Annotated in this window: 105 protein-coding genes and 1 tRNA gene (1 of these 106 running past the window's edge); 39 read left to right on the forward strand and 67 right to left on the reverse strand. The window is 60.9% G+C overall.

The window, feature by feature from the left end:
* Positions 1 to 161 precede the first annotated feature (161 nt).
* The 22 genes from nuoN to DYL61_RS05135 form a co-directional block, all read right to left on the reverse strand.
* Positions 162 to 1,625, reverse strand: coding sequence for an NADH-quinone oxidoreductase subunit NuoN (gene nuoN / locus DYL61_RS05030; RefSeq protein ID WP_135307450.1), 1,464 nt, complete (start codon positions 1,623 to 1,625; stop codon positions 162 to 164).
* Between the two features lie 7 nt (positions 1,626 to 1,632).
* Positions 1,633 to 3,165 (reverse strand): NADH-quinone oxidoreductase subunit M, encoded by a 1,533-nt coding sequence (nuoM, locus tag DYL61_RS05035; RefSeq protein ID WP_135307451.1) that lies wholly within the window; start codon positions 3,163 to 3,165, stop codon positions 1,633 to 1,635.
* A 40-nt stretch (positions 3,166 to 3,205) separates the two neighbouring features.
* The gene (gene nuoL, locus DYL61_RS05040) at positions 3,206 to 5,059 is read right to left on the reverse strand and encodes an NADH-quinone oxidoreductase subunit L (RefSeq protein ID WP_135307452.1); all 1,854 of its coding nucleotides are present in this window, start codon (positions 5,057 to 5,059) and stop codon (positions 3,206 to 3,208) included.
* Entirely contained in the window at positions 5,056 to 5,364 is a 309-nt protein-coding gene (nuoK, locus tag DYL61_RS05045) for an NADH-quinone oxidoreductase subunit NuoK (RefSeq protein WP_003174727.1), read from the reverse strand. The genes nuoL and nuoK overlap by 4 nt, the downstream gene beginning before the upstream one ends.
* A gap of 2 nt (positions 5,365 to 5,366) precedes the next feature.
* Positions 5,367 to 5,870: an NADH-quinone oxidoreductase subunit J gene (nuoJ, locus tag DYL61_RS05050; RefSeq protein WP_016974048.1), complete on the reverse strand. Its 504-nt coding sequence runs from the start codon at positions 5,868 to 5,870 to the stop codon at positions 5,367 to 5,369.
* Between the two features lie 9 nt (positions 5,871 to 5,879).
* Positions 5,880 to 6,428, reverse strand: coding sequence for an NADH-quinone oxidoreductase subunit NuoI (gene nuoI, locus DYL61_RS05055; RefSeq protein ID WP_003174725.1), 549 nt, complete (start codon positions 6,426 to 6,428; stop codon positions 5,880 to 5,882).
* Between the two features lie 11 nt (positions 6,429 to 6,439).
* On the reverse strand, positions 6,440 to 7,447 hold the full coding sequence (gene nuoH / locus DYL61_RS05060) for an NADH-quinone oxidoreductase subunit NuoH (protein ID WP_017137518.1): 1,008 nt from the start codon (positions 7,445 to 7,447) through the stop codon (positions 6,440 to 6,442).
* Positions 7,444 to 10,158: an NADH-quinone oxidoreductase subunit NuoG gene (gene nuoG / locus DYL61_RS05065; RefSeq protein WP_135307453.1), complete on the reverse strand. Its 2,715-nt coding sequence runs from the start codon at positions 10,156 to 10,158 to the stop codon at positions 7,444 to 7,446. Before nuoG ends, nuoH begins: the two co-directional genes overlap by 4 nt.
* A gap of 135 nt (positions 10,159 to 10,293) precedes the next feature.
* Positions 10,294 to 11,649, reverse strand: a complete 1,356-nt coding sequence (gene nuoF, locus DYL61_RS05070; RefSeq protein ID WP_135307454.1) for an NADH-quinone oxidoreductase subunit NuoF — start codon at positions 11,647 to 11,649, stop codon at positions 10,294 to 10,296.
* A complete protein-coding gene (nuoE, locus tag DYL61_RS05075; protein WP_033896837.1) occupies positions 11,646 to 12,143 on the reverse strand; it encodes an NADH-quinone oxidoreductase subunit NuoE in 498 nt (165 codons plus the stop codon). Before nuoE ends, nuoF begins: the two co-directional genes overlap by 4 nt.
* A 2-nt stretch (positions 12,144 to 12,145) precedes the next feature.
* Positions 12,146 to 13,930, reverse strand: coding sequence for an NADH-quinone oxidoreductase subunit C/D (nuoC, locus tag DYL61_RS05080; protein WP_135307455.1), 1,785 nt, complete (start codon positions 13,928 to 13,930; stop codon positions 12,146 to 12,148).
* A 73-nt stretch (positions 13,931 to 14,003) separates the two neighbouring features.
* The gene (locus DYL61_RS05085; protein WP_016969249.1) at positions 14,004 to 14,678 is read right to left on the reverse strand and encodes a NuoB/complex I 20 kDa subunit family protein; all 675 of its coding nucleotides are present in this window, start codon (positions 14,676 to 14,678) and stop codon (positions 14,004 to 14,006) included.
* A gap of 10 nt (positions 14,679 to 14,688) precedes the next feature.
* On the reverse strand, positions 14,689 to 15,102 hold the full coding sequence (locus tag DYL61_RS05090) for an NADH-quinone oxidoreductase subunit A (protein WP_003219575.1): 414 nt from the start codon (positions 15,100 to 15,102) through the stop codon (positions 14,689 to 14,691).
* Between the two features lie 656 nt (positions 15,103 to 15,758).
* A complete protein-coding gene (gene aceA / locus DYL61_RS05095; protein WP_105698602.1) occupies positions 15,759 to 17,084 on the reverse strand; it encodes an isocitrate lyase in 1,326 nt (441 codons plus the stop codon).
* A 493-nt stretch (positions 17,085 to 17,577) separates the two neighbouring features.
* Entirely contained in the window at positions 17,578 to 18,315 is a 738-nt protein-coding gene (locus tag DYL61_RS05100; RefSeq protein ID WP_135307456.1) for a secretin N-terminal domain-containing protein, read from the reverse strand.
* Between the two features lie 219 nt (positions 18,316 to 18,534).
* Positions 18,535 to 18,957 carry a GNAT family N-acetyltransferase gene (locus DYL61_RS05105; RefSeq protein WP_135307457.1) on the reverse strand — a complete coding sequence of 141 codons (423 nt, stop codon included), beginning with the start codon at positions 18,955 to 18,957 and terminating at the stop codon, positions 18,535 to 18,537.
* Positions 18,950 to 20,116, reverse strand: coding sequence for a ribosomal protein uL16 3-hydroxylase (locus DYL61_RS05110; RefSeq protein WP_135307458.1), 1,167 nt, complete (start codon positions 20,114 to 20,116; stop codon positions 18,950 to 18,952). The genes DYL61_RS05105 and DYL61_RS05110 overlap by 8 nt, the downstream gene beginning before the upstream one ends.
* Before the next feature lie 83 nt (positions 20,117 to 20,199).
* Entirely contained in the window at positions 20,200 to 21,570 is a 1,371-nt protein-coding gene (purB, locus tag DYL61_RS05115; protein ID WP_105698598.1) for an adenylosuccinate lyase, read from the reverse strand.
* 123 nt (positions 21,571 to 21,693) lie between these two features.
* On the reverse strand, positions 21,694 to 22,317 hold the full coding sequence (hflD, locus tag DYL61_RS05120) for a high frequency lysogenization protein HflD (RefSeq protein WP_135307459.1): 624 nt from the start codon (positions 22,315 to 22,317) through the stop codon (positions 21,694 to 21,696).
* On the reverse strand, positions 22,314 to 23,438 hold the full coding sequence (mnmA, locus tag DYL61_RS05125) for a tRNA 2-thiouridine(34) synthase MnmA (protein ID WP_135307460.1): 1,125 nt from the start codon (positions 23,436 to 23,438) through the stop codon (positions 22,314 to 22,316). Before mnmA ends, hflD begins: the two co-directional genes overlap by 4 nt.
* Before the next feature lie 59 nt (positions 23,439 to 23,497).
* On the reverse strand, positions 23,498 to 23,944 hold the full coding sequence (locus tag DYL61_RS05130; protein ID WP_135307461.1) for an NUDIX hydrolase: 447 nt from the start codon (positions 23,942 to 23,944) through the stop codon (positions 23,498 to 23,500).
* Between the two features lie 208 nt (positions 23,945 to 24,152).
* A complete protein-coding gene (locus tag DYL61_RS05135; protein WP_135307462.1) occupies positions 24,153 to 26,378 on the reverse strand; it encodes an NADP-dependent isocitrate dehydrogenase in 2,226 nt (741 codons plus the stop codon).
* A 494-nt stretch (positions 26,379 to 26,872) separates the two neighbouring features.
* Between DYL61_RS05135 and icd the strand changes: the two genes are divergently transcribed.
* Entirely contained in the window at positions 26,873 to 28,129 is a 1,257-nt protein-coding gene (gene icd, locus DYL61_RS05140) for an NADP-dependent isocitrate dehydrogenase (RefSeq protein ID WP_135307463.1), read from the forward strand.
* A 77-nt stretch (positions 28,130 to 28,206) separates the two neighbouring features.
* On the opposite strand, the gene cspD is transcribed toward icd, so the two are convergent.
* A complete protein-coding gene (cspD, locus tag DYL61_RS05145; protein WP_135307464.1) occupies positions 28,207 to 28,485 on the reverse strand; it encodes a cold shock domain-containing protein CspD in 279 nt (92 codons plus the stop codon).
* Positions 28,486 to 28,709: 224 nt separating this feature from the next.
* Here cspD and clpS point away from each other — a divergent pair, with 224 nt between their 5' ends.
* Positions 28,710 to 29,078, forward strand: a complete 369-nt coding sequence (gene clpS, locus DYL61_RS05150; protein ID WP_005789091.1) for an ATP-dependent Clp protease adapter ClpS — start codon at positions 28,710 to 28,712, stop codon at positions 29,076 to 29,078.
* Between the two features lie 29 nt (positions 29,079 to 29,107).
* Positions 29,108 to 31,378: an ATP-dependent Clp protease ATP-binding subunit ClpA gene (gene clpA / locus DYL61_RS05155; protein ID WP_105698593.1), complete on the forward strand. Its 2,271-nt coding sequence runs from the start codon at positions 29,108 to 29,110 to the stop codon at positions 31,376 to 31,378.
* A gap of 181 nt (positions 31,379 to 31,559) precedes the next feature.
* Here the strand turns inward: clpA and infA are convergent, their stop codons facing one another.
* The 3 genes from infA to aat form a co-directional block, all read right to left on the reverse strand.
* Entirely contained in the window at positions 31,560 to 31,778 is a 219-nt protein-coding gene (gene infA / locus DYL61_RS05160; RefSeq protein WP_002553999.1) for a translation initiation factor IF-1, read from the reverse strand.
* Between the two features lie 100 nt (positions 31,779 to 31,878).
* Positions 31,879 to 32,586 carry an arginyltransferase gene (locus DYL61_RS05165; RefSeq protein ID WP_135307465.1) on the reverse strand — a complete coding sequence of 236 codons (708 nt, stop codon included), beginning with the start codon at positions 32,584 to 32,586 and terminating at the stop codon, positions 31,879 to 31,881.
* A gap of 55 nt (positions 32,587 to 32,641) precedes the next feature.
* Positions 32,642 to 33,322 carry a leucyl/phenylalanyl-tRNA--protein transferase gene (gene aat / locus DYL61_RS05170; protein ID WP_135307466.1) on the reverse strand — a complete coding sequence of 227 codons (681 nt, stop codon included), beginning with the start codon at positions 33,320 to 33,322 and terminating at the stop codon, positions 32,642 to 32,644.
* 497 nt (positions 33,323 to 33,819) lie between these two features.
* Here aat and DYL61_RS05175 point away from each other — a divergent pair, with 497 nt between their 5' ends.
* From DYL61_RS05175 to cysG, 6 genes are read left to right on the forward strand one after another with little or no spacing between them, the layout of a single operon-like run.
* Positions 33,820 to 36,228 (forward strand): DNA translocase FtsK, encoded by a 2,409-nt coding sequence (locus DYL61_RS05175; RefSeq protein ID WP_105698590.1) that lies wholly within the window; start codon positions 33,820 to 33,822, stop codon positions 36,226 to 36,228.
* 54 nt (positions 36,229 to 36,282) lie between these two features.
* Entirely contained in the window at positions 36,283 to 36,906 is a 624-nt protein-coding gene (gene lolA, locus DYL61_RS05180) for an outer membrane lipoprotein periplasmic chaperone LolA (RefSeq protein WP_105698589.1), read from the forward strand.
* Positions 36,907 to 36,933: 27 nt separating this feature from the next.
* Positions 36,934 to 38,256 (forward strand): replication-associated recombination protein A, encoded by a 1,323-nt coding sequence (locus tag DYL61_RS05185; RefSeq protein ID WP_135307467.1) that lies wholly within the window; start codon positions 36,934 to 36,936, stop codon positions 38,254 to 38,256.
* A complete protein-coding gene (gene crcB, locus DYL61_RS05190) occupies positions 38,256 to 38,630 on the forward strand; it encodes a fluoride efflux transporter CrcB (protein ID WP_135307468.1) in 375 nt (124 codons plus the stop codon). Before DYL61_RS05185 ends, crcB begins: the two co-directional genes overlap by 1 nt.
* A gap of 16 nt (positions 38,631 to 38,646) precedes the next feature.
* Entirely contained in the window at positions 38,647 to 39,927 is a 1,281-nt protein-coding gene (gene serS, locus DYL61_RS05195) for a serine--tRNA ligase (protein ID WP_135307469.1), read from the forward strand.
* Positions 39,928 to 41,322 carry a siroheme synthase CysG gene (gene cysG, locus DYL61_RS05200; RefSeq protein ID WP_135307470.1) on the forward strand — a complete coding sequence of 465 codons (1,395 nt, stop codon included), beginning with the start codon at positions 39,928 to 39,930 and terminating at the stop codon, positions 41,320 to 41,322. It abuts the gene before it with no gap.
* A gap of 121 nt (positions 41,323 to 41,443) precedes the next feature.
* Here cysG and DYL61_RS05205 read toward each other — a convergent pair whose 3' ends face one another.
* The 6 genes from DYL61_RS05205 to tusD form a co-directional block, all read right to left on the reverse strand.
* Positions 41,444 to 42,439, reverse strand: a complete 996-nt coding sequence (locus tag DYL61_RS05205) for a glutathione S-transferase family protein (protein ID WP_135307471.1) — start codon at positions 42,437 to 42,439, stop codon at positions 41,444 to 41,446.
* An 88-nt stretch (positions 42,440 to 42,527) separates the two neighbouring features.
* Positions 42,528 to 43,529 (reverse strand): glycosyl transferase family protein, encoded by a 1,002-nt coding sequence (locus tag DYL61_RS05210; RefSeq protein WP_135307472.1) that lies wholly within the window; start codon positions 43,527 to 43,529, stop codon positions 42,528 to 42,530.
* Positions 43,526 to 43,861: a TusE/DsrC/DsvC family sulfur relay protein gene (locus tag DYL61_RS05215; protein ID WP_135307473.1), complete on the reverse strand. Its 336-nt coding sequence runs from the start codon at positions 43,859 to 43,861 to the stop codon at positions 43,526 to 43,528. The genes DYL61_RS05210 and DYL61_RS05215 overlap by 4 nt, the downstream gene beginning before the upstream one ends.
* Positions 43,858 to 44,136: a sulfurtransferase complex subunit TusB gene (tusB, locus tag DYL61_RS05220; protein ID WP_135307474.1), complete on the reverse strand. Its 279-nt coding sequence runs from the start codon at positions 44,134 to 44,136 to the stop codon at positions 43,858 to 43,860. Before tusB ends, DYL61_RS05215 begins: the two co-directional genes overlap by 4 nt.
* The gene (gene tusC / locus DYL61_RS05225; protein WP_135307475.1) at positions 44,136 to 44,486 is read right to left on the reverse strand and encodes a sulfurtransferase complex subunit TusC; all 351 of its coding nucleotides are present in this window, start codon (positions 44,484 to 44,486) and stop codon (positions 44,136 to 44,138) included. Before tusC ends, tusB begins: the two co-directional genes overlap by 1 nt.
* A 1-nt stretch (position 44,487) precedes the next feature.
* On the reverse strand, positions 44,488 to 44,880 hold the full coding sequence (tusD, locus tag DYL61_RS05230; RefSeq protein WP_135307476.1) for a sulfurtransferase complex subunit TusD: 393 nt from the start codon (positions 44,878 to 44,880) through the stop codon (positions 44,488 to 44,490).
* A 157-nt stretch (positions 44,881 to 45,037) separates the two neighbouring features.
* Here tusD and DYL61_RS05235 point away from each other — a divergent pair, with 157 nt between their 5' ends.
* Positions 45,038 to 46,201, forward strand: coding sequence for a CaiB/BaiF CoA transferase family protein (locus DYL61_RS05235; protein ID WP_135307477.1), 1,164 nt, complete (start codon positions 45,038 to 45,040; stop codon positions 46,199 to 46,201).
* A gap of 92 nt (positions 46,202 to 46,293) precedes the next feature.
* On the opposite strand, the gene DYL61_RS05240 is transcribed toward DYL61_RS05235, so the two are convergent.
* Positions 46,294 to 46,788, reverse strand: coding sequence for a SprT family zinc-dependent metalloprotease (locus DYL61_RS05240; RefSeq protein ID WP_105522930.1), 495 nt, complete (start codon positions 46,786 to 46,788; stop codon positions 46,294 to 46,296).
* Positions 46,789 to 46,917: 129 nt separating this feature from the next.
* Complete coding sequence (locus DYL61_RS05245; protein ID WP_135307478.1) at positions 46,918 to 47,520, reverse strand: Yip1 family protein; 603 nt, start codon at positions 47,518 to 47,520, stop codon at positions 46,918 to 46,920.
* A 364-nt stretch (positions 47,521 to 47,884) separates the two neighbouring features.
* Here DYL61_RS05245 and ttcA point away from each other — a divergent pair, with 364 nt between their 5' ends.
* Together ttcA and DYL61_RS05255 are read left to right on the forward strand one after the other, a co-directional pair.
* Positions 47,885 to 48,709, forward strand: coding sequence for a tRNA 2-thiocytidine(32) synthetase TtcA (gene ttcA / locus DYL61_RS05250; RefSeq protein ID WP_085647384.1), 825 nt, complete (start codon positions 47,885 to 47,887; stop codon positions 48,707 to 48,709).
* Entirely contained in the window at positions 48,709 to 49,380 is a 672-nt protein-coding gene (locus DYL61_RS05255) for a DNA-3-methyladenine glycosylase I (protein ID WP_135307479.1), read from the forward strand. Before ttcA ends, DYL61_RS05255 begins: the two co-directional genes overlap by 1 nt.
* 109 nt (positions 49,381 to 49,489) lie before the next feature.
* On the opposite strand, the gene DYL61_RS05260 is transcribed toward DYL61_RS05255, so the two are convergent.
* The 3 genes from DYL61_RS05260 to arsC are packed head-to-tail and all read right to left on the reverse strand — an operon-like array spanning position 49,490 to position 50,848.
* Positions 49,490 to 49,900 (reverse strand): DUF2069 domain-containing protein, encoded by a 411-nt coding sequence (locus DYL61_RS05260; protein WP_135307480.1) that lies wholly within the window; start codon positions 49,898 to 49,900, stop codon positions 49,490 to 49,492.
* Positions 49,884 to 50,498 (reverse strand): NAD(P)H:quinone oxidoreductase, encoded by a 615-nt coding sequence (gene wrbA, locus DYL61_RS05265; protein WP_135307481.1) that lies wholly within the window; start codon positions 50,496 to 50,498, stop codon positions 49,884 to 49,886. Before wrbA ends, DYL61_RS05260 begins: the two co-directional genes overlap by 17 nt.
* Complete coding sequence (arsC, locus tag DYL61_RS05270) at positions 50,495 to 50,848, reverse strand: arsenate reductase (glutaredoxin) (RefSeq protein WP_135307482.1); 354 nt, start codon at positions 50,846 to 50,848, stop codon at positions 50,495 to 50,497. Before arsC ends, wrbA begins: the two co-directional genes overlap by 4 nt.
* 115 nt (positions 50,849 to 50,963) lie before the next feature.
* On the opposite strand from arsC, the gene DYL61_RS05275 reads away from it, so the two are divergent.
* Positions 50,964 to 51,425 carry a TlpA family protein disulfide reductase gene (locus DYL61_RS05275; RefSeq protein ID WP_105698572.1) on the forward strand — a complete coding sequence of 154 codons (462 nt, stop codon included), beginning with the start codon at positions 50,964 to 50,966 and terminating at the stop codon, positions 51,423 to 51,425.
* Positions 51,426 to 51,567: 142 nt separating this feature from the next.
* Here DYL61_RS05275 and DYL61_RS05280 read toward each other — a convergent pair whose 3' ends face one another.
* From DYL61_RS05280 to DYL61_RS05295, 4 genes are all read right to left on the reverse strand, one after another.
* Positions 51,568 to 51,972 (reverse strand): META domain-containing protein, encoded by a 405-nt coding sequence (locus DYL61_RS05280; RefSeq protein ID WP_135307483.1) that lies wholly within the window; start codon positions 51,970 to 51,972, stop codon positions 51,568 to 51,570.
* The gene (locus DYL61_RS05285) at positions 51,969 to 52,409 is read right to left on the reverse strand and encodes a hypothetical protein (RefSeq protein ID WP_135307484.1); all 441 of its coding nucleotides are present in this window, start codon (positions 52,407 to 52,409) and stop codon (positions 51,969 to 51,971) included. The genes DYL61_RS05280 and DYL61_RS05285 overlap by 4 nt, the downstream gene beginning before the upstream one ends.
* A 71-nt stretch (positions 52,410 to 52,480) precedes the next feature.
* Complete coding sequence (locus tag DYL61_RS05290; protein WP_135307485.1) at positions 52,481 to 53,470, reverse strand: 2-hydroxyacid dehydrogenase; 990 nt, start codon at positions 53,468 to 53,470, stop codon at positions 52,481 to 52,483.
* A 176-nt stretch (positions 53,471 to 53,646) separates the two neighbouring features.
* A complete protein-coding gene (locus DYL61_RS05295) occupies positions 53,647 to 56,400 on the reverse strand; it encodes a response regulator (protein ID WP_135307486.1) in 2,754 nt (917 codons plus the stop codon).
* Between the two features lie 206 nt (positions 56,401 to 56,606).
* Between DYL61_RS05295 and DYL61_RS05300 the strand changes: the two genes are divergently transcribed.
* Positions 56,607 to 57,335, forward strand: coding sequence for a response regulator transcription factor (locus tag DYL61_RS05300; protein WP_135307487.1), 729 nt, complete (start codon positions 56,607 to 56,609; stop codon positions 57,333 to 57,335).
* Entirely contained in the window at positions 57,322 to 58,692 is a 1,371-nt protein-coding gene (locus DYL61_RS05305) for a sensor histidine kinase (protein WP_135307488.1), read from the forward strand. Before DYL61_RS05300 ends, DYL61_RS05305 begins: the two co-directional genes overlap by 14 nt.
* A gap of 3 nt (positions 58,693 to 58,695) precedes the next feature.
* On the opposite strand, the gene DYL61_RS05310 is transcribed toward DYL61_RS05305, so the two are convergent.
* Positions 58,696 to 59,211: a DUF2062 domain-containing protein gene (locus tag DYL61_RS05310; RefSeq protein WP_135307489.1), complete on the reverse strand. Its 516-nt coding sequence runs from the start codon at positions 59,209 to 59,211 to the stop codon at positions 58,696 to 58,698.
* A 135-nt stretch (positions 59,212 to 59,346) separates the two neighbouring features.
* Here DYL61_RS05310 and DYL61_RS05315 point away from each other — a divergent pair, with 135 nt between their 5' ends.
* The 8 genes from DYL61_RS05315 to murB all read left to right on the forward strand — a co-directional run bounded on the left by DYL61_RS05315 (position 59,347) and on the right by murB (position 66,192).
* A complete protein-coding gene (locus tag DYL61_RS05315) occupies positions 59,347 to 61,572 on the forward strand; it encodes a DNA internalization-related competence protein ComEC/Rec2 (protein ID WP_238704529.1) in 2,226 nt (741 codons plus the stop codon).
* A 98-nt stretch (positions 61,573 to 61,670) separates the two neighbouring features.
* On the forward strand, positions 61,671 to 62,306 hold the full coding sequence (locus DYL61_RS05320; RefSeq protein ID WP_058425437.1) for a MotA/TolQ/ExbB proton channel family protein: 636 nt from the start codon (positions 61,671 to 61,673) through the stop codon (positions 62,304 to 62,306).
* Entirely contained in the window at positions 62,303 to 62,731 is a 429-nt protein-coding gene (locus tag DYL61_RS05325; protein ID WP_105698563.1) for an ExbD/TolR family protein, read from the forward strand. Before DYL61_RS05320 ends, DYL61_RS05325 begins: the two co-directional genes overlap by 4 nt.
* Entirely contained in the window at positions 62,731 to 63,741 is a 1,011-nt protein-coding gene (lpxK, locus tag DYL61_RS05330; protein WP_135307490.1) for a tetraacyldisaccharide 4'-kinase, read from the forward strand. Before DYL61_RS05325 ends, lpxK begins: the two co-directional genes overlap by 1 nt.
* Positions 63,742 to 63,765: 24 nt before the next feature.
* Entirely contained in the window at positions 63,766 to 63,951 is a 186-nt protein-coding gene (locus DYL61_RS05335) for a Trm112 family protein (protein WP_038994143.1), read from the forward strand.
* Positions 63,948 to 64,712 carry a 3-deoxy-manno-octulosonate cytidylyltransferase gene (gene kdsB / locus DYL61_RS05340; protein WP_135307491.1) on the forward strand — a complete coding sequence of 255 codons (765 nt, stop codon included), beginning with the start codon at positions 63,948 to 63,950 and terminating at the stop codon, positions 64,710 to 64,712. The genes DYL61_RS05335 and kdsB overlap by 4 nt, the downstream gene beginning before the upstream one ends.
* Positions 64,712 to 65,176, forward strand: coding sequence for a low molecular weight protein-tyrosine-phosphatase (locus DYL61_RS05345; protein WP_135307492.1), 465 nt, complete (start codon positions 64,712 to 64,714; stop codon positions 65,174 to 65,176). Before kdsB ends, DYL61_RS05345 begins: the two co-directional genes overlap by 1 nt.
* A complete protein-coding gene (murB, locus tag DYL61_RS05350) occupies positions 65,173 to 66,192 on the forward strand; it encodes a UDP-N-acetylmuramate dehydrogenase (protein ID WP_135307493.1) in 1,020 nt (339 codons plus the stop codon). The genes DYL61_RS05345 and murB overlap by 4 nt, the downstream gene beginning before the upstream one ends.
* Before the next feature lie 68 nt (positions 66,193 to 66,260).
* Here murB and DYL61_RS05355 read toward each other — a convergent pair whose 3' ends face one another.
* A complete protein-coding gene (locus DYL61_RS05355; RefSeq protein WP_135307494.1) occupies positions 66,261 to 66,932 on the reverse strand; it encodes a Bax inhibitor-1/YccA family protein in 672 nt (223 codons plus the stop codon).
* 152 nt (positions 66,933 to 67,084) lie between these two features.
* Between DYL61_RS05355 and DYL61_RS05360 the strand changes: the two genes are divergently transcribed.
* Positions 67,085 to 67,175: transfer RNA gene (locus DYL61_RS05360), tRNA-Ser, on the forward strand.
* Positions 67,176 to 67,398: 223 nt separating this feature from the next.
* Here the strand turns inward: DYL61_RS05360 and DYL61_RS05365 are convergent.
* Positions 67,399 to 68,160, reverse strand: coding sequence for a carbon-nitrogen hydrolase family protein (locus DYL61_RS05365; RefSeq protein WP_135307495.1), 762 nt, complete (start codon positions 68,158 to 68,160; stop codon positions 67,399 to 67,401).
* A gap of 813 nt (positions 68,161 to 68,973) precedes the next feature.
* Here DYL61_RS05365 and DYL61_RS05370 point away from each other — a divergent pair.
* From DYL61_RS05370 to DYL61_RS31520, 3 genes are all read left to right on the forward strand, one after another.
* Positions 68,974 to 70,194, forward strand: coding sequence for a multidrug effflux MFS transporter (locus DYL61_RS05370; protein ID WP_135307496.1), 1,221 nt, complete (start codon positions 68,974 to 68,976; stop codon positions 70,192 to 70,194).
* A gap of 27 nt (positions 70,195 to 70,221) precedes the next feature.
* On the forward strand, positions 70,222 to 70,833 hold the full coding sequence (locus DYL61_RS05375) for a TetR/AcrR family transcriptional regulator (protein ID WP_135307497.1): 612 nt from the start codon (positions 70,222 to 70,224) through the stop codon (positions 70,831 to 70,833).
* Positions 70,834 to 71,081: 248 nt separating this feature from the next.
* Positions 71,082 to 71,579: a hypothetical protein gene (locus DYL61_RS31520; protein WP_238704530.1), complete on the forward strand. Its 498-nt coding sequence runs from the start codon at positions 71,082 to 71,084 to the stop codon at positions 71,577 to 71,579.
* Between the two features lie 147 nt (positions 71,580 to 71,726).
* Here DYL61_RS31520 and DYL61_RS05385 read toward each other — a convergent pair whose 3' ends face one another.
* Entirely contained in the window at positions 71,727 to 72,455 is a 729-nt protein-coding gene (locus DYL61_RS05385; protein WP_135307498.1) for a glutamine amidotransferase, read from the reverse strand.
* A 303-nt stretch (positions 72,456 to 72,758) separates the two neighbouring features.
* Here DYL61_RS05385 and DYL61_RS31705 point away from each other — a divergent pair, with 303 nt between their 5' ends.
* Complete coding sequence (locus tag DYL61_RS31705; protein ID WP_135307499.1) at positions 72,759 to 73,022, forward strand: LysR substrate-binding domain-containing protein; 264 nt, start codon at positions 72,759 to 72,761, stop codon at positions 73,020 to 73,022.
* A gap of 126 nt (positions 73,023 to 73,148) precedes the next feature.
* Here the strand turns inward: DYL61_RS31705 and DYL61_RS05395 are convergent, their stop codons facing one another.
* Positions 73,149 to 73,580, reverse strand: a complete 432-nt coding sequence (locus DYL61_RS05395; protein ID WP_135307500.1) for a GFA family protein — start codon at positions 73,578 to 73,580, stop codon at positions 73,149 to 73,151.
* A 41-nt stretch (positions 73,581 to 73,621) separates the two neighbouring features.
* Here DYL61_RS05395 and DYL61_RS05400 point away from each other — a divergent pair, with 41 nt between their 5' ends.
* Both DYL61_RS05400 and DYL61_RS05405 read left to right on the forward strand, forming a co-directional pair.
* The gene (locus DYL61_RS05400; RefSeq protein ID WP_135307501.1) at positions 73,622 to 74,587 is read left to right on the forward strand and encodes a LysR family transcriptional regulator; all 966 of its coding nucleotides are present in this window, start codon (positions 73,622 to 73,624) and stop codon (positions 74,585 to 74,587) included.
* A gap of 162 nt (positions 74,588 to 74,749) precedes the next feature.
* On the forward strand, positions 74,750 to 76,351 hold the full coding sequence (locus DYL61_RS05405; RefSeq protein WP_238704531.1) for a GGDEF domain-containing protein: 1,602 nt from the start codon (positions 74,750 to 74,752) through the stop codon (positions 76,349 to 76,351).
* A 260-nt stretch (positions 76,352 to 76,611) separates the two neighbouring features.
* Here the strand turns inward: DYL61_RS05405 and DYL61_RS05410 are convergent, their stop codons facing one another.
* From DYL61_RS05410 to DYL61_RS05455, 10 genes are all read right to left on the reverse strand, one after another.
* Positions 76,612 to 77,118 (reverse strand): GNAT family N-acetyltransferase, encoded by a 507-nt coding sequence (locus tag DYL61_RS05410; RefSeq protein WP_135307503.1) that lies wholly within the window; start codon positions 77,116 to 77,118, stop codon positions 76,612 to 76,614.
* 47 nt (positions 77,119 to 77,165) lie between these two features.
* Positions 77,166 to 78,362: a threonine/serine exporter family protein gene (locus DYL61_RS05415; RefSeq protein WP_135307504.1), complete on the reverse strand. Its 1,197-nt coding sequence runs from the start codon at positions 78,360 to 78,362 to the stop codon at positions 77,166 to 77,168.
* Positions 78,363 to 78,375: 13 nt separating this feature from the next.
* On the reverse strand, positions 78,376 to 79,263 hold the full coding sequence (locus DYL61_RS05420; RefSeq protein WP_135307505.1) for a nitrilase family protein: 888 nt from the start codon (positions 79,261 to 79,263) through the stop codon (positions 78,376 to 78,378).
* A 121-nt stretch (positions 79,264 to 79,384) separates the two neighbouring features.
* A complete protein-coding gene (locus tag DYL61_RS05425) occupies positions 79,385 to 81,373 on the reverse strand; it encodes an avidin/streptavidin family protein (RefSeq protein WP_135307506.1) in 1,989 nt (662 codons plus the stop codon).
* 143 nt (positions 81,374 to 81,516) lie between these two features.
* Positions 81,517 to 82,860, reverse strand: a complete 1,344-nt coding sequence (locus DYL61_RS05430; RefSeq protein WP_135307507.1) for an MFS transporter — start codon at positions 82,858 to 82,860, stop codon at positions 81,517 to 81,519.
* Positions 82,861 to 82,883: 23 nt separating this feature from the next.
* Positions 82,884 to 83,705: an aspartate/glutamate racemase family protein gene (locus DYL61_RS05435; RefSeq protein ID WP_135307508.1), complete on the reverse strand. Its 822-nt coding sequence runs from the start codon at positions 83,703 to 83,705 to the stop codon at positions 82,884 to 82,886.
* Positions 83,706 to 83,729: 24 nt separating this feature from the next.
* On the reverse strand, positions 83,730 to 84,620 hold the full coding sequence (locus tag DYL61_RS05440; RefSeq protein ID WP_135307509.1) for a hypothetical protein: 891 nt from the start codon (positions 84,618 to 84,620) through the stop codon (positions 83,730 to 83,732).
* Positions 84,621 to 84,684: 64 nt separating this feature from the next.
* Positions 84,685 to 86,343 carry a hydantoinase B/oxoprolinase family protein gene (locus tag DYL61_RS05445; RefSeq protein ID WP_135307510.1) on the reverse strand — a complete coding sequence of 553 codons (1,659 nt, stop codon included), beginning with the start codon at positions 86,341 to 86,343 and terminating at the stop codon, positions 84,685 to 84,687.
* 13 nt (positions 86,344 to 86,356) lie between these two features.
* Positions 86,357 to 88,441 (reverse strand): hydantoinase/oxoprolinase family protein, encoded by a 2,085-nt coding sequence (locus DYL61_RS05450; RefSeq protein WP_135307511.1) that lies wholly within the window; start codon positions 88,439 to 88,441, stop codon positions 86,357 to 86,359.
* A gap of 172 nt (positions 88,442 to 88,613) precedes the next feature.
* Positions 88,614 to 91,130, reverse strand: a complete 2,517-nt coding sequence (locus DYL61_RS05455; protein WP_238704532.1) for a winged helix-turn-helix domain-containing protein — start codon at positions 91,128 to 91,130, stop codon at positions 88,614 to 88,616.
* 25 nt (positions 91,131 to 91,155) lie between these two features.
* On the opposite strand from DYL61_RS05455, the gene DYL61_RS31250 reads away from it, so the two are divergent.
* The 4 genes from DYL61_RS31250 (at position 91,156) to DYL61_RS05470 (ending at position 95,851) form a co-directional block, all read left to right on the forward strand.
* The gene (locus DYL61_RS31250; RefSeq protein ID WP_167497939.1) at positions 91,156 to 91,308 is read left to right on the forward strand and encodes a hypothetical protein; all 153 of its coding nucleotides are present in this window, start codon (positions 91,156 to 91,158) and stop codon (positions 91,306 to 91,308) included.
* Between the two features lie 466 nt (positions 91,309 to 91,774).
* Positions 91,775 to 93,184, forward strand: coding sequence for an NAD(P)/FAD-dependent oxidoreductase (locus DYL61_RS05460; RefSeq protein WP_135307512.1), 1,410 nt, complete (start codon positions 91,775 to 91,777; stop codon positions 93,182 to 93,184).
* Positions 93,171 to 94,409, forward strand: coding sequence for an NAD(P)/FAD-dependent oxidoreductase (locus tag DYL61_RS05465; protein ID WP_135307513.1), 1,239 nt, complete (start codon positions 93,171 to 93,173; stop codon positions 94,407 to 94,409). The genes DYL61_RS05460 and DYL61_RS05465 overlap by 14 nt, the downstream gene beginning before the upstream one ends.
* Positions 94,410 to 94,435: 26 nt before the next feature.
* Positions 94,436 to 95,851, forward strand: coding sequence for an FGGY family carbohydrate kinase (locus tag DYL61_RS05470; RefSeq protein WP_135307514.1), 1,416 nt, complete (start codon positions 94,436 to 94,438; stop codon positions 95,849 to 95,851).
* A 3-nt stretch (positions 95,852 to 95,854) separates the two neighbouring features.
* On the opposite strand, the gene DYL61_RS05475 is transcribed toward DYL61_RS05470, so the two are convergent.
* A complete protein-coding gene (locus DYL61_RS05475) occupies positions 95,855 to 96,637 on the reverse strand; it encodes a DeoR/GlpR family DNA-binding transcription regulator (RefSeq protein WP_135307515.1) in 783 nt (260 codons plus the stop codon).
* 313 nt (positions 96,638 to 96,950) lie between these two features.
* Between DYL61_RS05475 and eutH the strand changes: the two genes are divergently transcribed.
* A complete protein-coding gene (eutH, locus tag DYL61_RS05480; protein ID WP_135307516.1) occupies positions 96,951 to 98,198 on the forward strand; it encodes an ethanolamine utilization protein EutH in 1,248 nt (415 codons plus the stop codon).
* A gap of 57 nt (positions 98,199 to 98,255) precedes the next feature.
* Entirely contained in the window at positions 98,256 to 98,612 is a 357-nt protein-coding gene (locus DYL61_RS05485) for a DUF1937 family protein (protein ID WP_135307517.1), read from the forward strand.
* Here DYL61_RS05485 and DYL61_RS05490 read toward each other — a convergent pair.
* The 7 genes from DYL61_RS05490 to tauA all read right to left on the reverse strand — a co-directional run bounded on the left by DYL61_RS05490 (position 98,609) and on the right by tauA (position 107,375).
* On the reverse strand, positions 98,609 to 99,925 hold the full coding sequence (locus DYL61_RS05490) for a spinster family MFS transporter (protein WP_135307518.1): 1,317 nt from the start codon (positions 99,923 to 99,925) through the stop codon (positions 98,609 to 98,611). The genes DYL61_RS05485 and DYL61_RS05490 overlap by 4 nt on opposite strands.
* A 61-nt stretch (positions 99,926 to 99,986) precedes the next feature.
* Positions 99,987 to 101,444, reverse strand: coding sequence for an amidase (locus tag DYL61_RS05495; protein WP_135307519.1), 1,458 nt, complete (start codon positions 101,442 to 101,444; stop codon positions 99,987 to 99,989).
* A gap of 25 nt (positions 101,445 to 101,469) precedes the next feature.
* Positions 101,470 to 102,774, reverse strand: coding sequence for a carbohydrate porin (locus tag DYL61_RS05500; RefSeq protein WP_193559426.1), 1,305 nt, complete (start codon positions 102,772 to 102,774; stop codon positions 101,470 to 101,472).
* 234 nt (positions 102,775 to 103,008) lie between these two features.
* Entirely contained in the window at positions 103,009 to 104,529 is a 1,521-nt protein-coding gene (pdxR, locus tag DYL61_RS05505) for a MocR-like pyridoxine biosynthesis transcription factor PdxR (protein ID WP_202978026.1), read from the reverse strand.
* 74 nt (positions 104,530 to 104,603) lie between these two features.
* Entirely contained in the window at positions 104,604 to 105,473 is an 870-nt protein-coding gene (locus DYL61_RS05510; RefSeq protein WP_135307520.1) for an ABC transporter permease subunit, read from the reverse strand.
* The gene (locus tag DYL61_RS05515; protein WP_135307521.1) at positions 105,470 to 106,312 is read right to left on the reverse strand and encodes a taurine ABC transporter ATP-binding protein; all 843 of its coding nucleotides are present in this window, start codon (positions 106,310 to 106,312) and stop codon (positions 105,470 to 105,472) included. Before DYL61_RS05515 ends, DYL61_RS05510 begins: the two co-directional genes overlap by 4 nt.
* A gap of 46 nt (positions 106,313 to 106,358) precedes the next feature.
* Complete coding sequence (tauA, locus tag DYL61_RS05520; RefSeq protein WP_135307522.1) at positions 106,359 to 107,375, reverse strand: taurine ABC transporter substrate-binding protein; 1,017 nt, start codon at positions 107,373 to 107,375, stop codon at positions 106,359 to 106,361.
* Positions 107,376 to 107,556: 181 nt separating this feature from the next.
* On the opposite strand from tauA, the gene pdxR (DYL61_RS05525) reads away from it, so the two are divergent.
* Entirely contained in the window at positions 107,557 to 109,050 is a 1,494-nt protein-coding gene (gene pdxR, locus DYL61_RS05525) for a MocR-like pyridoxine biosynthesis transcription factor PdxR (protein ID WP_135307523.1), read from the forward strand.
* On the opposite strand, the gene aptA is transcribed toward pdxR (DYL61_RS05525), so the two are convergent.
* Positions 109,047 to 110,357, reverse strand: a complete 1,311-nt coding sequence (gene aptA, locus DYL61_RS05530) for an omega-aminotransferase AptA (RefSeq protein WP_135307524.1) — start codon at positions 110,355 to 110,357, stop codon at positions 109,047 to 109,049. The two genes, pdxR (DYL61_RS05525) and aptA, sit on opposite strands and share 4 nt — an antisense overlap.
* Before the next feature lie 196 nt (positions 110,358 to 110,553).
* Between aptA and DYL61_RS05535 the strand changes: the two genes are divergently transcribed.
* Together DYL61_RS05535 and DYL61_RS05540 are read left to right on the forward strand one after the other, a co-directional pair.
* Positions 110,554 to 111,291 (forward strand): sulfite exporter TauE/SafE family protein, encoded by a 738-nt coding sequence (locus DYL61_RS05535; protein ID WP_135307525.1) that lies wholly within the window; start codon positions 110,554 to 110,556, stop codon positions 111,289 to 111,291.
* Positions 111,292 to 111,307: 16 nt separating this feature from the next.
* Positions 111,308 to 112,069 carry an SDR family oxidoreductase gene (locus DYL61_RS05540; protein WP_135307526.1) on the forward strand — a complete coding sequence of 254 codons (762 nt, stop codon included), beginning with the start codon at positions 111,308 to 111,310 and terminating at the stop codon, positions 112,067 to 112,069.
* Between the two features lie 254 nt (positions 112,070 to 112,323).
* On the opposite strand, the gene DYL61_RS05545 is transcribed toward DYL61_RS05540, so the two are convergent.
* Positions 112,324 to 112,860: a TetR/AcrR family transcriptional regulator gene (locus DYL61_RS05545; RefSeq protein WP_135307527.1), complete on the reverse strand. Its 537-nt coding sequence runs from the start codon at positions 112,858 to 112,860 to the stop codon at positions 112,324 to 112,326.
* Between the two features lie 7 nt (positions 112,861 to 112,867).
* Positions 112,868 to 114,038 carry the 3' portion of a spinster family MFS transporter gene (locus DYL61_RS05550; protein ID WP_135307528.1) on the reverse strand. It continues 155 nt past the right edge of the window, so 1,171 of the gene's 1,326 nt are visible here — the last part of the coding sequence; the start codon falls outside the window, past its right edge — the gene reads right to left on this strand; it ends in the stop codon at positions 112,868 to 112,870.

The following is a 114,038-nucleotide window of genomic DNA, read 5'->3' on the forward strand; positions in this document are numbered from 1 at the left end:
CTGGGATTAGGGCTTGCTCCCGATGACGGCATATCAGCCACCGAAAATGCTAGTTGATCAACCACTGTCGGGAATCAGTTGAATCGCTCCTCCCACACTTTTTTACCCATAAAAAACGGCGCCCGAAGGCGCCGTTTTGTTTACTGCATCCAACTAAGCGATCAAACCCCCAGCACCGCATGCTGCACCAGCGTGAGCAACGGCTGTGGGTACACACCCAGGAAGAACGCGAGCAGGGCGATGGCCAGCAGCATGACGCCGCCTGCCTTCTGTTCCCAATGCAGCTCGGCATCCACACGGCGCAGGTTTGGCTCGATCAGGTACAGGGTGACCATCACGCGCAGGTAGTAGAACACGCCGATGGCGCTGCCCAGTACCAGGGACGCGACCAACCACCACTGGTGGGCTTCAACGCCGGTGGCGACGATGTAGAACTTGCCGATAAAGCCAGCGGTCAGCGGGATACCGGCCAGGGACAGCATCATCACGGTCAGCACGGCGGTCAGGTACGGACGGCGCCAGAACAGGCCGCGGTATTCGTACAGGGCGTCGGCGTCACGGCCTTTGAACGGCGAGGACATCAGCGTGATCACGCCGAACGCGCCGAGGCTGGTGATGACGTAGGTGACCAGGTACACGCCCATGGCTTCCACGGCCAGGCCTTTGCTCGCCACCAGGGCGATCAGCAGGTAGCCGAAGTGGGCGATGGAGGAGTAACCCAGCAGACGCTTGAGGTTGTTCTGGGTCAGGGCCAGCAGGTTACCGAACAGGATCGACGCAATGGCGATCACGGTCAGCACGGTGCTCAGCACGCCGGTGTTGGCAGCAGGCGAGATCTGGAACAGACGCACCATCACCGCAAACACGGCAACCTTCGACGCGGTGGCCAGGAACGCGGCCACCGGCGCCGGGGCGCCTTCGTACACGTCCGGAGTCCACAGGTGGAACGGCACCAGCGACAGCTTGAACGCCAGGCCGATCAGCATCATCGCCAGGCCCAGTTGGGCGATTGGCGCAGGCATGTTGGTGGTCGCCAGGGCGTGGCCGATACCGGTGAAGCTCAGGCTGCCGGCTTCGGCGTAGAGCAGGGCCATACCGAACAACAGGAACGCGGAACCGGCCGCCGACAACACCATGTATTTGATGCCGGCTTCCAGGGAGCGCTTGTTGAAGAAGGCGTAGGCGACCAGGCCGTAGGTCGGGATCGACAGCAGTTCCAGGCCGATGAACAGGCCCGCCAGGTGCTGTGCGCTGACCAGTACGATACCGCCGGCCGCAGCCAGCAGGATCAGCAGGTACAGCTCTTCCTTGTTGCCGGGGTAGCCGGTGCCGCCTTCGCCCATGTAGGCGTGGGCGAGGGTGACGCAGGCCAGGGTCGCGACCAGGATCAGCGCGATGTACAGCAGGGCGAAGTCATCGACCATCATCAGAGGCGTGACCGCCAATGGCGCGACCTTGAGGGCCGGGATGATCGACAGCAGCGCCAGGTTCAGACCGGCACAGGACAGCAGGAACGTTTGCGAGTGATTGCGGCGCCAGGCGATGGCCAGCATCACCACAACAATGGTGAGGCTGGTAATCAGCAGCGGCGCAAGCGCGATAAAGTGTTGGATCGTGAATTCCATAGCGCTCTTACCGGGCCGAAGCGAGTTGAGAGAAGGCGGTGCCGAACCACTGCTGCACGCCATGCATCGTCGCGGCAGAAGTGTCCAGGAACGGTTGCGGGTACACGCCGATGTAGATCAGCAGTACCGCAAGGCCGAGCACCATGATCAGTTCGCGAGCATCCATCCCTTGCAGGACGGTGTCGGACTTGGCCGGGCCGAAGTAGGCGCGGTGGATCATGATCAACGAGTAGACCGAACCGAAGACCAGGCCGGACGTCGCAATGGCGCTGATCCATGGGGTTTGCACAAAGGCACCCATGAGGATCAGGAACTCGCCGATGAAGTTACCGGTGCCCGGCAAGCCCAGGGACGCGGCGGCGAAGAACAGGCTGATCGCCGGCAGGTAGGCAATGCGCGACCACACGCCACCCATTTCACGCATGTCACGGGTGTGCAGGCGCTCGTACAGCTGGCCACTCAGGATAAACAGGGCAGCGGCCGAAACACCGTGGGCCAACATCTGGATCACCGCGCCTTGCAGCGCCAGCTGGCTGCCGGAGTAGATGCCGATCAGTACGAAGCCCATGTGGGAAACGGACGAGAAGGCAATCAGACGCTTGATGTCGGTTTGGGCAAAAGCCAGGAATGCACCGTAGAAAATCCCGATCAGACCCAGGGTCATGGCGATCGGCGCGAACTCGGCCGAGGCATTCGGGAACAGCGGCAGGGCAAAGCGCAGCAGGCCGTAGGCCGCGGTCTTCAACAGGATACCGGCCAGGTCCACGGAGCCGGCAGTCGGCGCCTGGGCGTGGGCGTCCGGCAGCCAGGAGTGGAACGGCACCACCGGCAGCTTCACCGCGAACGCGATGAAGAAGCCCAGCATCAGGATGTACTCGGTGGTCATCGACATCTTGGTTTTCAACAGGTCGGCGTAGTTGAAGGTAATCACGCCCGTGTTGTTGAAGTTGACCAGTACCAGGCCCAGGATCGCCACCAACATGATCAGGCCGGAAGCCTGGGTGAAGATGAAGAACTTGGTCGCCGCGTAGATCCGGGTTTTCTTGCCGTCCGAAGAACTGTGACCCCAGAGCGCGATGAGGAAGTACATCGGCACCAGCATCATTTCCCAGAAGAAGAAGAACATGAACAGGTCGAGGGCGAGGAACACGCCAACCACACCGCCCAGGATCCACATCAGGTTCAGGTGGAAGAAGCCCACGTGACGCTGGATCTCTTTCCACGAGCAGAGTACCGAGAGGATACCCAGCAGGCCGGTCAGCAGGATCATCAACAGCGACAGGCCGTCGAGGGCCAGGTGCACATTGATGCCGAAGCGCTGGATCCAGACGTGCTTGAACTCGATGGCCCAGACCGGATCGACGCCAGGCGCCGGAGCAAATGAATAGTCACCATGGGCCCACAGCCAGAGGCCGAGTGCGAGTTCCAGGGACATGGTCAGCAACGCAATCCAGCGGGGGAGGGTGGCGCCGAAGCGTTCACCCATCCAGCAGAGCAGGCCGCCGATAAAGGGGATCAGGATTAGCCAGGGCAGAATCATGACAGGCTCGTTTCCTTTCGCAGGTTCGCAATATTCATAGTCAGACCGCTACCACAACGATGGCGCCGATCACCAGCACCGCACCGGCAGCCATGGACGCGGCGTACCAACGCAGTTGGCCAGTTTCGCTGCGGCTCAGGGCGGTGTGACCGGCCTTGGCGGCACGCGGGATCAAACCGATGGTCTGGTCGAGCGGGTCTTTGCGCAGAATGTGGCTGATAGCAAGGTACGGCTTGACGAACAGTTTGTCGTAGATCCAGTCGAAGCCCCACGCAGCGAACCACCAGGCCGACAGGAAGCGGCCAATGCCACTGTTGGCCACCGCCGTCACGAAGCGACGCTTGCCAAGGAACAGCAGGGCCGCCAGCAGGATACCGGCGATGGCGATGGCGCCCGAGGCGATTTCCAGGCTGTGCTGGGCTTCGCCGCCGGCATGGCCGACGCTTTGTGGCAACACGCCGTGCAGCGGCGGGGTGATCATGGCGCCGACAAAGGTCGACAGCACGATCAGCACCGACAATGGCAACCAATGCGAGATGCCATGGCCTGCGTGCGCTTCGGTCTTGGCTTCACCGTGGAAGGTGATGAAGATCAGGCGGAAGGTGTACAACGAGGTCATGAACGCACCCACCAGGCCTGCGTACAGCAGGTTCTGGTTACCGCTGGCGAAGGCTTCCCAGAGGATTTCGTCCTTGGAGTAGAAACCGGCGGTCACCAGCGGCAGGGCGGCCAGGGCGGCACCACCGACGATGAAGCTGGCGTAGGCCAGTGGCAGTTTCTTCCACAGGCCGCCCATCTTGAAGATGTTCTGCTCGTGGTGGCAGGCAACGATCACCGCACCGGAGGCGAGGAACAGCAGGGCCTTGAAGAAGGCGTGGGTCATCAGGTGGAAGATCGCCGCGTCCCAGGCGCCAACGCCCAGGGCCAGGAACATGTAGCCGATCTGGCTCATGGTCGAGTAGGCGAGGATGCGCTTGATGTCGGTCTGTACCAGGGCAGCGAAGCCGGCCAGTACCAGGGTCACGCCACCGACAATACCGACAAGATGCAGGATGTCCGGCGCCAGGGTGAACAGGCCGTGGGTACGGGCGATCAGGTAGACACCAGCGGTCACCATCGTCGCCGCGTGAATCAGTGCGGAAACCGGGGTAGGACCGGCCATCGCGTCCGCCAGCCAGGTTTGCAGCGGCAGTTGCGCGGATTTACCAACAGCGCCGCCCAACAGCATCAGGGTCGCCAGGGTGATCCAGAAGTCGCCAACCTGGAATTTCTGCGGTGCCAGCACCAGCAGTTCCTGGATGTTCAGCGTGCCCACCTGTTGGAACAGGATGAACAGGCCGATGGCCATGAACACGTCGCCGATACGGGTCACGATGAAGGCTTTGAGCGCTGCGTTACCGTTGTTGCGGTTGCTGTAGTAGAAACCGATCAACAGGTACGAGCACAGGCCCACGCCTTCCCAACCGAAGTACAGGAACAACAGGTTATCGCCCAGTACCAGGAACAGCATGCTGGCGATAAACAGGTTGGTGTACGAGAAGAAGCGCGAGTAACCGGCTTCACCGCGCATGTACCAGGACGCGAACAGGTGGATCAGGAAGCCCACACCCACCACCACGCCGAGCATGGTGATCGACAGGCCGTCGATGTAGAGGGCGAAGTTGGGCTTGAAGCCCTCCACCGCCATCCACTGCCACAGCACCAGGGTGTAGTGGCCGCCTTCCGGCGGCGCCACGTTGAATTGCCAGATGACGTAGGCGGCCACGATGGCCGACAGGCCAATGGAACCCACGCCGATCAGGGCAGAGAGGTTTTCCGACCAGCGCCCGCGAGAGAACGACAGCAGCAGGAAACCGATCAGGGGAAATACGAAAGTCAGAAAGATCATGTTCATCCGCGCATCTCACTGGCAGCGTCGATATCAAGCGTGTGGAAGCGACGATACAGTTGCAGCAGGATCGCCAGGCCAATACTGGCCTCGGCGGCTGCCAGGCTGATCACCAGGATGAACATGACTTGTCCATCCGGCTGGCCCCAACGTGCACCGGCAACGATGAAGGCCAATGCCGCAGCGTTCATCATGATTTCCAGGCTCATCAACACGAACAGAATGTTACGGCGAACCATCAGGCCGACCAGGCCAAGGCAGAACAGGATGCCGGCGACCGCCAGACCATGCTCCAAAGGGATAGCAGGCATCGTCATTGCTCCTTGGCTTCGTTGCGGCCCAAGTGGAAGGCGGTGACGGCTGCAGCGAGCAGCAACATCGACGCCAGTTCGACCACCAGCAGGTACGGGCCGAACAGGCTGATGCCCACGGCCTTCGCGTCTACGGTGGTGTGGCCGATGGCCTGGCCGCTCTGGTGAGCGAACAGCACATACAGCAGTTCACCCAGCAGCAGGGCTGCCAGCACAACCGGGCCGAGCCAGATGCCGGGCTTGAGCCAGACGCGCTCCTGGGCGACCGAAGCCGGCCCCAGGTTGAGCATCATCACCACAAACACGAACAGCACCATGATGGCGCCGGCGTAGGCGATCACTTCCAGCACACCGGCGAACGGTGCGCCGAGGCTGAAGAAGGTCATGGCCACGGCGATCAACGAAATGATCAGGTAGAGCAGGGCGTGCACAGGATTGGTGTTGGTGATCACGCGAAGCGTGGACACCACTGCAATACCGGACGCGAAATAGAAAGCGAATTCCATCTTTCTTCCTTAAGGCAGCAAGCTCTTCACGTTGATCGGCTCGGCTTCGTTTTGTGCGGCGCCTTTCGGCTTACCGGCAACGGCCATACCTGCAACACGATAGAAGTTGTAATCAGGGTTTTTACCGGGACCAGAGATCAGCAGATCTTCTTTCTCGTACACCAGGTCCTGACGTTTGAACTCGGCCATCTCGAAATCCGGCGTGAGCTGGATTGCGGTGGTCGGGCAAGCTTCCTCGCAGAGGCCGCAGAAAATGCAGCGCGAGAAGTTGATGCGGAAGAAGTCCGGGTACCAGCGACCGTCTTCGGTTTCAGCTTTCTGCAGGGAGATGCAACCCACCGGGCACGCCACGGCGCACAGGTTGCAGGCTACGCAACGCTCTTCGCCATCGGGGTCGCGGGTCAGCACGATACGGCCGCGATAACGCGGCGGCAGGTACACCGCTTCTTCCGGGTATTGCAGGGTGTCGCGCTTGCGGAAGCCATGGCCGAAGACCATCACCAGGCTTCGCAACTGGGTACCGGTACCCTTAACGATGTCGCCAATATATTTGAACATGGGTCAAATCCTCACTGAACCGCGCCGGCTGGCGTGTTCAACAACACAACGGCAGCCGTCACCAGCAAATTGATCAGGGTCAGCGGCAGGCAGAAGCGCCAGCTGAAATCCATCACCTGGTCGTATCGTGGACGCGGAATGGAAGCGCGCAGCAGGATAAACAACATGATGAAGAACGCGGTCTTGAGGAAGAACCAGAAGAACGCCAACTGCGGCAGGATGCCGAACGGACCGTGCCAGCCGCCGAAGAACAGCGTGACCAGCAGGGCCGAGATCAAGATGATGCCGATGTACTCACCAACGAAGAACATGCCCCATTTCATGCCGGCGTATTCAATGTGGTAACCGTCGGCCAGTTCCTGTTCCGCTTCCGGCTGGTCGAACGGGTGACGGTGAGTCACGGCGACGCCAGCGATGAAGAAGGTACAGAAGCCGAAGAACTGCGGAATGATGAACCACAGGTTCTGTGCCTGGTACTCGACGATGTCGCGCATGTTGAACGAGCCGACCTGCACCACGATGCCCATCAGCGCCAGGCCCATGAACACTTCGTAGGACACGGTCTGGGCCGAAGCCCGCAAACTGCCCAAGAGGGCGAACTTGTTGTTGCTCGACCAACCGGCGAACAGCACCGCGTAGACCGACAGACCGGCCATGGCGAAGAAGAACAGCAAGCCGATGTTCAGGTCCGCCACGCCCCAGGTCGGGGTGATCGGGATGATCGCGAAGGCGATCAGCAAGGCGCTCATGGCCACGACCGGTGCCAGGGTGAAGATCACCTTGTCGGCAAACGGCGGGGTCCAGTCTTCCTTGAAGAACATTTTCAGCATGTCGGCGGCGATCTGGAACATGCCGAACGGGCCAACGCGGTTCGGACCGTAACGGTCCTGCCACCAGCCCAGCAGGCGACGTTCGACGAAGCTGAGCAGGGCGCCCGCAACGACCACGGCCAACAGGATCACGATGGCCTTGACGACCGAGATGATCACGTCGATCACTTCAGGGGTGAACCAGGTCATTGCGCTGCCTCCTGCAGACCGTCAACGGTTTTGCCGAAGATCGCCGCTGGAATACCGGCGATGCCTTTTGGCAGGGCAACCAGGCCGGCGCCCAACTCTTCGTTGATACGCAGCGGCAGGCGCAGGGTCTGGCCAGCCACGTTCAGGCTGAGCAGGGCACCGTCGTTGACGCCGAGGCGGTCGGCTTCGGATTTGGCGATAGACACGTAGGCTTGCGGCAGACGCTCTTGAACCGGTGCGGCTTTCGAAGAGTTCTCTTCGCTGCCGAACAAGTGGAAGAACGGCACAACCTGCCAGGTGCCCTGGGCCGGGTTGAACGGACGCGGTACGGCGGCGAACCAGTTCAGCGAATCACCGGTGCTTTCGATCAGGCGGGTGCCCGGGTCGCCAGCGCGGATATGACCACCGACTTCGTCCTGGAACTTGTTCCAGGCTTGCGGCGAGTTCCAACCCGGCGACCAGGCGAACGGCACCTGCTGACGTGGTTCGGCCGAACCCGAGTAGCCTTCCATGGAGAACGCGAACGCGGTGTCCGGGTCTTGTGGGGTACGCGGTTCGTGCACGCTGATATTGGCGCGCATGGCGGTACGACCGGAGTAACGCAGCGGTTCGCGGGCCAGTTTCATGCCCTTGATGCGGAACGCGGCGGACGGTGCGGCGTCGACGATACGTGCCAGTTGCGGCGCGCTGGCGGCGGTAGCAGCGGTCACGTGGTCGAGCTGGGTCCAGTCGATTGGCTGGTTCAGTAGGGTGGCGCGCAGGGCATGCAGCCAGCGCCAGCCTTCGTGCACCAGGATGCTGGCGTCCATGTACTTCGGATCGAACACCTGGAAGAAGCGCTGGGCACGGCCTTCCTGGCTGACCAGAGTACCGTCGCCTTCGGCGAAGGTGGCGGCTGGCAGCACCAGGTCGGCACGCTCGCTGGTGGCGGTGGTCTGGTGGTCTGCAACGATCAGCACTTTGGCGGCGTTGAGCGCGGCGTCAACCTTGGCCGAATCGGTGCGGGTGTACAGGTCGTTTTCCAGCACTACGATGGCGTCGGCGTTGCCGTCGATCACTGCTTGCAGGCCAGCGTCCAGGGACTCGCCACCGAGCATGGCCAGGCCAAGGCTGTTGGCTTCCGGCACGACCAGGCTGATGGAACCGTTCTTATCGCGCAGCTTCAAGGCTTTGGCGATGTTGGCAGCAGCTTCGATCAGCGCCTTGGAACCCAACGAGGTGCCGGCAATGATCAATGGGCGCTTGGCCGCCAGCAGGGCGTCGGCGATACGCTGGGCCAGTTCGGCGGCTTCAGTGTCCAGGCCTTCGACGGCAGGCGCGCTGGCGTCGAGGGCGTGGGCCACGGCGAAACCGATGCGGGCCAGGTCGTCCGGTGCGGCGTGCACGCACTCTTCGGCGATGTCGTCGAGCTTGGTCTCAGCCAGGCTCGCAATAAACAGCGGGTTCAGCGCGTGCTGGCCGATGTTTTTCACCGCGGCGTCGAGCCACGGCTGGACGCGCATCGCGTCGGCCATGTCTTCGGCCTTGCCTTTGACCGACTGGCGCAGGGACAGGGCTACACGGGCAGCGGTCTGGGTCAGGTCTTCACCGAGGACGAAGATGGCGTCGTGGTCTTCGATGTCGCGCATGTTCGGCACGGGCAGCGGGCTGTCGTTCAGCACTTGCAGGACCAGGCGGATGCGCTCCAGTTCACCGGCTTCGATACCGGAGTAGAAGTGCTCGGCGCCCACCAGTTCGCGCAACGCGTAGTTGCTTTCGAGGCTGGCGCGGGGCGAACCGATACCGACGATGTTACGACCGCGCAGCAGGTCGGCGGCTTTATCCAGCGCGTCGTCCAGGCTCAGCTTGCCGCCGTTGGCCAGCAGCGGTTGGCGTGGACGGTCCTTGCGGTTGACGTAGCCATAGCCGAAACGGCCACGGTCGCACAGGAAGTACTGGTTGACCGAACCGTTGAAGCGGTTTTCGATGCGGCGCAGTTCGCCGTAACGTTCGCCCGGGGAGATGTTGCAACCGCTGGAGCAGCCATGGCAGATGCTCGGGGCGAACTGCATGTCCCACTTACGGTTGTAGCGCTCGGAGTGAGTCTTGTCGGTGAACACGCCGGTCGGGCAGACCTCGGTGAGGTTGCCGGAGAACTCGCTTTCCAGCACGCCGTCTTCAACGCGACCGAAGTACACGTTGTCGTGGGCGCCGTACACACCCAGGTCGGTGCCGCCGGCGTAGTCTTTATAGAAGCGCACGCAGCGGTAGCAGGCGATGCAGCGGTTCATTTCGTGGGAAATGAACGGGCCGAGGTCCTGGTTCTGGTGGGTACGCTTGGTGAAGCGATAACGGCGCTCGTTGTGGCCGGTCATCACGGTCATGTCTTGCAGGTGGCAGTGACCGCCTTCCTCACAGACCGGGCAGTCGTGGGGGTGGTTGGTCATCAGCCATTCGACGACACTGGCGCGGAACGCCTTGGATTCTTCATCGTCGATGGAGATCCAGGTGTTGTCGGTGGCTGGGGTCATGCACGACATGACGATGCGACCACGGGTGTCGTTCTCGTCGGTGTATTGCTTGACCGCACACTGGCGACAGGCACCGACGCTACCAAGCGCGGGGTGCCAGCAGAAATACGGGATGTCGAGGCCGAGTGACAGACATGCCTGTAACAGGTTGTCCGCCCCATCGACTTCGAGCGCTTTGCCGTCTACGTGGATAGTGGCCATGGTTCAAAGTTCTTCGTTGGCCCGTTGTCAGCGGGCGTGGCTAATGGAATCTTGTTATTCATGTGCATCTACACAGCCCTTGAGGCGTCAGCACATGAGAAAGCGAAGGGCACGGACCCTTCGCTTCTTTAAGCGTTACGCGCCGACTACGATCGGCTTTGCCAGAGGCGGGACGGCGGCGCTGGTGGGCGCGATACCGGCTTCGAACTCCGAGCGGAAGTATTTGATGGCGCTGCCCAATGGCTCCACGGCGCCCGGTGCGTGAGCACAGAACGTCTTGCCTGGGCCGAGGAAACCGACCAGACCCAGCAGGGTCTCGATGTCACCCTCGCGGCCTTCGCCTTTTTCCAGGGCCATCAGCAGTTTCACGCTCCACGGCAGGCCGTCGCGGCATGGGGTGCAGAAGCCGCAGGACTCACGGGCAAAGAACTGCTCCATGTTGCGCAGCAGCGAGACCATGTTCACCGTGTTGTCCACCGCCATCGCCAGGCCAGTACCCATCCGGGTGCCCACCTTGCCGATGCCGCCGGCATACATCTGTGCGTCGAGGTGCTCGGGCAGCAGGAAACCAGTACCGGCGCCGCCTGGCTGCCAGGCCTTCAAGGTGTAGCCGTCGCGCATGCCACCGGCGTAGTCCTCGAACAGCTCGCGTGCGGTCACGCCAAATGGCAGCTCCCACAGGCCAGGGTTCTTGACCTTGCCGGAGAAGCCCATGAGCTTGGTGCCCATGTCTTCGCTGCCTTCGCGGGCCAACGATTTGTACCAGTCCACGCCGTCGGCGATGATCGCCGGCACGTTGCACAGGGTCTCGACGTTGTTCACGCAGGTCGGCTTGCCCCACACGCCCACGGCGGCAGGGAAGGGCGGCTTGGAACGCGGGTTGGCGCGGCGGCCCTCGAGGGAGTTGATCAGTGCGGTTTCTTCACCGCAGATGTAACGCCCGGCGCCGGTGTGCACGAACAGTTCGAAGTCAAAACCCGAACCGAGGATGTTCTTGCCCAGCAGGCCGGCCGCCTTGGCTTCTTCCACGGCACGGTTGAGGTGCTTGGCGGCGGTGGTGTACTCGCCACGCAGGAAGATGTAGCCACGGTAGGTTTTCAGCGCGCGGGCGCTGATCAGCATGCCTTCGATCAGCAGATGGGGCAGTTGCTCCATCAGCATGCGGTCTTTCCAGGTGTTCGGCTCCATTTCATCCGCGTTGCACAGCAGGTAGCGGATGTTGATGGATTCGTCTTTTGGCATCAGGCCCCACTTAACGCCAGTGGGGAAGCCTGCACCGCCGCGACCTTTGAGGCCTGCGTCTTTCACGGTCTGGACGATATCGTCCTGGGCCATGTCGGCAAAGGCTTTGCGTGCAGCCGCGTAACCGTTCTTGGCCTGGTACTCGTCGAGCCATACCGGCTCGGCATCGTCACGCAGGCGCCAGGTCAGCGGGTGGGTCTCAGGCGAACGCTTGATCAGGTTGGCCGGGCCGAAAGATGTAAGGGTCATGGGTAGCCCTCAAGCAATTGGGTCACGCCAGTTGCCTGCACGTCACCGAATGTGTCGTCGTCGATCATCAACGCCGGCGCCTTGTCGCAGTTGCCCAGGCAGCACACCGGCAGCAGCGTGAAGCGGCCGTCAGGGGTGGTTTGGCCGAGGCCGATGCCCAGTTTGGTCTGGATCGCGTCAACCACTTTCTCGTGGCCGCCGATGTAGCAGACCATGCTGTCGCACACGCGAATGATGTGGCGGCCGACTGGCTGACGGAAGATCTGGCTGTAGAACGTGGCCACGCCTTCAACGTCGCTGGCCGGGATGCCGAGGATCTCGCCGATGGCGTAGAGGGCGCCATCCGGCACCCAGCCACGTTCCTTCTGGACGATCTTCAAGGCTTCGATCGACGCCGCGCGCGGGTCTTCGTAGTGATGCAGCTCGTGCTCGATGGCCGAGCGCTCGGTTTCACTCAGGGTGAAACGGTCTGTCTGGATAAGCGTGCTGTTCATGCTTAGCGGTCCACGTCGGCCATAACGAAATCGATACTACCCAGGTACGCAATCAAGTCCGCGACCATCTCGCCTTTGATCACCGAAGGGATCTGCTGCAAGTGGGCAAAGCTTGGGGTACGGATCCGGGTGCGGTAGCTCATGGTGCCGCCATCGCTCGTCAGGTAATAACTGTTGATACCCTTGGTCGCTTCGATCATCTGGAAGGATTCGTTGGCCGGCATGACCGGGCCCCACGAAACCTGCAGGAAGTGCGTGATCAGGGTTTCGATATGCTGCAGCGTGCGCTCTTTCGGCGGCGGCGTGGTCAGCGGGTGATCCGCCTTGTACGGGCCGGCCGGCATGTTGCGCATGCACTGCTCGATGATCTTCAGGCTCTGGCGCATTTCTTCGACGCGCACGATGCAACGGTCGTAGGCATCGCCATTTGCCGCCAGCGGCACTTCGAATTCGAAGTTCTCGTAGCCCGAGTACGGGCGCGCTTTACGCAGGTCGAAATCGCAGCCGGTGGAACGCAGGCCAGCACCGGTGACGCCCCACTCGAGGGCCTCTTTGGTGTTGTACTGCGCGACGCCGATGGTACGGCCTTTGAGGATGCTGTTATCCAGTGCGGCCTTTTGGTATTCGTCCAGACGCTTGGGCATCCACTCGACGAATTCCTTGACCAGGCGCTCCCAGCCGTTCGGCAGGTCGTGGGCCACGCCGCCGATGCGGTACCAGGCCGGGTGCAGGCGGAAACCGGTGATGGCTTCGATGACCTTGTAGGCGCGCTGACGGTCGGTGAAGGTGAAGAACACCGGGGTCATGGCGCCGACGTCCTGGATGTAAGTACCCAGGAACAGCAGGTGACTGGTGATCCGGAAGAACTCGGCCATCATGATGCGGATGGTGTCGACGCGGTCTGGCACCTTGATGCCGGCCAGCTTCTCGACCGAGAGCACGTACGGCAGGTTGTTCATCACGCCGCCGAGGTAGTCGATACGGTCGGTGTACGGGATGAAGCTGTGCCACGACTGACGTTCGGCCATCTTCTCGGCACCACGGTGGTGGTAACCGATGTCCGGCACGCAGTCGACGATTTCTTCGCCGTCCAGTTGCAGGATGATGCGGAAGGCACCGTGAGCCGAAGGGTGGTTCGGGCCCAGGTTGAGGAACATGTAGTCCTCGTTGGTGCCGGAGCGTTTCATGCCCCAGTCTTCCGGACGGAAACGCGCCGCTTCCTCTTCAAGCTGTTGCTTGGCGAGGTTGAGGCTGAACGGATCGAATTCGGTGGCGCGGGCAGGGAAGTCCTTGCGCAGCGGGTGACCTTCCCAGGTCGGCGGCATCATGATGCGCGTCAGGTGCGGGTGGCCCGGGAAGTCGATACCGAACATGTCCCACACTTCACGCTCGTACCAGCTGGCGTTCGGCCAGATACCGGTGACGGTCGGGATGCTCAGGTCGCCTTCGTTCAGTGCGACCTTGATCATCACGTCGCTGTTACGTTCCAGCGACATCAGGTGGTAGAACACGGTGAAATCGGCGCCGCTCGGCAGCCCTTGACGCTTGGTGCGCAGACGCTCGTCCACGCCATGCAGGTCATAAAGCATGACGTACGGCTTGGGCAGGTTACGCAGGAAGGTCAGGACTTCGACGAGCCTGGCACGCGCCACCCACAGCACCGGCATACCGGTACGTGTGGCCTGGGCGGTAAAGGCATCAGGGCCAAAACGGTTATTGAGTTCGACGACCACATCCTGGTCGTCTGCCTTATAAGGCGGGATGTACAGAGCGCTGCCTGTAGTCATGGTTTTTTTATCGCTTTCGGTCAACGTAAAGAATGAAGCCAGGTGTTCGTTCTATAAAAGAAGCGGTGCTGGATCAGACTTCGTCAGGGCTGCGCAGGTTGGTGACTGCGATTCGCTGTTCGCGGCGCTCTTCCTTTTGCGAAGGCATCTCGGCGCGGTATACGCCTTGATCGCCAACGACCCAGGAAAGCGGGCGACGCTCCTTGCCAATCGATTCCTGCAACAGCATCAAGCCTTGCAGGAACGCTTCAGGGCGAGGCGGGCAGCCAGGCACGTAGACGTCCACCGGCAGGAACTTGTCCACGCCTTGAACCACGGAGTAGATGTCGTACATGCCACCGGAGTTGGCGCACGAACCCATGGAGATAACCCACTTAGGTTCGAGCATTTGCTCGTAGAGACGCTGGATGATCGGCGCCATCTTGATAAAGCAGGTGCCGGCGATAACCATGAAATCCGCCTGGCGCGGCGATGCCCGGATGACTTCGGCGCCAAAGCGCGCGATGTCGTGGGGCGCCGTGAAGGCGGTGGTCATTTCCACGTAGCAGCACGAAAGACCGAAGTTGTACGGCCACAGGGAGTTTTTACGTCCCCAGTTGACCGCGCCACTCAGCACGTCTTCCAGCTTGCCCATGTAGATGTTTTTGTGGACTTGGTCTTCTAACGGATCGGAGACGGTTTCCCGTTCGCCGATGGGGTACTGCTCGTTAGGAGCATCCGGGTCGATCCTGGTGAGATTGTATTGCATCGCCAAAGCCTCATTGTTTCAGCTTCGCTTGCCGCTTACGACGAGCTTCCGGAGCCCAGTCAAGGGCGCCCACTCGGAATAGGTAGACAAGGCCTGCCAACAGAATTGCTATGAAAACGAGAGCTTCGACGAATCCGGTCCAGCCGCTTTCGCGGACGGACACAGACCAGGCAAAGAGAAAGAGGGCTTCGATATCGAAGATCACGAACAGCATCGCGACCAGATAGAATTTGGCTGAGAGCCGCAAGCGGGCGCCACCTGTAGGCAGCATGCCGGACTCGAACGGTTCATTTTTACTGCGGCCCCAGGCTTTTGACCCGAGGAGGCTGGAGACGCCGAGCATGAAGGCGCAGAGGCCGACAACACCGAGGAGGAAAATGGCAAAGCCCCAGTTGTGGGCCATGAGTCCTGTCGCTTCGGTCATGCTGGAAATCCTTAACAGAGAGCAAAGGTCTCTGAGCTCGAAAAAGTAACGAGGCAGTGACGATATGTCGCACTGCAATCAATCGCGGTGATTTTATGGCTAAACACCGGGCAAGTAAAATTCCTATGGCGAAATTATTCGATGGAATAAGGACATAGTGCACCTCGATGGGGCTGTAGCCCTTGTGGTGTGGGCATTAGCGGGCATTTGATCAATTATGTTTTGTTTAACCTGTAACGAAGTTTTCATGGGCTAAATGATAATGAATATTGTTTGCGCAGGGTTTAAGCGAATGTTTCTCGTGTGGCGGGGGAAGTTGTCGTTACTTGGTTGATTGCGGCTTAGTTGGTGACGGGGATCTTTTAACCGATCTGGTTCGCGCCAATACCGCTCTGGATCAATGTTTTGCCGAAAATCTCCGGGCTGAATGCATTCCCATGTGGGAGGGGGCTTGCCCCCGATAGCGGTGTGTCAGTAGCAGATTTATTGGCTGACACTCCCTCATCGGGGGCAAGCCCCCTCCCACATTTAGATCTTCATTTTGTCAGGGGGATTTTCACGAAATAAAAAAACGCCCCGAACCAGTCGGGGCGTGATTGTTGTGCGGCACTGCGGTTAGGTCTTCCTTGGGGCCGCAGTGGCCGGGTACGCGGTACTTAGTGGAACTGTTCTTCTTCAGTCGAACCGGTCAGCGCAGTCACGGACGAGGTGCCGCCCTGGATCACGGTGGTCATGTCGTCGAAGTAGCCGGTGCCCACTTCCTGCTGGTGAGCCACAAAGGTGTAACCCTTGGCGGCGTCAGCGAACTCCTGCTCTTGCAGCTTCACGTAGGCAGTCATGTCGTTGCGGGCGTAGTCGTGCGCCAGGTTGAACATGCTGTGCCACATGTTGTGAATGCCGGCCAGGGTGATGAACTGGTGCTTGTAGCCCATGGCGGACAGTTCGCGCTGGAACTTGGCGATGGTTGCGTCGTCCAGGTTCTTCTTCCAGTTGAAGGAAGGCGAGCAGTTGTAGGACAGCAGTTGGTCCGGGTATTCCTTCTTGATCGCTTCGGCGAAGCGACGGGCTTCGTCCAGGTCCGGCTTGGCGGTTTCGCACCAGATCAGGTCGGCATACGGTGCGTAGGCCAGGCCGCGGGCGATAGCCTGGTCGAGACCGGCGCGCACCTTATAGAAGCCTTCCTGGGTACGCTCGCCAGTGACGAACGGTTGGTCGTACGGGTCGCAGTCCGAAGTCAGCAAGTCTGCTGCGTTGGCATCGGTACGCGCCAGAATGATGGTCGGCGTGCCGGCAACGTCTGCGGCCAGGCGGGCTGCGGTCAGCTTTTGTACAGCTTCCTGGGTCGGTACCAATACCTTGCCGCCCATGTGGCCGCATTTTTTCACGGAAGCCAGTTGGTCTTCGAAGTGCACGCCGGCAGCGCCTGCCTCGATCATGCTCTTCATCAGTTCGTAGGCGTTCAGTACGCCGCCGAAACCGGCTTCAGCGTCAGCCACGATAGGGGCGAAGTAGTCGATGTAGCCTGCGTCGCCTGGGTTCTTGCCGGCTTTCCACTGGATCTGGTCGGCACGACGGAACGAGTTGTTGATGCGCTTGACCACGGTTGGAACCGAATCCACCGGGTACAGCGACTGGTCGGGGTACATGGATTCAGCGGAGTTGTTGTCCGCTGCCACTTGCCAGCCGGACAGGTAGATCGCCTGGATACCGGCTTTTACCTGTTGGACTGCCTGGCCGCCAGTGAGGGCGCCCATGCAGTTGACGAAATCTTTGTCGGGACGGAAGGAAGGCTTGGCACCTTGGGTTACCAGGTTCCACAGCTTCTCGGCGCCGAGTTTTGCAAAAGTGTGCTCAGGTTGAACCGAGCCACGCAGGCGGACGACGTCAGCAGCGGAATAAGCGCGGGTCACGCCTTTCCAGCGTGGGTTTTCAGCCCAATCTTTTTCAAGGGCTGCAATTTGCTGTTCGCGTGTCAGTGCCATGGGGAAAACCTCGTCGCATAGGTCTGGGTGGAAAATTCCGTTTGCCAGCCACGTAATCAGTGCGTGGTTGTGGCTGCTCGCTGACCAGAAGCTTAGGCGGCCAAGTCAGGTTCGGCGGGGAAGGCGACGGGATGAACGATCGGCTCAAGGGGGAGTTGAGCAGGTAAGGGCAAACCGCGAACAGTCTTCGGGCGTCGTGGGCCCTTGTACGATCCATCAGTGTGTAGCCGGGTTACCTGGTTAGCTTCCGTCCCTCGGGACAACTTCGTTCCAGTCGCAACCTCGTCAAACACACCTTGTGGGCGGTACAGACACGAATCGGCTCAGGTGGGTAGCTTAGAGCGACGATCCGAAGGCCCTTGCCAGGGCCCCTGATTAGCGGGAGCGAGGCCATCATGCCCATGCTTTTTTGGATCGTCAAATGTTTTGTAGTGCTTTTTTTCAAGCACTACATCTTTGGTCTAATACGACTCGTCAGTCAGTTTTTGGTGCTTCAGTTCAAGGTGTCGACCTTGACCCGCAAAGTCAGGTCGTCGCGGCCCTGAGTAGAGTATGTGCGGGTTGTAGAGGATTTGTCGGCCTGGGTCTCGCGGTTGATGCCGGCCAGGGTGATCCACTCGCCAAGTCGGCCGCTGATGGTTGTGTCGGTACTTTGTACGTTCACTACATCGGGACGCTCCTGGCTCATGCGGTCACGGTTGGTACTGATCGCCAGGTGCACGGTCTCGCCGGTCACGCTGGCAGTGACGTAGAAACCTTGGGTGACGTTACGGTATTGGGTCTGGTTTTGCGGGCGCCCATAGCTGTCTTGCTGGGTGGTGGTGAGCGGTACGCTCTGGCCAACCTGGATCAATGCCGGCACGCCTTCACTGGCCTGGATCTGCTGGATGCCACCGTCGCGACTGGCAGTGCCATAGCTGATGATGCGGGTCTGGCTGTCGCCGCTGTTTTGCTGGTTGGTTTCGTTGGTGTCGACGGTGATCAGCAGGCGCTTGGCCGGTGTGTCGAGTTGGGCAAGCAGGGCGCGCAGGTCCTGGATCTTGCCGGGGTCAGCCTTGACGATAAGCTGGTTGCCATAGGCGCTGACGCTGCCGTCCTTGCCGATAAAATTCTGCGCCACGGGCAGCAGGTCTGCGCTGGTGCGGTTGCTCAGATTGACGACTTCGGTGTCGGCCATCGCGGTGACGCTGGCGGTCAGGAGGAGGGCGGTGAGCAGGGTGCGTAGGGACATGTCCGTTATCTCTGCGAGTCATTTGGCTTGATAGTGCCAGTTTGTCGGCCGGGCGGGGTGCTTGTTGAATCGTAGACGGCAAAATGCCCTGGCAGGCAGGGCATTTTTGGGGTGTTGCTGATAAAGCTATCGGGGGCAAGCCCCCTCCCACAGTTGACCGCGTTTAATCTGTAGGAATGCGGTCAAAATGTGGGAGGGGGCTTGCCCCCGATGGCAGTATCAGCCTTCGCGCACCATATCGACATGCGGAATCCCAACTTCCAGGAATTCCTCGCTGACGATCTTGAAACCCAGTCGCTCATAAAACGGCGCGGCATACACCTGCGCACTGAGAAACTGTTTGGTCTGGCCACGCTGCTCCGCCTCGCCAATCACCGCTTCCATCAACTTGTCGCCGACTTTGAGCCCGCGCCAGTCTTTGAGTACCGACACGCGCCCGATCTCGCCGCTGGGCAGCAAACGAGCGGTGCCAATCGGGAAATCGCCCTCGAATGCCAGGAAGTGCACCGCATCAGCGTCGTCTGCGTCCCACTCCAGCTCCGGTGGAACCGATTGCTCAGCGATAAATACCGCTTCACGAATGCGCCGAATCTCAGCGATATCCTTTTGCCAGTCCGCGACACTTACGTGAATCTTATTCATCGGCAAACCCCAGGCTTCCTTGCTTGACCAGTTCGCACAGCAGGTCGCGGCCGTCTTCGTCCGCCAGCCATGGGCCGAGGTTTTCCGCGTGCAGGGCGTCGGCGGCGCAGATCAGCTTGAGCAGTTCGCGCAATTTGCCCGGCAGGTAACGGCTTTGGCCGCTGGCGAACAGCAGGACGTCGTCGTCCACTTCCGACCAGGCCAGGCGCGCGCTTGGGTTGCGCACCAGGATCGCGCCGTCTTGCAGGGCGCTGATGAAGTCGTCTTCGCCCAGTTCCTCGCCTGCCACCAGTTCCGGGTAGCGTGGCTCGGTCATGAATTGGCCGAACCAGGTCAGCAGCATGCGCTCGTCGCTCATGTGTTCGGCCAGCAGGCTTTTCAGGCGATCAAGCGCATCGGTCTGAATCTGGTGCGGGTCGCTGACCGGCTGCGCGTCGGCGTCGGTGTAACGCTCTTCGTCGGTCAGGTACTGGCTGAGGAAGTCGGTGAAGTGGGTCAGCACTTCGGCGGCGCTCGGTGCACGGAAGCCTACGGAATAGGTCATGCAGTCATCTTCGGCAATGCCGAAATGCGCCAGGCGTGGCGGCAGGTAGAGCATGTCGCCCGGTTCCAGCACCCATTCGGCGCTTTCTTCGAATTCGGCGAGGATGCGCAGGTCGGCGTGTTGCAGCAGCGGGCTTTCCGAGTTGCACATCTGGCCGATTTTCCAGTTGCGCTTGCCCTGGGCTTGCAGCAGGAACACGTCGTAGTTGTCGAAGTGCGGGCCAACGCTGCCGCCCGGAGCGGCGAAGCTGATCATCACGTCGTCGATGCGCCAGCTTGGCAGGAAGCGGAACTGCTCCAGCAGCTCGGCGACTTCCGGCACGAACTGGTCGACGGCTTGTACCAGCAGGGTCCACTCACGCTCAGGCAGGGTGCTGAACGCATCTTCGGCGAACGGGCCGCGGCGCAGCTCCCACGGACGCTCGCCGTGCTCGATCACCAGGCGCGACTCGACTTCTTCTTCCAGGGCCAGGCCCGCCAGTTCGTCGGCGTCGATCGGGCTTTCGAAATCGGGGATGGCCTGGCGGATCAGCAGAGGTTTTTTCTGCCAGTAGTCGCGCAGGAATTCCCGTGCCGTGATGCCGCCCAGAAGTTGAAGAGGGATGTCAGGATTCATGTGTAACCTATTGAAAGAAAGCACTTTTCAGACTGGAATAAAAACGCCCGGCGCGGCCGGGCGTCTCAAGGGTCTTGCGGTAATCAGATGCGCTTGGCTTGCTCTACAGCGTTGCCGATGTAGTTGGCCGGGGTGAGCAGTTTCAGCTCGGCCTTCGCAGCGGCTGGCATGTCCAGGCCGTCGATGAAAGTTTGCAGTGCTTCAGGGCTGATGCCCTTGCCGCGCGTCAATTCTTTCAGCTTCTCGTAGGGGTTTTCGATGTTGTAGCGGCGCATCACGGTCTGGATCGGCTCGGCCAATACTTCCCAGCAAGCGTCCAGGTCAGCGGCAATCTTCTGCTCGTTCAGCTCAAGCTTGCTGATGCCTTTGAGGCTGGCTTCGTACGCGATCACGCTGTGAGCGAAGCCCACGCCGAGGTTGCGCAACACGGTGGAGTCGGTCAGGTCGCGCTGCCAGCGGGAGATCGGCAACTTGCTGGCCAGGTGCTGGAACAGCGCGTTGGCGATACCGAGGTTGCCTTCGGAGTTTTCGAAGTCGATCGGGTTGACCTTGTGCGGCATGGTCGACGAACCGATTTCACCGGCAATGGTGCGCTGCTTGAAGTAGCCCAGGGAGATGTAGCCCCAGATATCGCGATCGAAGTCGATCAGGATGGTGTTGAAGCGCGCAATGGCGTCGAACAGCTCGGCGATGTAGTCGTGCGGCTCGATCTGGGTGGTGTACGGGTTGAAACCCAGGCCCAGCTCGTCTTCGATGAAGGCGCGGGCGTTGGCTTCCCAGTCGATCTCAGGGTAGGCCGACAGGTGGGCGTTGTAGTTGCCCACGGCGCCGTTGATCTTGCCCAGCAGTGGCACGGCGGCGACTTGAGCGATCTGGCGCTCCAGGCGGTACACCACGTTGGCCAGTTCTTTGCCGAGGGTGGTCGGCGACGCTGGCTGACCGTGGGTGCGCGACAGCATCGGCACGTCGGCGAAACGGATGGCCAGTTCGCGGATGGCGTTGGCGGTCTGGCGCATCAGCGGCAGCATTACGTCATCACGGCCTTCGCGCAGCATCAGGGCGTGGGACAGGTTGTTGATGTCCTCGCTGGTGCAGGCAAAGTGGATGAATTCGCTGACAGCGGCCAGTTCCGGCAGCTTGGCTGCTTGCTCTTTGAGCAGGTATTCGATGGCTTTTACGTCGTGGTTGGTGGTGCGCTCGATCTCTTTCACACGCTCGGCGTGCTCCAGGGAGAAGTTTTCCGCCAGGGTGTTGAGCACAGCGTTGGCTTCGGCGGAGAACGCCGGCACTTCGCTGATGGCGGGGTGAGCGGCCAGGCGCTGGAGCCAGCGCACTTCAACCAGTACACGAGCACGGATCAGGCCGTATTCGCTGAAAATAGGGCGCAGGGCCTGGGTTTTGCCGGCGTAGCGGCCGTCAACAGGGGAAACCGCAGTGAGCGAAGAGAGCTGCATGGGGTGTTCTCGGACAGTCGGGCAACGAAATGGGGCGCGTATCATACATGAAAAAATCCGCCGGTCCGTCGCCAACTGACCGGCGTATTACGCGTACTGCTTGCAAATAGTGGCTGCTGCGACTTATTCGTTGCGCATCAACGGGTAAAGCTCTTTAAGCAATTTGCGACGGCTGATGACCAGCTGCCAACGGTGACCGCCCAACTGACGCCACAACCGCGCCGAACGAATGCCGGCCAGGAGCAGGGCGCGGATTTTCGAGGCGTTGTTCGGCTGTTGCAGGTTGCGCATGTCGCCGTGGACCTGGATCCGCTGGCGCAAGGTGCTCAAGGTGTCCTGGTACAGCGCGCCGCAGGCCGCGATCACGTTTTCGTGGGCCGGGCCGAAATGTTCTACCTGGGACTGAATCTGTGGCAGGCGCTTGCCGATGATTTCAAGCATGTCCTCGCGCTTGGCCAATTGACGCTCAAGGCCGAGCATCGACAACGCATAGCGCAACGGCTCGCGCTGCAAGGTGCTGGGGTCGCGCTCCAGGGCGCCGATCAGTGCGCGATAACCTTCACGCAGCGCCAGGTCGTCGCCACCGTAGACTTCCAGGGTGTCCTTGGGGTCGCGGATCAGCAGGCTGCCGAGCATGCAGGTCAGGCCTGCCTCGGAGACCTGGCCGGTCTTGGCGATCTTGTCCACCAGTACGGCGGCGAGGAAAACCCCACCCAGCGCCGTCAACTGCTCCTGGATTGGGCTCATGCCGGGTTGCTCCAGGCTTCGGCGACTTCAATCACGCCGCCGCCCAGGCAGATTTCGCCGTCGTAGAACACCACGGACTGGCCGGGGGTGACTGCGCGTTGCGGGTCATCAAAGGTGGCGCGATAGCCGGTCGCGGTTTTTTCCAGGGTGCAGGGCTGGTCGCTCTGGCGATAGCGCACCTTGGCGGTGAGGCGACGTGGTGTGCTCAGGTCGATCGGGTTGACCCAATAGATCTCCGAAGCCAGCAGGGCGCCGGAGAACAGCAATGGATGCTCGTTGCCCTGGCCGACGATCAGCTCGTTGTTGTCCAAGTCCTTGACCAGCACGTACCACGGCTCTTCACCGGCGTCTTTCAAGCCGCCAATGCCCAGGCCCTGACGTTGGCCGATGGTGTGGTACATCAAGCCGTGGTGACGGCCGATGACTTCGCCTTCGGTGGTCTTGATCTCGCCCGGTTGCGCCGGCAGGTATTGCTTGAGGAAGTCGCTGAAACGGCGCTCACCGATAAAGCAGATTCCGGTGGAATCCTTCTTCTTGGCGGTGGCCAGGCCGTGTTTTTCGGCGATCTTGCGCACTTCGGGTTTTTCCAGTTCGCCCACCGGGAACAGGGTCTTGGCAATCTGTTCGCCGCCGACGGCGTGCAGGAAGTAGCTCTGGTCCTTGTTCGGGTCCAGGCCTTTGAGCAGTTCGGTGCGGCCATCGATGTCGCGGCGGCGCACGTAGTGGCCCGTGGCAATCAGGTCGGCGCCGAGCATCATGGCGTAGTCGAGGAACGCCTTGAACTTGATCTCGCGGTTACACAGGATGTCCGGGTTCGGCGTACGGCCGGCCTTGTATTCGGCCAGGAAGTGCTCAAACACGTTGTCCCAATACTCGGCGGCGAAGTTGGCGGTGTGCAGCTTGATGCCGATTTTGTCGCACACGGCCTGGGCGTCTGCCAGGTCGTCCATGGCGGTGCAATATTCGGTTCCATCGTCTTCTTCCCAGTTCTTCATGAACAGGCCTTCCACCTCATAGCCCTGCTCCATGAGCAGAACGGCGGAAACGGAAGAGTCCACGCCGCCGGACATGCCGACGATGACGCGCTTCTTTTGTGTGTCAGAAGGGGCTGGATCACGCATAGGATTTCAACGGGTGTCTTGAAAAAGGACGCGATTCTATCAGGCTCAGGCCTTCAAGGCTAAAGAGAAGGGCGGATCAATTCGAGACTGTGGCGCTGGCCGGCCAGATAATCATCGATACAACGGATGATCAGCTCGCTACGCCAGTCGTCGCGCACGGCCATCAATTCGTCGCGGGTCAGCCAGCGGGCGCGCAGGATGCCTTCGTCGAGTTGATAGTCCGGGTGGTGTTTGAGAGCTTTGGCGATGAAGCAGACCCGTTGATAGGTCACGCCATTGCTGGGGGCGGTGTACAGGTAGATGCCCACGATGCCGGTGGCTTCGACGTCCCAGCCGGTTTCTTCGAGGGTTTCACGTATGGCGGCTTCGGTGAGGGTTTCGTGCGGGTCGAGGTGGCCTGCGGGTTGATTGAGTACGGCGCGGCCGCCTTTGAGTTCTTCGACCATGAGGAAGCGGCCGTTGTCTTCGACGATGGTGGCGACGGTGATGTGGGGTTGCCAGGTCATGGTTGCCTCGATGCGGTCTATTGGCTTGAGTACAGTCAATGTGGGAGGGGGCTTGCCCCCGATGGCGGTGTGTCAGCCACCCATTTGTTAACTGACACCCCCTCATCGGGGGCAAGCCCCCTCCCACATTTTGATTCGGTTTTTTCAGTTAAAGAGTAAAAACAGAAACCCCGGCACTAGGCCGGGGCTTCTTTGCATCCTTACAACCTTACTTCAACTTGGCAATTGCCGCATTGAGGGTGTTGCTCGGGCGCATGGCCTTGCTGGTCAGCTCTGGGTTCGGCGCGTAGTAGCCGCCGATGTCCACTGGCTTGCCTTGTACAGCGTTGAGCTCGGCAACGATGGTCGCTTCGTTCGCGGTCAGGGTCTTGGCCAGTTCGCCAAACTGCGCTTGCAGTGCAGTGTCTTCAGTCTGGGCCGCCAGGGCTTGAGCCCAGTACAGCGCCAGGTAGAAGTGGCTGCCGCGGTTGTCGATGTTGCCGACTTTGCGCGATGGCGACTTGTTGTTGTCGAGGAACTGGCCGGTGGCCTGGTCCAGGGTCTTGGACAGTACCAGGGCTTTCGAGTTGTTGTAGTTGACACCCAAATGCTCAAGGGAGGCGGCCAGGGCCAGGAACTCGCCCAGGGAGTCCCAGCGCAGGAAGTTCTCTTCAACCAGTTGCTGCACGTGCTTCGGAGCCGAACCGCCGGCGCCGGTTTCGAACAGGCCACCGCCGTTCATCAGCGGCACGATGGACAGCATCTTGGCGCTGGTGCCCAGTTCCATGATCGGGAACAGGTCGGTCAGGTAGTCACGCAGCACGTTGCCGGTCACCGAGATGGTGTCCAGGCCCTTGCGGGTGCGCTCCAGGGTGAACTTCATCGCGTCGACCGGGGACATGATGCGGATATCCAGGCCGTCGGTGTTGTGGTCTTTCAGGTAGGCCTGAACTTTCTCGACCACGACGCCGTCGTGTGCACGCTTAGGGTCCAGCCAGAAGATGGCCGGGGTGTTGCTGGCGCGGGCGCGGTTGACGGCCAGTTTGACCCAGTCCTGGATCGGCGCGTCTTTGGTCTGGCACATGCGGAAGATGTCGCCGGCTTCAACCGCCTGTTCCATCAGCAGGTTGCCCTTGCTGTCGGTGACGCGGACTACGCCGTCAGCCTTGATTTGGAAGGTCTTGTCGTGGGAGCCGTACTCTTCGGCTTTCTTCGCCATCAGGCCAACGTTTGGCACGCTGCCCATGGTGGTTGGGTCGAAGGCGCCATTGGCCTTGCAGTCTTCGATGACCGCTTGGTAGATGGTGGCGTAGCAACGATCCGGAATCACGGCCTTGGTGTCGTGCAGTTGGCCGTCGGTGCCCCACATCTTGCCGGAGTCACGGATCATGGCCGGCATCGAGGCGTCGACGATCACGTCGCTCGGCACGTGCAGGTTGGTGATGCCTTTGTCGGAATTGACCATCGCCAGCGATGGGCGGGCAGCGTAGACCGCCTGGATGTCAGCTTCGATCTGTGCTTGCTGGTCAGCCGGCAGGGCCTTGATGCGAGCGTACAGGTCGCCGATGCCGTTGTTCAGGTTGAAGCCGATCTGCTCCAGCACGGCAGCGTGCTTGGCCAGGGCGTCTTTATAGAACTCGGCAACGATCTGGCCGAACATGATCGGGTCGGAGACCTTCATCATGGTGGCTTTGAGGTGGACCGACAGCAGCACGCCTTGTTTCTTGGCGTCTTCGATCTCGGCGGCGATGAAGCTGCGCAGGGCTTTCTTGCTCAGCACGGCGCTGTCGATGATCTCGCCGGCTTCAACCGAAGTCTTTTCCTTCAGGACGGTGGCGGTACCGTCTTGGGCGATCAGTTCGATCTTCACAGCGTCAGCCGCTTCGATCTGCACGGCTTTTTCGCTGCCGTAGAAGTCGCCATTGCTCATGTGAGCGACGTGGGACTTGGAGTCTGCTGCCCATGCGCCCATTTTGTGCGGGTGCTTGCGCGCGTAGTTCTTGACCGACAGCGGGGCGCGGCGGTCGGAGTTGCCTTCGCGCAGTACCGGGTTCACGGCGCTGCCCTTGACCTTGTCGTAACGTGCACGGGTTTCTTTTTCCGCGTCGGTGGTTACGGTTTCCGGGTAGTCCGGCAGGGCGTAGCCCTGGGCTTGCAGTTCCTTGATCGCGGCTTGCAGCTGCGGGGTCGAGGCGCTGATGTTAGGCAGCTTGATGATGTTGGCTTCAGGCGTAACGGCCAGGTCGCCCAGTTCGGCGAGGTGGTCCGGGATGGCCTTGGTGCCCAGTTGCTCGGGGAAGCTTGCGAGGATGCGCGCGGCGAGGGAAATGTCGCGGGTTTCCACGGCAATATCAGCGGAAGCGGTGAAGGCCTCTACGATAGGCAGCAGTGAATAGGTGGCGAGGGCCGGGGCTTCGTCGGTGAAGGTGTAGATGATCTTCGAGCGGGTGGGCATATTCGGATTAACTCTCTTCTTTGCTGAAAGCGTGCGCAGAAACTCGAGATGCGCCGGGTGGAGCGCGTTCGTTCAAAGTCATCCATGAGCGAAATGTCGAGGTTTCTTCGCGGTGATGTTGGGTTGCATCAGTCGAGCGTCAAGCGTTTGGACTATTGTAATAGTCCGGCTTTATGGCTGAAGGCACCTGTTCCAGAGCGGTCAGCCGTCGTGACTCTTGGGTCAGCGGCGGCATTATACATAGGTCGCTATGCTTACGCCGAGCCTTCATACAAAAGGTGTGTCGTCCATTGGTCTAAAGGTCGCAGGTACTTTGTTGCGCACAAAGTCGCATGGCGTGCTCAAGATTGGCGATTTTGCCTTTGATTTCAGGCTTGTAGGCGACAAATTATGCTGTTTTCGATGCAAATGAGCATGGCGTGAGGTTTCAGTCGCCATTTATCTGGAGTAGGCTCGAACGCAGCCAGATGTTCAATCCATAGATGGAGTTCAGCATGGGATACAAGAAGATTCAGGTTCCAGCCGTCGGCGACAAAATCACCGTCAATGCAGACCATTCTCTCAATGTTCCTGATAACCCGATCATCCCTTTCATCGAAGGTGACGGTATTGGCGTCGACATCAGCCCGGTGATGATCAAGGTGGTCGACGCAGCTGTTCAAAAGGCCTACGGCGGCAAGCGCAAAATCTCCTGGATGGAGGTGTATGCCGGCGAAAAGGCCACTCAAGTCTACGACCAGGACACCTGGCTGCCCCAGGAAACCCTGGATGCGGTCAAGGATTACGTGGTTTCCATCAAGGGCCCGCTGACGACTCCGGTGGGGGGCGGTATCCGTTCGCTGAACGTGGCCTTGCGCCAGCAACTCGACCTGTATGTGTGCCTGCGCCCGGTACGCTGGTTCGAAGGCGTGCCCAGCCCGGTCAAGAAGCCCGGTGACGTGGACATGACCATCTTCCGCGAAAACTCTGAAGATATTTACGCGGGTATCGAATGGAAGGCCGGTTCGCCCGAAGCGATCAAGGTGATCAAGTTCCTCAAGGAGGAAATGGGCGTTACCAAGATTCGTTTTGACCAGGATTGCGGGATTGGCGTGAAGCCAGTCTCCAAAGAGGGCACCAAACGCCTCGCGCGCAAAGCCCTGCAATATGTAGTGGATAACGACCGCGACTCGCTGACCATTGTGCACAAAGGCAACATCATGAAGTTCACCGAAGGGGCCTTCAAAGAGTGGGCTTATGAGGTGGCGGCCGAAGAGTTCGGCGCGACGCTACTCGATGGTGGTCCGTGGATGCAGTTCAAGCATCCTAAGACCGGCAAGAATGTGGTAGTCAAGGACGCCATTGCCGACGCCATGCTCCAGCAGATCCTGCTGCGTCCGGCGGAATATGACGTGATCGCCACCCTCAACCTGAACGGTGACTACCTTTCCGATGCCCTGGCGGCTGAAGTGGGCGGCATTGGTATTGCGCCGGGTGCCAACCTGTCGGATACCGTGGCAATGTTCGAGGCGACCCACGGCACCGCGCCGAAGTATGCAGGCAAGGATCAGGTCAATCCCGGCTCATTGATCCTGTCGGCGGAAATGATGCTGCGCCATATGGGCTGGACCGAGGCGGCTGATTTGATTATCAAGGGGACCAATGGCGCGATTTCGGCCAAGACCGTGACCTATGACTTCGAGCGCTTGATGGATGGCGCGAAGTTGGTGTCATCTTCGGGCTTTGGTAGTGCGTTGATTTCGCATATGTAGAGACGAAACGGGAAGCGGCCGCCTCATATTGATTGGGGCGGCCGTTTTTCGTTGCACACTGCACGCTCGTTGGCGGATCAGGCCGTTAGTTTCTTTTCTTTATGAGCGGGCGCGTGTGCAGATTTTTCAGCTGCTTCGACTTTCACTGCATCAATGTTCACAGCGTGCAGTCCTTTCGGTCCCTGAATGATTTCAAAGCTTACTGCTTGGCCCGCTTTCAGCGTTTTGTACCCGTCCATGATAATCGCTGAGTAATGCGCAAAAAGGTCCTCGGTTTTGCCTTCTTCATTAACGAACCCGTAGCCTTTGGCATTGTTGAACCATTTGACCTTGCCATTGATCTTGACGCCAGACATACCATATCCCTCTGCACCAGACTCCATCACTGGAGTATCATCCAGTTTATCCGTCCTAACCCGAATAAATTAAGGTTGACTGCGCGGACCTTTTTTACCCACTGTGGGTTCTATTGGTTGTAACACCGATTTGCCGATAGTCAAGGCGACCAGTCGGTCAGAGTTGAAATTCCGGCAGGCCGCCCCCACCACTGTATTTGAACCACTGACGAACCTTTCTTTCCATGCATGCAAACAGCCAGATTCGACTAACATTCAATCAGGATCGACCGGATCAGGAACATGATGACGACGGTTCTGCAGGCATTGCTGTTCAGGAGGCCAAGCCTGCCTTACAGGCGCCGCCGATGTACAAGGTGGTTTTGTTCAATGATGACTACACACCGATGGATTTCGTGGTCGAAGTGCTCGAGGTGTTTTTTAACCTGAACCGCGAGTTGGCGACCAAGGTAATGCTGGCCGTTCATACAGAAGGACGGGCAGTATGTGGAGTGTTTACCCGCGACATCGCCGAGACAAAGGCCATGCAGGTCAACCAGTACGCCAGGGAAAGCCAGCATCCGCTACTCTGTGAAATCGAGAAGGACGGTTAACGCCGACCACTTGGGTATGAGGTGAAGCTATGTTAAACCGCGAGCTCGAAGTCACCCTCAATCTTGCCTTCAAGGAGGCTCGTTCGAAGCGTCATGAGTTCATGACCGTCGAACACCTGCTGCTGGCACTTTTGGATAACGAAGCTGCCGCCACCGTACTGCGTGCGTGCGGCGCCAACCTCGACAAACTCAAGCATGACCTGCAGGAGTTTATCGACTCCACGACGCCCCTGATTCCAGTCCACGATGAAGACCGTGAGACCCAGCCAACCCTGGGCTTCCAGCGGGTGCTTCAGCGTGCCGTGTTCCATGTACAGAGCTCCGGTAAGCGTGAAGTCACAGGCGCCAATGTGCTTGTGGCGATTTTCAGCGAACAGGAAAGCCAGGCAGTGTTCCTGCTCAAGCAGCAGAGCGTTGCCCGTATCGATGTCGTCAACTACATCGCCCACGGAATCTCCAAGGTGCCTGGGCACGGCGATCATTCCGAGGGTGAGCAGGATATGCAGGACGACGAGGGCGGTGAGTCTTCTTCTTCGGGCAATCCACTGGATGCCTACGCCAGCAACCTCAATGAACTGGCGCGCCAGGGGCGGATCGATCCGCTGGTGGGGCGTGAGCTTGAGGTTGAGCGCGTAGCGCAGATCCTTGCGCGTCGTCGCAAGAACAATCCGTTGCTGGTGGGCGAGGCGGGCGTGGGTAAAACCGCGATTGCCGAAGGCCTGGCCAAGCGCATCGTCGACAATCAAGTGCCGGACTTGTTGGCCAACAGCGTCGTCTATTCCCTTGATCTGGGCGCGTTGCTCGCCGGGACCAAGTACCGTGGCGATTTCGAGAAACGCTTCAAGGCGTTGCTCGGAGAACTGAAAAAACGCCCGCAAGCCATCCTGTTTATCGATGAGATCCACACCATCATTGGGGCTGGTGCGGCATCCGGTGGGGTGATGGACGCCTCCAACCTGCTCAAGCCGCTGCTGTCTTCGGGTGATATCCGTTGCATCGGCTCGACCACGTTCCAGGAATTTCGCGGGATCTTCGAAAAAGACCGTGCCCTGGCGCGTCGTTTCCAGAAAGTCGACGTGTCCGAGCCTTCGGTTGAAGACACCATCGGTATCCTGCGTGGGCTCAAGGGTCGCTTCGAGGCGCACCACGGCATCGAGTACACCGATGAAGCCTTGCGCTCGGCGGCTGAGCTGGCGTCGCGCTACATCAATGACCGGCATATGCCGGACAAGGCCATCGATGTGATCGACGAGGCAGGGGCTTTTCAGCGTCTGCAGCCGGTCGAGAAACGTGTGAAGCGCATCGATGTGCCTCAGGTCGAGGACATTGTGGCGAAGATTGCGCGTATTCCGCCTAAGCACGTCACCAGTTCCGACAAGGAGCTGCTGCGTAACCTGGAGCGCGACCTCAAGCTGACCGTGTTTGGTCAGGATGCGGCCATCGACTCGCTGTCCACGGCGATCAAGCTGTCCCGTGCGGGCCTCAAGTCGCCGGACAAGCCGGTGGGTTCGTTCCTGTTCGCAGGCCCTACCGGTGTCGGCAAGACCGAAGCGGCGCGGCAGTTGGCCAAGGCCATGGGCATTGAACTGGTGCGTTTCGACATGTCCGAGTACATGGAGCGTCACACAGTGTCGCGCCTGATCGGTGCGCCTCCGGGCTATGTCGGGTTCGACCAGGGCGGCCTGTTGACCGAAGCAATCACCAAGCAACCGCATTGCGTATTGCTGCTTGATGAAATCGAGAAGGCTCACCCGGAAGTCTTCAACCTGCTGTTGCAGGTGATGGACCACGGCACCCTGACCGACAACAACGGGCGCAAGGCGGACTTCCGCAACGTGATCGTGATCATGACCACCAACGCCGGTGCCGAAACGGCCGCGCGGGCTTCGATCGGCTTCAGCCATCAGGATCACTCTTCCGATGCCATGGAAGTGATCAAGAAGAGCTTTACGCCGGAGTTCCGTAACCGTCTGGACACCATTATCCAGTTTGGTCGCCTCAGCCATGAGGTTATCAAGAGCGTGGTGGACAAGTTCCTTACCGAGCTTCAAGCGCAGTTGGAAGACAAGCGCGTGCAGCTGGAAGTGACGGACGCGGCGCGCAGCTGGCTGGCCGAAGGCGGCTACGATGCGGCAATGGGCGCCCGCCCAATGGCGCGTCTGATCCAGGACAAGATCAAGCGGCCGCTGGCCGAAGAAATCCTGTTCGGCGAGCTGTCCGACCATGGTGGTGTGGTGCATATCGACTTGAAGGACGGCGAGCTGACCTTCGAATTCGAAACCACGGCTGAAATGGCCTGATCGATTGCTGCAATAAAGTGTGGGAGGGGGCTTGCCCCCGATTGCAGTGCTTCAGTCAATACATCTGTGGCTGATACACCGCTATCGGGGGCAAGCCCCCTCCCACATTGGTTTATGGCGTTGCACAAATCCCGCACACACAAAAACGCCCGGCATAACCGGGCGTTTTGTATTGACTTGCTTAGCGAGCGCGGTAAGTGATGCGCCCTTTGCTCAAGTCATAGGGCGTCAGCTCGACGCGCACTTTGTCACCGGTAAGAATACGAATGTAGTTCTTGCGCATCTTGCCGGAGATATGCGCGGTTACGACGTGCCCATTTTCCAACTCCACACGAAACATGGTGTTGGGCAGGGTGTCGACGACAGTGCCTTCCATTTCGAAGCTGTCTTCTTTCGACATGCAGTAAAGCCCTCGGTATCCAGTGAATGGCCCGGTGCAACTGCGCCAGGCAAAAGCGGCGTGCATTGTGCCCGAAAAAGGGTGTTTAAGCCAAGGGGTTCTAGTTAAGCGTGACCCATCTTTGGTTAATCAGCAGTTCTATGGGCCGATATTGGGTCTTGTAATTCATCTTTTTGCAGTTTTTGATCCAGTAGCCGAGGTACACCGCCTCCAGTTCCAAGCGTACTGCCTCGCCAATCTGCCAGAGAATCGCGAAGCGCCCCAGGCTGCGGCGTTCTTCGGTCGGTTCATAGAAGGTGTAGACCGCCGACAGGCCATTAGGCAGCAAATCGGTCACGGCCACCGCCACCAGGCGGCCATCCGCGCGAAATTCATAAAAGCGCGAGAAAGGCAGGTCACGCACCAGGAACGTCGAAAACTGGTCGCGGCTGGGCGGGAACATATCGCCGTCGGCGTGCCGCTGCTCGATGTAGCGTTGATAAAGGTCGAAATACTCTTCGGTAAAGCGTGGCTTGGCCGAGGTTACCGTCAGGTCGGCATTGCGTTTGAGGATGCACTTCTGGTTGCGCTCCGGCAGGAACTGCGCCACGGGGATGCGTGCCGGTACGCAAGCATTACAGTTTTGGCAATGAGGCCGGTACAGATGATCGCCGCTGCGCCGAAAGCCCATTTCCGACAAATCGGCGTACACGTGCACGTCCATAGGCTGGCTGGGATCGAGGAACAGCGTGGTGGCCTGCTCGTCGGGCAGATAGCTGCAAGAGTGAGGTTGAGTGGCATAAAACTTCAAGCGCGCCAACTCGGTCATGATCAACCCTCGGATAAGCTTTGAAATAAGTGTAAGCCAGGTGCGCCCATGGCGCTCAGGAAACCCACGGTCCGGCGTTGGGTTGATCCAGATGGTCGCGCAGGAAACCGGCGAATTCGCTGCGGGGTATGGCGCGGGCACCCAGGCTGTGCAGGTGGTCGTTGGGCATTTGGCAGTCAATCAGCACAAAGCCCCACGCCTGCAATTGGCGGGTCAGGGTGGCAAAGCCAAATTTCGAGGCGTTGTCGGCGCGGCTGAACATGGATTCGCCAAAGAACAGTTGGCCCATCGCCAGGCCATACAGGCCGCCAACCAATTTACCTTCATCCCACACCTCTACGGAGTGGGCGTGGCCGCGGCGGTGCAGTTCCAGGTAGGCGCTCTGTATGCCCTCGGTGATCCAAGTGCTATCGGCATAGGCGCGCGGCGCTGCGCAAGCCTTGATGACCGCAGCAAAGTCCTGGTCGAAGGTCACTGTGTAGCGCTGCTGGCGCAGTAACTTGCCCAGACTGCGGGATACGTGCAGTTCGTCGGGGAATATCACGGTGCGCGGATCGGGTGACCACCACAGGATGGGCTGGCCTTCCGAAAACCAGGGGAAGCAGCCATGACGGTAGGCTTGTACCAGTCGCTCGGCCGACAGATCGCCGCCGGCGGCCAGCAGGCCGTTGGGTTCGCGCATGGCCTTGGCCAGCGGGGGGAATGTCAGTGAGTCGCGTTGTAACCAGGTCAGCATGGTATCCAGGCTTGCGGAAGGGGAGGGGAGTGGCAGGTATGGCACCTGCCGCGGCAGTGCTGATTATTGTCGACGCAGCCTCATCGGGCCAGTCCGAATCCGGCATTGAGGCAGATTCGCGTAAGCGCGTGTTTCTGCAACTCTGCACCGGGGATGTGGTCGTAATCGGGTCTGTGGGATGCAGGCCATTTGCCAAGCTTGCTTTGATTGGCAAAAACAGCTCATAAGCCTTTGTCAGCAAAGACAATGCATGCTCAAATTGAACATGTTGTGACACTTAAATTAGCTATGCTACTGGGGAAAGGGCGAGGGCGTGGCATCGCGGGCACAAACCCGTACAATGCGGCCATTGTGGCGTTATCGTCATTCCATCCAGCATTCGCCCAGTGTTAAAAGTAGATTCAACGACGCTCGTTCATTTTTCAGCTGCTCGGATTGGGCAGTATTTGTCGTCATTCAATAGATGGACGCGCTAAAGGCGCAGGAAAAGACCCGTTTTGAAGAAATCCGCCGCAACACCCAAAGCAGCAGTTGTGCCGGCCTGGCGCCAGCACCTGCACTATCGTCTCAAGGAAGGTGCGCTGATCGCGATTGGTGCGCTGTGCCTGTTCCTGATGATGGCCTTGCTCACCTATGGCAAGGACGATCCGGGCTGGAGCCACAACAGCAAGATCGAAGACGTGCAGAACTTCGGTGGCCCAGCCGGTTCCTACAGCGCCGATATCCTGTTCATGGTGTTGGGCTATTTCGCCTATATCTTCCCGCTGCTGCTGGCGATCAAGACCTGGCAGATTTTCCGCCAGCGCCACGAGCCGTGGCAGTGGAGCGGCTGGCTGTTTTCCTGGCGCTTGATCGGTCTGGTATTTCTGGTGCTTTCCGGTGCGGCGCTGGCCCATATCCATTTCCACGCGCCCACCGGCCTGCCGGCGGGCGCGGGTGGCGCGCTGGGTGAAAGCCTCGGCGACCTGGCGCGCAAGACCCTGAATATCCAGGGCAGCACGCTGATGTTTATCGCGCTGTTCCTGTTTGGTCTCACCGTGTTCACCGACCTGTCGTGGTTCAAGGTGATGGACGTGACCGGCAAGATCACCCTCGACCTGTTGGAGCTGTTCCAGGGGGCCGCCAACCGCTGGTGGGCAGCCCGTGTCGACCGCAAGCGCATGGTGGCCCAGTTGCGCGAGGTGGACACCCGCGTCAACGAAGTGGTGGCGCCTAGCACCCCGGACCGTCGCGAGCAGGCCAAGGTCAAGGAACGCCTGATCGAACGCGAGCAGGCCCTGAGCAAGCACATGTCGGACCGCGAGAAGCAAGTGCCGCCGGTGATCGCCCCTGCGCCGCCGAAGCCGCCCGAGCCGAGCCATCGCGTACAGAAAGAGAAACAGGCGCCGCTGTTCATCGACAGCGCCGTCGAAGGCACCTTGCCGCCGATCTCGATCCTCGACCCGGCGGAAAAGAAACAACTCAACTACTCCCCGGAATCCCTGGCGGCCGTTGGCCACCTGCTGGAAATCAAACTCAAGGAGTTTGGCGTCGAAGTGTCGGTGGATTCGATCCACCCCGGTCCGGTGATTACCCGCTACGAGATCCAGCCGGCTGCCGGTGTGAAGGTCAGCCGTATTTCCAACCTGGCGAAAGACTTGGCCCGCTCCCTGGCGGTGACCAGCGTGCGTGTGGTGGAAGTGATCCCCGGCAAGACCACCGTGGGTATCGAGATTCCCAACGAAGACCGCCAGATCGTGCGCTTCTCCGAAGTGCTGTCGACGCCGGAATACGACAACTTCAAATCGCCGGTCACCCTGGCCCTGGGTCACGACATCGGCGGCAAGCCGGTGATCACTGACCTGGCAAAAATGCCCCACTTGCTGGTGGCCGGTACCACCGGTTCCGGTAAGTCGGTGGGTGTGAACGCGATGATCCTGTCGATCCTGTTCAAATCCGGTCCGGATGACGCCAAGCTGATCATGATCGACCCCAAAATGTTGGAATTGTCGATCTACGAAGGCATTCCGCACCTGCTGTGCCCGGTCGTGACCGACATGAAGGACGCTGCCAACGCCCTGCGCTGGAGCGTGGCCGAGATGGAGCGCCGCTACAAACTCATGGCCAAGATGGGCGTGCGTAACCTGTCGGGCTTCAACGCCAAGATCAAGGAAGCCCATGACCGCGGCGAGACCATTGACGACCCGTTGTACAAGCGCGAAAGCATTCACGACGAAGCGCCAAAACTGACCAAGCTGCCGACTATCGTGGTGGTGGTCGACGAATTCGCCGACATGATGATGATCGTCGGCAAGAAGGTCGAAGAGCTGATTGCACGTATCGCCCAGAAAGCCCGAGCCGCCGGTATTCACTTGATCCTCGCGACCCAACGTCCGTCGGTGGACGTGATCACCGGTCTGATCAAGGCCAACATCCCGACGCGCATGGCGTTCCAGGTGTCGAGCAAGATCGACTCGCGGACCATCATCGACCAGGGCGGCGCCGAGCAACTGCTGGGTCACGGTGACATGCTCTACATGCCGCCAGGCACCAGCCTGCCGATCCGTGTACACGGCGCGTTCGTCTCCGACGATGAAGTGCACCGCGTGGTGGAAGCCTGGAAACTGCGTGGCGCACCGGAATACAACGACGACATCCTCAATGGCGTCGAAGAGGCCGGCAGCGGCTTCGAGAATGGTGGCGGTGGCGGTGACGAAGATGCCGAGACCGACGCGCTGTACGACGAAGCCGTGGCCTTTGTGCTGGAAAGCCGTCGCGCCTCGATCTCTGCGGTGCAACGCAAATTGAAGATCGGCTACAACCGCGCCGCCCGCATGATCGAAGCCATGGAAATGGCCGGCGTCGTCACCGCAATGAACACCAACGGCTCGCGTGAAATCATCGCCCCCGGGCAGATGCGCGACTGATCCCGCGCCGCGTGGCAGCACGCGGCGCGCCCTGACTACTCAATGAGGACTCCCATGCGTCTTATCCGCATGCTGTTGTTGCCGGCACTGGCCTTGACCGCTGCTTCGGCCCACGCCGACCCAGCCTCCGTCGCCAGCCTGACCAACCTGTTGGACAAATCCAAGACCCTGACGGCGCGTTTCTCGCAGCTGACCCTGGATGCCGGTGGCACCCAGTTGCAGCAAACCGAAGGCGAGATGGCCGTACAGCGCCCCGGCCTGTTTTACTGGCACACCGAAGGCAAGGCCGAGCAGACCATCGTGTCCGACGGCCAGAAGGTCACGCTGTGGGACCCGGACCTTGAGCAGGCGACTATCAAGAAACTCGACCCCCGCTTGAACCAGACCCCCGCGCTGTTGTTGTCGGGCGACGTGTCGAAAATCAACGACAGCTTCGAAATCACCTCCAAGCAAACCAGCAACGTGATCGAGTTCACCCTCAAGCCCAAGTCCAAGGACACCTTGTTCGATACGCTGAACCTGTCGTTCGGTAACGGGGTGATCAACAACATGCGCCTGATCGACAGCGTCGGCCAGCGCACCGATATCCTGTTCTCCGGGGTCAAGGCCAACGAGCCGGTGCCGGCGTCCAAGTTCAAGTTCGACATCCCCAAGGGTGCCGACGTGATCCAGGAATAATCTGCCCAGAGGTTTCAAGCGCTGCCCATGGATTTGTTTCGAAGTGACCCGATTGCCCAGCCCTTGGCCGCGCGCTTGCGCTCGACCAACCTGGATGAGTACGTTGGGCAAGAACACCTGCTCGCTCGTGGCAAGCCTCTGCGCGAAGCCTTGGAGCAGGGTGCGCTGCACTCGATGATTTTCTGGGGGCCGCCGGGGGTGGGCAAGACCACCCTGGCGCGGCTGCTGGCGAAAGTCTCGGATGCGCACTTCGAAACGGTGTCGGCAGTGCTCGCTGGGGTCAAGGAGATCCGCCAGGCGGTGGACGTGGCCAAGCAGCAGGCCGGGCAGTATGGCAAGCGCACCATCCTGTTTGTCGACGAAGTGCACCGTTTCAACAAGTCGCAGCAGGATGCATTCCTGCCTTACGTGGAAGACGGCACGCTGATCTTTATCGGCGCCACCACCGAAAACCCCTCGTTTGAACTGAACAATGCGTTGCTGTCACGGGCACGAGTCTATGTACTCAAGAGCCTGGACGAGGCCGCGATGCAGAAGTTGTTGCACCGTGCCTTGAGTGAAGACAAGGGGTTGGGCAAGCGCCAGTTGAGTGTCAGCGACGAAGGTTTCCAGATCCTGCTCACCGCCGCCGATGGCGACGGCCGGCGTTTTCTCAACTTATTGGAAAACGCCTCCGACCTGGCCGAAGACGGCAGTGAGATTGGCGTCGACCTCCTGCAAAGCCTGCTGGGCGACACCCGTCGGCGTTTCGACAAGGGTGGCGAAGCCTTCTACGACCAGATTTCAGCGCTGCACAAATCCGTGCGCGGTTCCAACCCCGACGGTGCGTTGTATTGGTTTGCGCGCATGATCGATGGCGGCTGCGACCCGCTGTACCTGGCGCGGCGCGTGGTGCGCATGGCCAGCGAAGACATCGGCAACGCCGACCCGCGTGCACTGAGCCTGTGCCTGGCCGCGTGGGACGTGCAGGAACGCCTCGGCAGCCCCGAGGGCGAGTTGGCGGTGGCACAGGCCATCACGTATCTGGCCTGTGCGCCGAAAAGCAACGCGGTGTACATGGGCTTCAAGTCCGCACTGCGTGCCGCCGCCGAATACGGCTCCCTGGAAGTGCCGCTGCACCTGCGCAACGCGCCGACCAAGCTGATGAAACAACTGGGCTACGGCGATGAATACCGCTACGCCCATGACGAACCCGATGCCTATGCGGCTGGCGAAGACTACTTCCCCGAAGCGCTTGAGCCACTGCCGCTGTATCAGCCGGTGCCCCGTGGCCTGGAGCTGAAAATCGGTGAAAAGCTCAATCACCTCGCTCAACTCGATCGACTCAGCCCCAAACAGCGGAGAAAGTAGTGCTCAAGACGATTCTTGCCGTGTCCGTAGCCGGCATCGCTGGTACATTATTGCGTTTCGTCACCGGTACCTGGGTCAGCGCCAATTGGCCCAAGCATTTTTATGCGGCGACCCTGGCCGTCAACCTGGTGGGTTGCTTGATCATCGGCCTGTTGTACGGCTGGTTCCTGTTGCGCCCGGAAGTGCCGATTGAAATTCGCGCCGGCTTGATTGTCGGCTTTGTAGGCGGTCTGACGACCTTTTCATCCTTTTCACTGGACACGCTGCGCTTGCTGGAAAGCGGGCAGGCCCTGATTGCCTTCGGGTACTTGGGCATCAGCGTGTTCGGCGGGCTGCTCGCCACCTGGGCTGGCCTGTCCTTGACCAAACTTTGATAAACGAGAGACCGACATGCTCGATTCCAAACTGTTACGTAGCAACCTTCAGGACGTAGCGGACCGCCTGGCATCCCGTGGCTTTGCCTTGGATGTTGCGCGCATCGAAGCGCTGGAAGAACAGCGCAAGACCGTCCAGACCCGCACCGAAGCACTGCAGGCTGAGCGTAATGCGCGTTCCAAATCCATCGGTCAGGCCAAGCAACGCGGCGAAGACATCGCGCCGTTGATGGCGGACGTCGAGCGTATGGGCACCGAGCTGTCCGACGGTAAAGTCGAGCTGGACAAGATCCAGTCCGAGCTGGATTCGATCCTGCTGGGCATCCCCAACATCCCGCACGAATCCGTGCCGGTGGGCGAAGACGAAGACGGCAACGTTGAAGTGCGCCGCTGGGGTACGCCAAAGGCCTTTGATTTCGCGGTCAAGGACCACGTTGCCCTGGGCGAATTGACCGGTGGCCTGGACTTCGAAACCGCCGCCAAGATGTCCGGCGCACGCTTCTCGCTGCTGCGTGGCCCTGTGGCGCGTCTGCACCGTGCCCTGGCGCAGTTCATGATCAACCTGCACACCGCCGAGCACGGTTACGAAGAAGCCTACACCCCGTACCTGGTGCAGGCGCCGGCATTGATGGGCACCAGCCAGCTGCCGAAATTCGAAGAAGACCTGTTCAAGATCAGCCGCGAAGGCGAAGCCGACCTGTACCTGATCCCAACGGCCGAAGTGTCGCTGACCAACATCGTGTCCGGCGAGATCCTCGACGCCAAAGAGCTGCCGTTGAAGTTCGTCGCCCACAGCCCGTGCTTCCGCAGTGAAGCCGGTGCTTCGGGCCGCGATACCCGCGGCATGATCCGCCAGCACCAGTTCGACAAGGTCGAGATGGTGCAGATCGTCGAGCCGTCGACCTCGATGGAAGCCCTGGAAGGCCTGACCGCCAACGCCGAGCGCGTCCTGCAACTGCTGGAACTGCCTTACCGTGTCCTGGCGCTGTGCACCGGCGACATGGGTTTCAGCGCCGTGAAGACCTACGACCTCGAAGTGTGGGTGCCGAGCCAGGACAAGTACCGCGAGATTTCGTCGTGCTCCAACTGCGGTGACTTCCAGGCCCGTCGCATGCAAGCGCGTTTCCGCAACCCGGAAACCGGCAAGCCGGAGCTGGTGCACACCCTCAACGGTTCCGGCCTGGCCGTAGGCCGGACCCTGGTAGCCGTGCTGGAAAACTACCAGCAGGCCGACGGTTCCATCCGCGTACCGGAAGTGCTCAAGCCGTACATGGCGGGCGTCGAGGTCATCGGCTAAATGGAATTTCTGCCGCTGTTTCATAACCTGCGCGGCAGTCGTGTGTTGGTCGTCGGTGGCGGGGAGATTGCCTTGCGCAAATCCCGGCTGCTGGCCGACGCCGGCGCGTTGCTGCGGGTGGTTGCTCCCCAGATTGAAGACCAGCTCAATGAGTTGGTGCTGGGCAGTGGCGGGGAATTGCTGTTGCGCGGTTATCAGGAAGCCGACCTTGACGGTTGCACCCTGATCATCGCCGCCACCGACGATGAGTCGCTGAACGCCCAGGTGTCCAGCGATGCCAAGCGCCGCTGTGTGCCGGTCAACGTGGTGGACGCGCCGGCCTTGTGCAGCGTGATCTTCCCGGCGATTGTCGACCGTTCGCCGTTGGTGATCGCAGTGTCCAGCGGCGGCGATGCGCCGGTGCTGGCGCGTTTGATTCGGGCCAAACTGGAAACCTGGATTCCCTCCACCTATGGCCAGCTGGCCGGGTTGGCGGCGCGTTTTCGGGCCCAAGTCAAAGGTTTGTACCCGGATGTGCAGCAACGCCGTGCATTCTGGGAAGACGTGTTCCAGGGCCCGATTGCCGACCGTCAGTTGGCCGGGCAGGGTGCTGAGGCTGAGCGCCTGCTGATCGAAAAGGTCAACGGCGCTGCGCCGAACGCTCCGGGTGAGGTTTACCTGGTGGGTGCCGGCCCGGGCGACCCGGACCTGCTGACTTTCCGCGCGTTGCGCCTGATGCAACAGGCCGACGTGGTGTTGTACGACCGTTTGGTCGCACCAGCGATTCTGGAGCTGTGCCGCCGTGACGCCGAGCGCGTGTACGTCGGCAAGCGCCGCGCCGATCACGCCGTGCCTCAGGACCAGATCAACCAGCAATTGGTGGACTTGGCCAAGCAAGGCAAGCGTGTGGTGCGCCTCAAGGGTGGCGATCCGTTCATCTTTGGGCGCGGTGGCGAGGAGATCGAGGAACTGGCGGCCCATGGCATTCCGTTCCAGGTGGTGCCGGGTATCACGGCGGCCAGTGGTTGCGCGGCGTATGCCGGGATTCCGCTGACTCACCGCGACTATGCACAATCGGTACGCTTTATCACCGGGCATCTCAAGGACGGGACGTCGGACCTGCCCTGGCATGACCTGGTGGGGCCGTCGCAGACCCTGGTGTTCTACATGGGTTTGGTGGGCTTACCGATCATCTGCGAGCAATTGATCAAGCATGGTCGCGCAGCGGATACCCCGGCGGCGTTGATCCAGCAGGGCACGACCGCTAACCAGCGTGTCTTCACCGGTACGTTGGCGGACTTGCCCCGCCTGGTGGCGGAGCATGAAGTGCATGCGCCGACACTGGTGATCGTTGGTGAGGTGGTGGTGTTGCGCGAGAAGCTCAAGTGGTTTGAAGGCGCTCAGTCCCAGGTCTAAAAGCATCGGGGGCAAGTCGAATCGTCGCACCGCCCCTCCCACACTTGACTGTGTTCGCAGTTCAAAATGTGGGAGGGGGCTTGCCCCCGATGAGGCCCTCAATCACAGCCCATCTCTTGGATCAGCTCCAGACACCCTTGGTACTCAACCGCCCACGATCATGCTGGCCATCAAACACTTGCAACGGGCCTTTGGGCACAATCCCTGTCGGATTGATGGTCCGATGGCTGGCATAGTAATGCCCCTTGATATGCGCAAAATCCACCGTCTCGGCCACTCCCGGCCACTGATATATCTCCCGTAGCCAATTCGACAAATTCGAATAATCCGCGATCCTGCGCAAATTGCATTTGAAGTGGCTGTAATACACCGCATCAAAGCGAATCAGCGTGGTGAACAGGCGCACATCTGCTTCGGTCAGGTATTCCCCCGCCAAATAGCGATGTTGGCCCAAGTGCTGTTCCAGGTAATCCAGCTCGGCAAACACATCATCAAACGCACTTTCATACGCCTGCTGTGACGTGGCGAAGCCTGCGCGGTATACGCCGTTGTTCACGGCGGGGTAGATGCGTTCGTTCAGTGCATCGATGGTCGGGCGAAGTGCTTCGGGGTAGAAGTCCAGCGTATTGCCGGTCAGCCCGTTAAACGCGCTGTTGAACATGCGGATGATTTCCGCCGATTCATTGCTCACGATACGGTTGAGCTTTTTATCCCACAGCACGGGCACGGTGACGCGCCCGGTGTAGTCAGCGGTGTCGGCCGTGTAGCGCTGGTGCATGTATTCGAAATCGTCCAGCTTATCGCCCGTCGAGCCGCGTGCCTTGTCGAAGGTCCAGCCGTTTTCCAGCATCAGCCAACTGACCACCGATACATCGATCAGGCTTTCCAGGCCCTTTAGCTTGCGCAGGATCAGCGTGCGATGGGCCCATGGACAGGCGAGGGACACATACAGGTGGTAGCGACCGGCCTCGGCCTTGAAGCCGCCTTCGCCGCTCGGGCCTGGTGCGCCGTCGGCGGTCACCCAGTTGCGGCGTTGCGCCTGTTCGCGCTGGAATGCGCCATCTGCGCTACTTTCGTACCACTGGTCTTTCCAGTGCCCTTCGATCAGCAAACCCATGACTGGCTCCTCAACTAATAAGCGTTGGAGACCAGTCTAAAGGGATAGGTTCGATTTAAAAGCGCAAAGACTGCGGGTGAATTATCGATTAAATCGATTTGTCCCGCGCGTCCCAGTATTGCTGGGCCAGGGCGAACGCCTGTTCCCGTGGATGGCCAAGGCCGCGCAAGGCGAGGGCCATGGTGGCGATCAGCGCCAGCTGCGGGTAGCTGTCCTCAACGTCACCGTGCCACAACGCTTTCAAATGCTCGGGCTCCAGCGACGCGGGTTTGACATGACGCTGGGCGGAGAGGGCGGGCCATTCTTCGTCCCAGCTTTCGCCGCCGGTGGTGCCGTAGAGGTGGCTGGCGGAGTCGGGGTTGATCTCGATTTCGCCGCCATCGCCCTTCACCACAATCACGTTGTCCCCCAGCAGGCCGCTGGCATCGCGGTGTACGCCCTGGTAGCCCGGATGGAAAATGCTTTGCAGGCCCAGGCGCGCATTCAACGGGTTGAGCAGGCGCGCCAGAGAGTGAATCGGTGAACGCAGACCCAAGGTGTTGCGCAGGTCAATCATGCGTTGCAATTGCGGCGCCCAGTCACCCAGCGGGATAAACGCCAGGTTGCCCTGTTCGAAGGCACTTGCGACCTGCTGCCAGTCGCGGCACAGCGGGATCTGCAAACCTTCCAGCAGTTGCTCGGTGTACAAGCGCCCCGCCGTGTGAGCGCCGCCGCCATGCAGCAGGATGCGCACTCCGTTTTGTGCCAGGCACTTGGCCGCCAGCAGGTACCACGGCAGGTGGCGCTTCTTGCCGGCGTAGGTCGGCCAATCGACATCCACGTTCAGCGCCGGAGCGTCAAGGCGCTCGCGCACGGCCTCGGTAAAGCCGGCGAGTTCTTCCGGGCTTTCTTCCTTGTGGCGCAGCAGCATCAGGAACGCGCCGAGTTGGGTGTCTTCGACTTTTTCATCGAGCAGCATGCCCATGGCTTCGCGGGCTTCCTCACGTGTGAGGTTGCGCGCGCCGCGCTTGCCTTTGCCCAGGATGCGCACGAACTGCGCAAAGGGGTGTTCGGCAGGGGTTTCGAGGGTCAGCGGGGCAAAGTCGGTCATAAGCAATTCGTCGGCCTGGGCAGGCCCGCCAGCTTGGCGGCGAGTTTGGCGGGAGTGCCGTTGAACAGTTTGTTGAGGTGCAGGCTGTTGCCCTTTTCCGGGCCCAGCTTCAAGGCGGTGTACTTGATCAGCGGACGCGTGGCGGGAGACAGCTGGAATTCGGCGTAGAAGCCGCGCAGCAGGTCGAGGATTTCCCAGTGGGCCGGGGTCAGCTCCAGGGATTCGGCAGCGGCCAGTGCATTCGCGACGTCGACGGACCAGTCGTTCAGGTCGACGAGGTAGCCGTCCTTGTCCAATTCATAGGTGCGTTCGCCCACGGTCAGGGTGTTCATAGCCAACTGTTGACCTTGTCGTAGTCGATGGACAGCTGCACAAAGCCTGGGTAGTCCACGCTGACGGCCCAATCTGGCAGCGACAGATTGCGTGCTTGATGGTCTTCGGCGAGTACGAAAACCTTTACGCCTTTGGCGGGCAGGTCCGGGTCATGCAGGCCATAGACGCCGTCGCCGCACAGCAGGATTGCGTCCTGACTGCCGCACACCCGCAGGCAACTGGCTAGGCGGTTGTCGGAAAATGGAGAATGGGATACCACGTGTAAAGTCGGCATCAGAGTGTTATCACCTGGTCGTAACGGTCGATCAACTGGGAAATCTCTTCGTCGTTCAAAGGCTGTGTGCTGGAGGGAGAGGTCAGCCCCCGTTCCGTCAAGCTCTGACTGCTGGCGAAGACATCATCGATGCCAAACAGCTCCAGCGCCTGCAGGTTGGCGCTCAAGTCCTTTTGCTGCACGGCCTTGGCGTCCTGGTGCGGCGCCAGTTGGAACACGCCGTCATCCATGAACAGCAGGCCAATCGGCAAATCGAAGGCGCCGCCGGCCAACACGATATCCAGCGCTTCCCGAGCACTTGGGCCGGACCACGGCGCCTGGCGGCTGATGACCAATAAGGATTTGGACATGTCACGGCCCTCCAAAACAAATCAGGCGGTCGGCGGTTTGGACAGCATCGTGCAACTGGCCGAGGCCTGACAACGCCCACGGTGCGCCCAGGTTCACCGCGCTGCGCTGATAGCGCGTGGCTTCTTCGCTGTTGAGCACGCCGCGACGCAAGGCCGCTGCGATACACACCACCCCATCCAACTGGTGCTGGCTGACGAACTCACGCCATTGGCGAGCGATGTCCTGCTCATCCTGGGGGGCGACGATGTTGTTGGACGCGCTGTACACGCCATCCTGATAAAAAAACAGCCGCACAATCTCATGCCCGCCGGCCAACGCCGCCTGGGCGAACAGCAGGGCGCGGCGCGAGGAGGGCGCATGGGCGGCGGAAAACAGGGCTATCGCAAACTTCATGGAACACTCGGCAAGCAAACGTGGGCCAATGATAAAGCCGTCGCCCTGAAAAAGCCCGCCGTGATCAAAACGGTCACTGTCGTTGATCGTTCTGACGATTGCCGGTAGGCAAAAGCCTGCCTAGGCTGTGGGCAAACTAAACGGAATTGGAGTGCCCATGTCAGGTCCCTTGGCGTCCCTCAACGTGCTGGATTTTTCCACCTTGCTGCCTGGCCCGTTTGCATCCCTGCTGCTGGCGGACATGGGCGCCGAGGTGTTGCGCATCGAGTCGCCCACGCGCATGGACCTGCTGCGGGTGTTGCCGCCCCATGACCAGGGGACTTCGGCAAGCCATGCCTATCTCAATCGCAACAAGCGCAGCCTGGCGCTGGACCTCAAGCAGCCTGAGGCGCTGGAGATAGTGCGAGCGCTGGTGAAGGACTACGACATCGTGCTCGAACAGTTTCGCCCTGGGGTGATGGAACGCCTGGGTTTGGGGTATGACGCGTTGAAGGCGATCAACCCCCGGCTGATTTACGTATCGATCACCGGTTATGGCCAGACCGGTCCTTATAAAGACCGCGCCGGGCACGATATCAACTACTTGGCATTGGCTGGCGTGGCCAGCTATACCGGTCGTCAGGACAGCGGGCCGTTGCCGCTGGGCGTGCAAGTGGCGGATGTGGCCGGCGGTTCGCTGCACGCGGTGGTGGGGTTGCTGGCGGCGGTGATTGCCCGGCAGCACAGTGGCGTGGGCCAGTACCTCGATGTCAGCATGACGGATTGCTCATTCAGCTTGAACGCCATGTCGGGCGCGGGTTACCTGGCGTGTGGCGTTGAGCCGGCGTGGGAAAACCAGGTGTTGAATGGCGGCAGTTTCTACGATTACTACCGCACGCGGGACGGGCGGTGGATGTCCGTGGGCAGCCTGGAGCCGGCGTTTATGCAGCGACTCTGTGCGGCATTCGGACGGCCGGAGTTGGCAGCAAAGGGCTTGTCGCTGGAACTCAAGACGGCGCTGCAGATCGAGTTTGAAAAGCGCAGCTTCGATGAATTATGTGAATTGTTTGCCGGGGTGGATGCGTGTGTGGAGCCGGTATTGAGCCTGAGCGAAGCGGTGGAACATCCGCAGTTGAAGGCGCGGGAACTGGTCAGCCAAGTGCCTCGGGGCGATGGCTCGACCCAGGCGCAACTGGCCTGCCCGCTGAAATTTTCCCAAGGGTTGCCGGAACCACGGCATATCGGGGTTGCCGTAGGGGCGCACAGTGATGAGGTGTTGGCGGAGTTGGGGCTCAGTGTTCAGCGGATAGCTGAGTTGCGGCAGGCCGAAGTGGTGGGGTGACTGGCCTGACCTTATCGGGGGCAAGCCCCCTCCCACCTTTGAATGTGTTCACAGATCAAAATGTGGGAGGGGGCTTGCCCCCGATGAGGCCCTTATTCCACCCGAGTTTCCCCAGTGAACACCAAGGTCTGCCGACACCGCCGGCACAAATACCGCCGCCCCTGAGCCACCAACCCATGGCGCTGCGACGAAAACGGAAAGTCGCTGTCCGCACACGGGCACCGGTAGATATAGCGGGTCACCTGGCGACGCTTGACCTCATAGGTATGGCAACGGTCCGGCGGCAATTCATAGACCCCACGCATGATCAACTGCCATTCCTCGCCATGGGGCTGGATACGCTCGCCAAACAATTGATGGGCGATCAAGTGCGCGACTTCGTGGGCCACGGTCTGTTTAAGGAAATGTTGGCTGTTTTCACGGTAGAGCTGTGGGTTGAAACGCAGCAGGTTCTCGTGCAAATGCGCGACACCGGCTTTCTGGCCCCGCAGCTTGAGGCTGACCTGGGGGCGTTTGAAGCTTCGTTTAAAAAAGGATTCGGCTTGTAGGAAACAATCTTCGACGCGGGTATTGAGTTGCTCGGGCATGCTGTACATATCTCCAGAGACCCCCAGTATGCCGCAAAACCAGGTGTTTCCGAATCTGTCAGGCGCCGAATGGTCATCCATCATGCACAAAGCCACCTTGCGGTGGCTTCGCTCACTGGCTAAAACCGCTTAGTTGGTATAGATCGGCCCTACGCCCAGGCCCCAGACGATCACGGTAAACGCCATGATTGCCACCAGCACGACCAGGCCCACAGCCAATACCGAGCTGGAAAACAGGAAGCCCTCGTCCGGGTCGATGTTCATGAAGGTCGGTAGCCCCACGTACAGCAGGTACACCGTGTAGCAGATTGCCGCCGTGCCCACGACCATGCCCAGCCACATATGCGGATACAGCGCCGCCAGACCCCCAATAAACAGCGGTGTTGCGGTGTAGGTGGCAAATGCCACGCAGCGTGACATGCTGGGATTGGCGTCGTAAGTGCGCGCCATCCAGTGAATGAACGCCCCCATCACCGCCACGCCAGCGAGCATGGCTGCGTAGGACATGATGGTCATCCACAGTGCGCTTTCCTGGGTCAGCATCACCGGCGCACGGCTGCCGATGACCCAGCCGACCTGGGTGGTGCCGATAAACGCGGAAACGGCGGGGATCGCCGCAAGAATCAAGGTGTGAGTGAGGTACATGTGGCCGATGCTTTCTTCTTTATCGCCACGGATTTCCCGCCATTCCTGGTCGGGATGGGTAAACAGCCCCACGACGTGATGGATCATGCCAGTCACTCCTGTCGTAATTACCATCGCCCCCCATCGGAGCGCCCACGGGCCAAATTGGCCTGAAAGGTCTGGATATCGATGCGACCTCAAGTCGCAGTATAGGAAGGGATGGCCCGGATGACTGTAGGGTCTTTAGAGCGAATTGCGCTGTAAATACTGGCGCTAATCGCGGTGAGGACTGTTGTTCGGAGTGCTGACCAGTGTGGGAGGGGGCTTGCCCCCGATAGCGGAGGGTCAGCTATAAATGAGTAGCTGATACACCGCCATCGGGGACAAGCCCCCTCCCACATTGGAACTCAGCGGTCCATGAAGGTAAAATGCCCGGCTTTTCGTCACACACTTTCCAGCGGATCCAAGCGCCATGGGCACTCTTACAGTCAACCAGAACAAACTGCAAAAACGCCTGCGCCGCCTGGCCGGTGAAGCGGTCACCGATTTCAACATGATCGAGGACGGCGACAAGGTCATGGTCTGCCTCTCCGGCGGCAAAGACAGCTACACCATGCTCGACGTGCTGATGCACCTGCAAAAGGTCGCGCCGATCAAGTTCGAGATCGTTGCCGTGAACATGGACCAGAAGCAACCCGGTTTCCCCGAGCACGTGCTGCCGGCCTACCTGAAAGAACTGGGCATCGAGTACCACATCGTCGAGAAAGACACGTACTCGGTGGTCAAGGAACTGATCCCGGAAGGCAAGACCACCTGCTCGCTGTGCTCGCGCCTGCGCCGTGGCACGCTCTACACCTTTGCCGACGAGATCGGCGCGACCAAGATGGCCTTGGGGCATCATCGCGACGATATCGTCGAGACCTTCTTCCTGAATATGTTCTTCAACGGCTCGCTCAAGGCCATGCCGCCCAAGCTGCGTGCCGATGACGGGCGCAACGTGGTGATCCGCCCGCTGGCGTATTGCAACGAGAAGGACATCCAGGCGTATTCCGACTTCAAGCAATTCCCGATCATCCCGTGCAACCTGTGCGGCTCCCAGGAGAACCTGCAACGCCAGGTGGTCAAGGAGATGCTGCTGGACTGGGAGCGCAAGACTCCGGGCCGCACCGAAAGCATCTTCCGCAGTTTGCAAAACGTGATCCCGTCGCAATTGGCCGACCGCAATCTGTTCGATTTCACCAGCTTGAAGATCGATGAAACCGCCGCTTCGCGCTTCGTCAACGTTGTGAACCTCTGATGCGCGATTACAAGTGGCTGCATGAATATTGCCTGAACCGCTTTGGCTCGGCCGCCGAGCTGGAGGCCCACCTGCCGGTGCCGAACACCCCGGCGCAACTGCGCAAGATCAGTGATGATCGCTATCTGTCGACCCTGGCGCTGCGGGTGTTTCGCGCAGGCTTGAAGCACAGCGTGGTGGACGCCAAGTGGCCGGCGTTCGAGAAGGTGTTCTTCGGCTTCGACCCGGAAAAAGTCGTGCTGATGGGCGCCGAACACCTGGAGCGGCTGATGCAGGACACCAGCATCATCCGCCACCTCGGCAAGCTCAAGAGCGTGCCGCGCAATGCGCAGATGATCCTGGATATCGCCCAGGAGAAGGGCAGCTTCGGTGCGTTTATCGCTGACTGGCCGGTGACCGATATCGTCGGCTTGTGGAAGTACCTGAGCAAGCACGGCCATCAACTGGGCGGGCTGTCGGCGCCGCGCTTTTTGCGCATGGTGGGCAAGGACACGTTTGTGCCGAGTTATGACGTGGTGGCGGCGCTGAATGCGCAGAAGATCGTCGATAAGGCACCGACCAGCCTGCGGGACTTGGCGACGGTACAGAATGCGTTTAACCAGTGGCATGCCGAGAGTGGGCGGCCGATGTGTCAGTTGTCGATGATGCTGGCTTACACCGTCAATCACTGATCAGCACTTATTTGTGGCGAGGGAGCTTGCTCCCGCTGGAGTGCGAAGCGCTCCCAAAAGAATTGGGGCCGCTACGCAGCCCAGCGGGAGCAAGCTCCCTCGCCACATTTTAACCGTTCGCAGCCATCCGCCGATTCAACTGATGCCGCCACCGCACATACAACAGCGCCGTACAAAACACCGCCAGACTCGCCAGCATCTCCAGCACCCCGAACCACTGCCGGTTCGGGTCATACGCTGCCAGTGCGCCCTTGATGAAATACAGGTTCACCACAAAGCACATCCACGAATGCCCGCGTGCACTGCCCAGCAGCATGCCGGGTGCCAGCACCAATAACGGCACCAGTTCGATCAGCAGGATCACCCACGGCCGCGCGCCGTGCAGGTCGGCGACGAACAGGTAATACCCGCACAACAAACCCACCAGCCCGAAAAATGCCAGCAAGCTCAATGCACGCGCCACCTTCACCCGTGGTTCCAGCCACGCCTGGGGCGGCAGGACCTTAGGCTTCCTGGCCACGGCCACCCTCCAGCAGGGTCGCAGTGTTAGCCAGGCGCAGGCCAAGGGCGCGGCACAGGGCGATTTCATGCGGGTCGAGCATGCGCTTGCCGTCCGGACCCGCGTGGTGGCTGGCGCCGTAAGGTGTGCCGCCGCCCTTGGTGTCGAGCAGGGCCTGTTCGCTGTAGGGCAGGCCGGTGATCAGCATGCCGTGGTGCAGCAACGGCAACAGCATCGACATCAAGGTGGTTTCCTGGCCGCCGTGCAGGCTCGCGGTGGAGGTGAACACGCCAGCGGGCTTGCCGACGAGGGCGCCGGTGAGCCACAGGTTGCTGGTGCCATCCAGGAAATACTTGAGCGGTGCAGCCATGTTGCCGAAGCGGGTCGGGCTGCCCAGGGCCAGGCCCGAGCAGTGTTTCAGGTCGTCGAGGCTGGCGTACAGCGCGCCTTCGTCCGGGATACTCGGTGCCACGGCTTCACACTCGGTGGAAATCGCCGGCACGGTGCGCAGGCGCGCTTCCATGCCGCCTTGCTCGATGCCTCGGGCAATCTGCCGGGCCATTTCGCTCACCGAGCCATTGCGGCTGTAATACAACACCAGCACATAAGGCGTCGTCACGGCAGAATCTCCAGCACGTTCTCCGGCGGACGGCCGATGATGGCTTTGTCGGCGGTTTCTAGGATTGGGCGTTCCATCAACTTGGGGTGTTCGGCGATGGCGGCGATCAATTGCGCTTCGCTGAGACTGGCGTCGGCCAGGTTCAGGGCCTTGTATTCGTCTTCGCCGGTGCGCAGCAGTTGGCGCGCGCTGATGCCGAGCTTGGCGAGCAACGCCTTCAATTGCGCGGCGTCCAGCGGGGTTTCCAGGTAGCGCACCACGGTTGGGGTGAGGCCGCGGGCCTCGAGCAGTTCCAGCGCACCGCGGGATTTCGAGCAGCGCGGGTTGTGATAAAGCGTCAGATCGGTCATGTGCGGGTCGCATCTTGCGTAAGGTGGCGGGTATTCTACCCGCGCTGCGCCCCGTCCTTAAACCGTAAGAGGCGATCCGTCGCAGCCAACGTTCATTTTTACGAAGGATTACCCCATGACTAGGCGACTGATCGGTGCATTGGCGATCATCACAACCCTGCTGCTCAGCGGCTGCGGCAATGACTACGGTGTTGACCAATACGGCAAGAAGGTAGCCGCCGAGCGCCTGGATAAACAGTGGGTGGTGGTCAATTACTGGGCCGAATGGTGTGGCCCGTGCCGTACGGAAATCCCGGAGCTCAATGCGTTGGCCGAGCAGTTGAAAGGGCAGAACGTGGGGGTGTTCGGGGTTAACTTCGACAATGTGCAGGGTGAAGAATTGAAGGCGGCCAGCGAGAAACTGGGCATCAAGTTCACCGTGCTGGCGCAGAACCCCGAAGAGATTTTCGATATTCCCCGCAGCGAAGCGTTGCCGGTGACCTACATCATCGATGACAAGGGCAAGGTGCGTGAGCAGTTGATGGGTGAGCAGACGGCGGAAGGGGTGATTGCGAAACTGAAGGCGCTGCGCGGTTAAAGCAACAACGCTAATCAAATGTGGGAGGGGGCTTGCCCCCGATGGCAGTGTGTCAGCCAATACATAAGCTGATTGACCCACCGCTATCGGGGGCAAGCCCCCTCCCACATTTTGACCTCACTCAGTCTTGAGATGGGTGCTGTCAGCCCTCTTCCAGCCACAACCGAATCGGCTTGCCTTCCGCCGGCCAGAACCGCGTCTGTTCGATCGGCGAGATATCCCAACGCTCCACACTTTGCAGCGCCTGGAAGAAGCGATGTTCCTGCTCCATCAACGCCTCGGCGCAGAGTTTGCGCGTGCTGCCGATCTTGCCAAAGCTGAGCGTGTCGCCGTCCAGGGTGTATGGCGCGAACCAATGGTTGCAGCCGCCGTTGCCGTAGGCGCGGCCATCAGCGCCGAGGGTGACGGTCAGGTGCGCGTAGTCCATCAGCGGCCGCTCACCAATCCATTCCACCACGTAGCTGTGATCCTGCTTGAGCTTGACCGCGTCCCCGGCGCAACCGGTCAGGCCGGCACCGAGGGCGGCGAGCAGAAGCAGGCCTTTCATTGCGCAGCCTTTTGGCATTTCGGGCAGCGATGCTTGTCGCCTTCGCTGGCCCAGCCCAGCTCCTTGATGCGGGCGTTGGCCGCCGGTTGCAGGGGCTCTTTGGTTAGCTTGGTTTCCACCGCGAATTCAAACTCCAGCACGCTGTCGCAGCTGTCGCAATTGACTTTCCAGGTGTGAATTTCCAACTCGCCGAATTTCGGCCCTTGGGCCATGGCGACCCACTGGCCCGCCGGGCGGATGGAGTAGCGCGCGTCACCTTCGACGGTCAGGCGCATCGACAGGGTTTTACTGCCGCGCAGGGAGACGATCAAGACGTCGCCATGCTTGATCGAACCACCGTTGCCGGTGACCTGGTAACGGCCCGGCATCAAGGCGCGGCATTCGATCAGGGTGTGTTGCGGGCTCAGCAAGCTGAAGCGGAAATCGTGTTCGGCCATGGATCCTCCAAATAGGCGCGGCATCCTATCACGGGTGCCGGCCTATCATGCGCCTGGTATGTGACCGCTGATCATCCCTCGACCAGGTTCTGCGCCCGGCCATCGGCCCATGCAGCGATGTTGGCCAGGGTGGTGCCGGCAATCGCCCCCAGGGCCTCGCGGGTGAGGAACGCCTGGTGGGCAGTGATGATCACGTTGGGGAAGGTCAGCAGGCGCGCAAGTACGTCGTCTTGCAGCGGCAAATCGGAGCGGTCTTCGAAGAACAGTTGCGCTTCTTCCTCATAGACATCCAGCCCCAGGTAACCGAGTTGGCCGTCCTTGAGCGCTTCGATCAGTGCGGGCGTGTCTACCAGGCCGCCGCGGCCGGTGTTGATCAGCATCGCACCGGGTTGCATATGGGCCAGCGAACGCGTGTTGATCAAGTGCTTGCTGTCGGTGGTGAGCGGGCAGTGCAGGCTGATGATCTGCGCCTCGGCCAGCAGTTCCGGCAGGCTCACGTAGCGTGCGCCGAGGGCCAGCACCTGCGGGTTGGGGTAGGGGTCGTAGGCCAGCAGTTGGCAGCCGAAACCGGCCATGATCTTGGCGAATGTGGCGCCGATCTGCCCGGTGCCGACCACGCCGACGGTCTTGCCTACCAGGTCGAAGCCGGTCAGGCCGTGCAGGCTGAAATCCCCGTCGCGGGTGCGGTTGTAGGCGCGGTGCAGGCGGCGGTTGAGTGCCAGGATCAGTGCCACCGCGTGTTCGGCCACGGCGTGGGGCGAGTAGGCGGGGACGCGCACGATGGTCAGGCCCAGGCGCTTGGCGGCGGCCAGGTCGACATGGTTGTAGCCGGCCGAGCGCAGGGCGATCAAGCGTGTGCCGCCCTTGGCCAGGTGTTCCAGCACTGGGGCGCTGAGGTCGTCGTTGATGAACGGGCAGACCACTTCGTGGTGTTCGGCGAGGGCTACGGTGTCGAGGTTGAGTCGGGCTGGCTGGAATTGCAGCTCGACACCAGGTGGCAGGGGCTCGCCGAGGAAGCTGTCACGGTCGTAGGTTTGGCTGCTGAAGAGAATGACGCGCATATGAGAAGCTCCCTGCAATTTACTGCGTGGAAATACAAAACCCTGTGGGAGGGGGCTTGCCCCCGATAGCGGTGGGTCAGTCGGCGCATCTTTAGCTGACAGATCGTAATCGGGGGCAAGCCCCCTCCCACATAAAGCACCTAAAACACACAAAGCAGATTTTGTTCGCTCAGGCGTCAGGCGCTCACCCGCGCCTCACTGGCCAACCGCGTAATGGCAACGTCCAGCTCATCCAGCGCGGTCAGGGCCTTGGCGTCGTCCTGCTTGAGCAGGGTCTCGGCCCGTTGGCAGGCAGCACGCAGTTGCGGCACGCCGCAGTAGCGCGTGGCGCCGTGCAGGCGGTGTACGCGTTCAATCAGTGCGTTGTTGTCGTCAGCGTCGCGGGCAATGGCGATGGCCATGCGGTCGGCTTCCAGCGAGGCCAGCAGCATGGCGAGCATGTCTGCGGCCAGGTCGGTCTTGCCGGCGGCCAGGCGCAGGCCTTCTTCGTGGTCCAGCACCGGCAACTGAACCCCAGGGCCCGTGCCATCGGTCGCGCGTTCCGGGCTTTGGTTGCGCAGCGCCAGGCCGGTCCACTTCAACACCACTTGGGCCAGTTGGCGTTCGCTGATGGGCTTGGTCAGGTAATCGTCCATGCCGCTTTGCAGCAAGGCGCGTTTTTCGTTGGCCATGGCGTGGGCGGTCAACGCCACTACCGGCAGCGGGGTGCCGTCGCGTTCGCTCTCCCACTGGCGGATCGCCTCGGTGCTCTGGCGGCCATCCATGCCGGGCATCTGCACGTCCATCAGCACCAGGTCGAAGGTGTCTTGTTTTACCGCATCGATCGCTGCAAAACCGCTTTCCACTGCGCGCACCCTGGCGCCCATATCTTCCAGCAGGGTCTGTACCAACAGCAGGTTCGCCGGATTGTCGTCCACGCACAGTACGCGTGGCGCCCTGCTGGACAACGGCTCGCCCGGTTCGCTGCGCGACGGACGCGGGCTGATCAGGTCGGACAAGGCCCGACGCAGCTTGCGCGTGCACGCTGGCTTGGCTTGCAACTGGCTATTGGGGTTGGGCACCGACTGGTTGAACAGCATCTGTTCGGTGGTCGGGCACAACACCAGCACCTTGCAACCCAGGTGTTCAAGGTCCCACAGGTGTTGGTTGAGGCGCTCGGGTGGAATGTCGTTGGCGGTCACGCCAAGTACCGCCAGGTCAATGGCTTGCTCGGTCTGGTGGGCGCTGGTGATGCCGTTGGTCAGGCTTTCCAGGCTGTTGAACGGCGTGACTTCCAGACCGCAGTCTTCCAGCTGATGTTGCAGGGCCTGGCGCGCCAGCTCGTGGTTTTCCAGCACCGCCACGCGATGGCCCAGTAATGGCGCGCAGGGCAGGTCCTCGACGTCGTCGCGGGTCTTGGGCAGGTTCAGGCTGATCCAGAATTCCGAGCCTTCCCCCGGCGTGCTGTCGACGCCAATTTCGCCGCCCATCTGTTCGATCAAGCGCTTGGAAATCACCAGACCCAAGCCCGTGCCACCCGGTTGGCGCGACAGCGAGTTATCCGCCTGGCTGAACGCCTGGAACAACGCACGCACATCCTGGCTGGACAGGCCGATACCGGTGTCCTGCACGCTGATGCGCAACTGCACGCTGTCTTCCTGTTCATCCTCGATCATCGCCCGGGCGACGATGGTGCCTTCGCGGGTGAACTTGATCGCATTGCTGATCAGGTTGGTGAGGATCTGCTTGAGGCGCAGCGGATCGCCCACCAACGCCAGCGGTGTGTCGCGGTAGACCAGGCTCACCAGTTCCAGCTGTTTGGCGTGGGCGGCAGGGGCGAGGATGGTCAGGGTGTCTTGCAGTAAATCACGCAAGTTGAACGGGATACTGTCGAGCACCAGCTTGCCGGCCTCGATTTTCGAGAAGTCGAGGATCTCGTTGATGATGCCCAGCAGGTTGTCGGCGGATTTCTCGATGGTGCCCAGGTAGTCGAGCTGGCGCGGCGTGAGTTCGCTTTTTTGCAGCAGATGGGTAAACCCGAGGATGCCGTTGAGCGGTGTGCGGATCTCATGGCTCATATTGGCCAGGAACTCCGACTTGATGCGGCTGGCTTCCAGGGCTTCCTTGCGGGCCAGGTCCAGCTCGATGTTCTGGATCTCGATGGTTTCCAGGTTCTGGCGTACGTCTTCGGTGGCCTGGTCGATGCTGTGCTGCAATTCTTCCCGGGCGTTTTGCAGGGTCTCGGCCATGCGGTTGATGCCGGAGGCGAGCTGGTCCAGTTCCTGGCTGCCCAAGGGCGGCAAGCGGGTTTCCAGGTTGCCGTCCTTGAGTTGGGCTACGGCTTGCTTGATCAGGCCAATCGGTGAGTTGATGGTGCGGCTGATGCGCAACGCCAGGGCCGCCGTGCAAGCCAGGCCGATGGCGATCAACAGCAGGCTGGCGAACAGGCTACGGTAACCGCGCAGCAACATGCCGTTGTGGGACAGCTCCACTTCGACCCAGCCCAGCAGGCGGTCGGCTTCGTCCGGGACCAGGTCGCCGGCCAGGTTACGGTGACGGCCAAATACCGGCAGCAGGTAGCGCGTGGCGTCGTTACCGGAGCGTTGCAACAAGTGGGAGCTGTTGCCGATGGGCGGCTGGTTGAGCATGGTCGGGCCAGCGTGGGCGAGGGGCGTGCGGTCCGGACCGAGAAGGGAGACAGCCCGCACATCCGGTTGTTCCAACGACTGGGTGGCGATGCGCTCCAGCAGGTCAGTGTTCCTCGCGCTCAGGGCCGGCGCTGCCAGCGGGGCCAACTGTTCTGAGATCATTTCACCGCGTTGCAGCAACTGGCTCTGCAATTCCGAGAGCTGCATCCAGGTGAAATAGCCCCCCAACAACAAGGCCATCAGGCTGGTCGGCAGTAACGTCAGCAACAGCACGCGGCCTTTTATCCCCATTCTTCTCAGCACGCCACTCTCCTGCTACCCCAGTGTCAACGATGATTCGCCCGGGCATCCGGCCCGCGCCACCTGCGCAGTGTAGCCATTTGCACGCTGTGGAATCTTGCAAATTAATGACATACAGCAATCTTCATGCTCATTCGGGGCCGCGCGGCGATTGCCTGTCGCGGGTTAATCTTGAATAATCAGTCATTGAGAATGACTTGCAGACGCTAATGAATCCCGCAGCCGTAGGCCAACCCAGTATCCTGACCATCGAAGATGACCCCGTGCTCGGCGCTTATGTCCATGAGCACCTGGGGCGCTGTGGCTTCCACGTAACCTGGTGTCAAAACGGCCAGCAAGGGTTGCAGATGGCCCGCGATCAGGCCTTCGATGTGGTGCTGATGGATATCCTGCTGCCGGGCATGGACGGCCTGTCGATCCTGACCCATCTGCGCCAGAGTCATACAATCCCCGTGATCCTGATGTCGGCCCTGGGCGCCGAAGCCGATCGTGTCAGCGGCTTTCGCCTGGGCGCCGACGACTACCTGCCCAAGCCGTTCAGCATGATCGAGCTGCGGGTGCGTATCGAAGCCATCCTGCGCCGCGTGGCCCTGGATCGGCGACCGGTGTCTACACTGGCGCCAGTGCGTGACGATGCACGTACCCTGCGATTTGACGATGAATTATGTGATGTCTTCCACCTGGAACAGTGGGCAGGTTTGACCCGCAGCGAATACCGCTTGCTGGAAACCCTACATCGCAACAGTGAAGAAGTCCTCAGCAAAGCCTTCCTTTATCAGCATGTGTTGCAGCGCGGCTACGCTCCCCATGATCGCAGCCTCGATATGCATATCAGCCAGATTCGCCGCAAGCTCAAGGCCATCGGCTACGGCGAGCGCGAGGTGCGCACGGTATGGGGCAAGGGCTATGTGCTGAGCGGTCCTGATGACAACGTTTGAACGTCCCTTGAAGCAACTGCCCGGCAAACACTCGTTATTCTGGAAACTGGCGTGCCTGCTGATCGCCTTCTGTTTGCTGATGATCTGGCTCAGTTGGTCCTGGGGCCGGTACATGGAGGAACAGAACGCCTACCTCGACGATGAGGCGCGGGCCACCTTGAGCGGTTATGCGGTCAGCGCTGAGCAGGCCTGGAACCGAGGGGGCAGGGCGGGCGTTGATGCGTGGCTGCAAGGCATGCGTACTCGGGAAAACACTTGGGTCGGCGTGATCGGCAGTGACTTGCAATCGCTGAGCAGCACGCCGTTGACCGAAAAAGAAAGCCAGCGCCTGACCTTTCTACGCGGCCTGGATTGGCCGGTGAGCCGCCACGTGAAAGGCTTGCCATGGTTGAAGGTGCCCTTCGCCGTGAACCCGAACGCGGGCTCCCTGGTGATCGAGCTACCGCAGCGTTATTTGCCCGGGCGCTACCAGTTGTTCTGGCGCGTGGTGACCAATGGCGTGATCCCAGGCCTGTTTACCCTGTTGCTGTGCATTGGCCTGTATCGACTGTTGATCATGCCCCTCAATCAATTGCGTGAGCAGGCCAACGCGTGGCGCGCGGATCAATTGCATACGCGCCTGTCCCACGATGCCACCAGTCGTCAGGATGAGTTGGGCGAGCTGGGCCGGGCGTTTGATCATATGTCTGAACGTTTGCAGGGCACGGTGGTGTTGCAGCAACAACTGCTGCGGGATATGTCCCACGAATTGCGCACGCCGTTGAGTCGATTGCGGGTGGCCTGTGACAGTGAGCAGGACCTGACCCAACTGCGCGAACGCCTCAGCCGCGAGATCGACGCGATGCAGCGCCTGGTGGAAGACAGCCTGCAACTGGCCTGGCTCGACACCGAGCGCGCGCCGTTGCCCAAGGAAGACATTCAACTCCAGGCGCTGTGGGACATGCTGCGCGAGAACGCGTGTTTTGAAAGCGATTGGCCGGCGGCGCGCCTGCCGTGCCTGTTGGAAGCCGATTGCTGGGTGCGGGGCAACCTGAACACGCTGGCCCAGGCCTTGGAGAATATCCTGCGCAACGCCATCCGCCATTCACCGCCCGATGGCGTGGTGAGCCTGGACGGGCAGCGTGAGGGTGACTACTGGCACTTGTGGCTGGAAGATCAGGGCGGAGGCATTGCTGAGCAGGATCTGGAACGCATTTTCGCGCCGTTCACCCGCCTGGAGGGTTCACGCCCTGGCAATGGGGGCTTTGGCCTGGGCCTGAGCATTGCCCGCAATGCGGTGCAACGCCAGGACGGCAGCCTGTGGGCGGAAAATACCGGGCGGGGGTTGCGGGTACACCTGCGATTGCCAGCACGCTAACGTTCACCCGCGGCGCTGCTTACGCTTCTTCCACTGGTGTGCGACCCACCAGCGCCAGTAAGCCATGGTCAGGCAATAGGCCAGTGCGCCCAGTACCAGCCCCAGCACCACTGAACCCAACAGGAAGGGCTGCCACAACGTACTCAGTTGGCCGCTGATCCACTCCCAGGTCAGGTCGTCGGGCAACCTGCGGGGTGGCACGTTCATCAGCCACGCGCCGGTGAGGTAGGTGCCGACGAATACAAACGGCATAGTGATCGGGTTGGTCAGCCACACGAGGCTGACGGCGATGGGCATATTGCCACGCACCACAATCGCCAGGACGGCTGCCAATAGCATCTGCAGCGGGATCGGAATAAACGCCGCAAACAGGCCCACCGCCATCGCCCGTGCGACCGAGTGCCGGTTCAGGTGCCACAGGTTCGGGTCATGCAGCAACGTACCGAGAAACTGTAAGGACTTGTGTTCCCTGATACTGGTGGGGTCGGGCATGTACCGTTTGAATAAGCGCCGGGGCATAAGGGGTCCAGGTCAGTTCGAGGGGCAAGTATGCCCGCATTCTATAAACGGAAAATTCAGACTTTGTGACAAAACATCATAGGCCGTGCTGGGCATCCGGCTAAGACTGATTGGATCACTTGAAAGGGATGATTCATGAAGACAGGGATGTTCGCGCTGGCGCTGGGCCTATTGGTGCTGCGTTGGTTGCCCGCGCTGCCGTCGACCGGCTGGCTTCTGGTCATGCTGGTGCTGGCGTTGATGCTGTTGCCGTTTCGCACCTATCCGTTGGCGTTTTTCCTGTTCGGGCTGAGTTGGGCCTGCATCAGTGCGCAATGGGCGCTGGATGACCGCTTGCAGCAAGCGCTCGACGGCCAGACGCGCTGGATCGAAGGTCGGGTCATTGGCTTGCCGCAACAGACGGGAGAGGGGGTGCGGTTTGAATTGGCCGACAGCCGCGCGCGAAATGCGCGGTTACCCAAGCGGATCCGGGTGTCTTGGCGCGGCGGGCCAGCGGTTCGCAGCGGTGAACGCTGGCGCTTGGCTGTCACGCTGAAGCGGCCATCCGGGCTACTGAATTTTCATGGGTTCGATCAAGAGGCCTGGTTGTTGGCCCAACGTATTGGGGCGACTGGTTCTGTCAAAGATGGTGAACGGCTGGCACCCGCACGCAATGCCTGGCGCGACGGGGTTCGCCAGCGCCTGCTGGCGGTGAATGCCCAAGGTCGCGAGGCCGGCCTGGCAGCATTGGTTATCGGCGACGGTTCCGGATTGAGCCGCGAAGATTGGCGGGTGTTGCAGGACACCGGCACCGTTCATCTATTGGTGATTTCTGGCCAGCACATCGGCATGTTGGCGGGCCTTGTCTACGCCCTGATCGCCGGGCTGGCGCGGTATGGTTGCTGGCCCCGAGGCTGGCCGTGGTTGCCTTGGGCGTGCGGCCTGGCATTCACCGCTGCGTTGGGATACGGCCTGTTGGCGGGTTTCGGTGTGCCGGTACAGCGCGCCTGCGTGATGGTGGGGCTGGTGCTGCTGTGGCGCCTGCGTTTTCGCCATCTTGGGCTCTGGTGGCCCTTGTTGTTGGCGCTTAATGGGGTATTGCTCCTTGAACCATTGGCCAGCCTGCAACCGGGATTCTGGCTGTCGTTCGCCGCGGTAGCGGTGCTGATCCTGGCATTTGGCGGACGGCTGGGGCCGTGGAGCGTGTGGCAGGTATGGACGCGGCCGCAGGGGTTGATCGCCATCGGTCTTTTTCCGTTGTTGCTGGTGTTGGGGCTGCCCATCAGCCTCAGTGCGCCGCTGGCCAATCTGGTGGCGGTGCCGTGGATCAGCCTGGTGGTATTGCCGCTGGCATTGTTGGGTACGGTCTTGTTGCCGCTGCCGTGGATCGGCGAGAGCCTGTTGTGGCTGGCAGGTGGTGCGCTGGACGGGTTGTTTAGGGGCTTGGCATGGCTTGCTGAGTATGTGCCTGCCTGGATTCCGTCCGAGGTGCCGTTGGGATTTTGGTTGATAAGCCTGGCCGGTGCCGTGCTCCTGTTACTGCCTAAAGGCGTGCCATTTCGGGTGTTGGGCTGGCCGATGCTGTTGCTGGCCGTGTTCCCCCCGCGAGAGCCGGTGCCCGATGGTCAGGTCGACGTGGTGCAGTTGGATGTCGGGCAGGGCCAGTCGCTACTCCTACGCACCCGTCATCACACGTTGCTCTACGATGCCGGCCCGCGCTCTGGGACCTTTGATCTGGGGGAGCGGGTGGTGTTGCCGTCATTGCGCAAATTTGGTGTTGGGGCGTTGGAGGTGATGCTACTTAGCCACGCCGATGCGGATCATGCGGGTGGCGCTGCGGCAGTTGCCAATGGATTACCGGTCAAGCGCGTGGTTGGTGGGGAAACCGAGGGGTTACCGGCATTTCTGGGTGCAGAGCCTTGTGTGAGTGGCGAACGCTGGGTGTGGGACGGCGTGTCATTCGAGCTTTGGCAGTGGCCGGACGCCACCAATGGCAACGCAAAATCCTGCGTATTGCAGGTGCAGGCGAATGGCGAGCGTCTGCTGCTGACGGGCGACATCGACCGTGCCGCCGAACAAGCATTCCTCGCGTCTGCACTGGCGGTGCCGACCGATTGGCTGCAAGCTCCGCACCATGGCAGTCGCAGTTCTTCCTCATGGCCTTTTCTAGAGCGGCTGGCACCCAAGTCGGTGCTGATTTCCCGTGGGCGTGGCAATGCGTTTGGCCATCCTCATCCACAGGTCACCGAGCGCTACCAGGCGTTGGGCAGCCAGGTGTACGACAGTGCCGAGCAGGGGGCGGTGCGTTTGCGACTGGGTGCCTTCGCACCGCCGGTGGTTGCGCGCGGTCAACGTCGGTTCTGGCGTGAGCGGTTACCTTAATCCGGCGTTACAAACGGCCGACATCGGTCCAGGGTCGACGAGCCCCGTCACCGAACCTATATGGTAAAGTGGCGCACTTTTTCGAGGGGACATTCACTGTGTGGGAATTGGTCAAATCCGGCGGCTGGATGATGTTGCCGATCATCATGAGCTCTATCGCCGCACTGGGCATCGTTGCCGAACGCCTGTGGACCCTGCGCGCCAGCCGCGTCACCCCCGAGCATCTGCTGGGGCAGGTCTGGGGCTGGATCAAGAACAAGCAACTGGACAAAGAGAAACTCAAGGAACTGCGCGCCAACTCACCGCTGGGTGAAATCCTCGCCGCAGGCCTCGCCAACTCCAAGCATGGTCGCGAGATCATGAAAGAGTGCATCGAAGAGGCCGCTGCCCGGGTCATCCATGAGCTGGAGCGTTATATCAACGCCCTCGGCACCATCGCGGCCATGGCGCCATTGCTGGGCTTGCTCGGCACGGTGCTGGGCATGATCGATATTTTCAGCTCGTTCATGGGGTCGGGCATGACCACCAATGCCGCCGTGCTGGCGGGTGGCATTTCCAAGGCCTTGATCACCACGGCGGCGGGCCTGATGGTCGGCATTCCTTCGGTGTTCTTCCACCGTTTCCTGCAACGCCGCATCGATGAACTGGTGGTGGGCATGGAACAGGAAGCCATCAAACTGGTGGAAGTGGTGCAGGGCGACCGTGATGTGGACCTGGTTGGGGGCAAAGCGTGAAATTTCGCCGCAAGCAACGGGAAAATGTCGATATCAACCTCGCGTCGCTGATCGACGTGGTGTTTATCCTGCTGCTGTTTTTTGTCGTCACCACCACGTTCACTCGTCAGACTGAGCTTCGCGTCGACCTGCCAGAAGCGGTCAGTGGCTCGCCGGCCGAAGACCAGGAAGTCAAGCAACTGGACATCGCCATCAGTGCCGACGGGGTGTTTTCGGTGAATAACCAGTTGCTGGAGAAAAACGACCTGGCCAGCCTGATGGCTGCACTGGAGAAAGAATCCGGCGGTGATACCAAGATGCCGCTTTCGATCAGCGCGGATGGCAAGACCCAGCACCAAGCCGTGATCACCGCGATGGATGCTGCCGGCAAGCTGGGTTTCAGCCACTTGCGCATGACCACCATCGAGGCGGCGAGCCAACCCTGATGGCCATGTCCGATCGTTTGCTCAAGGCCTGGTACGAAGGCCATCCGGCGCTGACGCTGTTGCGGCCGCTGGAAGCGCTGTATCGGCGCGTGGTGCAGCGCAAGCGTGCGCGGTTTGTCGCGGGTGAGGGTGAGATCTACCAGTCACCGGTGCCGGTGGTGGTGGTAGGAAATATTACCGTCGGCGGCACTGGCAAGACGCCGTTGATCCTTTGGCTGATCGAGCATTGCCGTAACAGTGGATTGCGCGTAGGCGTGGTCAGCCGGGGCTACGGCGCCAAGCCACCGCAGTTGCCGTGGCGGGTTGAGGCCAGCGATAGCGCCGAGGTCGCCGGTGATGAGCCGTTATTGATCGTGCAGCGCTGCGGCGTGCCATTGATGATCGACCCCGACCGCAGCCGTGCGGTCAAGGCATTGCTGGCCAGCGAAACCCTGGACCTGATCCTGTCCGACGACGGCCTGCAACATTACCGCCTGGCTCGTGACCTGGAATTGGTACTGATCGACGCCGCCCGTGGCCTGGGCAATCGCCGTTGCCTGCCGGCCGGGCCGTTGCGCGAACCCGTCGAGCGCCTGCAAAGCGTGGATGCGCTGCTGTACAACGGCGCGCAATCAGATCGTGACGATGGCTTTGCCTTTCACCTTCAGCCCAAGGCACTGGTCAACTTGCAGACCGCTGAGCGTCAGCCGATCGATCATTTCCAGGCAGGCCAGCAGGTGCATGCCGTCGCCGGTATCGGCAATCCGCAACGTTTCTTCAATACCCTGCAAACGCTACACTGGCATCCGATACCCCATGCTTTTGCCGACCACGCGCCCTACAGCGCCGAGGTCTTGACTTTTACGCCGTCATTGCCACTGGTCATGACCGAGAAAGACGCGGTGAAGTGCCGCGCCTTCGCCCAGCCCGACTGGTGGTACCTTGCGGTGGATGCAGTGCCGTCGCCGGCGTTCGTCGCCTGGTTCGACACGCAACTGATGCGCCTGTTGCCCGCCCGACTCTTGCCTTAAAACGCTTATTTCCAGGAAACACTCATGGACACCAAACTGCTCGACATCCTCGCTTGCCCGATCTGCAAAGGCCCGCTCAAGCTCAGCGCCGACAAAACCGAGCTGATCAGCAAAGGCGCTGGCCTGGCCTACCCGATCCGTGATGGCATCCCGGTGATGCTGGAGAGCGAAGCTCGCACCCTGACCGATGACGAGCGCCTGGATAAATGACCACTGCCTTTACCGTTGTCATTCCCTCCCGCTATGCCTCGACACGCTTGCCGGGCAAGCCGCTGCAACTGATCGGCAGCAAGCCAATGGTTCAGTTGGTGTGGGAACAGGCCTGCAAAAGCAGCGCCGAGCGCGTCGTGATCGCCACTGACGACCCGCGCATCATCGAAGCCTGCAAAGGCTTTGGCGCCGAAGCCGTACTGACGCGTGAAGACCACAACTCCGGCACCGATCGCCTGGCCGAAGTAGCCACGCAGCTTGGCCTGGCGCCAGATGCCATCGTGGTCAATGTGCAAGGTGACGAGCCGTTGATCCCGCCCAGCGTCATCGACCAAGTAGCGGCCAACCTGGCTGCCCATGGCGAAGCACGCATGGCCACCCTGGCCGAGCCCATCGAAGACACCGACACCTTGTTCAACCCGAACGTGGTGAAAGTGGTCAGTGACATTAACGGGTTGGCGCTGACGTTCAGCCGTTCGACCTTGCCGTGGGCGCGCGACGCCTTCGCCAAGAGCCGTGACGTATTGCCAGAGGGCGTGCCGTATCGTCGCCACATTGGTATTTACGCCTACCGCGCTGGCTTCCTGCATGACTTCGTCAGCTGGGGCCCGTGCTGGCTGGAAAACACCGAGTCCCTGGAGCAACTGCGTGCCCTGTGGCACGGCGTGCGCATTCATGTGGACGATGCGCTGGAAGCACCGCCCGCCGGTGTGGACACACCGGAAGACCTTGAGCGCGTTCGTCGCCTGCTGGGGGCCTGATGGAGGTCCTGTTCGTCTGCCTGGGCAATATCTGCCGCTCGCCCACCGCCGAAGGTGTATTGCGCCACAAACTGCGCGAAGCGGGGCTGGCGGATCAGATAGAAGTTGCTTCCGCCGGTACGGGCGAATGGCACATCGGCAGCCCACCGGACCAACGCAGCCAACGCGCAGCGTTGGCACGTGGCTACGACTTGTCGGCGCAACGTGCCCAGCAGGTCTCCCGGGCGGACTTCGCGCGCTATGACCTGATCCTGGCCATGGACCACAGCAACCTGCGCAACCTCAAGGCGATGCAGCCGGGGCAGGGCAAGGCAGAGCTGGACCTGTTCCTGCGCCGCTACGACGGGCCAGTGGACGAAGTACCCGACCCCTATTACGAAGGCGAACAAGGCTTCGAGCGGGTCCTGGACCTGATCGAACAGGCCTGTGATTTATTGGTGATCGAATTGAAGGGGCGACTATGACCTTGCAGGTGCTTGCGCAGGTGTCGCTCAAGCCATTCAACAGCTTCGGCATCGACGTGCGCGCGCAGTTATTCGCCGAGGCTCGCAGCGACAACGATGTGCGCGAAGCGTTGGCGTATGCGGCGGCGCAAACGTTGCCGCTGCTGGTGATCGGAGGTGGCAGCAACTTGCTGCTGACCCAGGACATCCCCGCGTTGGTTTTGCGTATGGCCAGTCAGGGCATCCGTGTGTTGCAGGATGATGGCGTACAGGTGGTGGTCGAAGCCGAAGCAGGCGAAGCCTGGCACCCCTTTGTGCTGTGGACGTTGGAGCAGGGCTTTTGTGGCCTGGAAAACCTCAGCCTGATCCCCGGCACCGTCGGCGCAGCGCCCATGCAAAACATCGGCGCCTACGGTGTTGAGATTAAGGACGTCTTCGCCGGTCTGACTGCCCTCGATCGCCACACTGGCGAACTGCGGGATTTCAGTCTCGAAGAGTGCAACTTCGCCTACCGCGACAGCCTGTTCAAACACGAAATCGGACGCTGGCTGATCCTGCGGGTGCGCTTCACCCTGAGTCGCGCCAGCCACCTCAAGCTTGATTACGGCCCGGTCCAACAACGCCTGGCGGGGCAGGGCATCACCGAGGCGACGCCGAGCGACGTCAGCCGCGCCATCTGCAGCATCCGCCGCGAAAAACTGCCGGACCCCGCAGAGCTTGGCAACGCCGGCAGTTTCTTCAAGAACCCATTGGTCTCCCAGGTACTGGCGGCCGAGCTACAGGCGCTGTACCCGGACCTGGTGGCGTACCCACAGCCAGACGGCCAGATGAAACTCGCCGCTGGCTGGCTGATCGACAAAGCCGGTTGGAAAGGCTTTCGCGATGGCGATGCCGGCGTCCACAAGCTGCAAGCGCTGGTGCTGGTGAACTACGGCGGTGCCACCGGACACGACATTGCAAACCTGGCGCTGCGCATCCAGCAAGATATCGCCAAGCGCTTCAAGGTCGACCTGGAAATGGAGCCCAACCAGTACTGAAACCGTCCCTTGAAAACAAAAATGCCCCGCATCTTTCGATACGGGGCATTTTTTATGGCGTTACAGGATCAGTCGTCGCGACCCATGATGCCGAAGATCTGCAACAGGCTGATAAACAGGTTGTAGATCGATACATACAGGCTGATGGTCGCCATGATGTAGTTGCGCTCACCGCCGTGGATGATTGCGCTGGTCTGGAACAGGATGCACACCGACGAGAACAGCACAAAACCTGCGCTGATCGCCAGTTGCAGCCCGCTGATCTGGAAGAACATGCTCGCCAGGACCGCCGCCAGCAACACGAAGAAACCAGCGGTGATGAAACCGCCCAGGAAGCTCATGTCCTTACGGGTGATCAGCACGTAGGCCGACAGACCACCAAACACCAGGGCCGTCATGGCAAACGCCGAGCTGACCACTTCCGCACCGCCGGCCATGCCGAGGTAACGGTTGAGGATCGGGCCAAGGATAAAGCCCATGAAACCGGTCAAGGCAAACGCCGACACCAGGCCCCAGGCCGAGTCACGCAGCTTGTTGGTGAGGAAGAACAGGCCATAGAAGCCGATCAGTACCACAAAGATATTCGGATAGCCGACGCGCATCTGCTGCGCCACGAATGCCATCACGCCGCTGAAAGCAAGGGTAAGGGCGAGCAAGCCATAGGTGTTGCGCAACACGCGGCTGACTTCAAGCTGCTCAGCCTGCGCGTTGCCATTCACTGCGTAATTCTGTTCGCGCATGGCGACACTCCTTCGGTTTTGAAACGTTCAGTCGCAAAGATCATAACAGACGCTCTGTAACAAGCGATGCCGAGAGTTTGACAGTGTGTTTCATTCGGGTATTATGGCGCCCGCTGAGACAGGATGAGCTATCCTAATCCTGTGATGCACAAGGGAAATTGGCAGAGTGGTTGAATGCACCGGTCTTGAAAACCGGCGAACGTTAATAGCGTTCCCAGGGTTCGAATCCCTGGTTTCCCGCCAAGATTCATACGAAAGCCCCGCGATTGCGGGGCTTTTGTGTTTCTGGGGTTTGGGTGCGGTGAGACGGTTTTTTACAGGCGTTCCGAAACTTTGCCTATTTGGAAGGCTTCGCGGTCGCGCCAATCCTCCTGTAAACCCTCTTGGTGATCTCCTGTTTGCTATGAAATGAAGGAGGCTGCGTGACATGGAAGGGCTAGCGTTTTGGGATCGATTACCCCCTGTTTTAGGAAGTAACGGATACTGACGTTTCGAAACCTTGCCACCCATGCGGGTGCTTAGAGACGATCAGCAACCGGTTCCCCATGCCGACCGTCGAAGCAACGCATCGACCCTTCTCATCCCAAAACGCGCTTTGACCAGCAGCAGCCCATCCACCGGTCGGGCCGCCATGATTCGCCATGAGCACAGCCATACCATGACGCTCTGAGTAGGTCTGCAATAGCGAACTATCGTGTGGATAACCGCCCTCACCGATGAGCACACTAGCGGCATACAACTGCGCGCCTTGTTTTGCCGCTAGCGATGGATGCTCCGGATGACTGAAATCAGCACATACCGATAGGGCTACGGATAAGTCGGCGATGAGAATTGAATCGCCACCATCACCCGCACCAAAATATTGCTCTTCGCCAGGGTGTAAATGCTGCTTGGTATAGACACCAGCCGAACCATCCCCGTGGAGTATAATGGCTGCGATTACTGGTTTGTCATGGCTGGGTAGGCGTAACGGCAAACCTACTATCGTAGTCATTGAGGCTTCCCGCGCAAGGTCTCGCAAGGGGGAAAGAAGTGGGCTATCTATATCGTGCGCCAAGGATTCGGCCAAGGTTGGCTCATATCCTGTAAGCGATAACTCTGGAAAGAGTAATAACCCCACACCCTCTTTGCTGGCGTGCTGCATGAACTCTATGTGTAACTTAAGGTTCGCACTGATATCGCCAGCCCGAACGGCGCATTGGGCTGCTGCAAAAACTGGTGCCGACACAAGCGCCTCCAAAAAAGCACGATCTTAACGTTGCCCAGGTTCGCGCGCTACAGCGCGCTCTGAGGGAGAGAGCTAATGGCACACATCTTTCCCGCAGGAAGGTGTGTTGGCCAGACGGTTACTGATCTTTGACTGGTGAAAACGCCTTTTTTGCACGCTGCTACGTAGAATCCGAGTCCGGAAAAGCCCTGTCAAAAGTAAAGATTTCAATCTCGGACGCGTACTTTTCTGATGCGCAAACCATGGCCGACTTTTTCAATAGAATCGGCCGTTCTCTGCCATTCGTTGCTATGGCATATGAGGCCAAGTTGAATGTAAGGATAGGGCAGCTAGCACGCCTCTCGTCTGATTGGGTCAAAACTGTCATTTCCAACAAAACCTGGTGCGGTGGAGCGTGCGAAAGTACTGATCGCCTCTCCGCCATACCCTAATTCCATACGATACCCCAGTCTGTACCCCCGTTTTTGACGCGATTTGCCCGGACGCCATGACTGACTATGAAACCGTGTTCGCAACCGAATATCGGCTTCAACCCCATCTACTTCGGGCTATTGAGCCTTCCTGACGCAGCCTGATTCAGCATGAGATGTTCAAATGAAAAGCCCTTTGGCGGCCTGGTTTCCCGCCAAGATTCAAACGAAAGCCCCGCGATTGCGGGGCTTTTGTGTTTCTGGCATCCAAGAACAGCCAATCTCCCAAACCAAGGGCGCTATCAGGCTGAATTTCATTAACAACTTGACCACTCACCAAACCGTTTATTAACCTCACAACTTCAAACCTACCGATCGGTAGGTAGTCAGCTGTGAGCCTATGATGAAACCCTTCAACCCAATCAACCCCACATTAAAATTCGCCATAGCCCTGGGCACCATCGGTGCCCTTGGCCCGTCGGCCGTCGACATGTATCTGCCCAGCCTGCCCGAAATGGCGGTGGAGTATTCGAGCAGCATGGCCAGCATTCAGCTGACACTCACAGTCTTCCTGTTGGCGATGGGCCTTGGTCAGCTCCTGTTCGGTCCTGTCGTTGACGCGTGGGGCCGTCGGCGTCCTTTGATTGCCGGCTTGGTGTTGTTCAGTTTGAGCGCGCTGGTGGCGGGTGCAGCGCCCACACTGGACTGGCTGTTGGTGGCCCGATTCGTTCAAGGCTTGGGCAGTGCGCTGACCCTGGTGGTTATCATGAGCATGGTGCGTGATGTCACCCAAGGCGTGCAGGCGGCCAAGCTGTTTGGCCTGCTGATGACCATTGAAGGTGTGGCGCCCATTATCGCGCCGGCGCTGGGCGGCTACATTGATGCGCACTTTGGCTGGCGTGCGGTGATGGTTGTACTGGCGATGCTGGGCGCCTTGGTTGCGGTGGACTCCATGGTGGTCCTGCGGGAAACCTTGCCCGCGAGCAAACGCGAGCCGTTGAACTTCAAGCGGGCGATCCGAACCTACGCACGCATCGCCCGGGACTTGCGCTTCCTGCAACCGGCGCTGGCGTTGTCATCGGTCTTCTTTTTCCTGTTTGCCTACATCGGTGGCGCCACGTTCATCTACCAGAATGACTACGGGTTGCCCGCCGCCCAGTTTGGTACGCTGTTCGGCGCAACCGGTATTGCGATTCTGATCGGGGCCTCGCTGGCGGCAAAATGGGTCGGCCAATACGGCCTGGCGCGCATGGCCGTGGCCGGTTCGTGCTGTATTGTGGCGGGCGCGTTTATCGCCTGCATGGCGGCGGCCGCTGGCCTGGATCTGCCGTGGCTGGTGGCCGGTGTGGCGATTGCGTTGCTTGGGGTGGGGATTGCAGAAACCACACTGATGACCCTGGTGATGTCGTCGCAAACCACCGCGTTGGGATCGACCGCCGCTTTGCTGGGGGCCTTTCAACTCGGCATCTCGGCGTGCGCGACACCCTTGACCGGCCTGGTCAGCAGTCACGGCGCTGCGGCGTGGGGTGGCTTGCTGGTGCTGTGCGCCGTTGCAGTGGGTGCGCTCACCTGGATCAGTGTGCGCCAAGGCAAGGCGGACTCGATCACTGCGTTAAATCACTGATAAAAGCATGCTGGCAAGGATCTCTACATGAAAGTGCTCAGCCCCTCAGCGGGAAGAATTTGCGACATTGCCTTGGTGCATTTCGCAGAGCGCGGCTACGACGCGTCCTCACTAAACGACATCGCCGTGCTGGCGGGGATGCGCAAGCCGTCGTTGTATGCGCATTTCAAAAGCAAGGACGACCTGTTTAGCGCAGTGCTGGAATTGGCGTTGATCACCGAACGCCAATACGTCGAGGAGCGGTTTGCCGTGACGGCCAGCGCTTCGGTTGGCCTAAACACCCTGTACACCGACGATCTCGCGCAGCGCTATGAGTCGTCAGCAGCGCTGCGCTTTCTGCTGCGTACGGCGTTTTTTCCACCAGCGGAACTCAAGGGCCAGGTGAGCGCTGGTTTCGAAGCCTATCTCGAACGCATGCGTGAACTGTTTGGTGTCAGTCTCAAGGCAAAGTACCCGACACTGAACGCCACCGACCTCGAGATATTCCAGGATGCGTACATCGGGCTGATCGACAGTCTGCACGTCGAGCTGATCTACGGTAATGAGCCGACTTATCGCCGACGTGTCGCCGCGCTGTGGCGCATCCTGGGGGACTCCATTGCGCTGGCTGCCGGGACAGTGGCCCCCAGCCTGGCGTAGACGGCGGATTTGTATCCGCCGTCTTGTTCCATTCCCATAATCGCCCCATTCAGTTTGTGAATTTTCTGACGAGCTTTTACTCGTCATCCCCTTGTTTTTTTACTATTATCCCCCGTCTGCAAACTCAAGGAAGAGAGGCTAAGCGCCTTGAGGTTGGTAGAAAATTCATACTCGATGAGTGCCTGAGTTTTTACTTCTACCCAGAACCTAACGACTCAGCCAACCGAAATTACCTCTTGGTGGAACCGATGGATAAAATGTGTGGCATCGTTGTAGTGGTAGGACTGGCCCTCGCGGGATGCGCGACGAAAACTCCAGAAAAACCTAACGTGGCTCCACCTCCCGCCGTCGTCCAGGAAGCACCACAGGAAGTCGCACCCGCGAAAAAAGAAGATTGGACTGTGCGCTATGAGGCTGCACCTGCGCACGCCAATGTTGGCGCCCCAGCCCCTGCCTCTGCAGAGATCGCTCAGCCAGAGTCAGAAACAGAACTGAACCAAAATCGCGCTGAGCAATGCCGCAAAGAGCTGGATGTTTTGAAGCTTTACAGCAAAGCGTCGTACACCAAATACGAAGCGCAATACCAGGCCATCGCAGTCAAGACGGCTAAATACATGGAAATCAAAGACTCATTGGGTCCAGATTTGAACTACATGGTTATGCCTGCTTATCAATTCCAAATTCGTGAATTCTGCTTCCGAGTCAAGACGCGTCTGTCGGAGCTGGTGCTTCGCCAGGCCAGGTAATGACTCCACGTCAGGGCGCGTCTTTTTCCAGTTAAGGAAACTTTGAAAGAAGCTTCTCTCGCTGGTGAAATACTCGCCTCACGTGTCAGGTCGACAAGTCACTGCCCCGCCATTGCGGGGTTTTGTGTTTCTGGCGTTCAAGAATGGTCAGGCGGCAACGCCCGTGCAGTCACGCAAGAAACTACGCAGCACAGCCCGTGCATCCGGTGTTTCCCTAAGGGCCTTGATCATCTGCTCCGGTTCACGTTGTTCCGCGACCAGCATGGCGGCGCGACGTCGGATCATGGCCTCCAGATGCTTGGGTGTGAACTCAGGATGGTATTGAGTGGACATCGCAAAGCGCCCATACCGGATGATCTGGTGCGGGTCGTGAGCTGAACGAGCCAGCGCGACAGCGCCTTGAGGCAGTGTGATCACGGTTTGTTCATGGGTGAGGTGCGCCGGGAATTGAGCGGGCGACTGGCGCAGAAGCTCATCCTCCATGGCCGCCGGCAGCAGTTGGATCATCTCGCAGCCCACTTCACGGCCTTGCGGGTGATAGTCCACCACACCGCCCAATGCATGAGCCATCAACTGATGCCCGTAACACACACCGAACAGCGGCATTTCAACCGCCATGGCGGTGCGAATCCACTGCGCCACGTATTCGCTCCACGGTTCGCGGTCGGTGACCATCGCCCACGAGCCGGTAATGATCGCAACGCAATCCTGGCGCGGCTCAGGCAACAGCGCCCCCTCAAACGCGCGCACCACGAGCATCCCGTCCGGCGCGACATCCAGGGCGTTGCCAAACCAGGACGGCAGGTCACCGAGTTGATCGCGGATGTCTTGCGGTGGTGTGCCGACTTGAATAATCAGAAGTGTGTGTGGGGTCAATGCTCTGTACCGCTGGTGGGATGGAATGGAGAAACGTAGGTATTTACACAACGTTGTAGTGAGCGGGCTTGCCCCGCGCTGGGTGGCGCAGCCGCCCCAAATCCCAACTCCGTGGTCTTTCTGATACACCGCAGTGCCTGGATTGGGGCGGCTTTGCCACCCAGCGCGGGGCAAGCCCGCTCACTACAAGAACGCCTGTGGCTTCGAAAGATGTGTATAGGCCTATGATGGTGGAGGGCACGTCACAAACTCAATACCTGCCTCGCTATGAATGGCCGCCTAGGCAAAGCCTGGTGCTAGCAGATGATCCACCTCCAGAATAAAGCCGACCTTCGTGCGAGCTTTAACCTGTTCGATCTTGCAATAGCCGCCTGTGTTGCGGCGGGAACGGGGGTAGCGATCATGCCGCTTTCGGTGTTGAAGGCGGTGAACGTAGAGGGGTTGGCCAGGGCGCTGCCGTTGCCGGCCAGGTTGGGGAGGGTGCGTACGCATTTGGTTTGGCGTAGCGGGCAGGAGTCGCGTTTATTGCGGTCGGTTTGGGGGGAGGTGGGGAGGGTGGGTTTTTGACGATGGGTGTTGTTGGTTGATTGCGGCTGTTAACTTAGTCCGCTTTCGACCCGAAGCGGACGTAGCCAACTCAAGTAATTTTTCGCTCGGCGAACGACACTGTCACTAAGGAAGGAGCAAGCTCTTTTACCCTAGCGCAGCGGCGAATGCTTCGGGCGTGGGGCTCTCCTGCCATTGCGCGATAGTCCCGGGCAGCACAAGCCATGGCTGCTTGCGTCGTGTCCAGATATGCGCAACCGGCTCGAAACGCTCAGCGCCTTCAAGGATGCCGGCGCGTACCACTCGCATGCCGGGCGCTGCAGTGGTCTCGTTGAACAGTCGGGTATGACATATACCGCAGGCATGTTGGGTAGACGTATGACCATGGTGCTCATGCTCGAAGATCGCCGTTTCGCCAGACACTTGAACAGCCGACACCGCGCTCAGCATGTGCAGACCAAATGCACTGCCGCTCCAGCGCTGACAGTTCAAACAGTGGCAGGCATACAACGGCGGCAATTGCTGCGCCACGATCTCAATGTTGACTTGTCCACATCGGCACTGACCGGTGATTCTCATGCGTTGGTTCCTTACAATGACGCCCTGGAAAATGTTGGCGAATGATCGCTCTTCCCGGGGTCGGGCAGAAGATCAAATTAGGAGCAACTGTTGGCAAAGAATGTATGAGCGGGATTGAATGGGAAAGCCAGCGTGTATTTCTCGCCGTGCTGCGATCGGGCAGCCTGAGCGGGGCGGCGAAGTTGCTTGGTATCGCCCAGGCAACTGCGCGCAGGCGCCTCGACCATCTTGAACACGCGCTTGGTGTGAGTCTGTTCACCCGCACACCTCTGGGTCTCACGCCTACTACCGGAGCGCAACGCCTGATCGAACATGTGGAGGCCATGGATCTGGCCGCGCAAACCTTCAACCGCATGGCCAGTTCTGAAGCGTCGGTGGATCACGGTACGATTCGGCTGACCTGCGGCGAGTTGCTTGGCGTCGAGGTACTGCCCGTTCTGCTGCGCCCTTTTCATTACGAGCACGCGGGGCTCAAACTAGAGTTGAGCATCAGCGATGCCCTTGAAGACATCGCGAGGTTGCAATCTGATATCGCGGTGAGGCTGATGCGGCCCAATGAAGCTGATATCACGGTGCGGCGTGTCGGCAGTTTGCGGATTGGCATCCATGCCAGTGTGGGGTGCCTGGAGCGCTACGGTAACCCGGCCTCCGTGCTGTCACTGCGCAAACGGCCGCTGATCGGGCCGGACAGACGCTCAGCGGATTTGCGTCGGTTTGTCGACGCGGGTCTGTGCGATGCCGACCAGCATTTCGCCATCGCCTCTGATCATCACCTTGCGCAGCTGGCCGCTTTGAAAGCGGGCTTGGGTTTCGGACTCTGCCCGACGCAAATAGCAACATCGCACGGCCTGGTACATGTGTTGCCAAACGATTTTGGTTTTGAGGTAGACGTGTGGATCGCAATGCACAATGACCTGCGCAAAATTAACAGGATCGCTCGGGTGTTTGAGGTTCTAGGAGAGCAGTTGCATCAATATCTACGCCAGCCACGCCGCAAGCGAGGATAGCGGCCGCTTGCGGCGTAGCGCGCGATTGCTGGCCCCGCATGAGTAGTGTCACAATGCCGCGCCACGGCTAGCACGCTCAACCACGAGCGCGATTCACGGACTCTCACGATGCCCAGCCTCTGTTGCTGTTCTAACGCGCTCGACCGGCCGGAGAGACTTCTGTTGGTTCGGCTGCGTCGACTGCTGTGTTTTGTCTTGCTCTCGGCTCAGGCTGCGTGGGGCAGCCCGGTCACTCAACAGAATGGTGCTGAGCAGGTTATTGATGTACAGCTGCGTTGGAAGCATCAGTTCCAGTTCGCGGGCTACTACGCCGCCATCGCCCAAGGCTATTACCGCGAAGAAGGACTGGACGTGCGCTTGCACGAAGGTGGCCCCAATGTCACACCGGTCGAAGAAGTGCTCTCCGGGCGTGCCCAATACGGCGAAGCCAATAGTGAATTGCTCTACGCACGCCTGCATGGCAAGCCCTTGGTCGCGCTGGCGGTGATTTTTCAGCACTCACCTTCCGTGCTCGTGGCTCGCACAGACCAAGGTGTTCGCACCGTGCACGACCTGATCGGCAAGCCGGTGATGCTGATGGATGCACAGACAGATGCCGATTTTCTGGCGATGTTCCGTAGCGAGGGTATACCCCTCGAAAAACTACAACTGCTACCCAGCAGTTTTCAAATTGGGGATCTGGCCAGCGGTAAAGTGGCGGCGTTCAACTCGTACCTGACCAACGAGCCCTTCTACCTGCAACAGCGGGGCGTGGAATACAACATCATCTCGCCCGTCACCTACGGGATCGACTTCTACAGTGACATCCTGTTCACCAGCCAGGCCGAGATTGACGAAAATCCACAGCGGGTCGAGGCCTTCCGCCGCGCTACCCTGCGCGGCTGGCGTTACGCGATGGATAACCCCGAGCAAATCATAGACCTGCTGCTCAATCAGTATTCGGTGGAGAAAAGTCGCGCGCACTTGCAATTCGAAGCTCAGGCCATGCGTCCGCTGGTGGTATCTGACCTGATCGAGATCGGTCATATGAACCCAGGGCGCTGGCAACGTATGGCTGAAACTTTCCTCGAACTGGGCATGGTCGACACTATCGCCGGTCTGGAAAACTTCATTTACGATCCCAACCCGCCGCAACTCGTTGAGCGACTGCGCAAGACCATTGTGCTGATCAGCATCGGCTCTGCGCTTGTCCTGATATTCGCTCTGGTGCTGTTGAATGCCCAGCGCCATCTACGCAACGAGATCAAGTTGCGTAAACTCGCCGAAGAGGAAGTACACAAGTTGGCTTTCTATGACAGCCTGACTGGCTTACCTAATCGCAATAGTTTTATTCCCTTCGCTAGCCAGAGGCTGCTCGACGCAAAGAATCGTGGAGAGCATCTGGCCCTGTGTTATATCGACTTGAACCACTTCAAGCAGATCAATGATCGTTATGGCCACCAGGCGGGCGATGCGATGCTGATCCACACAGCCTCGGCGATCAAATCCAATATTCGCGAGTTCGAAATAGCTGCGCGCATGGGCGGTGATGAATTTATCGTGCTGCTCGACGGCGCGCATCACAGAAGCGATATCCAGCGCATCACCGGTGAAATCTGCGAAGCCGTTGCCCTGCCCATTCCATGGGAAAACAGCCAGATCAAGGTTAGCGCCAGCCTAGGGGTGGCGTGGTATCCGGAAGATGGTGAAAACCTTGACGATTTGATTTTCAAGGCTGACACCGCCATGTTCCAAAGCAAAGCCAGTATCGCTGCGCAGGCTTGAAGCTGCTGCGTGGTGCCCCTGCGAAAAGACTGGGTGGTTAGAAACCAGTGCGCCACTGCGGTGTGCGTCGTCCTTCGCACGAGGGTTCTATTCAGCGCCGTTGACTGGCCCCGATTGTGAAAGCTGAATGGCGACTTCTGGCTGATTGCCGTCTATCGCAAAAAAGCAGCCCCCGACCCGTACCTACGGTTGAAAAACGTTTATAAGCCCGTGAAGATCAAGTCCATAGGCCGGATACCTTTTCGTGCCTCACGACCCACTTACTCCGTAGCATCGAACGCAGGGTGATATTGCACACTCCCCACTGGAAACCCACCCCGAAACGACACCCCCTGAAAGTACTCCTGAGGAACCCCAGGCAATTCCAACCCAGTCCGCGCAACAAAACCAAACCGCCCATAAAAACCCGGATCCCCCAGCACAACACAGCCAGCGGCCCCTTGCCTTTGCAATTCAGCCAACGCCGCCTTCATCAGCGCAGAGCCAATGCCCCGACCCTGCCAGTCCGGCAGCACCGATAGCGGCCCCAGCCCGTACCACCCCTCGGCGCCGGTAGAGACGCTGACCGGAGAGATCGCGACATGGCCAACCATTTGATCGTCAGCCACCGCAACCAGCGAGACCGTCAATTGGCCGGCCTTGCGCAAGGCATCGACGATAAAGTGTTCGGTGTGGCTAGTGTGTTCGGCCTTTTCGAATGCGGCGGTCGTCACTGCGGCAATCTGCCCTGCATCTCCGGCGCGTTCGTTGCGGATGTCCAGTTTCATGATGACGTTACTCTGCTGTATTGGCCGATCATACCGCGCTCCACAGCCTATAACTCAACCACCACTCCAACCACCGGCACGATCAATGCCGTACTCACCGCCATCGACAACACATTCCCAATATACGGATGCATATACGCCGGCAATCGCCCGGCAATGGCACAGGCCAGCGGCGGCGCAATCAACGCCCCCAGCACCGCACTGACTCCGATGACCAACGGGCTACCGCCATAGGTCAACACCGCCGCAGTCACGACGGACACCAACGGTACATACGTCGGATACCACCCACGTTCCCGCCACTGTCGCCGCCACAGCAAAATCCCCAGTAGTGAGGTCAACGTCTGGCCCGCCACCAAATGCGGCAACCAACCTGATCCATACGCCGGACTCAGCGGATTCAACGCATACGCCGCAAACACTCCCACGAGCAAACCGAAACTCGCCCATTCGTTGCCAAAAAACGGCGCTTCCGAAAAGTCCGCCAGCACCCGACGCAGGGTCCAGCGTATGCCGTAATCCGGCGTTTTCACCGGTGCCGGAGGAGGGGCGCTAGCCTTGTCCTCAGCCGATCGGCTGACCAACACCGGCAACGCCCGACACAATAAAAACGCCACCACGCTACCCAATGCCATACCCAGCACATTGCCGATCACCACCGGCAATCCCAGCGGATTGCATAGGTAATTCACCAACAGCAAACAACTCGGCGTCACCAGAATGGCCCCCAGTACCGCGCCGCTCAGCGTCACCTTCCAACCCCCACCAAACAGCAGCACCATCGCCGCCGGCAGGGATACAAACGCCGCAAACGTCGGTTGCCAGGCGTCCGCCGTCACCGTCCAACCCCACAGCACATTGCTCAACAACAACCCCAGCAGCGAACTGGTCACCAGCCAAGGCCAAAGCCCGGTGCCATAGGCGATGCTGAACCCTTGCAGGCCTTGGGCATAACGGCTCGTCCAATAACCAAAGGCGCCGCCGAGCAATAGCCCGAGCGACGCAAACTCATGTTTATAAAACGCTACTTCGCTGATATCGCCGACCACCCACCGTAACCAGGCTGTCGGCGAGGGTAGGCTCGCCATTAGGTGGCTGTAGCCTGGCCAGTGACTTTCCGCCGAGTTGGAATACACCATGGATAACCCACTGAGCAGTGCCACCACGGCCAGCAAGACAGCAATCAGCGTGATGAGATAACGAACCGCTGAATCCGATGAGGATTTGACCGGAATAAAATCCATGATCCCGCCCCCATCAACGTGGCAAACGCGGGTGATGGCGATAGCCAAGCATCCCGTCATACAGATCCACCCGGCGATCGCGCTGCAGGTCGTTCAGGTCGTTCCAGATCGGCGCGCTGCGTGCGGTGGACAGGTCGATATCGGCATAGAGGATGTCTTGCTCATTCGGCGAGGCGACCTTGCCGATAGGCCAGCCATTCGTACCGGCAATCAACGAGCAGCCGAGATAGCGCCCGCCATATTCCTCACCAATCCGATTGGCGGCGGCGATAAACACGTTATTGACGTGGGCTGCGGTCATGGTCAGGTACGAGGCCATGCATTTGCCGGCTTCGTCGAACAGTGGCGGTGGCGTCCACACCCAGTTGTTCAGGCTGCAAATGATGTCGGCGCCTTGCTGGGTCAGGATACGTGGCACTTCGGGGAACCAGATGTCCCAACAGATCAACAGGCCGATGCGGCCTATGGGTGTTTCGAACACCGGGAAGCCCAGGTTGCCAGGGGAGAACCAGAGCTTCTCTTTGTTCCACAGATGGGCCTTGCGGTACTTGCCGATCAGCCCGTCCGGCCCCAGCAGCACGGCCGTGTCGAACAGTTGCATACCCTCGCGCTCCGCCAGTCCGGCGACAAGGTAAACCTGACGGTCTCGCGCGAAATCCATCCAGGCGCGTAGGCTCGGCCCATCCGGAATGGACTCGGCATGTTGAAAGGCTTCCTGGCGATTGCTGAACAGGTAACCGGTGTTGGCCAACTCTGGCAGCACAATCAGATTGGCGCCGTTGTTCACTGCTTGCAGGGAAAGGCTCAGGCTGGTGTCCAGGTTGGATTGACGGTTTTGGGTGCCGACTTGCGGATCGAATTGCACAACGGCGACGCGTACGAGACTGGTAGCTTCGTTCATGATTCAGACCTCTTTTTATTGTTGTCGGTCCACCGGTAGGCGGATGCTTAAATAAGAGGTCTTCTTTGTGTTTTGGTAAGTAGTCCGTTTCCGTTTGAGTTGTAGGTGGCTACCGTAATGGTCAAACCTGGACGCTTGGCGCTACGTTGTCCTTGGTGCCACCGGCGCCAAGCCCTCTCGAAAACTTGAGCGATTTAATCCGAGTTTGCACATAGCTTTCTGAGGCTGTCGTGGACGAGGTGAACATCCCCAGCAACGTCAATTCATCCGCTTTGAGATCTAACGAACCCGCCAACGTCAGCACTGTTTCACCGTCCAGCTGTACAGCGGTAAGACTTACCGATTGCTGTGACAATCCCGCCGTAAAGGCAGTGATATCGGTGAACCCACGGATGTCGGTTTGTTCGGAGGCAGTTGTCATCGTTCCGCTGACATAACCCAAGCCGCGCGGATTTGATCCTCGGGCCTGTAGCGTCAAGCTAAACCCATCTGCTGCCAGCCATGTACCGCTCAGCGGGTTGTCTTGTTGCGACATCAAGGCAGGGGTCACATGAAACGCCTCAACGGCCTCACCGGATACCCTTCGATAGCTCAGTTTATCGACATACGTCCCTTGATCCGCCAGCTCGGGAAAGTCGCTGGTGGCGACGAGCAAGTGGGAGAGCGCCAAGCGGTCCTCGCCTGCAACCCGATGAAGCTGGCCGCACAACCCCGATACCCAATTCCAGCTGGGATCAGCCGCCTCATTGCCCAATGAGTGCCACTCGATGGCGAGTGCCACCGGCAGCCCTTTTTCCTGGGATGGGAGTGTGGCGGGTTGATAGCCCGTTACCGCGTATCGCCCGGTCGACCCCGTGGACGATTGATAGGTCCCGGCCACCTCGTTCCCGGTCACCGTCAAGGTCATTACCGAGCCGTAGTCGTTTTTCCAGGTGCCTGCAACGGACATTGGCTGTGCCGTAGCAGCGGCAGCCGCCAAAGGACTGAACCCCCGCTTTTCAGTGGAAAGCGTGCGCGCTTTTGCCTCAAAGCATCGAGACGACGCGCGACTGATAATCTGCGGCCCGTCTGGTCGATTGAACAACCACACCCCAACCGGCGCCAATGAGTAAGCACCGGGGCGACATTGCACCACGCGGTATTCGTAGACGGTGTAGCAGTGTTCCATCACCAACGAACCCACCAGCACCAATTCGGAAAGTCCCAGCGGTTCGAACTGTGGAAGGGTTTTCCCCTGATCCGGCCCTGCCTCGATCAAGACGTTGTACAGGCTGGCACCGAGGGTGATCTCGCCATCGGCAAAACCCAGGATCACCTCTGGATTCCCGCCCCTGGCAATACGCTCCAGGGTTTGACGCATCAGTGGGTCATCCCCTTTGAATTGCGACGAACCAGAGTCCAGTGCGAAGGTCAGGTTTTCCGCCAACACATCCTCGCCTACGGCGTATGACGCCAAGGGGGTCGACCAGATGTAGTCCACTCCCCGTGCCTTGCTGTAGTGCGACCAGGGTAGAAACAGGTGAGGGCCTTGGGTTTTGCTGGCGTCCACTGTCCCCATCTGGCAGGTGCCGTGACGTGAAATGGGGTCCCAGTCGAAGGTAACAAAGGGGCGTTGTGGATCGATTTTTCCATTGTTCATCAATGCCTGGAATACGAACGAGCTTCCAGCATCGAGGTAAGCACTGCTGCTGGGCAGGCCAATGCCACCGTCCCAGTCCAATTGGCGGAACTGCGTACCGGTGTAATCGGCAGCCAACAGAAATTGGGAGGGCAGCGTGATGTTGTCCAGGGACAGCACATCAGAGCCTGACTCCACTTGCAGGGTGCCCCATGGACCAAAGCTGTAGGGGCGTTGCAGGCAGTCCGTGAAGGCAAAGCTGCTGGATGCCTGGTAGTCGAAGCGTCCTGCGCTGTAGTGCTGGCATCGATCAGGGGCGCATAGGCTGGACGTTATCCACGTAATGTTGGTGCCGGTGTCCAGTGCCAGCTTGAGAGGTTGCCCTGGCGTGCCGACGGACACTGTGGTGTACCAAGGCGAAGCACCGTTGTTCTGGAACGGGCCGCGTTGCATGGTGAGGGTAAATCCCTCAGTCCACTGTTGGTTGTTCATGCTGAAGTCCCTCTCTGTTGTGCGATGGGATCACCCGAAGCAGGTGACCCGTTTGAGCGTTATCGCTATTCAAACGCACACGGCCGGGCGCTGGCTGTCAGCCTCAACGGTCAGCGCTTGCCTGAAAGCAGGACAGGCGTCTGCTAATCCAGCACTTTGCCCTCTGTTTCAGGGATGAACAGCACCAACAACACCGTCACCAGCATGAAGGCATTGATAAAGGTGGTGGTTACATTGAATGACGCCCCGTAAGCCACCAGCGCGCCGATCAATGAGGGGGCCAGGATATTGGCCACTCGCTGGGCGAAAATCGCCCAGCCATAACCGATGGTGCGCAGCGGGGTCGGGTACAGTTCGGCAATCCAGGTGCCCCATACGCCCCACGCGCCCAGGCTGAAAAACGCCAGGGCGAAGTTGCTCAGGTAAAGGATCTCCAGGCTCTGGGCGTTGGCAAAACCGTAGCCGGCAAAGACTGAAGCGCTGATGAAACCGACGATGACGTGCTTACGACCATAGCGATGTGTCAGCCATGACGCGGTGATATAGCCCGGGATCATGCACAGTGCTGATAACGCGATAAAGCCATAGCTCTGTGGCAGGCTCAGGCCGCGTTGCTGCAACAGCGTCGGCAGCCAGGTCTGCAAGCCCCAATAACCCCAGGAAAAGGTGAAGTTGACCAGGATCTGTAAAGCACTGACCTTGAGCAATGCTGAGGTGAACAGTTCCCGCTGGCGCCCCGATGTGGTTTGGTCGACCTGTAATTGGCAATCCTCAGGTATCTGCACGGCGCCTCGACTCAGTCGCGTGATGACCGCACGCGCCTGGGGTTGGCGCTGGACGCTTGCAAGCCAATAGGGCGACTCCGGAACCCACCTCGCTACCACCATTGCCCACAGGCCACCCAGTGAGCTCACCGCAATAATCGTGCGCCATCCGAAGGGCATCAACCACACCGTAGCCCCTAATGCCAGTAGTACGCCGATTGGCCAACCCGACGCGAGGTACACGGTCAGCGCGCCGCGATAACGTACCGGCAGTAACTCCTGATAGTGAGCAAAGGTCACCACCATCATGCCCACCGCTGCCACACCCGACAGCAGTCGCAACGCATAGAGCGAGGCATAGTCGGGAGCCAATGCGCTCGCCAGCGAGATCACGCCGTAGCTGGCCAGGCTCCAGATGATTGCGCGCTTGCGGCCGATACGTTCGGCCAGCTTGCCCCAGGCCAGCGAGCCCAGCAGCATGCCGATGAACATGGCGCCAATCAGGTGGCCAACGGCGAGGGCATCCAGCGCAAAGTCCCGGGCGATCAGCGGCGCGGTGTAGACGATGATCATCATTTCCCACGCCTCAATGGCGAACACAAAGAACAGCGCGAGGCAGCATTTGAGGTGCTCGCGGGTCAGGGGTACGTCTCTGAATACATCACCCACCGGACGGGTGGAGGTATAGGCGCCCTGGGCGAGCATTGACGTGACGTCGCTCATAGAGAGTTCTCCAAAAGAGGGGACTAGGCTTTCACGCGGTTGCCAATCGGCACAGGGCCCTGAAACAAGCCAAAGGCATCGATTTCGGTTTCCGGTGGCGGCTCGCAACTGCCTACGCGGCTGGGGGCCCAACCGAAGCGTTGTTTCATGGCCGCCATGGCTTCGGCCATCTTGAAGGCGGCCACTACCGGGTCTATTACCGGCACGCCAACCTCGCGCTGCACTTGCTCGAAAAAGCCAAACTCGATGGTGCAACCGAGAATGATGGCTTCTGCGCCATCTTCCTCAACGGCTAAAAACGCCTGCTCGATGATCCGGCGGCGGGTGCGAGCCGGGTCTTTTTGAAACTCGTCGACGCCCATGCCCAGTGCGCGCATTGACGCCAACCGGTCTGCTGCACCGTAGCCACGTACGCGCTCGCGCATTTGCGCCATCCACTTATCACGCCCCACGATGATCGAATAACGGTTGGCCAGTTGATCCGCGATTTGCAGGCTGGCCTGGCAGGGCGCGACGACCAGGCAACTGCCGGAAATTTCGCGAGCGTCCTCCAGTGCGGGATCGTAGAAGCAGCCAATCACCAGTGCATCGATATTCTGCTGCGCGCAATCGCGGGCAATGCGCACAGTACGCCCGTACGTCATCGCCTCGTACGCTCTGTACTCAAGGTGTGTCGGGCTGGGCTGCATATCGAAAGAAACAACTTCGACCTGCGTCGACGGTTGTTTGATGCTGTGCAGCAAGTCGGCGATGGGCGCATCGAAGGTGGGACAGCCGATTGGGTTCAGCCAACGCACTGTGACCGGTACATCCTGTGGCGGGAGAGTAGGGTTTGAAGTGTCCATGCGGCATTTCCTCGAATAGTTGGGCTAGAAGAACTTCACCAGCGCCATGGTCAGTTCATTGGAATGGGCCAGCTTCGCGCTGTGGTAGTAATCGATATTCAGGTTTGCCGACAGGTACAGGCCCTTTTGGGCAAAGCCGGTGTAGGTCATCGACGGGCCGATCTTTCCAACCCTTGATTCGGCGTAGTCCGACGCTGTTCGGTTGTTGATGTGGTAGACGTGATGCACGCCCAACCACAGGTCGTCCGTCACCAGGTAACCGGCAGCGACGTTGGCCAGCCACAGGCTCACGCCCCCTTGCAAGCGCTTGGGATCACCGGTGCCCAGATCAGTGGCGTTGCGGTTACGTGCCGCGTAATGGATGCCGACCGGGGTAAAGGTGGCGGCAAATTTACCCACGCGCAGGTAATTGGCGAGACTGAAACTCACTGCGTAGCGGTTGGCGAAGGCCCCGTAACCCGCGACGTCGTTGTTACCGTTGGGGAACTCGACCGACAGCGTCGGGTTGGTCCAGAACGTGGTGTAGTCGTCAGACCCGTATGCGCTGCTCGGTTCGACCACGTTGTAGTAGTAGGCGAAGCCGAGATTGGGCGATGCAATGCCCCAGGGGCTGGTGTTCTTCGCGCCGTTGGTGCTGGCGTAGCCGGGCGCCGCGCCGACCCAGAATTGCAGTTGGTCACGGGTGGTATCGGTAAAACCTGTTTCGGAGAAGTAGGCGAGCACCGTGTTGCCGCCGGCACGCACGTTGCCGTCGGTATTACGGTTGAAGACCGGGAAGGTTTCCAGCGCCCAACGTCCCGGTAGTCCAGGCTGACCAAAGCCGATGAACTGTTCGGCCTGGATCGAGGGGCTGCTGCCCAACACCATGGCCAATGAGCACGCAGCGCCAAAGCGCGATAGCGGATGTTGCAACATGACGGTTCCCTCTTATTGTTTTAGGTGAACGCATGGAACGCCGCCGGGCGGCGGCAGGGTGAACTCAGGGGGTGACGCCGTACACAGCGCGGGCGGTGTGCGCATCGAGGTAGCCATTCTTCAAATCATCGTGCACAGCCGCCGTGGCACGGGCTGAAGGTGGGCCGTAGCCGCCGCCGGCGCCTGTGCGTACGCGCACCAGGTCGCCTGCATTGAGGATGATGCTGCTGGCCATGGCGTAACGCTCCGGCGGGAGGTCGCCGCGCAGCACTTCAACGTAGTTGGGGGTGCCGTCCAGACCTTGTTGCAACCCCCAGGGCGGCACCACCGAACGGGTGTAACCGCAGGTCAGGAAACTGCCGTCAGACCGCACGCGGTAGTCGATACAAACACCGCGACCGCCACGGAACTGGCCGTGACCACCCGGCTCGTCGTTGAGTGCCATGCGCTCGACATACAGGCCGTAACGCGCTTCGCAAACTTCCACCGGGCAGTTGTAGGTTTCGCCATGCAAACCTGAGTAGACCGCGTTGTTGCCGTCTCGCCCTGGTTCGGCACCCCAGCCACCGATTTCCGGCTCCACCAGGGTGAAAACGCGACCGGTGTCCGGGTGTCGCCCGCCGATGATGGTGGCGCACACCGAGGCAAAATTGCCGGCCGGCAAGCGGTCTGGAAACTGCTGGGCCAGGCAGCGCAGGATCAGGTCATGCACCCGAATCAGGTTCTCAAAGTAGAAGCCTTCGGCGGCCGGCGGTTGGGCATCGAACAGCGAGCCAGCACGCGTCAACACCTTCAGTGGACGGAAAGTCCCGCCGTTGGTGATGCCCTGGGGAGCGGTCAAGGCTTTGAATGCCATTTGCGCGGCAACCACGGCGCCATCCCGGCTCAGGTTGGTCGGCCCCGCGCATTGGTCGGGATTGTCGCGCAGGTCGATGATCAGTTCGCGGTCGTGGATCTGCACCGACACTGAAAAAAGGCTGCCGTCGTCCTGTGGTTCCACCAGCGAGAGGCTGGCATTGGGTAACTCGGCCAGGGCCTTGAGTGATACCTTTTCGCCAAGGTCCATAAAGTCTTGCATCGCGAGCAAGAACAGATCGGTGCCGTATTTGGCGGTTAATTCACGCAAGCGCACAGCGCCACTGCGCACGGCCGCGACACCCGCCCATAGATCGCCTTCCATGAAATCCGGCATACGCGTATTGGCATGCAATATCTGCAACACCGAACGAATGGGTTGGCCCCGGCTGATCAGCTTGACCGAACACAGGCGCAGGCCTTCCTGGAAAATATCGGTGGCTTGGGTCGACAGCGAGCCGGGGACCATGCCGCCCACATCGTTCCAGTGGGCAATGTTGGCGGTCCAGGCAACGCATCGGCCTTCAGTAAACACCGGCATGGCCAGCACCACGTCGTTGAGGTGGGTCACTGCGCCGCTGTGTGGGTCGTTGCAGATGAACACATCACCGTCCTCGATTTCGCCAGGGCGGGGATGTTGCAGGAGGATTTGTTTGACGGCTTTGTCCAGGACGCCAACGAAGGCCGGAATGCCTGCACCGGAGCTGGCGATTTCACCGTTGGCGTCGGTGATGCCAGTCCCCATGTCCAGCACTTCATAGATAACCGGGCTCATGGCGGCCTTGCGCATCGCGACGAACATTTCGTCAGCAATGGCCTGCAGGGAGTTCTGGATGATGTCGCGGGTGAATATGTCGAGTGTGTGCATGATAACGCTCCCGTCAGCCGTTGATCGTGATGTGCAGGTTGCCGAGGTAGTCCACTTGCACACGGTTTTGCGGGTGCACGACCACGGTGGTGCCGGCGTCTTCGACAATGGCGGGGCCGTCGAAACACATCTGGGGTTCCAGCAGGGTGTAGTCATAGAGCGTTGCGTCGTGGATGCCGTCGGTGGCGTAGTCGACGACCCGATGGCCTTTGCGCGCGGCCTCCAGCGTGCGGCCGGTAACCGGGAGGGCTTCCGGGGTCAGTTTGTCAATTCGAGCGATTGCAACCAGATGGAAACCGACGATCTCGACGGGAGCGTCCAGGCAGTAGGTGTAGTGCTGTTCGTACAGGGTGTGGAAGCGCTGTTCGATTTCAGCCCAGTCGCGGTCGAGGTGTTCGTCGCGGTCCAGTGGTACTTCCACCGAGTGCTCCTGATTCTGGTAGCGCAACTTGCAATGCACCTCCAGCTCGACTCGCTCCGGGGGCACCGCTTCGGCAGTGAATTGCTCGCGAGCGCGGTCCATCAGTTCATCCAGGAATACCTGGGTGTCCGCCTGCGCGTGGGGTTGAGTGGTGTCGACAAAACGATTGATAAACAGGTCGCGGCGTAAATCCGACAGCGTCATCCCCCAGGCCGAAAACACCGAGGCACCCCGGGGCACGATGACTTTTTTTACCCCTAATTCTTGCGCCAGTGCGACTGCATGCAGTGCGCCACCGCCGCCAAAGGCCATCAAGGTCAGCTCTCGAGGATCGTGGCCCCTGCTCAGGGAAACCAACTTCAACGCATTGACCATATTGTTGTTGGCCAGCCGCACCACGCCACGCGCAATGTCATCAGCAGGCAGTGCCAAACGCTCGCTGAGGACGCTGAACCCTGCCGCTATTGCCCGTAGGTCGGCCACCACTTCGCCGCCGCAGAAATACGCCGGGTTGATCCGCCCCAATGCCAGGTTGGCATCGGTGGTGGTAATGTCGGTGCCCCCGTTTCCGTAGGCCGCCGGACCGGGCAGGGCGCCTGCCGATTGTGGGCCGACATGCAACTTGTCGAACCCGTCGACCCAGGCTATGGAGCCGCCACCGTTGCCGATTTCCACCAGGTCCACCACGGGCACCATGATCGGGTAGCCCGCATTGATACGGTCGCGCTCGATCCAGTAGTCGGTCTTGATGGCGACTTGGCCGTTGCGGATCAGCGCGCATTTGGCGGTGGTGCCGCCGATGTCCAGGCCTAGCAGGTTGGGCTCGTCGATCAAACGTCCCAGCTCTGCTGCGGCCCAGAATCCGCTGGCGGGCCCGGACTCCACCATGGTGATGGGAATGTCTCGGGCATGGGCCACGCTATCGACCCCGCAATTGGACTGCATGATGTACAGCGGTGCCTGGTAGCCTCCACGGCACAGACCTGCTTCCAGTTCATCGAGGTAGCGTGCCGCGATAGGTTGCACGTAGGCCGATAGCACGGTGGTGCTTGAGCGTTCGTACTCGCGCCACTCACGAGTGATCTGGTGCGAGGCAACCACCGACACCTCGGGCCACAGCCGCCTGACTTCGGCCAACACCGCTCGCTCATGGTCGGAATTGGCATAGGCATGCAGCAGGCAAATGGCGATGGCCTGCACGCCATCGGCGCGGAAGGCCTCGATGATTGTGGGCAGCTCATCCAGCACCAAGGCCTCGCGCTCACGGCCATCGGTGTGCAAGCGCCCCGAGATCTCCCGGCGCAGGTAGCGCGGCACAAACGGCGCAGGCTTGGCCCATTTCAGGTTGAAATAGTCCGGACGGTTGGCCCGGGCGATTTCCAGAATGTCGCGAAAACCCCGGGTGGTCAGCAACGCGGTCTTGACCCCGCGTCGTTCGGTGAGGGCGTTGATCACTACGGTCGTGCCGTGGGCAAGGAAATCAACTTGCGAAAGTGTCACTCGCGCCTTTTGGATGACATTGAGAATGCCTTGGGCGAAGTTCGGCGGTGTGGTGTCCACTTTCGCCGTACGAATGGTTTGCTGGCCGGTGACGGGGTCACTTTCGAAATACACCAAGTCGGTAAAGGTGCCGCCTACATCGGTGGCCACACGCACGGTCTTGCGGCTGGTTTGCACAGTACATCTCCTTGGCGATGGTCTTGCGGGGAGCAAAAGGGAGACGACAACGCGACCCCCTGTGTTGATGGTCACGATGCTAGGCAGGGCGTCGCAGGTGGTGCTATCGGTGTGGCGGGTAGGTCGCAGGCCAATGGACGGCAGGGCCTACCCGCCTGGGTAGGTTGGTGGCTCAGAAGGTGGTATCGAGGTGCCCTTTACGTATCGCGGCGCTGATTGCGGCGGTACGGTTGTCCACCCCCAGCTTGGCGAACAGGTGCTTGAGGTGGAACTTCACGGTGTTCTCCGAGATGTCCAAGGCCAGGGCGATGGTCTTGTTGGACTGGCCGCTGACGAGCAGGTCCAGCACTTGTGACTCCTTGCCGCTCAGTGCCAATTGTGTCGGTATCGGGTGCGCGCGCCAGCCACGCAATCGTGTGACCACCGTGCTCAGCAACGGTGTGGGTTGAGGGTAGGCCTCTAGTGCCGCCAACAGGCATGGACCGACGTCAAGCAACAGACCGGGCAAGTTGTGCTGTATGACCGGTGCCAAGGCCCTGTCGATTTCTTCGGCCTCAAGACGTTGGCCCTTGCTGGCTGTTGCCAAGGCCATCAACCTCAACCGCCAGGCCGGCAGGCGCAGGCCTTTGCTTTCCAGCTGGTCAGCGGCTCGCTGCAGGCGTATCAGCGCGGAGCCCGAGGCACCGCTGTGCAACTGCATCCGGCTCAGCGCCAGGTTGGCCGCCTCCTGGCAGCGCCAATCTTCATGCTGCTCTGCAACCTGTTCCAGGCTGTCTTGCAAGCCAGTTTGGCGCGCGGCCTGTAGCTGCCCTCCCTGCACCTGGGCGTCAATGCGCCAAGCCTGTGCCAGGCGCGATAACCGCGGCCATTGACGCGCGTGCGCCAGTTGCTCCACATGGTCCAGCTCCCTTAGCGCTGCTTGCAGCCCATGACTGCGCAAGCGAGTGCGCCACGCCACTTCGGCTGTGGCCGCAACCAGGTCCAGCCAGCCATCGGCATACTCCAGGGCCGCCCATCCATTCGCTAACCATGGCTGGGTTGCAGGCCATGCGCCTTGCCAATACAGGTGCCGCGCCTTGATACAGCCGACCAGTGCCCGCAGCGAACTCTCCTGGCCAAAATGCTCGTCGGCAAAGGCCAGCGCCTCGTCCACCAGTTTGTCGGCTTCACCGAACTGCCCCGACAACGTCAGTGCCTGCGCTTCATGGATTCGGCAGTAATTTTCGCCTCGCGGGCTGGCGATCACGCGCATTTTGACGTGAGCGTCCTGGATGGTACGCAGGCTCAGTGCCAGTTCGCCGCGAGTCAGCGCGGCCAGTGCATGCACACATTCCAGGGTGGCTTGGGCAAGTGTCTGGTCGAGAGGGTAGGGGCTGCTGTGAAACGGGGTGACCTGCGTACCCAATCGTTCAAAGTGATCCTGATAGGCGTCGGCCAGGGTCTGGATGACATGGACATCGCGAGCCAGTCGGGCATCCCCGGCCACCGCGCAGCCAGCCAGGTGCAGCAGTTGCGATGACAATGAGTGATCACCCAGCTTGGCGTGGAGGTAGGCCTGCAGTAAGAGAAGATCGGGTTGGGTGCTGCACGTCGCCGCATCGAACTGACGCAGCAACCCTTGCGCATAACGAATGCCGTAGTGCAGCACCAACTCCCAACCGCCTGCACTGACCACCAGGTTTACCGCCAGTGGGATATCCTCTGCTGCCAGTGCATGATGCACGGCCTGGCTCCAGTCCTTCCTCTGGGCAAGCCAGTGTGCGGCGGCGCGGTGGATGGCGTGGGCCTGACACGTGTCCACGCGCAGGCGCAGAAAATCGCGCAGTAGCGTGTGGTAGCGAAACCATTGACGCTCTCCGTCCAGGGGGATCAGCAACGTGTCGAGGTGCGCCAATTGCCGTAAGAGCCGGGCACTGTCGCGCCGACCGCCTACTGCGTCGGCCAAGTCGGCGTTGAAGCGCTGCAGCAAGGACGTCTGTAGAAGCAACGACTGACAGTCGTCCGTCAGGCTGTTGAAGACCTGGGTGGTGAGGTAGTTGGCCACATCAGACACTCCACCGGAAAAGGCTGACAAGCCATACGCCGAACCGTCGCTGCTGGTGCGCCACAGGCGGGCCAACTGCACCGCGACGGCCCAGCCTTCAGTGGCCGTATGCACCTGGCACAGGTCATTGGGGTCCAACCCCTCACCCAGAATATCGCGGGTCTCATTGAGTGACAGGATCAACGCGCGGGCGTCCACTTCGTGGACCCAGCCCTTGGCTTTCCAGCGTGAGAGCGGCCCATCCGGACGGCTTCGACTGGCGACCACCCAGCGCAGTCGGGGCGAGGCCTGCTCCAGTAATACCTCCAGGATTGCACCCACTTCAGTACTGGCGGCGAGGTGATAGTCATCCAGCAGCAGGGTCACGTCGCGTGCCTCCTTGGCCAACGCATGCAGCAACGCCTGGATGGTGCGCTGCGGCTGCACATCCAGCGCCTGCGTGGCTGCAAGGCGTGGCAAGTGTGCGAGTTCGATTCCGGCATGGTCGAGCGCAAGAATCAGGTAGGCAAGAAAACGGTTGGGGTCGGCATCTGCCTCATCCAATGACAGCCAGGCCAGAACGACATCCGATGTGTGTCGCTGCGACTCGTACCACTGCATCAACAACGTGGTTTTGCCGTAGCCGGCGGGGGCGGTCAGTAACATCAACGGGACCCGGACGTTCGCCCGCATGGCGCTTAACAAGGCTTCGCGGGAAACCGACGTCAGGAATGGCCGCGCAGGCGTGAGCTTACCGATCCAGTACCAGGCACTTGAAGAATGGGAGGGCGATGTTTGTTTCACGGTGAGCGGCACCAATGACAAGCGTTTGGTGCCGTTTTAACAGCAAATTCTTTGGGGGGCTGTTTGACTGTGTTACAGCGGTTGTTTTAGTTAAGTGGCGTCCCGGCCTGGGGTTTGGCAAGGTAAAAGATCTTTTCCTACGGATGGGGAGGACACAACACGGCATCACTGGCTTTCAGGGACGCGCTGCCCGATGAGGGTGCATCGGTAACCTTCACGTGCGCCATTGTGTAGAGGCGTAGCAGCCTAAAAAAACAATGACCGAATCGACGCCTATTCCCCCGTACTTCAAGTGACCGAATAAAAAAGGCGGCGGTTAATTCGGTCAGGCGACAACTGTCCATTTCGTTAGGCATAAACCACCGTTCCTGCAACTTCTATAGTCGCCAGGTGGTTCAGTTGCCCGGATGCCCTTGAAAATTCAGTCATCCCCACCCCAATTCAGTCACTGGCACACGCACTGCACGCCTATTCCGTCATAAAGTCTTCACCCAAATAGGCACCCCATGACGAACTCGACTCCCCATCCCACCGAAACCCATGACGTCGTCGTCATCGGCGCCGGTGTGGTGGGCTGTGCAATGGCCAGGCGTTTCACCCTCGAAGGGGCGCGTGTGCTGTTGCTGGAAAAAAGCCCGGATATCTTGTCCGGCGCGAGCAAGGGCAATAGTGCGATTTTGCATACCGGCTTCGATGCGCCCCGTGGCAGCGTGGAGTTGGCGTGCATGCAGGCGGGGTATCGGGAGTACCTGGAGATCCACCGGAAGATGTCGCTGCCGTTGCTGGAAACCGGGGCGATGGTGGTGGCGTGGAATGAGGATGACTTGCACAAGCTGCAAGGCATCATCGAGCAGGCCCACGATAACGGTGTGGCCGACGTCAAGTTTATCGACCGCGCCGCCGTGCGGGCGTTGGAGCCGCACCTGGCATCCGATGCGCTGGGGGCGGCGCAGGTGCCGGGGGAGTTTTTGATCGATCCGTGGTCGGCGCCGTTGGGTTATTTGCTGCAAGCCATGCTGCACGGGGCGCAGGTGCGTTTCAACGCGCAGGTCACGGGCGGGCAGTTCGATGGGCAGGTCTGGTCGCTGGCCACGACGGCGGGTGCGGTCAAGGCGCGGACGGTGATCAATTGCGCGGGGCTGTTTGGCGATTACCTTGAGCGTGATTTGCTGGGGGAGGCGAGCTTCTCGATTCATCCGCGCAAGGGCCAGTTTGTGGTGTTCGACAAGGCGGCGTCGCGCTATTTGGGCAACATCATTTTGCCGGTGCCGAATGAGCGCACCAAAGGCATCGTGTTGACGAAAACCGTCTACGGCAATTTGCTGGTGGGGCCGACCGCCGAAGAGCAGGACGACCGCGTCCACGCCGGGCTCGACAGTGCGGTGTTGCAGCAATTGGTGGACGCCGCGGTCGAGCGCATTCCGGCCCTGGAGGGCATGCCGGTGACGGCCACTTACGCGGCGTTGCGGCCGGCCAGTGAGAAGAAGGAATACCGCATACGTAAGGTCGAGGGCAAAAACTGGATCACGGTGGGCGGCATTCGCTCCACGGGCCTCACGGCTGCGCTGGGTATTGCCCAGCATGTTTTTGGCCTGTATGAAGGCCGCCACACGCCGCTGGCTGCGCACGCGTTGCAATGGCCGACGCTGCCCAACCTGGCCGAGCACCTGACGCGCGATTACCAGAAACCGGGTTATGGCGAGATCATTTGTCACTGTGAAATGGTCACCCTCAGGGAGATCAATGCAGCACTCGCCAGTGCACTGCCTCCCGGAGATTTCGGCGGGCTCAAGCGGCGCACCCGTGCCTGCATGGGGCGCTGCCAAGGGTTTTACTGCGGGGCGCGGGTGGCGCAATTGAGTGCTGACCGCCTTGCCATCCCGCTTGCTACAGGTGTTTGCCATGAATCGCACTGAAATCGAATACGTCGACGTCGCCATCATTGGTGCGGGGCCGTCCGGCCTGGCGGCGGCGGTGGCGTTGCGCAAACTGGGTGTCAACAAGGTGCTGGTGATTGAACGCGAGCCCGAGGCCGGGGGGATTCCCCGTCACTGTGCGCACCCGCCGTTTGGGTTCTGGGAATATGGCCGGCTCTACAGCGGGCCGGGTTATGCCAGGCGCAATGTCAGCGAGGCGCTCAAGGCCGGGGTCGAGATACGCCTGAGGCATTCAGTCACTCGCCTCGGCGCGAATGGGCGCCTCGAAATGGTCAACCCGGAAGGGGTCAAGACCGTCCAGGCGCAACGGGTGCTGATTGCCACCGGGGCACGGGAAACACCGCGCTCCGCGCGCCTGGTGGGCGGTGATCGGCCGGTGGGGGTGATCAACACTGGTGCCTTGCAGTCCTATCTGTACCTTGAACACCTCAAGCCGTTTGAGCGGCCGTTGATTGTCGGCACGGAGCTGGTCAGCCTGTCGTCGATCCTCAGCTGCAAGCGCGCCGGTATCCAGCCGGTGGCGATGATCGAAGCCAATGAACGGGCCACGGCGCGCTGGCCGTTGTCGCTGTTTCCACGGCTGTGCGGCGTGCCGATGCATTACGCTGCGCAATTGGTTGCGGTGCATGGCACTGGCCGTGTCGAAGGCGCGAGCGTGCGCCTGGCCGATGGCAGCGTGAAGGAATTTGCATGCGACGGTGTGCTGTTGACCGGTCGCTTTGCCCCCGAATCCAGCCTGGTTCGGCTCAGTGAACTGGCACTGGATGCCCACAGCGGCGGGCCGGTGATTGACCAGTACGGACGTTGCTCCGATCCGGCGTACTTTGCCGCCGGCAATGTGTTGCGCCCGATTGAAACGGCGGGTTGGTCGTTTCGCGAGGGGCGCCGCATCGCCGGGTTGATCGCACGGGATTTGCAGGGGCAACTGCCAGCGCCTGGCGCTAGCGTCGACGTGGTGTGCAAGGGCGCCTTGAAATTATGTGTGCCTCAGCGCTTGAGCCCGTCACCCGTACAAGGGCTGCAACACCTGCAACTGCGCGTGAGCCAGGCCACGCGCGGGCGCCTTGTGGTGCGCGCCGACGGCCAGGACCTATGGTCGCGCTCGGCTTCTTTGCTGCCGGAACGCCGCCTCCTGGTGCCCATCGCCAGCCTCAACCTGCCCCAGGGCACCCAGCAACTTGAAGTCGACTTTGTCGCCGAATAAGAAACACCCGCCGAGGAGACCCCAGGATGCGTATTGCCGCAATCGATCAAGGCACCACCAGTACCCGCGTCATGGTCGTGGACCAGAATGGCTCGGCCGATATCCAGCTCTCGTTGCGCCATCAGCAACATCACCCGCACCCCGGTTGGGTGGAGCACGACCCGCTGGAGTTGCTCAACAATATCCAGCGCTGCCTGGAAGCCACCGGGCGCGTGGACGCCATCGGCATCGCCAACCAGGGCGAGAGCTGCCTGGCCTGGGATGCGCTGACCGGTGAGCCGTTGTCGCCGGTGATCGTCTGGCAAGACAACCGCACCGCCGCGCAGATCGCCACATTGCGCGGCGATGGCCTTGAAGCTATCACCCTGGAGCGCGCCGGCTTGCCGCTGGACCCGTATTTCTCGGCGAGCAAACTGGCCTGGATCGTCCAGAACCTGCCCGCCGCAAAAACTGCATTAAGCGCTGGCCGGCTGCGCCTGGGCACCACCGATGCGTACTTCCTCGACCGCCTCACCGGCGTGTTTGCCACTGACGTGACCACCGCCTCGCGTACCTCGCTGATGAATCTGTCCACGGGCCAGTGGGACGCCCAATTGTGCGAACTGTTCGGCGTGCCGATGGAATCGCTGCCGGAAATCCGCGACACCGTGGGCCACTTTGGCGAGATCGGCATCACCCCGGTCACGGCGTCGATTGTCGACCAGCAGGCCTCTCTGTACGGCCACGGTTGCCGCAGTGAAGGCGATGCGAAAATCACCTTCGGCACCGGCGCGTTTGCGCTGACCTTGACCGGTGACCAGATCATCCGCGCCCCCGACAAAGGCCTGCTGGCCACGATTGCCTGGCAGATTGCGGGCCAGCCGACTTACGCGATGGACGGCGGCGTCTACGATGCGAGCGCCGCCGTCGAGTGGGCCGGGCGATTGGGGCTGTTTTCGGACTTTTCCGAGTTGGCGGCGTTTGATGAACCGCCGGCTATTTCCCGTCAATTGGCGTTTGTACCGGCACTCTCCGGCCTCGGCTGCCCGCACTGGGACCGCAGCGCCGCGGCACTCTGGGTCGGCATGAATGGCGGCACCACGCGCCAGGACATGTGCCAGGCCGTGCTTGAAGGGGTGGCGCTGCGCAGCGTCGAGGTGATCACTGCGATGGACGGTTTTCTCAAGGTGACGGATCGCCTGTCCATCGACGGCGGCCTGGCGCGCAGCCCTTATTTCGCGCAGTTCCTGGCCGATGCGCTGCAACGCTGCATCGTGACCCAGCGTTTTGATGAACTGACCTCGTTTGGCTGCGCGGCATTGGCGGCCAAAGGCCTGGGGATCGAGCTGAAAGCACCGCGCAACACCAGCACCAAGTTCCGCCCGAAAGTCAGTGCCGAGCAGGCGCTCCAGTGGCGCACCACCTTCGCGGAGGCGGTCAAGCGCACCCGCGATTGGCGCTAGCCGTCATTGCCATTCCGAGCGGCTGATGGGCGGCGCCTCATGCACTTCGACATGGGCGTCCGCCAAGGCTTTGGCCAGCTCGCCCATGGGCTTGCGGTCAATGATCAGCCGGTCGATGCGCGCCAACGGAAACACCTGGAACAACGCCCGTTTGCCCAGCTTCGAGGAGTCCGCAATCACCGTGAGGTAACGGGTGCGGGCAATCATCGCGCGGGTGATTTCGGCTTCCTCGATGGAAAAATCGAACGCACCGTCCGCGCTCAAGGCGCCAATGGTCACCACCGCATGTTCGGCGTTGAAGCGGGCGATTTGTTCCATGGCCAGTGCGCCGATGTTCTGTTCCGACTCCGGGCGATACTCCCCGCCGATCATGAATACCCGGTTGCCGCTGGCACCGATACTGCCTGCAATCAGCAGGGAGTTGGTGATCACGGTGATGCGGCTGAGCTTGGCCAGCTCGCGGGCAAAAAACAGCGTGGTGGTGCCGGTGTCGATCAGTACGCTGTCGCCTGGCGCATACAGTCCGGCGGCATAACGGGCGACCGCGCGTTTTTCCGGCGAGTGTTCGTTCATGCGGGTCTGGAAGGCGTTTTCATGTTCGCCGCTGGGGGGCAATGAAGCACCGCCATGGAATTTGGTGACCTGGCCGTCTTCGGCCAGGGCCGTAAGGTCGCGGCGAATGGTTTCCTGTGAGGTGCTGAGGGTGCGGGCCAGTTCATCGACGGAGATGCGCTCACGTTGGCGCAGCAGTTCAAGGATGTGTTGGCGTCGTTCGGTAGGGCGCATGGGGTTTCCTTTGGTGCTACGCGAAGTGCGCGGTGAAGGCTCGCTTTTGTTACCCAGGCCCACAAATGGGGCAGCGGTAACAAGGCTGACGCCGCCGGGGCGAGTGCTACTGCCCGAAGCGTTGGGGATTCGGCCAGCCCGGCCTCGACCCGTAAACGTTGCGCTACAAGGCGCCCCTGCACATTACCTGTAGGAGTTGACCGATTCCAGTGTGTTTAGTGTTCAAAACCACATCAAAACCACGAATGGCATGTGAAGTGTTTAGTAATACGGCAAAACAGCAGTCGACTCAGAACATAGGCAGGTGGACGTAATGGCGGAATTCGGAAACTACGTAATTTATCTGATCATGATCGGTGCGGTGGTGGGCGCATTTGCATCGGTGATCAAACCGGACAGTGGCTTGGGCAAGGAATTCGTCAACGGCATCCACTCCATCGGGCCGGTGTTCCTGGCCCAGGCGGGGATCATGGTGGCCATTCCTTACCTCTCGCGCATTATCGAAGTGGCCCTGGGGCCGTACTTCGGGGCGATGGGGTCGGACGTGTCCATCGCGGCGTTGTCGATCATTGCGGTGGACATGGGCGGTTACCAGTTGGCCGATGCACTGGCCGCCAACCGCGACATGTGGATCACCGCGATGATCGTCGGCTACACCTCGGGCGCGACGATCGTCTACCTGATCCCGGTGGGCTTGATGATGCTGGACCGCAAAGACCATAAATACCTGGCCTTGGGCGCGATGGCCGGGCTGATCAGCATTCCGTTCGCGGTGCTGGTGTCGCTGATGATGATCACCGGGTTCAACCTGCCGGTGCGCGACATCGTGTCGACCACCTCTCCGGCGCTGCACTACCTCACCCTCGACTTTGTCGGCTGCGTGAAACTGTTGGCGCCGCTGTTTGTGTTTTGCTTCCTGCTGGCGGCCGGCTTGCGCTACAAGGCCACCCTGATGGTGGGCGGCTTCCTGGTGTTCGGCAAGGTGATGGACGCGTTCATCAAGATCATCCTGGCGCTGGCCATCGTTGAACACTTCACCGGTTTCTTTATGAAGAACTTCGGTGTGTGGGGCTTCGACCCGATGTTCGCCGACCAGAAAGAACTGTTCCGCGCCATCGAAATCGCCGGCTACATCGGCATCATGCTCGCGGGTACATTCCCGATCTGCTACCTGTTCAACCGTTACTGCAAAAAGCCGATGCAAGTCATGGGGCGCCATCTTGGCCTGTCACCCGATGGCGCGGCGGCGTTCGTGATGGTGTTTGCCAACATCATTGCCGTGTACCACCTGTTCAAGAAGATGAACGCACGGGACAAAGTGCTGTGCGTCGCCCTCGGCGTGTGCGCCCAGGCCACCATCGGTGATCACCTGGCGTTCACGGCCAACTTCCAACCGACGCTGATCATGCCGATCCTGCTGGCCAAGCTGTTTGGCGGGCTGCTGGCCGTGGCTATCGCCATCAAGATCTCGGTGCCGGCGGCCCAGCGGTATGAGGCGGCGGAAAAGGCCGAGCAAGAAGCGTCCGATGCGTCGGCGACGGCGCTGCCCCAGCCGGTTTGAAATCAATCTGTCCATCATCAGGAAGGGCCAAGACCCTTCCATTCCAACGAGGTAAACATGCGAAAGATTTTTCTGGCCTGCCCCTACAGCCACGCCGATGCATCGGTCACCCATGATCGGTTCATCGCCTGCAACAAGGTGGCCGCTGCGATGATCGAGGCCGGCCATGCGGTGTTCAGCCAGGTCTCGATGTCTCACCCCATCAACCTGGCCTTCGAAGGCAAGGACAGCGCGGCCATTGGCAAGCTCTGGGCGCCGGTGGATGCGTTTTTCATGGGCGCGCTGGACGAGTTGATCATCCTTGATCTGCCCGGCTGGGACCTCAGCTCCGGTATCAAGCGTGAGATCGAGTTCTTCGAAAATCGCGGTCGCCGTGTAAGCCTGTGGTCAGCGGTGGCAACTGAATTCAACTAAGCGGCCGCTACAACCCGTTCCACAGGGCGTGCCATCCTGACGTACGGGGTGAGCACGCTCAACAACACCCCACTCGCCAGCAGATAACCGCCGGCGCAGATCACCAGTGCCCACCGCAGCGCGTCCGCCCCCACCAGTGCATTCAGGTGGTCACTCAGTATCCCCACGGCCAACGGCCCAAGCCCCGCACCCAGGGCCATGATGCCGAAGTTGAACACCGCAATCAGCGTGGCCCTGCGCCGAGGCGTGATCAGGTGGGCGATGGCGGTGTAGCAGGGCGCCATCCACCACATGCCGAACACTGACATGCCGAACATGAACGCGGCGGCTTTGGGCACCTGCAGGCTGCCCAGCAACCACGGGGCGCCGGCAGGGTACAGCGCAAAGGCGCTGGCCAGGGGGAAGGCGAGCAGGGCACCGATGATCGGGATGCCCAACTGCCACCGCGCATCACGCTGCGCCAGGTGTGCGGTCAGCCAGCCGCTGGACAACGAACCGATGATCGCGCCAGGCCCAGCCACCAGGCCCATGATCGCGCCGGCATCCTTGAGCGTCAGGCCGTGGCTACGCACCAGGAACGCGGTGCTCCAGATACTGAACGCATAACTGGAAAACGCCAGCAACGCACCGGCGATGGCGATGCGCAGGTAGGGTCGGCAGGCCCAGGCTTCACGCAGCACATGCCACAGGGATTCATGTTCGGCGGGGGCGTTCGCCACCGGTTCCCAGGCGCCACGCACCGGTTCCTTTGTGCTCAAACGCAACAGCACAGCGCAGATCAGCCCCGGCACGGCCATCCAGATAAACGCCGCGCGCCAGCCGTAGTAATAGGTGATCCACGAGCCGATACTCAGGCCCACCAACGCCCCCATGGGCGCGCCGAGCATGTACACGCTGATGGCCTTGGCGCGTTGGTGGGGCGGGTACAGGTCGGCAATCATCGACATCGACGCCGCGCCGCTGCCCGACTCGCCCACCGCCACGCCCAAGCGTGCCAGTGCCAGGGTCCAGTACCCGGTCACCCAGCCACACAACAGGGTCATGGTGCTCCAGAACGCGCAACACAGGCCGATCAGGTTGCGTCGGCTGGAGCGGTCGGCGAAACGTCCCAGCGGGATCGCAAACAAGCAATACACCAGGGAAAAGCCCAGCCCGGTCAGCAGGCCGATCTGGGTGTCCGACACGTGGAATTCGGCTTTGATCGGTTCGATGACGATCCCCATGATCTGCCGGTCGATCAGGCTGACAGCGGAGACGAGAAACAGCAGGAACAGCGTGTAGTGACGGCGCAAGCCTTGAATCTGGGTGGTCATGTCGAGTCGCTCGCAAAGTGCTCTGAGGTGCTGCCGGGCCGCCAGGGCCCGGCAGGCCGTTTTATTGCAGTGCGGGAAGGCAAGTCCAGGGGTGCTGCTGTTCCAGCTGCCCGGCCAGTTGGAACAGCAGGCCTTCCTGGCAGTGGGCGGCGCTGAACATCATACCGATAGGCAACCCGTCGCGGCTGATGCCCAGCGGCACCGACATGGCCGGCTGGCCGCTGACGTTGGCCAGCACGGTAAAGCCGATACTGCCGACGATGTGCTTGATGTAGTCCTCGTAGCTGTTTTGCAGGCTCACCCGGCCCAGCGGCGGCGTGAGTTGGCCGGTGACGGGGGAGAGGATCAGGTCGATATCATCGAACAGCAGTTCCATTTGCAGGCCAATCGCCTCGAAGTCGCGGCGGGCGCGATACAGGCGTTCGGCGCTGGCCTGGGTGGCCTGCTCCAGTACACGCTGGGTCACCGGCTCCAGGGCGTGGGCGGGCATGGGCCGACCGAGCGCGGCCTCGCGGTCGCGCACCGCTGCCAACAACGCTACGCCACTGGTGGTGCCGTGGGCGGCGTAAAGACGTTGAGGGTCGACGGGCAGCGTCAGCGGTTGCACCTGATGGCCCAACTCGCGCAGCTGCCCGACGGTTCGCTCCAGCACCTCGGCAATCTCCGGGTCCAGCGGTGTGCCGGTCATGTCGGCACTCACCACACCGATGCGCAGCGCGGCGGGCGTACGCAGCATTTCCTCGCGAAACGGGCGTGGCGGCTCGGCCAGCCAATAAGGGCTGCCGCGCTCGTGACCGTGGCTGACGTCGAGCAACAACGCCGAATCGCGCACGCTGCGCGACACCACATGGCCGCAACTGGCGCCAAACCAGCCTTCGAACGAGTTCGGGCCCTGCGGGGTGCGGTAGCGTGTCGGCTTCATGCCGAACACCCCGCAATAGGCCGCCGGGATGCGAATCGACCCGCCGCCATCGGTGGCGTGGGCCACCGGCACGATTCCGGAGGCGACCGCAGCGGCGGCGCCGCCCGACGAACCGCCGGCGCTGTAATCCAGGTTCCACGGGTTGCGGGTGCGTCCCCATTGGCTGGACTCAGTGGTGGTGGTCATGCCGAACTCGGGGCTGGCGGTCTTGCCGAACACCAGCATGCCGGCGTCCAGGTAGCGCTTGACCACGGTGCTGTTGGCGGTTGCCGGCGGCGTGTCACCCAGCAGGCGCGAGCCGTTGGTGGTCACGGTGCCCGCCAGGTAAGTGTTCAAGTCCTTGAGCAGCATCGGCACACCGGCCAATGCCCCCTTGCCCTCGGTGCCGGCCGCTTGGCGGGCCTTTAACTGCGCAAAGGCGTGGTCATCATGGCGCATCACCACGGCGTTGATTGTTGGGTCCAGTTGGTCGCAACGCTCCAGGGCGGCACGCAGCAGCGCTTCGGGCGCCAGGCTGCCGTTGTGCACGCCCTCGGCCATGGCGGTGGCGTCCAGTGCAAGGTAATCGGCCTGGGACATAAAAGGGGTGGTGGTCATCAAAAGTGCCTCGGCGAAAAGGGATTCAAAACAGGAAGTTCAGTGATTCCTGCCACAGCAGGGCGTCACTGTGCACCGGGGTAAACACCGGGTTATGGGTGTAGGTCAGGCCGCTGATCAGGTAGATGCCGGGGGTCAAGCGCGCCGCGTAGGAGGCGGTCGCGGCCAGGGTGTGGCTGGCGGTCTGCATGCGGTAACCGGCGTACACATCGCGCAGTGCCTTGCTGTAGTCGCTCTTGGTCACGCCAAACGCGAGCATGTCCGCCGGGCGGCTGGCAAACGGGCCCACGTTGAAGGCGGTGAACTGGATCGCCTGGTTGATGGCGTTGACCGAGTCCGGCGAGTAATCGACCTTGCTGTCCAGGTACCAGCCGCGTGCATCGCCCCACGGCTTGCTGACTTGCACGGTGCCCGCCAGGTACACGCCGTAGTTGTTGTCGGACTTCTTGCCGCTCTTGAACTCGGTGTATTGGGTGGTGTTGTACAGCGCGCCGGCCCGGAACCAGGCGGAGTTTTCGGTGGCGCTGGCGGCGCGCTTGTAGCCGAACTCATCGATAAACAGCGCCTTGGCATCCGGCACACTGAGGCGAAAGCCGCTGGGGTTGTCCTTCACATCCTGGGCGATACCGGCCGGGCTGACACTGCGCGTCACCGCAAAGCTGTTGTAGAAGCGCAGCGACGGGTCACGCACGATCACGTTCAGCGTCGGCGTCGGCTCGGTGGCCGACATGCCCACCTGGAACGGCACCACGCTGCTCGGTCCGAGCGCGGCAGTGGACGCATTGCCACCCAGTGCGATCCCATAGAACAGGCGCACGCCGGTGATATAGCCGTACTCCAGCTCCAACTGATGATCGAAGAACGACTGGTTGATCGCGAACACCGTCATGGTGGTCACGCGCGGGTTGGCCGGCGTGTAGTTGGCCCCCACCCACTGCGCCGCCAGGGTGAACTGCGCGTCGTTGGCAAAACCGATGCGGGTCAGGTCGTAGGTGAGATAGGTATTGAGCGAGGCGTTGTAGCTGGGGTTTTGCCCGTTATACAGCTGAGGCTTGGCGTTATGGCCGAGCACGTCGTAGGTGTAGCCGTTATAGGACGTCGCGGTAAAACCAAAGCCGTGTTCGGCCAGGGCTTCACGCAAGCCGCCCAGTTCCGGGCTGATGCGGGCGCACACCGGGATCGACTTGATGACGATCTCGGCGCGGGTCAGGTACTGGTCGTAATTCGTGCATGTGGGCGGGCTGTCGCCACTGGCGGCGTGCGCACTGGCACAGCCGATCCAGAGCAGGCCTGCTTTTATCGGGAACGGCATGGATCGCATCTTCAACATTTCCCCATCCTGTTTAGGTCAAGTAGGACGACACCCGCCGGTCTGCGCCGCCGGGTTGCAGCGCGAGTATCCGTGCATTTTCGTCACCAGCGCATGGCGCCAATGGCAGGTATCGATGGGGCCAGTGCACGCCACGGTTTACGCGGCTTCCAGCGAGTCGGCGGGGCAGGGCGAAGGGGGGAATGGGCAGGGTTTGCCCGGGGATGGTGCGGCGTGCGTCTGGATAGGGCGCGTTCAGCGTTTCCAGCGCTGCCAATGGGCATGGATCACCCGGCTCAAGGCTTCGATACCGGGGACGATGGTGTCCTTGGCCATCGAGCCGAACCCCAGGCGCATTGCGGGGTTGGCGGCGCCGACGGCAGGGTCCATGTAGAAGGCGGAACTGGGGTCGAACAGCACGCCTTGGGCCAGGCCTTCCATGTACAGCTGCGTCAGGTCATGGCAATGGGGCAAGCGCAACCAAAGGGTGGCGCCGCCGGTAGGCGCGATAAACGTCGCCTCGGGCAAGTGGGCGCGCAATGCCTGGGTGATCAAGGCGGCGCGCTGGGCGAGTTTTTCCCGGGCTTGCTGCAATAAGCGGTCGTAGTGGCCTTGCTGGATAAACAGCGCAGCGGCCACCTGGTTGTTGCCGGGGATCTGCCGGATCATCAGGCGTTGCAAGTGGCGCAACTGCTCGATGACCGGCGCCGGCGCGACGATATAGCCGATGCCCAATCCCGGCGACAGCAGTTTGGACAGGCTGCTGAGGTAGATCACCCGTTCGTTGCCGTCCTGGGCCTTGAGCGCCGGCAACGCCTGGCCGTCGTATTCGGTTTCCGGATCGTCGTCGTCTTCGATGATCACCTGGTCATGCTGCGCCGCCATCGCCAGCAGTGTGGTACGGCGTTGCGGGCTCAGGGTGACACCGGTGGGGCATTGGTAGCCCGGCGTGCAATACAGGTAGTCGCAGCTCGCGTAGTCAGCGGTTGGCACCACACCTTGCTCGTCCACCGGCAACGGCACCACCTGTGCACCGTTGTAGGCAAACACATTGCGCGGGTCCATGTAGCCCGGTTCTTCGAAGCCGATGCGCGCGCCATCGCGCACCAGCAAACGGGCCAGCAGGTAGAAGCTTTGCTGGCGACCGAGGGTCAACAGCACTTGGTCGCGGGTGGCGGCGATGCCTCGGCGTGGCAGCACGCGGCGGATCAATTGGTCGATCAACTGCGCGTTGCCGGCGTCCTCGCCTTCCTGCCACCAGCGGTCGACGGCCTTGACCTCATTGGCCTGGCGCGTGCACTGGCGCCATTGCGTCAGCGGAAACTGGCGCGGGTCGAACTGGCCATAGATAAACGGGTAGCGCACCCGCCGCCATACGGTGGGGCGGTCAGCCCAGGGCGCCATGTGGGCGGTGGCTTTGAGGCGTTGCTGCCAATCCGGCTGGGCGCTGGGGGCGGGCAGCGGTTCCTGGGTGGCCTGGGTCGGCGAGATGTCGCTGCACACAAAGAAGCCATCGCGCAGGCGTGACTCGATATAGCCCTCGGCGCTCAACCGTTCGTAAACCAGCACCGCGGTATTGCGCGACACCCCGGTCAACTGCGCCAGGTCGCGCCCCGAAGGCAGCCGCGTGCCGGCGGGGAGGCGGCCGTCGAGGATCGCCGTGACAAACGCCACGCACAACTGCACCTGCAACGGCTCGTCATTGCGCCGTGCCTTGGGCAGCAGTTGGCGCCACATCAAATCATGTTTGCCGGTGCGGTTCAGGGTCGGGGTCACAGGGGCAGGGCCAACGGCACAAGGGATGTCGGCCACCCTAACCCAGGACGCGGGTGCAGCGCTATGCAGGTGTCTCAAGCCTTGCCTTTCCAGGGCACCAGCCGCCGTTCCAGCCAGCGCATGCCCAGGTCGAACAGCAGGGCCATCGCGCCAATCACCAGGATGCCCATGATCACCACGTCGGTGGCCATGAACTTGGAGGCGGTCAGCACCATAAAGCCCAGGCCGGCGGTGGCGGCGACCATCTCGGCGGCCACCAGGGTGGTCCAGCCAAAGCCGATGGCGATGCGCATGCCGGTCAGTATTTCCGGTAACGCCGCGGGCATGATCACGTGGCGCAACACCTGGCCACGGCTGGCGCCCATGGAGTAGGCGGCGTGAATCTGCTCGATGGCCACCGACTTCACCCCGGCCCGCGCACTCAGGGCCAGCGGTGCGAACATCGCCAGGTAAATCAGCAACACTTTCGAGCCTTCGCCGATGCCCATCCAGATCACCACCAGCGGCAAGTACGCCAGCGGCGGCAGTGGCCGGTAAAACTCCACCAGCGGGTCGAGCACCCCACGGGCCACGCGGTTCACGCCCATCATGATGCCCACCGGGATCGCCGTGCAGGCCGCCAGCACAAACGCGCCGAATACCCGGAACGCACTCCAGCCGATATGGCTGAGCAGCGAGGCGTCGGCAAAGCCGTCACTGGCCACGTCCATCAGTTGCATCCACACCGCCTGAGGCGAAGGCAGGAACAGCGGCTTGATCCACCCGACGTTGGTGGCGACATACCAGAGCGCAAACACCAGCCCCACGGTGACCAGGCTCAGCAGCAGGCTCGACCCATTGCCCGGCGCGCCATATTGCTCACCGGGCCGTGCCGGTGCGGCACGCCGCAGGTCGTGCAGGGCGCGCAGAATGGCGCCGCGTTGTTTCTCGTCCAATAAACTCATGCGGCCGACTCCTCGTCACCGTGGATGATGCCCAGCACCTGCTCACGCAGGGCGATAAAGTCCGGGCTGGATTTGACCGTGCGGGCGTCCTGGCCAGCGAGGAAGCGCCGACCGAAATCCACCGGGAACTCGTGGGTGATGCGGCCGGGGCGCGGCGACATGATGATCAGCCGAGTCGCCATGAACAGCGCTTCCTCGACATCGTGGGTGATGAAAAACATCATTTTTTCGGTGCGTTGCCAGATTTGCAGGATCAACTCCTGCAAGCGCTCGCGGGTCAGGGCATCCAGTGCGCCAAGGGGCTCGTCGAGCAATAACATCTGCGGGTCGTTGGTCAGCGCCCGCGCAATGCCGACCCGTTGTTGCATGCCGCCCGACAGTTGATACACCGCGTGCCGGGCGAAGTCCGCAAGGCCCGTGAGCTGGAGAAAATGCCGTGCCCGTTCCTCACGCTCGGCACTGGGCATACCGCGCAGTTTCAAGCCGAATGCGACGTTGTCGAGCACATTCAGCCAGGGCAGCAGGGCGTGCTTCTGGAACACCACGCCACGCTCGGTGCCGGGCCCGGTGACCTGGTCGCGCAGTTGCGCCGTGGCCGAGGTGTGTTGCGGCACTTGGCCGTGAAAATCACCCAGGGTGATCAAGCCACTGCTGGGCTGGATAAAACCGGCCATCAGGTTGAGCAGGGTGGTTTTGCCGCACCCCGAGGCGCCGAGGGCGACCACGAAGTCACCGCTGGCAATCTCCAGGTTGACCCCGGCAAGTGCGGTGACTCGCTGGCCTTTTTGCTGGCCGGGGTAGTGCACCGACACGTCATGGATTTTCAGGCACTGGCCCATGGCTGTTTCCTCATTGAGGGGCGACCCGCGCCGCCCGTGGCAGGGGTTATTGCGCGGCCTGGACGTAGCTCGGGTTGATCGCCACGCTGTAGTCGGGCAACAGCGCCGGGATCTTTTTCTGCGCTTTCAAGAATTCAGCGGTGGCCGCCAACGCCTTGGCCGCGCCGCCGTCCTTGCCGGCGCCGAGCCAGCTGGCACTGGCCTGCTGCGCCGCGAGGGGGAACTGGTACAGGGCCAGCACGGGCGGTACTTCATCGGGCTTGGCACCGGACTGGCGCGCCACGTTGATCACTTGCGGCGAGTCGGCAGTCCACGTGTTTGGCGCGTTCACGTACGACGCCGTGCTGGCTTGCAGCACCTTGGTCAGGGCGAGCATGCCCGCGCTGTTCTTCTCGGCGAACTGGCGGTCGACCACGATGCCATCGAAGGTGGCCTTGCCCCATTGGGTCAGTTGCCCGGAGGTCAGCAGCACATGCCCGCTTTGCTTGAGGCGGCCGAGTGCCGGGTCCCAGATAAAGGCAGCGTCGATATCCCCACGTTCCCAGGCGGCGGGAATGTCCGAGGGTTGCAGGTTGATCACCTTGACCTTGCCGCTCAGGCCGAATTGTTCCAGGGCAAACAGCGCATGAAAGTGCGTGGTGGAAACGAATGGCACCGCCAGGGTTTTGCCCGCCAGGTCCTGGGGCGCAACGATGCCGCTGCCGTTGCGCACCACCAGGGCCTCGGCGTTGTTGATATTGTCCAGGATCCAGAACAACTGCGCGTCCACCCCACGGCTCACGGCGGCGGCAATCGGGCTGCTGCCGGCCACGCCAATCTGCACATCGCCCGAGGCCATGGCGGTCATCACATCGCCGCCGCTGTCGAAGTTGCGCCACTGGATATCCCAGCCGGTGGCCTGCTCGAATTGCTTTTCGGCGATGGCGTTCTTCCACGGCGCAAACATGCTTTGCACGCCGATGGTCACCGTCTGCGCCTGAGCCGTGGTGGCAAGCCCCAGGGTCAGCGCGGCGGCGGGTAACAGCAGGGAGCGGCGTATCCATTGGTGCAGGGGCTTGAGCATGGTGTGGCTCCTAAGAGTAACGGCCGTGTTTGGCACAGCTGGATCTTAGGGTCGGCCCGTTGCTTGCTTTAGAGCCAGATGCGCCGGGCTTTGGTACCAGCCAGCGCGCCAGGCCTTTGCGCGCCTGGCGTGCAGCGTAGCGGGCGCGCCATCGGGGTGCGTCGTCGAGGGAGTGGGAACCATGTTGGAGCGTTATTTCCGTCCGTTCGAAGCCGGTCGCGGGTTGCAGGAGCAACTGCGCGAAAACCTGCTCAATGCCATCCTCGACGGCGCGCTGCCGCCCGACGACGCCATGCCGTCCTCGCGCAAGTTGTGCGAGTTGCTCAAGGTGTCGCGCAATACCGTGGTGCTGGTGTACGAACAGTTGGTGCAGGACGGTTACCTGACCCCTTCGGATCGGCGCGGCTACTTTATCAATGAGAAATTCCTGCGCCAGCAACTCAACGTCAGCCTCAAGGCCAAGTCACCGGCCCTGTTCGAGCGGCCCGACCATGCGCCGGACTGGGAGCGCCGCCTGCAAACCGACTCGGCGCAGATGCGCAGCATCGTCAAACCACGCAACTGGCGCGACTACCGCTACCCGTTTATCTACGGGCAGATCGAGGACGACGAACAAACCGCCGCCCGTTGGCGCGACTGCGCGCGTATCGCCACCAGCGGCGCGCACATGCGCAGTTGGGTGGATGACCAGGTGATGCTGGATGATCCATTGCTGGTGGAACAGATCATCCAACGGGTGTTGCCCAAGCGCGGCATCCAGGCGCGGCCGGAGCAGGTGCTGGTGACCATCGGCACGCAAAATTCGCTGTATATGCTCACCCGCCTGTTGGGGCGGCCCGGTCTGCAAATGGGCCTGGAAGAGCCGGGCTACGTGGATGCGCGGAATATTTTCAGCCTTTCCGGTTGCACCTTGCGCCCGCTGCGCATCGACCGGCAGGGGCTGGTGGTGGACGAGCAACTGCGCGGCTGCGACATGCTGTTCTGCACCCCCAGTCACCAGTCGCCCACCGGCGTGACCATGCCGCTGTACCGACGCCTGGAGCTGTTGGCCAGCGCCCGCGAACACGACTTTTTGATCATCGAAGACGACTACGAAAGCGAGCAGAACTTTCTCGGCAGCAACCACCCGGCGCTCAAAAGCTATGACGACAGTGGCCGCGTCATCTACCTCGGCAGCCTTACCAAAGGCTTGCTGCCGGGGGTGCGCCTGGGCTTTATTGCCGCCGATGCCGAGTTGATCCACGAACTGCGCGCACTGCGCCGCTACATGTACCGCCATCCGCCGTCGAACAACCAACGCATCCTCGCGTTGTTCCTGGCCATGGGGCATTACGATGCCCACGCGCGCCGCCTGCGTGATCGCCTGGCGCGCAAATGGCGGGTGATCAGCCGCGCCTTGGCCGAGCATCTGCCGGAGTGCCACGCCAGTGGCATGGCCGGTGGTTCGTCGATCTGGGTCAGTGGGCCGCCGGCGGTGGACGCCTGGGCCTTGCAGCGGCGGGTCGCGCGGCACGGGGTGTTGATCGAGCCGGGGGATATTCACTTTCTGGGGGAGGGGCGCGGCGGCTGCTATTTTCGCCTGGGCTTCGGCGCGATTGCCGAAGACCGGATCGAAGCGGGGATTGCCGCTCTGGGCCAGGCCTGGCGCGAATTGCACCAGGCCCAACCGGCCTAGAACGTTTCTTGGCTGAGGGTGGACTTGAGTACTTCGAACATGGCGTCCACATCGGTGCGGCTGGCCACCAGCGCCGGGGCGAAGATGATCGCGTCGCCGGTGGTCTTCACGTGCAGCCCTGCGTCATACAGCGCACGTTGCACCTGCGCACCCTTGGCACCGGGGGTGGCGCCAGGGGCCAACTGGATGCCGCTGAGCAGGCCGTAACCGCGCAAGTCGCTGACCTGAGGCAAGCCACGCAAGGCGCTCAACGACTCCATAAAGTACGGCGCCAACTGGCGGCCACGGCCAAACAAATCCTCATCGCGATAGATGTCCAACGAGGCCAGCGCAGCCGCACACGCGGCCGGATGCCCGGAGTAGGTGTAGCCGTGGAACAGCTCCGGCCCCTGGCCTTGGCTGGAGGTGACCACGGCGTCGTAGATCGACTCATCCACCGCCACCGCACCCATGGGGATCGCGCCGTTGGTCAAGGCCTTGGCCATGGTGATGATGTCCGGCTTCACCGCAAAACTCTGCGCGGCAAACGCTTCGCCGGTGCGGCCGAAACCGGTGATCACTTCGTCGAACACCAACAGGATGCCGTGGCGATTGCAGATATCCCGCAGGCGTTTCAGGTAGCCGGCGGGCGGTACGTACACACCGATGGAACCGGCGATGGGCTCGACAAAACACGCGGCGATGCTGTCGGCGCCGTGGGTGGCGATGATGCGTTCCAGGTCGTCGGCCAGGTCTGCGCCTTGGCTCGGTTCACCCAACTGATAGCGTTGCTCCGCCTGCCAGGTGTGGCGCATATGGCTGACGTGGGGCAGGCCGCCGGTGGCGAAGGCCTGGCGGTTGCGCATCATGCCGGACAGGGCCACGCCGCCGAAATTGACCCCGTGGTAGGCCCACTCGCGAGAGACAAAGCGCGTGCGCTGGGCCTGGCCGCGGGCGCGGTGATAGGCCAGGGCGATCTTCATCGCGCTGTCCACCGACTCGGAACCGGAGTTGGTGAAAAACAGCTTGTTCAGACCTTGCGGCAGCAGCTCGCTCAAGCGCTCCGCCAGTTCGAATGACAGCGGCGAGGCGCGCTGGAAGTGCGGGGTGAAATCCAGGGTCAGCAGTTGCTTGCACACCGCTTCGGCGATTTCGGTACGGCCATGCCCGGCGGCGCAGCAGAACAGTCCCGAGCTGCCGTCAAGCAACTCGCGGCCCTCGGCGGTCCAGTAGCGCACACCTTCGGCGCGTACAAACAATTGCGGGGCGCGCTGGAATTCGCGGTTGTCGGTGAAGGGCATCCATTGATGACTGAGGTTCGTTGCCATGGGGTGACTCCTGTTGGCGGGCGCGGTGTGGCCGGTTGTCCCGCAGCCTAGCCATGCAGCCTGGGTGCGCTTAGAGCCAGATGGGCTTTTCCATGGAGCCAGTCGGCCGGGCACTGGCTCCATGGAAAAGCCTATCTGGCTCTAAAGCAGCGGTCGGTGCCTGACTAGAGTGGCGCCATTGCCAGAGGAGCGCGTCGTGACCCCGGAATTGAATTGGAGCTTGAGCGCCGCCTGTGTGCTGGTGGCGGCAGTGGTGCGTGGCCTCACCGGATTTGGCTTTGCGGCAGTCGCGGTGGTGGGCCTGGCCCTGCTCGGTTCATTGCGTGATGCGGTGCCGCTGGTGCTGTGCCTGGAGGTGGCGTCGAGCCTGATGTTGCTGCGCGATGCGTGGGCCCAGGCCGACTATTTTCTGCTGCGCCGGGTGTTGCTGGCGGCGGCCGTGGGGGTGCCCTGCGGTGTGTGGTTATTGACCGGGCTCGACGCTGAATGGTTGAGCCTGGGGGTGTACCTGCTGGTGGCGATATTGGCGCTGTTGGGCCTGGCACGGGTGTCGCTGCCGATGGGGCGCGGGCCGTGGTCGGCGTGGCTGGTGGGCGGCAGCAGCGGGGCGTTGATCGCCGCGTTTTCCATCGGCGGGCCGCTGGTGGTGGCGTGGCTCAGCCATTGTGGGCTGCACGCACGCAAGCTGCGCGCCACCCTGATCATGTTCTTTTTTGTTGTGGACCTGGCCGCGCTGGCCGCCTTGGCCCTGGCCGATGCCATTGGCCCCGAGGTGCCACGCCGCGCACTGCCACTGCTGGCACCGCTGTGGTTGGGGCTATGGCTGGGTCAACGTTTGTTCCTGCACATTCGCGCCGAACACGCGGCGCGGCTTACCCAATGGCTATTGCTGGCGTTGGCGGGCTTCGGCCTGCTGGGCCGGTCGTGGTCGTGACCTTTGGAGATGGATCATGCAACCGACTGTATTTATCACCGGCGCCACCGCCGGTTTCGGCGAAGCCTGCGCCCGCCGTTTCGCCCAGGCCGGCTGGTCGATGGTGCTGACGGGCCGGCGTGAAGAACGCCTGTTGCGTCTGGCCGACGAGTTAAGCGGGCAAGCCGAAGTGTTGCCGTTGGTGCTGGACGTTCGCGACCGCGCGGCCATGCAGGCGGCAATCAGCCAATTGCCCGAGGGCTTTAACCGGTTGCGCGGGCTGATCAACAACGCTGGGCTGGCGCTGGGAACCGAGGCTGCCCAGGCGTGTTCGCTGGATGACTGGGAGACCATGGTCGACACCAATATCAAGGGCCTGCTGTACAGCACGCGGCTGTTGCTGCCGCGCTTGATCGCCCACGGTCGCGGCGCGAGCATCGTTAACCTGGGGTCCATTGCGGGGAATTGGCCGTATCCCGGTAGCCATGTGTATGGGGCGACCAAGGCGTTTGTGCGGCAGTTTTCGTTGAATTTGCGTTGTGACTTGCAGGGCACGGGGGTGCGGGTGACCAACCTGGAACCGGGGTTGTGCGAAAGCGAGTTTTCCCTGGTGCGCTTTGCGGGCGATGCTCACAGGTACGAAGCGGTGTATGCGGGTGCCGAGCCGCTGCAACCGGCTGACATTGCCGAGACGATCTTCTGGCTGATGAGCCAGCCGGCGCATATCAATATCAACAGTTTGGAGGTGATGCCGGTGACCCAGGCCTGGAGTAATTTTCAGATTGAGCGGGGTCGTTAGTGTTCACACAATTTTGAGTCTTGCCCTGGACCTGTGGGAGGGGGCTTGCCCCCGATAGCGGCTAACCCGGCGTCCTGCCGGGTTACCCACGGATTCAAGCCTGCGTTCGGCCAGCGTGGTTTAACGGGGCGACCCAGATCAAAAGCAGATCAAAAGCCGTGTGATATTCACCTGATACACGAAGATCAAAATGTGGGAGGGGGCTTGCCCCCGATGACGGAGTATCAGTCACCTTATTTGTTGCTGACCCACCCCTATCGAAAGCCCCGCACCACCTGCATCAATCGAGACTCACTGATTTCACCGCTGTACCACTGCGACTGCCCAAACAAAATCACCAGTAGGATCGGGGCACTGCCTGCATGGCCGTTTTCGTCCTCCAACACTTGGCTCAGCAGCAACGCATAACGGTCTTTCAGCTGGATGATTTTGGTTTGCTGTGCCTCATCAAGGTTGACGAATTCACGGGTCATCAGCACCAACCGGTACGGCTCATTTGCATTGAAACGGGCAAACGCCTGGATAAACCGTTGCAGCCGTTCGCCGGGGTTGCGGGTGCCTTTGAGGCGGCGCTGGGTGTCGTGCAGCAGGTCCGAGAATGCGCGCTCGATCAGCTCGAACAACAGGCTCTGCTTGTTCTCGATATGGTGATACAGCGACCCGGCATGCAACCCCAAATGGCCGGCCAGGTCGCGCAGGCCGATCGCCTGGAAGCCACGGGTGGCGAAGAGTTCGAGGGCGGCATCGAGCAGGCGGTCGCGGGCGCTGGGGAGGGATTGGGGGAGGGCCATAGTGAGGTCAGACCGCGTGGCGATAGTCGGTTTTTGCGGCATGGGTGGCCGTGCGCATCAACAGCAGGACGGCGCAGATCACCGGCAGGTTGACCAGCAACAAGGCATAGCGCAACGACTCCTGCCCGGCCATCGGCAGCAGCAGTTCGCTGAATACCCCGGTGATCAGCGGCCCGACGCCAACGCCCAACAATGTGCTGACAATGGTTTGCAAGGCCATGGCGGTGCCGCGTCGGCCCGGCGGCACCAGTTGGGTCACCAGGTTGTAGGAGGGCGCCACCCACCACACCGCAAAGAATGCGTACAGCGCGCACCAGAGCATGGCTGCCGGGATCGGCACATCGCCCACGCGGATCAGCAGCGCATCGGACCACAGCAGGTAGGGCACCAGCGCGCAGACCGCCGCGCCATGGCCGAGCATGGGGATCGACACCTGCCAATGGGGATGGCGACGGCACAGGCGGTCGCTCAACCCACCACTGACCAGTCCGCCGACTCCGGCCGAGAGGCCGCAAATGACGCCCGCCAACAGCCCGGCATGTTGCAGCGACAGCCCGTGGGAGCGCACCAGGAAACTGGTGTTCCACATCCCCACCGCATAGGAACTCAAGGTGGCCAGGCCACCGGCCAACACCAGGCAGCGATAGGCCGGCAACGCCCACAGCGCGCGTGCCTCGGCGCCCATGCCGAGCAGTGGCGGGGGCGTGTGGGTCTGCGGCGTGAGGTCCCAGCGGCCCCGGCGGGGTTCGCGCACCCACGCCAGCGTCATGGAAAACACCAGGGCCGGTACGCCCAGCGCGATAAATGCGCTGCGCCAACCGTAATGCTCGACCACCCAGGCGCCGACACTCAAGCCGATGATTGAAGAAAACGTCGGCGCAGCGGTAAAGCAACTGATGGCGAACGAACGACGCTGGGGCGGATACAAATCGGCAATCAACGACAGCGACGCCGAGGTGGTCGGGGATTCACTCACCGCCACCAGCATCCGCGCGATGGCCAGCGCAATAAAACTGCCGGCCCAGCCGCAGGCCATGGTCGCCAACGCCCACAGCAGGCACGACAAGGCCAGCAGGCGCGTGCGGGGCAGGCGGTCCACCAGGCGCCCGGCGGGCAGGCCCATCAGTGCATACACGGCGGCGAACGCCAGCCCGGAGATCAAGCCGATGGCGGTATCG

This window comes from Pseudomonas nabeulensis, from assembly GCF_004682045.1.
GTDB lineage: Bacteria > Pseudomonadota > Gammaproteobacteria > Pseudomonadales > Pseudomonadaceae > Aquipseudomonas > Aquipseudomonas nabeulensis.

Excerpts from the sequence above, each read along its gene's own strand:
- nuoN (WP_135307450.1), bottom strand. The coding sequence starts at position 1,625 with ATGGAATTCACGATCCAACACTTTATCGCGCTTGCGCCGCTGCTGATT.
- nuoM (WP_135307451.1), bottom strand. The coding sequence starts at position 3,165 with ATGATTCTGCCCTGGCTAATCCTGATCCCCTTTATCGGCGGCCTGCTC.
- nuoL (WP_135307452.1), bottom strand. The coding sequence starts at position 5,059 with ATGAACATGATCTTTCTGACTTTCGTATTTCCCCTGATCGGTTTCCTG.
- nuoK (WP_003174727.1), bottom strand. The coding sequence starts at position 5,364 with ATGCCTGCTATCCCTTTGGAGCATGGTCTGGCGGTCGCCGGCATCCTG.
- nuoJ (WP_016974048.1), bottom strand. The coding sequence starts at position 5,870 with ATGGAATTCGCTTTCTATTTCGCGTCCGGTATTGCAGTGGTGTCCACG.
- nuoI (WP_003174725.1), bottom strand. The coding sequence starts at position 6,428 with ATGTTCAAATATATTGGCGACATCGTTAAGGGTACCGGTACCCAGTTG.
- nuoH (WP_017137518.1), bottom strand. The coding sequence starts at position 7,447 with ATGACCTGGTTCACCCCTGAAGTGATCGACGTGATCATCTCGGTCGTC.
- nuoG (WP_135307453.1), bottom strand. The coding sequence starts at position 10,158 with ATGGCCACTATCCACGTAGACGGCAAAGCGCTCGAAGTCGATGGGGCG.
- nuoF (WP_135307454.1), bottom strand. The coding sequence starts at position 11,649 with ATGACCCTTACATCTTTCGGCCCGGCCAACCTGATCAAGCGTTCGCCT.
- nuoE (WP_033896837.1), bottom strand. The coding sequence starts at position 12,143 with ATGAACAGCACGCTTATCCAGACAGACCGTTTCACCCTGAGTGAAACC.
- nuoC (WP_135307455.1), bottom strand. The coding sequence starts at position 13,930 with ATGACTACAGGCAGCGCTCTGTACATCCCGCCTTATAAGGCAGACGAC.
- DYL61_RS05085 (WP_016969249.1), bottom strand. The coding sequence starts at position 14,678 with ATGCAATACAATCTCACCAGGATCGACCCGGATGCTCCTAACGAGCAG.
- DYL61_RS05090 (WP_003219575.1), bottom strand. The coding sequence starts at position 15,102 with ATGACCGAAGCGACAGGACTCATGGCCCACAACTGGGGCTTTGCCATT.
- aceA (WP_105698602.1), bottom strand. The coding sequence starts at position 17,084 with ATGGCACTGACACGCGAACAGCAAATTGCAGCCCTTGAAAAAGATTGG.
- DYL61_RS05100 (WP_135307456.1), bottom strand. The coding sequence starts at position 18,315 with ATGTCCCTACGCACCCTGCTCACCGCCCTCCTCCTGACCGCCAGCGTC.
- DYL61_RS05105 (WP_135307457.1), bottom strand. The coding sequence starts at position 18,957 with ATGAATAAGATTCACGTAAGTGTCGCGGACTGGCAAAAGGATATCGCT.
- DYL61_RS05110 (WP_135307458.1), bottom strand. The coding sequence starts at position 20,116 with ATGAATCCTGACATCCCTCTTCAACTTCTGGGCGGCATCACGGCACGG.
- purB (WP_105698598.1), bottom strand. The coding sequence starts at position 21,570 with ATGCAGCTCTCTTCGCTCACTGCGGTTTCCCCTGTTGACGGCCGCTAC.
- hflD (WP_135307459.1), bottom strand. The coding sequence starts at position 22,317 with ATGAGCCCAATCCAGGAGCAGTTGACGGCGCTGGGTGGGGTTTTCCTC.
- mnmA (WP_135307460.1), bottom strand. The coding sequence starts at position 23,438 with ATGCGTGATCCAGCCCCTTCTGACACACAAAAGAAGCGCGTCATCGTC.
- DYL61_RS05130 (WP_135307461.1), bottom strand. The coding sequence starts at position 23,944 with ATGACCTGGCAACCCCACATCACCGTCGCCACCATCGTCGAAGACAAC.
- DYL61_RS05135 (WP_135307462.1), bottom strand. The coding sequence starts at position 26,378 with ATGCCCACCCGCTCGAAGATCATCTACACCTTCACCGACGAAGCCCCG.
- icd (WP_135307463.1), top strand. The coding sequence starts at position 26,873 with ATGGGATACAAGAAGATTCAGGTTCCAGCCGTCGGCGACAAAATCACC.
- cspD (WP_135307464.1), bottom strand. The coding sequence starts at position 28,485 with ATGTCTGGCGTCAAGATCAATGGCAAGGTCAAATGGTTCAACAATGCC.
- clpS (WP_005789091.1), top strand. The coding sequence starts at position 28,710 with ATGCATGCAAACAGCCAGATTCGACTAACATTCAATCAGGATCGACCG.
- clpA (WP_105698593.1), top strand. The coding sequence starts at position 29,108 with ATGTTAAACCGCGAGCTCGAAGTCACCCTCAATCTTGCCTTCAAGGAG.
- infA (WP_002553999.1), bottom strand. The coding sequence starts at position 31,778 with ATGTCGAAAGAAGACAGCTTCGAAATGGAAGGCACTGTCGTCGACACC.
- DYL61_RS05165 (WP_135307465.1), bottom strand. The coding sequence starts at position 32,586 with ATGACCGAGTTGGCGCGCTTGAAGTTTTATGCCACTCAACCTCACTCT.
- aat (WP_135307466.1), bottom strand. The coding sequence starts at position 33,322 with ATGCTGACCTGGTTACAACGCGACTCACTGACATTCCCCCCGCTGGCC.
- lolA (WP_105698589.1), top strand. The coding sequence starts at position 36,283 with ATGCGTCTTATCCGCATGCTGTTGTTGCCGGCACTGGCCTTGACCGCT.
- DYL61_RS05185 (WP_135307467.1), top strand. The coding sequence starts at position 36,934 with ATGGATTTGTTTCGAAGTGACCCGATTGCCCAGCCCTTGGCCGCGCGC.
- serS (WP_135307469.1), top strand. The coding sequence starts at position 38,647 with ATGCTCGATTCCAAACTGTTACGTAGCAACCTTCAGGACGTAGCGGAC.
- cysG (WP_135307470.1), top strand. The coding sequence starts at position 39,928 with ATGGAATTTCTGCCGCTGTTTCATAACCTGCGCGGCAGTCGTGTGTTG.
- DYL61_RS05205 (WP_135307471.1), bottom strand. The coding sequence starts at position 42,439 with ATGGGTTTGCTGATCGAAGGGCACTGGAAAGACCAGTGGTACGAAAGT.
- DYL61_RS05210 (WP_135307472.1), bottom strand. The coding sequence starts at position 43,529 with ATGACCGACTTTGCCCCGCTGACCCTCGAAACCCCTGCCGAACACCCC.
- DYL61_RS05215 (WP_135307473.1), bottom strand. The coding sequence starts at position 43,861 with ATGAACACCCTGACCGTGGGCGAACGCACCTATGAATTGGACAAGGAC.
- tusB (WP_135307474.1), bottom strand. The coding sequence starts at position 44,136 with ATGCCGACTTTACACGTGGTATCCCATTCTCCATTTTCCGACAACCGC.
- tusC (WP_135307475.1), bottom strand. The coding sequence starts at position 44,486 with ATGTCCAAATCCTTATTGGTCATCAGCCGCCAGGCGCCGTGGTCCGGC.
- tusD (WP_135307476.1), bottom strand. The coding sequence starts at position 44,880 with ATGAAGTTTGCGATAGCCCTGTTTTCCGCCGCCCATGCGCCCTCCTCG.
- DYL61_RS05235 (WP_135307477.1), top strand. The coding sequence starts at position 45,038 with ATGTCAGGTCCCTTGGCGTCCCTCAACGTGCTGGATTTTTCCACCTTG.
- DYL61_RS05240 (WP_105522930.1), bottom strand. The coding sequence starts at position 46,788 with ATGCCCGAGCAACTCAATACCCGCGTCGAAGATTGTTTCCTACAAGCC.
- DYL61_RS05245 (WP_135307478.1), bottom strand. The coding sequence starts at position 47,520 with ATGATCCATCACGTCGTGGGGCTGTTTACCCATCCCGACCAGGAATGG.
- ttcA (WP_085647384.1), top strand. The coding sequence starts at position 47,885 with ATGGGCACTCTTACAGTCAACCAGAACAAACTGCAAAAACGCCTGCGC.
- DYL61_RS05255 (WP_135307479.1), top strand. The coding sequence starts at position 48,709 with ATGCGCGATTACAAGTGGCTGCATGAATATTGCCTGAACCGCTTTGGC.
- arsC (WP_135307482.1), bottom strand. The coding sequence starts at position 50,848 with ATGACCGATCTGACGCTTTATCACAACCCGCGCTGCTCGAAATCCCGC.
- DYL61_RS05275 (WP_105698572.1), top strand. The coding sequence starts at position 50,964 with ATGACTAGGCGACTGATCGGTGCATTGGCGATCATCACAACCCTGCTG.
- DYL61_RS05280 (WP_135307483.1), bottom strand. The coding sequence starts at position 51,972 with ATGAAAGGCCTGCTTCTGCTCGCCGCCCTCGGTGCCGGCCTGACCGGT.
- DYL61_RS05285 (WP_135307484.1), bottom strand. The coding sequence starts at position 52,409 with ATGGCCGAACACGATTTCCGCTTCAGCTTGCTGAGCCCGCAACACACC.
- DYL61_RS05290 (WP_135307485.1), bottom strand. The coding sequence starts at position 53,470 with ATGCGCGTCATTCTCTTCAGCAGCCAAACCTACGACCGTGACAGCTTC.
- DYL61_RS05300 (WP_135307487.1), top strand. The coding sequence starts at position 56,607 with ATGAATCCCGCAGCCGTAGGCCAACCCAGTATCCTGACCATCGAAGAT.
- DYL61_RS05305 (WP_135307488.1), top strand. The coding sequence starts at position 57,322 with ATGACAACGTTTGAACGTCCCTTGAAGCAACTGCCCGGCAAACACTCG.
- DYL61_RS05310 (WP_135307489.1), bottom strand. The coding sequence starts at position 59,211 with ATGCCCCGGCGCTTATTCAAACGGTACATGCCCGACCCCACCAGTATC.
- DYL61_RS05315 (WP_238704529.1), top strand. The coding sequence starts at position 59,347 with ATGAAGACAGGGATGTTCGCGCTGGCGCTGGGCCTATTGGTGCTGCGT.
- lpxK (WP_135307490.1), top strand. The coding sequence starts at position 62,731 with ATGGCCATGTCCGATCGTTTGCTCAAGGCCTGGTACGAAGGCCATCCG.
- DYL61_RS05335 (WP_038994143.1), top strand. The coding sequence starts at position 63,766 with ATGGACACCAAACTGCTCGACATCCTCGCTTGCCCGATCTGCAAAGGC.
- kdsB (WP_135307491.1), top strand. The coding sequence starts at position 63,948 with ATGACCACTGCCTTTACCGTTGTCATTCCCTCCCGCTATGCCTCGACA.
- DYL61_RS05345 (WP_135307492.1), top strand. The coding sequence starts at position 64,712 with ATGGAGGTCCTGTTCGTCTGCCTGGGCAATATCTGCCGCTCGCCCACC.
- murB (WP_135307493.1), top strand. The coding sequence starts at position 65,173 with ATGACCTTGCAGGTGCTTGCGCAGGTGTCGCTCAAGCCATTCAACAGC.
- DYL61_RS05355 (WP_135307494.1), bottom strand. The coding sequence starts at position 66,932 with ATGCGCGAACAGAATTACGCAGTGAATGGCAACGCGCAGGCTGAGCAG.
- DYL61_RS05370 (WP_135307496.1), top strand. The coding sequence starts at position 68,974 with ATGAAACCCTTCAACCCAATCAACCCCACATTAAAATTCGCCATAGCC.
- DYL61_RS05375 (WP_135307497.1), top strand. The coding sequence starts at position 70,222 with ATGAAAGTGCTCAGCCCCTCAGCGGGAAGAATTTGCGACATTGCCTTG.
- DYL61_RS31520 (WP_238704530.1), top strand. The coding sequence starts at position 71,082 with ATGGATAAAATGTGTGGCATCGTTGTAGTGGTAGGACTGGCCCTCGCG.
- DYL61_RS31705 (WP_135307499.1), top strand. The coding sequence starts at position 72,759 with ATGATCCACCTCCAGAATAAAGCCGACCTTCGTGCGAGCTTTAACCTG.
- DYL61_RS05395 (WP_135307500.1), bottom strand. The coding sequence starts at position 73,580 with ATGAGAATCACCGGTCAGTGCCGATGTGGACAAGTCAACATTGAGATC.
- DYL61_RS05400 (WP_135307501.1), top strand. The coding sequence starts at position 73,622 with ATGATCGCTCTTCCCGGGGTCGGGCAGAAGATCAAATTAGGAGCAACT.
- DYL61_RS05410 (WP_135307503.1), bottom strand. The coding sequence starts at position 77,118 with ATGAAACTGGACATCCGCAACGAACGCGCCGGAGATGCAGGGCAGATT.
- DYL61_RS05415 (WP_135307504.1), bottom strand. The coding sequence starts at position 78,362 with ATGGATTTTATTCCGGTCAAATCCTCATCGGATTCAGCGGTTCGTTAT.
- DYL61_RS05420 (WP_135307505.1), bottom strand. The coding sequence starts at position 79,263 with ATGAACGAAGCTACCAGTCTCGTACGCGTCGCCGTTGTGCAATTCGAT.
- DYL61_RS05425 (WP_135307506.1), bottom strand. The coding sequence starts at position 81,373 with ATGAACAACCAACAGTGGACTGAGGGATTTACCCTCACCATGCAACGC.
- DYL61_RS05430 (WP_135307507.1), bottom strand. The coding sequence starts at position 82,860 with ATGAGCGACGTCACGTCAATGCTCGCCCAGGGCGCCTATACCTCCACC.
- DYL61_RS05435 (WP_135307508.1), bottom strand. The coding sequence starts at position 83,705 with ATGGACACTTCAAACCCTACTCTCCCGCCACAGGATGTACCGGTCACA.
- DYL61_RS05440 (WP_135307509.1), bottom strand. The coding sequence starts at position 84,620 with ATGTTGCAACATCCGCTATCGCGCTTTGGCGCTGCGTGCTCATTGGCC.
- DYL61_RS05445 (WP_135307510.1), bottom strand. The coding sequence starts at position 86,343 with ATGCACACACTCGACATATTCACCCGCGACATCATCCAGAACTCCCTG.
- DYL61_RS05455 (WP_238704532.1), bottom strand. The coding sequence starts at position 91,130 with ATGTTACTGACCGCCCCCGCCGGCTACGGCAAAACCACGTTGTTGATG.
- DYL61_RS31250 (WP_167497939.1), top strand. The coding sequence starts at position 91,156 with ATGGCGCTTAACAAGGCTTCGCGGGAAACCGACGTCAGGAATGGCCGC.
- DYL61_RS05460 (WP_135307512.1), top strand. The coding sequence starts at position 91,775 with ATGACGAACTCGACTCCCCATCCCACCGAAACCCATGACGTCGTCGTC.
- DYL61_RS05465 (WP_135307513.1), top strand. The coding sequence starts at position 93,171 with ATGAATCGCACTGAAATCGAATACGTCGACGTCGCCATCATTGGTGCG.
- DYL61_RS05470 (WP_135307514.1), top strand. The coding sequence starts at position 94,436 with ATGCGTATTGCCGCAATCGATCAAGGCACCACCAGTACCCGCGTCATG.
- DYL61_RS05475 (WP_135307515.1), bottom strand. The coding sequence starts at position 96,637 with ATGCGCCCTACCGAACGACGCCAACACATCCTTGAACTGCTGCGCCAA.
- eutH (WP_135307516.1), top strand. The coding sequence starts at position 96,951 with ATGGCGGAATTCGGAAACTACGTAATTTATCTGATCATGATCGGTGCG.
- DYL61_RS05485 (WP_135307517.1), top strand. The coding sequence starts at position 98,256 with ATGCGAAAGATTTTTCTGGCCTGCCCCTACAGCCACGCCGATGCATCG.
- DYL61_RS05490 (WP_135307518.1), bottom strand. The coding sequence starts at position 99,925 with ATGACCACCCAGATTCAAGGCTTGCGCCGTCACTACACGCTGTTCCTG.
- DYL61_RS05495 (WP_135307519.1), bottom strand. The coding sequence starts at position 101,444 with ATGACCACCACCCCTTTTATGTCCCAGGCCGATTACCTTGCACTGGAC.
- DYL61_RS05500 (WP_193559426.1), bottom strand. The coding sequence starts at position 102,774 with ATGTTGAAGATGCGATCCATGCCGTTCCCGATAAAAGCAGGCCTGCTC.
- DYL61_RS05510 (WP_135307520.1), bottom strand. The coding sequence starts at position 105,473 with ATGAGTTTATTGGACGAGAAACAACGCGGCGCCATTCTGCGCGCCCTG.
- DYL61_RS05515 (WP_135307521.1), bottom strand. The coding sequence starts at position 106,312 with ATGGGCCAGTGCCTGAAAATCCATGACGTGTCGGTGCACTACCCCGGC.
- tauA (WP_135307522.1), bottom strand. The coding sequence starts at position 107,375 with ATGCTCAAGCCCCTGCACCAATGGATACGCCGCTCCCTGCTGTTACCC.
- pdxR (WP_135307523.1), top strand. The coding sequence starts at position 107,557 with ATGTTGGAGCGTTATTTCCGTCCGTTCGAAGCCGGTCGCGGGTTGCAG.
- aptA (WP_135307524.1), bottom strand. The coding sequence starts at position 110,357 with ATGGCAACGAACCTCAGTCATCAATGGATGCCCTTCACCGACAACCGC.
- DYL61_RS05540 (WP_135307526.1), top strand. The coding sequence starts at position 111,308 with ATGCAACCGACTGTATTTATCACCGGCGCCACCGCCGGTTTCGGCGAA.
- DYL61_RS05545 (WP_135307527.1), bottom strand. The coding sequence starts at position 112,860 with ATGGCCCTCCCCCAATCCCTCCCCAGCGCCCGCGACCGCCTGCTCGAT.